The sequence below is a fragment of the Streptomyces spiroverticillatus genome (assembly GCA_014650415.1).
GTDB lineage: Bacteria > Actinomycetota > Actinomycetes > Streptomycetales > Streptomycetaceae > Streptomyces > Streptomyces spiroverticillatus.
On the sequence record BMUX01000003.1, the window covers coordinates 570,823 to 684,800 of the forward strand.

A 113,978-nucleotide genomic window follows, 5' to 3' on the forward strand; every position below is an offset into this window, starting at 1 on the left:
GCTTCGTCCCCGGCCGCACCAGCAGCGCGAACCGGATCGACAGCAGCACCTCGCGGTAGATCATCAGCGGCTCGCCCGAGGTCAGCGCGTCCAGCGTCGCCGTGATGCCACCCTCCACCGAGTTCTCGATCGGCACCAGGGCCGCCGCCGCCTCGCCGCTGCGCACCGCGTCCAGCGCGGCCGGCACGGACACCATGGGTGCGAGTTCACGGGTGGCGGCTTCGGGGAGCGTACGGAGGGCGACCTCGGTGAAGGTGCCCTCGGGGCCGAGATAGGCGTAGCGCGTCGCTGACATACGGTCACCCTAATGGGCGGTACGGGACACGGCTCAGCCGTCTCATCCTTCGCACGGCCCCTCTCGGGACCCGTCCCGCGCCTCACGCCTCCAGCAGCCGCTGCCCCACGTACTCGCCCTCGCCCGGCCCGCCAGGCACCGCGAACAGGCCGCTCGACTCGTGCCGGATGAACTTCGACAACGCGTCACCCCGGTCGAGCTTCCGCTGCACCGGCACGAACCCACGCATCGGATCCGCCTGCCAGCAGATGAACAGCAGCCCCGCGTCCGGCACCCCGTCCGCCGAGATGCCGTCGTGGTACGAGAAGGGCCTGCGCAGCATCGCCGCGCCGCCGTTCTGCTCCGGGGCCGAGATCCGGGAGTGCGCGTCGGAGGCGATGACCAGCTTGCCGTTCGTCCCCATCTTCTGGAGGTCCGGCTCGGTGAACTCGTCCCCGCCGGTCAGCGGCGCACCGTCCTTCTTGTGCCGCCCGATGACCTGCTCCTGGTCGTCCCGCGGCAGCTTCTCCCAGTCGTCCAGCAGCATGCGGATGCGCCGTACGACCGCGTACGAACCACCCGCCATCCACTCCTGACCGGCCGGACCGCCCTTCTCCGGCACGAAGATCCGCTTCTCGAAGTCCGGCTCCGAGGGCTTGGGGTTGCCCGTCCCGTCCACCTGACCCATCAGATTGCGGGTCGTCATGGGCGCGGCGGTCGCACCGGGCGAGCGGTTGAAGCCGTTCATCTGCCAGCGCACCCGGGCCGCGTCCCCCGCCTCCCGCTGCACCGCCCGCAGCGCATGGAAGGCGACCAGCGCGTCGTCCGCCCCGATCTGCACCCACAGATCGCCGTTGCTGCGCCGGGCGTCGAGGTGGTCGGAGGAGAAGTCCGGCAGCGGGTCCAGCTCCACCGGGCGCTTCGCGGCCAGCCCCGTACGGTCGAAGAAGGTCCGCCCGAAACCGAAGGTGACGGTGAGGGAGGACGGACCGGCGTCGAACGCCACCCCGGTGTCGCCCCCGGCCAGCGGCCGCCCCGCCATCAGCTGCTTCGCCACCTCCGACCAGCGGCGCAGCAGCGCCGTGGCCTCCTTGCGCCCCGCCCCGGGAGCCAGGTCGAAGGCGATCAGATGGCCGCGCGCCTGGAGCGGAGTGGTGATTCCGGCCTGATGTTTCCCGTGAAACATCGCCTTGGTCGTGCCCAGCGAGGCCAGCGCAGCCGGCGCCTCGTCCCCCGAGGAGACCGCGGCGGCGACTCCCGCGCCGCCCGCCGCGCCCACGACCAGCCCGGCCGCCGCGGCCGTACCCGCGGTGCCGAGCAGCCGGCGCCGCGAGATGGCCGGGGAGGACGAGGCCTCAGAGGTCTCAGAGCCCTCGGAAGAGGAGGAAGAAGGGGTGTCGGTCACGCCGGTCAGCCGATCTTGACGTTCTGGGAAACGGTCACTTGGTCGATGTCGGAGGTGCGGATCGTCACGTCGATCTTCCAGGTCCCGGCCATCGGGATCTGCACACCGCTCGCACTCCAGTGTCCGGGTGCGAGCTTGTCGGGGACGGCCGGCAGCGGGCCGATCTGCTTGTCCTCGTTGGTGAACGCGACCTTGAGTTCGGGTGCGTCCACGGGCTTGTTGTCGGGCGAGTTGGCCCAGACGTGCAGCGCGTTGCTGCCGGTGCGGCCCGGGGTGACCTGCAGGCGGAGGGTGCCCTTGCCGTTCGCGCCGCCGGTGTCGAAGGGCATGTTCAGGTCGACGGGCCGGTCGGCGACCGCGGGGGCGGACGTGTTGTTGCGCCCGGCCTCCTTGAGTTCCGTACGACCCGGTTCGGTGCTGGTGAGGACGGTGGTGACGGCGAGCAGCACCACCGCGACCCCGGCCTCCAGCAGGATCGAGCGGCGCAGCCCGGTGCGCTCGGGGTCGGCGTCGCGGACCCGCTTGGCGCGGGCGGTGCTCATGGCGGCCCGCTGCCGGGCGAGCTGCGCGGCCCGCTCCGGATCGGCGGGCACGGTGACCGACTCGGCCTCCTCCTTCGCCCGGGCCTCCTCCCGCTCACTGACCACGGCTTCGGCCTCGGCCTCCGGAGCGGTCCGCTCCGCCATCCGCCCGATCCACCGGCGGGAGAACCACGCGCCCGCGACCATCACCGCGACCAGAGCGATCTTCGCCAGCAGCAGTTGCCCGTAGGCCGTTCCGAAGAGCGCCTCCCAGGAGCCGACCTGACGCCAGGACTGGTACAGCCCGGTCGCGGCGAGCACGACGACACTGCCGAAGGCGAGCCGGGAGAAATTCCGTACCGCCGTACGTTCCAGAGAGGGAGACCGGTAGAGCGCGGTCAGCAGCGCGGCGAGCCCGCCCAGCCACGCGGCGACCGCCAGCATGTGCAGGACGTCGACGGGCATCGCCAGGCCCGGCTGGAGTCCCGTGGAGGCGTGCTCGGACATCGCCCAGGTCGCGGCGATGCCCGCCGCCACGACGCCGCCGCCGAGGGCCAGGCCGAAGGTGAGGTCCTTGCGGGAGGAGTCCTCGTCGTCCTCGGGAAGTTCGCCCTCGTCACCACCGGCGACCTTCTTCGCGTACGCCCCGAAGAGGACCGCGACGAACAGCGCCGCCGCACCGAGCAGCAGCAGCCGCGACACCAGCGCGGCACCGGTCTTGGTGGTCAGTACGGTCTTGAGCGCCCCGAGGTCGAAGATCCCCGAGAGGTCCCCGGACCCGGTGTACGGGCCCCGGAGCAGCAGCATCAGCAGCGTCGCGGCGGTCAGCAGCAGCCAGCCGCGCACCACCAGTCGCTGCATCGGGCGCTCGGCCGCCCCGCGCCGCCAGCAGGCCAGTACGAAGGCCGCACCGCCGACGAGGACGATGAATCCGGCGTAGGCGGCGTATCGCGCGATGCCGTAGAGCACGCCGACGACACCGCCGCCGGCCTCCTGCGAGGGCAGCGTGACACTGCTCTCGGAGGGGGCGCCGATCGAGAAGGTGAGGGCGCCGGAGATGGGGTGGCTGTCCGCCGAGACGGCCTGCCAGGCGACGGTGTACGTGCCGTCGGGGAGCCCCTTGTGCAGCGCGACCCCGTACTGCACGAGGTTGCCGTTGCACAGGTCGAGCACTTCGCCGGTGTCGGCGCGCTTGCCCGTGGGGTCGAGGACGCGGATGGCGTCCTCACCGAGCTGGATCTGCTCGGAGAAGTTCAGGGTGATGTTTTTGGGGGCGGTGGCGACCACCGCCCCGTCCTTCGGGTTGCTGTCGGTGAGCGCGGCGTGCGCGGCGGCGGGGCCGGCGCTCACGAACAGCGCGCCGAACAGGGCGACCACCACGAGCAGTGCACGCACTGCCGTGGAGGTGGAGGTCGCCGAGGGCCCGAAGCGCGGGGCGGTGTCCGTCATGGTGAGTCCTCAGCCCCTCAGTGGTGTTGCTTCGGGTTGTGGGTGGCTGCTTCCACCGGCATGTCGACCTTCACGGTCCCCGCCTTCTCGAAGTGCAGCTCGACGGCGATCTTGTCGCCCTTCTTCGGCTTCTTCTTCACATCGAGGAACATGATGTGGTTGCCGCCGCGCTTGAGCTCCAGCGTGCCGTTGGCCGACACCGGGAAGCCCTCCTTCGCCTCCTTCATCTTTCCGTCCGCCGTCGTCTCGTGGATCTCGGCCTTGCCCGAGAACGCGGAGGCGGTGACGGACTTCAGACGGTCGCCGACGGCGCCGGAGTTCTTGACGGTGAGGAAGCCGCCCGCCATGTCGGGCATGGCGGGCTCCGGGACGAACGCGCCGCTGACCTCGATCTTCGGCTTGCTGTCGGCCGCCGGGGCGGTCGTCTTGGCAGCGGCCGGAGCGTCGGTCTTGGCGTCGCCGTTGCACGCGGTCAGCGCCAGGGACCCCGCCACGGCTATGGCGGCGAAGGCGGTGAGACGCGTGGTGTAGCGGGTGGAACGAGTGGTGCGGGTAGTGCGGGTGTTCACGGGGTTTCTCCCTTGACGATCTTCGGGAGATCGGCGGTGTAGTCGTCCGCGGTGGCCTCGTCGGTGTAGAGGAGGTACCCCGCGTCGGTCTTCGGCGAGAACGCGATGACCTGCTTGGTGTGCATGGACGTGACCTTGCCGTCCTTGTCCTTGGTGGACGGCTCGATGCTGACGCCCAGCTGTCGGGCTCCGGCCTGGATGGTCGGGAAGTCGCCGGTCAGCCCGATGAAGTCGGGGCTGCCCGCGCCCTTGAGCCACTTGCCGAGTTCCTTCGGCGTGTCACGCTCCGGGTCGGTCGTCACGAAGACGACGCGCAGCTTCTCCTGGTCGGCCTTCGGCAGCTTCTTGTACGCGACCGCGATGTTGCTCATCGTCAGCGGGCACACGTCGGGGCAGTTGGTGTAGCCGAAGTAGATCAGCGTCGGCTTGCCCTTGGTGGCCTCGCGGAAGTCGTACTCCTTGCCGTTGGTGTCCTTCAGGACGAGGTTCGGCTTGGTGTACGGCCGGTCGAGGACCGTCGCCGCCTTCTCCTCGGTGGGGGTGACGTTCGTGGCCGCCTGGCCACTCTCCTTCTTCGGGGAGGAGTCGCCGCCGCACGCGGACAGGGTGAGTGTGGCCGCGGCGACGAGAGCTGCCGCGACCAGCACGTTCTTCTTGCGCATGGAAATCCTGGAACTCTTGAGGGGGTGGGTCAGGAGGCCCGGCGACGGCCCGCGAGAACCCCGAAGGCCACACCGGCGACACCCACGATGATGCCTACGATGCCGAGCACACGGGCGGTGGTGTCGCTGGCGGAGGCCGCGCTCGCGGTCTCCTTCTTGCCGTCGTCGTGCTTGTCCGAGGCCGTGGAGTCCTTGGCCTTCTTGTCGTCGGTGGCCGCCGCGCCGTGCCCGTCGCCCACGGGCGCGGTCAGCTTCAGGACGGGCGCGGGGCTCTGCGGCTCCGGCTGGCCCTCCTTGGGCTCCTCGATCCAGCGGACGACTTCCTTGTTGTCGTACGTCTGGATGGCCTTCAGCACGAGCTGGTCGGCGTCCTCGGGGAGCTGGCCGAGCGAGAGCGGGAACTGCTGGAACTCACCGGGGCCGATCTTCCCGCCGGTCCAGGTGATCTTCGAGACGGCTTCCTTGATCTCCTTGCCGTGCACCTTCAGCGGCTTGTCGAGCGTGGTCTTCTCGACCTTCACGGTCCAGCCGGGGACCGCCTGCGGCATCACGGAGGTGAGCGGGTGCTCCTTGACCGGGAAGCTGACTTCGAGCTGCACCGTCGAGGCGTTGTCGCGCTCGTTGGGGACCTTCACGTTGACGGTGGCGTAACCGCCCTTGGCGGCCGCGCCGACTGGCTGCACGCTGACGTGCGCGAAGGCGGGCCCGGCGAGCACCACCACGGATGCGGCCGCGGCGACGCCGACGGCGGAGAGGCGGGAGATACGGGTGCGACGGTTTGCGTTCATGACTGTGAACCCCACATGGCAGAAGTGGATCGGGTGAGGGGCACACCTCGACAGGCGCGTCGATGTTTCACGTGAAACGTGGGCCATCGGGGCACGCGCCGAAACGAGGCGCACCGGAGTCACGACCCACTCCGCATACGTACGCGAGGGGTCGTGTCAGGCAGCGAGGGAGAACGCCGTCGCGGGCGGCCCGCGCCTGATCACCGAGTGCTGGAGGTCCTCCTCGCCCGTGCGCACGGGGACGAGGAAGGGCGCGGGCACCGTCAGAGGCCCGCACGTGGGCGCGCCGGAAAGCCCCGCCCACAGGGCGCGTACCAGCGCGAAAGCAGCACGCAGGGCTCGTACGAGCCCTCGCACGGCCACTTCGTGCGCCCCGTACGCGGACAGCCGGGCCAGCCGGCGCAGCGCGAGATCGCCGTGCCGCAGCAGCCAGCCGGTGGCGAGCGCGGCCAGCAGGTGACCGAGCAGCATGGGAAGGCTGGGGACCAGGGAGTGCAGACAGCCGACCGCCGTGGCGCCGATGTCCTGTCCACCGCCCGTACCGAGCGCGTCGTAACCGTCGTACGACGCTCCGGACGCGCCCGCTCCGTGTGCGGCGTGCGCACCGGAGGCCGGGTCGAGGCCCGCCGTGGCGAGCACCTTCCGCGCCTCGGCTTCGCTCATGCCGGCGTCGCCGCCGCACATCAACTGCGCGGCGAGCCCGGACAGCGGGCCTTCGCCGCCGCCCTGCACCGAGCCCGCGTGGCTCTGGCCGACGCCGAAGAGGGCGTGCAGCGCGAGCTGTCCGGCCGTCATCGCGAAGGTGATGCCGGGCAGGGAACGCGTGCGTCCGGCCAGCGGCGCGGCCAGCGCGAACACCCCGGTGAAGCCCACCGCGAGGGTCCACCACGGCACGGTCGCCGTGGAGCCCAGCACGTGCCCGAGCGCGGACAGCACGACGCAGACCGCGGCGAACACCGCGGCCCTGGCGAGTCGCGGAGCGACCCGGTCGTGTGCGCCCGCAGGGGCGAGAGGCTGTGACATGGCGGAGCCATCATCGCACTGCGCCCCCGTAGCGGACCGGGCAGGTCCGGAAGCTCACAATGGTCCGGTACGTCACGGCCCCGCCCGGTGCGGAGGTCCCCGCAACGGCCCCTGCTACACCGGCGCACGGGGTGCGCGCATCCGCCGAACGAGCGCTCTCGCACCGATTCCTGGCTTACCGACCACCGTCGGCGGCAATAGGTAGTCGTATGTCGAGCCGCAGCCAGGAGGCTGGAGCATGAGCATCTGGTGGTCACTCCACTTGCGGCGCGAAGCCGCGAGCGTTCCGCTCGCCCGCCGTCTTCTGCTCGACAGCATGAACACCGCGGGCGTCGATCCGGACATCTCCTACGACCTTTCGGTCGCACTCAGCGAAGCCTGTGCCAACGCCGTCGAGCACGGCGGCGACGACGAACCCGGCCCGCACTGCGCGGCCTACCGGGTCACCGCCTACCTCGACGGCGACACGTGCCGCATCGAGGTCACCGACTCGGGCCCGGGCTTCCCCGCCGTGCGCAGACGCGGTGCGGGCCGGGCCATGGCGCAGCTGCGCGAGAGCGGCCGCGGGCTGTGCCTCATCGAGCAGCTCGCCGACCACGTGCACTTCCGCAACCGGCCGGGCCGGGGCGCGGTGGTCAGCTTCGACAAGATCCTGAAATGGCGCGAGGGCGCGCTGCTCCAGGCCTCCTGAAGCAAGCGCGCCCTCATACGGCGGGTGTACGGATCTACTGGGCGGCCTTCGTCGCCGCCATCCAGGCCTCGACCTCGTCGGAGCGGCGCGGCAGCGCGGCCGACAGGTTCCGGTTGCCGTCCTCGGTGACCAGGATGTCGTCCTCGATGCGGACGCCGATGCCCCGGTACTCCTCCGGCACCGTCAGGTCGTCGGCCTGGAAGTACAGGCCCGGCTCGACGGTCAGGCACACGCCCGGCTCCAGCGTGCCGTCGGCGTACGCCTCGCGGCGCGCGGCGGCACAGTCGTGGACGTCCAGGCCCAGCATGTGACCGGTGCCGTGCAGCGTCCAGCGGCGCTGGAGGCCCAGCTCCAGGACACGCTCGGCCGGGCCCTCGACGAGGCCCCACTCGACGAGCTTCTCGGCGAGCACGCGCTGTGCGGCCTCGTGGAAGTCGCGGTACGAGGCCCCGGGCTTGACCGCCGCGATGCCGGCCTCCTGGGCCTCGTACACCGCGTCGTAGATCTTCTTCTGGAGCGGCGAGAACGTGCCGTTGATCGGCAGCGTGCGCGTCACGTCGGCGGTGTAGAGGGTGTGGGTCTCCACACCGGCGTCGAGCAGCAGCAGGTCGCCGGAGCGCACCGCGCCGTCGTTGCGCACCCAGTGCAGGGTGGTGGCGTGCGGGCCTGCGGCGCAGATCGAGCCGTAGCCGATGTCGTTGCCCTCGACACGGGCGCGCAGGAAGAACGTGCCCTCCAGGTAGCGCTCGGAGGTGGCCTCGGCCTTGTCGAGGACCTTCACGACGTCCTCGAAGCCGCGGACGGTGGAGTCGACGGCCTTCTGGAGCTCGCCGATCTCGAACTCGTCCTTCACCACGCGGGCCTCGGAGAGGTAGACGCGCAGCTCCTCGTCCGTCTCGGCGGTGGCCTTATCGGCGAGCGCCGCCTCGATGCCCGCGTCGTGCCCGCGCACGTTGCGCACCCGGCCGGTGGCCTCGCGCAGCGCCTTCGGCAGCTCGCGGACGTCCTTGGCGGGCAGACCCAGCACCTGCTCGGCCTCGGCGAGGGAGTGGCGGCGGCCGACCCACAGCTCGCCCTGGCCGTCCAGCCAGAACTCGCCGTTCTCCCGGTTGGAGCGCGGCAGCAGGTAGATCGTCGCGTCGTGCCCGGACGCGGTCGGCTCCAGCACCAGGACGCCGTCCTGGGTCTGGTCGCCGGTCAGGTACGCGTACTCGGTGGAGGCGCGGAAGGCGTACTCGGTGTCGTTGGAACGCGTCTTGAGGTTGCCCGCGGGGACCACCAGGCGCTCGCCCGGGAAGCGCGCGGAGAGCGCGGCGCGACGGGCGGCGGTGTGCTGCGCCTGCGCGATCGGCTCCAGGTCGTGCAGCTCGGTGTCGGCCCAGCCCGACTTCATGTTCTCGGCGAGCTCGTCGGACAGACCCGGGTACAGCCCGTTCTTGCGCTGCTTGATGGGCTCTTCCTCGGCGGCCTCGGCTGCTTCGCCGTCCACGATTTCCGGGGTCTCCGGCTTGAGCTCCTCAGACACGACAATCTCCTCATACGACACAGGGCCAGGGGTTTCCCGCCTCCTGGCCCTCCATCGTATGTCCGTGCGGTCGAACCCTCCCCAGCCTGTGGATAACTGTGAGAAATCAGTCCCCGACCCGTGCGGACCTCAGTCGAAACGCGCCGCGAGCAGCACGATGTCCTCCGCCGAGTCCACCTCGTCCAGCCCGTCGGGCAGCACGGTGCGCAGCACGTGGTCGCAGATCGCCCCCGGGTCGTCGCGGATCGTCTTCGGCACGCCGGCCGCCGCCGCGTGCAGCCGCGCGAAGGCGCGGTCCATCGGGTCGCCGGTGCGGTGCAGCAGACCGTCGGTGTACAGCAGCACGGTCTCGCCCGGGTTCGGGCTGATCTCCACGCTGGGCGCCTCCCAGCACGAGAGCATCCCCAGCGGCGCCGACAGCGACGTCTCCGCGTACTCCGTGCGCCGCTCGCCGATGATCAGCGGCGGCGTGTGCCCGGCCCCGGCGAGCACGATCTTGCGCTTGGCCGGCTCGCAGTACGCCAGCAGCGCGGTGGCCGAGCGCGCGGGCTCGGTCAGCCGCATCAGCAGCTCCAGATCGGACAGTACGGCGACGGGGTCCTCGCCCTCTATGACGGCGTACGCCCGCAGGCTCGCCCGCAGCCGTCCCATGGCGGCCGTCGCGCTGGGCCCGGCGCCGGTGACGGAACCGACCACCAGGCCGAGCGCCCCTTCCGGCAGCGGCAGAGCGTCGTACCAGTCGCCGCCGCCGCGCGGTCCCGTCCGGTGCCGTACCGCCATCTGTACGCCCGACACCCGGGGCAGGCGGCTGGGCAGCAGCTCCTCGGTGAGGGTGGCCACGCGCGTGCGTGCCCGTTCCAGTTCCAGCAGCCGGGTCAGGTGCTCGGACGCGTACCGGCTGTAGAGCCCCACCAGGTGCCGCTGGCGCTCCATCGGCTCGGCGGGCTCGTCGTACAGCCACACGACCGCACCGAGCCGCCCGGAGGACCCGGTGAGCGGGAGCGCGTAACTGGCGGCGTAGCCGAGGCGGTCGGCGACCTCGCGGTGCAGCGGGTCCAGACCCTCCTCGTGCAGCAGGTCGGGGCTGGCGCTCGGGTCGCTGTCGCCGGGCTCGGCGGTGCCGTCCAGAAAACGCCCGTACGCGGTCGCGTCGCGCGGCACCGTCTCGATGTGGCCGAGGTCGGCGTGCGCGAGGCCGAAACCGACGGTGCTGGCGGGCCCGAGGCCGTCGGCGGGCTCCAGCACGGCGAGGCCCCGGCGGGCCCCGACGAGGGCGGCTCCGGCGCGCAGCACCTCGTGCAGTGCCTCGTCGAGCGCACCCGTCGCCATCAGGCGCTCGGTGAGTTCGTGCAGGGTGGTCAGGTCGGAGACCCAGCCGGCCAGCCGGTCCTGGATCACTGCTCCCGCAGGAGCGGAGGTCGCTCCCGCAGGCGCGGGAGTCTGCGTGGGGGGCGGAACCAGTGGATCGATTCCGGCCACTTTCGGCACGTTCGGGGCGCTCATGTCAGCCGGCTTTCCGCCTGGTGCGTTTCGCTCAATAGCATCGCAAACCCCCATGTCATTCTGCGCCGCTATCAATAGATCCACATCTACACGCACATGTAAGGCGATGTCCAGCATTGTCCTGGAGGGATTCATGGTGTCCCTGGGGAAACAGTGGAATGCGTACTTGGCGTGAAAATGCAGCACCGTACACATATTTGCGGTCGACTGAGGGCGTTCGACAGCGCGTCATATCGGGCCGCGCTGGGTATCTGCATCAGGTGATGACCGGGGGACTGCGGCAGTGCCGCCGTCGACCCGGAACCCGGCGGCGGGCGCAGGCGTCCTATCCGCTGTGGGCCCGGCACCGTCCCCGATGACCGTCAAGCACCAGGGATCAGCACCACCGGAAACGTAGGCGTCGTCCCTCGGGGACGGGGAAGCGCCCTGTGCGCGCCACCCCCCGCCACGTTCCGCGCTCGGCCCCTGTGGGGCTGCCGTACCGCAGGCTGTTCAGTGGCTCTGTACGTCCCGAAGTACGCGCAGTGAGTACGTGAGTCAAGTACGTCCCCAGCACGCGCAGTCAAGTGATGCACACATGGTGTCATGTGGACCTCGGCGTTCAACGGAAAGGAACGAGCGCTCATGCGCGAGATCCTCGGAAGGCGACGCAGGCTCCGGTTCCGGCGAAGCGAGCGGCCAGTTCTGCCCGGTACGGCGCTCACCTGCGCCACCGACTGGCAGTGGCCGGTGCTCCCGGGCGTGGGGCTGACGGCGGCCGGCGGCCGCGCGGGCACAGCGGTGCGCTGTGCCTGCCCCGATCCCGAGTGCGTGGTGCCCGGCGCGCACCCTTTCGACCCCGGGCTGCTGGCCGCCACCACCGATGCGCGCATGGTGCGCTGGTGGTGGGAGAAGCGCCCCGACGCACCGGTGGTGCTCGCCACCGGCGGGCGCGCCCCCTGTGCGCTCAGTCTCCCGGCGCTGGCAGGCGCACGGGCGCTGGTGGCGCTGGACCGGATGGGAGTGAACCTGGGGCCGGTCGTGGCGACACCCACGCGGTGGTCGCTCCTGGTGTCCCCCTACTCCCTGGAGCGGCTCGGTGAACTCCTGTACGCGAAGGACCGGGTGCCCTCCTCCCTGAGGTTCCACGGCGACGGCGGCTATCTGGTGCTGCCGCCCGCCGAAACGGGTGCGGGGCAGGTGCGTTGGGAGCGGCAACCCGCGCCCGGCAAGGACGGGCGCCCCTGGCTGCCGGACGTGGAGACCGTGCTGGACGCCCTGGTGGTGGCGAGCAGCGGTGCCCCCGGCGGCGGCAGCAGGCTCGCGTACTGACGTCGGCCACTGTCGTCCGCTGACGTCGCCCGCTGACGTGGCTCACTGACGTCACCCGCTGACGTCGCGCCCGGTGAGCGGCAACGGCGTTAACCGCCGTGCGCCGCTCACTCGTAAGGGTGTGAGACGGCGCGAGTTCAGCGGAATTGGGCGCGCGACCGGCAAGCCGCGCGCCATCCGTCGATATCTTCGGCCCACCGTCACGAATTTCCCGGCAGTTGACAGGTGGGACTCCCCTTGAATATCCGCATGATCGGGCTTTCGGCCGTCGTGGTGTTCACCGTTCTGCTGCCGTTCGCGGGAGCCTCCGCAGGACCCGCCCCCGGTACCCCGGCCGAACCCGAGAGGGCGCCGGCCGGGGCGCCGCCCGTGGCGGACGACCAGAAGCCCCGCGAGACCGACCTCCTGGGGCGCACCCGCACCCGGTGCGGCCCCGAGGTGACCTCCCCCGACGGCGTCGAGGCGCAGACCTGTGTGCTCACCGAGAAGGGCGAGACCTGGGCGCGCGCGTACTACCGCAACGCCACCGGGGAGGAACTCGACGCCGTACTGACGCTGATGGGTCCGGCCGGGCGCACGGTACGGATGCGCTGCGCGGTGGGTGCGGACGACGAGCCGGGGTCGTGCGAGACGCCGCGCGAGAAGGTGCCGAAGAAGTCGGCGGCGGAAGAGGGCACGGAAGCGGACACCGAGCCGTACACGGCGGTGGCGGAATTCGCGGGTCGGGGAGACGGGCCGCTGCTGCTGCGCTCGGGGAGCAACTCACCGGAGCCGGCAGGGCCGTAAGAACTGAAAGGCCCGATCGCTGGCGACGGGGGATGCACCAGCGACCGGGCTCCTAGAACGGTAACAAGAGATCTGCTGTTCGCAAATTCGATCTCGTGTATTCAGACAGGGATTTACTCGTCAGTACGGTCCACTGTGACCGGAGTCACTGCGCCCGCTCCGTCCCGTTGTGCGACGTGCAACGGAGAGGCCCCGCGGAGCCCCTCCGGCGGATCAACTCAGCGTCACCTGACGGTTGGTGAGGCCGCCGCGCGAGCGCCGCTCCTCGGCCGTCAGCGGGGCGTCCGAGGCGAGTGCGACGGCGAGCCGCTCGGCGAACTCCGCGGCGGGCTTCTCGCACTCCTCCGCCGTCATCGCGCTCGGCAGGTCCCACACCGGAACGATGATTCCGTGCGCCCGGAACGAGCCGACCAGACGGGTGTTCTCGCCCAGCGACGAGGTGCCCGCGGCGTGCAGCCGGGCCAGCGCGTCGAGGAGCTTCTCCTCCGGGTGCGGCATGGCCCACCGCAGGTGGTTCTTCTCGGGTGTCTCGCACCAGTACGCGCTGTCCACACCGGTCAGTCGTACGGTCGGGATGGCGGCGGCGTTGGCACGCTCCAGGGAGGCGGTGACCTCGGCGTTGGCGTTCTCCGCGTCCGGCACCCAGAACTCGAAGCCCGTGTGCACGTCCGGCGCGAACGCGGCGTCCGGGTCCAGCAGGTCCTGGAGGCGCGGACCGTCGGCGGGCGCCTTGTCGGCGGTGACCGGGTTGCCGGGCTCGGCGACGAGCGCCCGCTGGAGGGTGTGCGCGAGGTCGCGGCTCAGGTCGCCGGAGGGGGTGTCGTTCTGGAGGCCGAGCAGGACGGAGCCGTCCTCGCGGCGCAGCGCGGGCCACGCCATCGGCAGCACCGTCGCGAGGGTCACCGACGGAACGCCCTCGGGGAGGCCGCCCTTGAGGGTGAGCTCCACCGTCGCGGCCGGGACCAGCTCGCGCAGCGCGACCCAGTCGCACTCCCCGGCCAGGCCCTCGAAGGGGCGCTGGACCAGCTCGGTCACGGCGTGCGAGGCGGCGCGGCCGTGGCAAGCCTTGTAACGGCGGCCCGAGCCGCACGGGCAGGGCTCGCGCGCCCCGACCACCGGCACGGGCTCGTTGCTGGTGTTCTGCGGCTTGGCGGCCTTGGTCTGCGGGCGCTTCTTGGCCATGCGTGCTTCTCCCATTGCGGCAGTGCGGTGTCGGCGCGAGCCTAGCCGCAATGGGGAGCACGTCCTTCGTGCCGCGAGCACCGGTGCCGGTGCTCGCGGTATGAGCGCAGTGAGCACCAGCACCGGTGACAGGGACATCGCGTCGCCGGCACCGGTGCTGTGCTTTCAGCCCAGATCGTCGAACGGGACCGCGAAGTCCAGCGCCGGTGGTGCGACGCGTGTGGCGAAGTCGCTGTGCCGGTCGCTCTCTTCGAGCACCACCCACACCGTCACCTCGCCGGACGTACGGTCGTCCCGTACGCCCCAGTCGCGGGCGAGCGCGCTGATGATGTTCAGCCCGCGGCCGCCCCGTGCGGTCACCGAGGGAGTGGCCGGAACAGGGCGGGTCGGACCGCCGCCGTCCGTCACTTCCACGGTCAGCCGCCCCGTCGGGCCGACGCCCCACGCGGCCCGCACGTCCCCGTCGCCGACCTCCGCCGCCCCCAGGGGCCTGCCGTGCCGACAGGCATTGCTCAGTAGTTCGGAAAGGACCAGAACCGCATCATCGACGACCGATTCGGACACCCCTTGCGTGCGCAGTTCCGTACGCATCTGGTGTCTTGCCGCGCCCACGCCGGCAGGGCCATGCGGAATGGCCATGCACGACGACGTGGGCACCTCCTGTGCCTCCATCAACGCCACCCCCGAGACCTCCTTCGCCCCACGCCACGGTGTGAATTCCCCAATGGCCTGGACCGGAAACCGGCCAAGCATTGGCCAATGATGCACTCGTAACGATCGAATCCGGTACGGATGCGCCGGTGCACTCCCAGCAGTGGGTCCAGGTCGGCGTCCCTGCACTAGGCGCGACCGAGTTGCGCGAGCACCTGCTTGGGGCGATTGGTGATGATCGCGTCCACACCGAGACGCACGCACAGGTCCACGTCCTCCGGCTCGTTCACCGTCCAGACGTGCACCCGGTGCCCCGCGCGGTGCAGGCGGGCGATGTAGCCGGGGTGGTTGCGCACGATCCGCATGCCGGGGCCAGCGATCCGGGCGCCCGCGGGGAGCCGCCCGTCGCGCAGCCGGGGCGTCACGAACTGCATCAGGTACACCGTCGGAATGGCGGGTGCGGCCAGGCTCACCCGGTGCAGGGAGCGCGCGGAGAAGCTCATGATGCGCACCGGCGCGGGATCGCCCGCCTCCTTCGGCGGCCCGTCCAGGCCGAAGCGCCCCAGCATCTCCAGCAGCTTCTCCTCGACCTGGCCGGCCCATCGGGTGGGGTGCTTGGTCTCGATGGCCAACTGGATCGGCCGGCCCGCGTCCGCGACGAGTTCGAGCAGCCGCTCCAGAGTCAGTACGGAGATGAGCTCGCCGCGGTCCGGGTCGCGGTCCGGGCGCTCGCCGCTCTCCTCGATGCCCTTCCAGGAACCGAAGTCGAGCGCGGCGAGGTCGGCCAGTTCCAGGGCGGATACGGCACCCCGGCCGTTCGACGTGCGGTTGACCCGGCGGTCGTGCACGCAGACGAGATGGCCGTCGGCGGTCAGGCGCACATCGCACTCCAGGGCGTCGGCCCCGTCCTCGATGGCCTTCCGGTACGCGGCCAGCGTGTGCTCGGGGGCCTCCTCGGAGGCTCCGCGGTGGGCGACTACCTGGATGGTCTGCTGTCGTGCGTGGGTCACCGCGTCATGGTGTCACCGACAGCGGGCAGGTGTACGCGAAGCGGTGCGGGGAACGGGAGCCGCGAGGGGCTCGTGAGGCAGTCGCGGGGCCGTTCGGCCGCTTCGGGGGAGGCCTCCGGGTGCGTCCCATTAGTCCGGAATAAAGGATGAAGAGCGGACGCACAGGTCCCGTTTACAGTGCTCTGACGTGCTGTGGGAAAAGCTGACAGCACACACGTGCACAGCGGGAAAAACGGCCTACAGCGGGACGAAGGATCCCGGAACGTGCCGGATCATCAGAAGCAGGACGACGTGGAACCGAGGAGAGAGCTGTGAGCACCGAGAACGAGGGCACTGCGGTACCGGCCGCCCCGTCCGTACCGCCGTCTCCCGTCCCGGCCACGGAACAGGACGCGTCGACGGTCACCGGTGCACCCGGCTCCGGTGCACCTGGCTCCGGTGCTGCCGACGCCGGTGCTCCTGTCACCGGTGCTGGTGCTCCGGCCGACGCTGTCACCGGCGCTGGTGCTCAGGAGGCCCCTGTCGCACCGGCCCCGGAGCGCACGGCGGAACTCCCTGCGACCCCGCCGCCCGCAGCCCACCAGCCCCCGGCCCACCAGCCCCCGGCTCCGCACGCCCCCCAGCACCCAGCGCCGGGGGCCCCCGGTGCCCCGGGAGCGGCCTGGCCCCCGCCGCCGCCCGCGTTCCCGACGTACGGCACCGCATACAGCAGCGGCACCGGCGGTGACGCGCACCACGGCAGCGGCGGTCACGGCACCGGCGGTCACGGCGGCAGCGGTCACGGCGGCGGCGACCCCTGGGGCGCCCCCCTGGGCCAGGAGCCCCCCGCGCCCAAGCGCAAGGGGCGCGGCGGAATGATCGCCGCCGTCCTGGTCGCCGCACTGGTGGCAGGCGGTGTCGGCAGCGGCATCGGTTTCTGGGCCGCGAACCGCGAGGCGAACTCCCCCGGCGGCTCCACCACCATCTCCGCGGCGGGCAACCCGCAGGACTTCAAGCGCGACCCCGGCAGTGTCGCGGGCGTGGCGGGCAAGGCGCTGCCCTCCGTCGTCACCATCGACGCGCAGAGCGGCAGCGGCGAAGGCGGCACCGGCACCGGCTTCGTCTACGACAAGCAGGGCCACATCCTCACCAACAACCACGTGGTCGCCTCGGCCGCCGACGGCGGCGAACTGTCCGTCACCTTCTCCAACGGCAAGAAGTACGCCGCCGAAGTCGTGGGCCGCGCCCAGGGTTACGACGTCGCCGTCATCAAGCTGAAGAACGCGGGGGACCTCAACCCGCTCCCCCTCGGCGACTCCGACAAGGTCGTCGTGGGCGACGCGACGATCGCCATCGGCGCCCCCTTCGGCCTGTCCAACACGGTCACCACGGGCATCATCAGCGCCAAGGACCGCCCGGTCGCCTCCGGCGACGGCCAGGGCAACAAGGCGTCGTACATGAGCGCCCTCCAGACGGACGCCTCGATCAACCCCGGCAACTCCGGTGGTCCGCTCCTGGATTCGCGCGGCGCGGTCATCGGCATCAACTCCGCGATCCAGTCCGTCCCCAGCGGCGGCTTCGGCACCGGCGGCGGCCAGGCGGGCTCCATCGGCCTCGGTTTCGCCATCCCGATCAACCAGGCCAAGACGGTCGCCGAGCAGCTCATCAAGACGGGCAAGCCGGTCTACCCGATGATCGGCGCGACGGTGGCCATGGACCAGAAGGGCGAGGGCGCCAAGATCTCCGAATCGGGTGCGGGCAACACCCCGGCGATCACCCCGAACGGCCCGGCAGCGGCGGCGGGTCTCAAGCCCGGTGACGTCATCACCAAGTTCGAGGACCGCGTCATCGACAGCGGCCCGACCCTGATCAGCGAGATCTGGACCCACAAGCCCGGCGACAAGGTCAAGCTGACCTACACCCGCGGCGGCAAGGAGTCCACCACCGAAGTAACCCTCCAGGCACGCGAGGGCGACAGCTGACCGGCTAGGCTGTCCTCGCGTCCCCGCAGGTCGGTGACGCGAGGGTGGGTTGCCCGAGCGGCCTAAGGGAACGGTCTTGAAAACCGTCGTGGCAGCGATGTCACCGTGGGTTCAAATCCCACACCCACCGCAGTGAGTGAACGGCCCCCGACCAGGCATCCGGTCGGGGGCCGTTCGCGTGCACAGGTGCGCTCGGAAAAGTGCACCTGTGCACGCGCCCGCGGTGTGTCTACGCGCGCGTGCCCGCGGAGAGCCGGGCGGCCGAGGCGAGGGTGGAGTGGATTTCCTGCGGGGTGAGGCCCGTCTGGAGGGCGGCCTCGGTGAGGGCGGGGGTGAGGGTTTCGCCGATTCCGTTCTCGTAGGCACGGCAGGCGGCCCAGAAGAGGCGGGTGTTGCGTTGGCCCTCGCGGGCGGTGCGGACGAATTCCACGAGGCCGTGGCCGCTGGCGTTGCGTAACGGGGCTGACGGCGGCGGCTTGCGGCGTTCCCGGGTGAGGAGCGCGAGGAGGGGCGGCGGGCACGGGGCGGCCGGGAGGTGCGCCGTGCCGGGGGCCAGGCGGTAGACACCGGCCGAGGTCAGGGAGCCGGGGCCGACCAGGTAGCCGCCCGCGCCGCGGACGTCGATGGCCGGTGCGAGGCGGCTCGCGGAGTTGGGCACCGTGACGTCGGGCGGCCCGGTCAGCCAGAGGTGGCGGCCGCCGGAGGGGGTGAGCACGGTCAGGGTGGCAGGGAGCGTGAAATCGTGTTCCCGGGCCAGGTCTTGGAGGGCGGCGAGCGGGTCGGCGCCGTGTTTGGTGTCCAGGTCGAGGCCGATGAGGTGGTGCCGGGGCCGGCCGCAGGCGATGCCGTAACCGGTGGCCCAGGGGGCGGCGGCGAACAGGGCGCGGACGACCACCGGGTCGGTGGAGGCGTCGTGCACACCGTGCCCGGGGAAGCCGCAGGCGCCGCGACAGGGCGGCCCCGGCGCGGGGGGCTCGTCGCGGTGCGGCGAGGGCAGGGCCGGGAGTTTGGTCCTGGACAGCGGGATGACGGGCAGGCCGCGCTCGGCGGCCGAGAGCGCGTGCGCGAGGGCCAGGGTGGCGGTGAGCCGGTCTGGAGTGGCCATGACCCCATAGTCGTACGAATGTTCGAGTTAGGGAAGCCGGAAAAGTTGGCTAAAAATGTGCCGAAACCTTTCCTCTTATGGGGTTACTGATCCCTGTGGGCCATTTGGCCGATAGATGGGGGATTTGGGGTGAGGTTGAGGGTTTATCGACAAAACCTCACGCTTGCGAGCGAATAAGTGCGTGGTGGGTGGTTCGCCGGGGATTCGGTGGGTCAATCTGATCTCGCGACGTCGTCACCAGCACCGAGGCAGTCGGCCAACTTCCTCGGAACAAGCCGTACTTAACAGTTCCTGGAGGAATTGACATGGCACGTATCCGTAACGCCCGCGTCATCGCCGCTGTCGCCGCTCTCCCCCTCGCGGCCGCCCTGTTCACCGGTGTTGCCACCGCCGACAACGGCTCCTTCGCGGACGACGGATCGAACGCGACCGTTGCCACGCAGAACGGCACCGGCGTGGGCGGCACCAACAACGGCAACTCCGTCACCACGCAGCAGGTGGCCACCGGTGCCGGCGCCTCGAACCAGAACAACACCGCCGCGGTGAACGGCTCGGACGACACGTCCATCCAGCAGGGCAACGAGAACGTCGCGGTGAACTTCACCGAGCTCTGGTAGTACTGCGCGGCCTGATGGGGGTCTGTGCTGCGGGGTGAACGACTGCCTGTGCGGCGGTGCTTCGGCGCCGCCGCACAGGCATTTCCGCGTGCGGCCGGGGGTCAATCCGGCACCGGCTCCGGTGTCAGTTCCGGTGCCGGCTCCGGCGCCGGTTCCGATGTGCGTGACCTTGACAGGGCGCTGGGATCTGACGGACAGTCAGAAACCTTCTCGTGTACGTCCGGAACACCGCCGGAGGCCATCGCCGTGCACCTCGCCCCCACCGAGCGCCAGCAGCGACTGCGCGCCGAGCTCCGTTCGTACTTCCGCGCCCTGATGCCGGACGGACCGCCGACGGACGCGACCGCACAGCGCGATCTGCTGCGGCGGATCGGCGCGGACGGGATGCTCGGACTCGGCTGGCCGAAGGAGTACGGCGGCCAGGGCCGCGGCGCGGACGAGCAGTTCGTCTTCTTCGACGAGGCGTACCGGGCGGGCGCACCGGTCTCGATGGTCACGCTCAACACGGTCGGCCCGACCCTGATGAAGTACGGGACCGACGCCCAACGGGACTTCTTCCTCCCGCGGATCCTGCGCGGCGAACTCGTCTTCGCCATCGGCTACAGCGAACCGGAGGCCGGAACGGACCTCGCGTCGCTGCGCACCCGCGCCGTGCGGTCGGCGGACGGAGACGCGTGGCTGATCGACGGGCAGAAGGTCTTCACCAGCAACGCCCAGAACGCGGACTGGATCTGGCTCGCCTGCCGCACCGACCCCGAAGCGCCCAAACACCGGGGGATATCGATCGTCTTGGTCCCGACGGACGCGCCCGGCTTCTCGTGGACGCCGATCGAGACGGTCGGCGGCCTGACCACCACCGCCACGTACTACGACGGGATCCGGGTCCCGGCCGGGAATCTGGTCGGGACCGAGAACGAGGGCTGGGGGCTGATCACCAACCAGCTCAACCACGAGCGCGTCGCCCTCGCCGCCATCGGGATGCAGGCCGAGGACGCGTACGAAGAAGCCTTGGCCCACGCTCGGCGCGTCGACCCGGACACCGGCGAAAGGCCAGGTGAGAGGCCCTGGGTGCGGGCCCGGCTGGCCGAGGCGCATGCCCGGCTGGCGATGGTGCGGCTGCTGAACTGGCGGCTGGTCGGCGACGTCGGCGCGGGCGCGCTGGCGCCGGGCGACGCGAGCGGCGTGAAGTTCGTCGGCACCGAGAGCGCGGTCGCCGTCTACCGGCTCTGCCAGGAAGTGGTCGGCGACGCGGGCCTGGTGCGGGCCGGCTCGCCGGGGGCCTTCGGCGACGGGGAGTTGGAGCGGATGAACCGGGCCGCGCAGATCAACACCTTCGGCGGCGGGGTGAGCGAGGTGCAGCGGGAGATCGTGGCGACCATGCGGCTCGGGATGCGGAGGACCAAGCGGTGACGGACGGGGCGATTACGGACGGGGCGATTACGGGCGGTACGGGATCTCGGAAATTCGTCACAGAAAGTTACGACGATCGGGAACATGCCGGATTCCAGGCTCGTTTGAAGAAGTACGAGGGGCAGACGGCGGCCTCCTCGGCAGTGGGCAAGGACCTGGTCAACGAGCCGATGATCAGGCACTGGTGCGAAGCGATGGGAGACACCAGTCCGGCATACGAAGGGCCGGACGCGATAGCTCCGCCGACGATGCTCCAAGCCTGGACGATGGGCGGATTGTCCGGGCACACGGATCGCTCGTCGGCGTACGAGGACCTGTTCGCGCTGCTCGACGGCGCCGGGTGTACGGCGGTGGTGGCCACCGACTGCGAGCAGGAGTACGTGCGGGACTTGCGGCCCGGACAGCGGATCACCTTCGACGCGGTGATCGAGTCGGTGTCCGACCGCAAGACGACCAAGCTGGGCACCGGGTACTTCGTCACGACCCGGATGGACGTCTTCGGCGACGGGGAGCTGGCGGGCACGCACCGCTTCCGCATCCTCAAGTACGCCCCGAAGGAACGCCGCAGCGGCCCGGCTGCGAGCACAACTCAACAGGGAGCGGCGAAGCAGGAGCACGCGGAACCCCGGGTGGTGCCCGGGGCGGAGTCCCGGAAGGACGCGTCTCCCGCGCTGCGGCCGCGGCCGGTGATCAACCGCGACAACGCCGGTTTCTGGAAGGGGGTTTCCGACCACCGGCTGCTGATCCAGCGCTGCGAGACGTGCGAGTTGCTCCGATTCCCGTGGCTGCCCGGATGCAACGGGTGCGGTTCGGCGCGCTGGGACACGGTCGAGGCGAGCGGCGAGGGCACGGTCTTCTCCTACGTGGTCATGCACCACCCGGCGTTCCCGGCCTTCGACCCGCCGTACGCGGTCGGGCTGATCGAGCTGGCCGAGGGCGTGCGGATGATCAGCAACGTGGTCGGGGTGCCGGCCGAGCAGGTGCGGATCGGGATGCGGGTCGAGGCGGAGTTCCGGCGGTTCGACGCGGAGTTGGAGCTTCCGGTGTTCCGGGTCGTGGACGGTTCAGCCGGTGCGGGCGACGCGGAAGGCGAGGGGTGAGCGGGATGGACTTCACTCCGAGCGAGGAGCAGCAGGCCGCGCAGGACCTGGCGGCGCGGATCTTCGGCGACCTGTCCACGCACGAGCGGCTGACCGCGGCCGGTACGGGCAGCGACGCGGAGCTGTGGAAGCGGCTGGGCGAGGCCGGACTGCTCGAAGCGGTGGAGTCCGTCGGGCTGTTGGGGCTGGTTCTGCTGCTGGAGGAGCAGGGGCGGACGACGGCTCAGGTTCCGTTCGCGGCCACCGGAGTCGCGGGTTTGCTCGCGATGGGTGCATTCGGGACGCGAAAACAGCGGGAAACGATGGGGCCGGGGCTGCGAAACGGCTCCCTGGTGGCCGTGAGTGCGTTTTCGGCCAGCGGGCCCGGACACGTTCGGGTGAGCGGCGGTGCGGAATCCGGCGATGGCTCGTACGGGTGTGCGTTGTCCGGGGTCGTGCCGGTGGTGCCGTGGCTGCGGGACGCCACCCATGTGCTGGTGCCGGACGCGGAGCGGGGGCTGTGGTTCGTACGGGCCGAGGAGGCCGGGGTCCGGGTGGAGCCGGTGGAGACCACCGCGCCCTGGGCGGCGGGCCGGCTCACCCTGGACGGGGCGCGGGCCGAGCGGCTGGGCGGGCCGGGCCCGGAGGCGTACGAGAGGGTGCGCAGGGCGGCGACGATCGCGTACGCGGGGCTCCAGGCCGGGGTCTGCGCGGGGGCGGTGGCGCGGGCCGCCGAGTACACCTCGCAGCGGGAGCAGTTCGGGCGGCCGCTGTCCACCAAGCAGGGCGTCCAACTGCGGGCGGCCGACGCGCACATGGACACCGAGGCGATCCGGGTCACGGCGTACGAGGCGGCCTGGCGGTACGACCAAGGCCTCCCGCACGCGACGCACGCGCTGACCGCGGCCTGGTGGGCGTCCGAGGCGGGGCGGCGCGTGGTGCACGCCGGCCAGCACCTGCACGGCGGGATGGGCGCCGACCTGGAGCACCCCGTGCACCGGCACTTCCTCTGGGGGCGGCAGATCGACGCCTACCTGGGCGGCGGGGGCCAGGCGCTGGAGGGGCTCGGAGAACTGCTCGTGGAGGAAGGGGTGGAGGGATGAGTTCCGGTGGGGTCGGGCAGCTGGAGGCCGGTGCGGAGCTGGCGCCGTTGGAGATCGCGGTGACGCGGACGCTGATCGTCGCGGGGGCGGTGGCCTCCCGGGACTACCAGGACGTGCATCACGACGCCGAGGCCGCGCGGGAGAAGGGGTCGCCGGACATCTTCATGAACATCCTGACGACCAACGGGCTGGTCGGGCGGTACGTGACCGACCGGCTCGGCCCCGGGGTCCGGCTGCGGGCGGTGAAGATCCGGCTCGGTGCGCCCAATTACCCCGGCGACACCATGGTGTTGCGCGGGACCGTCACCGAGGTCGACGACTCCACGGGCACGGCCGAGATCCGTGTCGTCGGCGCCAACGGCATCGGCCATCACGTCACCGGCACGGTGAGGGTGGCGTTCGGAGCGGTCCGTGAGGGGGAGGGGCGCGCATGAGCATCCGCAGGGCGGACGAGCTGGGCGGGAAGGCCGCGATCGTGGGGATCGGGGCGACCGAGTTCTCCAAGGACTCCGGGCGCAGCGAGCTGAAGCTGGCCGTCGAGGCGGTGCACGCGGCGCTCGACGACGCCGGGCTGGTGCCCGGGGACGTCGACGGTCTGGTCACCTTCACCATGGACACCAGCCCGGAGATCACCGTCGCGCAGGCGGCCGGGATCGGCGAGCTGTCGTTCTTCTCCCGCATCCACTACGGCGGCGGCGCGGCCTGCGCGACCGTGCAGCAGGCGGCACTGGCCGTGGCGGCGGGGGTGGCCGAAGTGGTGGTCTGCTACCGGGCGTTCAACGAGCGGTCGGGTCGGCGCTTCGGGTCCGGGGTGCAGCGCAGGGAGCCCTCGGCGGAGGGGGCGGCGATGGGGTGGGCGCTGCCGTTCGGGCTGCTGACCCCGGCCTCCTGGGTGGCGATGGCGGCGCAGCGGTACCTGCATGCGTACGGGCTGACCCCCGAGGCGTTCGGGCATGTGGCGGTCACCGACCGGCGGTACGCGGCGACCAATCCGGCCGCGTACTTCCACGGGAAGCCGATCACGCTCGCCGATCACGCCGCCTCGCGGTGGATCGTGGAGCCGCTGCGGCTGCTGGACTGCTGCCAGGAGACCGACGGCGGGCAGGCGATCGTGGTGACCAGCGCCGAGCGGGCCCGTGACCTCGCGCAGCCGCCCGCCGTGATCGTGGCCGCCGCCCAAGGGGCGGGGCGCGGGCAGGAGGCGATGACCAGCTTCTACCGGGACGACCTCACCGGGCTGCCCGAAATGGACGTGGTGGCGCGGCAGTTGTGGCGCACGTCCGGGCTCGCGCCGTCCGACATCGACGTGGGGATCCTCTACGACCACTTCACGCCGTTCGTGCTGATGCAGCTGGAGGAGTTCGGGTTCTGCAAGCCGGGCGAGGCGGCCGACTTCGTGGCGGCGGACGCCCTGCCGCTGAACACGCACGGCGGCCAGCTGGGTGAGGCGTACCTGCACGGCATGAACGGGATAGCCGAGGCCGTGCGGCAACTGCGCGGCACCTCGGTGAACCAGGTGGAGGGTGCGGAGCGGACGCTGGTGACGGCGGGCACCGGGGTTCCCACATCCGGGTTGATCCTGGGCGCCGATTGCTGACCGCCCCGGCGTGAGTCGTGGACTCCGGTACTGAATGACCGTTAGCTCACCTTATGTACCGATTCGCTGGCTCAGCGTACGTACCGTACGTACGAAAATGGTCCTCCGGCAGAGGGGCGGCGCTCGCGGTCGTGCTCGTCGCCCTGCTCACCGCCCTGACGCTGCCCGCACCCGGGGCGGCGGCCGATTCCCGGGAGGGCGAGGCGGCGGCGAGACCGTACTCCGGGCGGCCGGTGCACTTCAACGGCTGGGCCTTCGACACCTGCGAGGCGCCCTCCCTCGCCACCATGAAGGCCTGGCGCGCCTCGTCCCCGTACCGAGCCGTCGGCATCTACTTCGGCGGCCGGGGCCGAGGCTGCCCGCGCCAGACCAACCTCAACAAGCAGTGGGTCAAGTCGGTGGACCGGATGGGCTGGTTCCTGCTGCCGGTGTACGTCGGCTCGCAGTCCCCGTGCGTCACCGTCACGCACAAGCGCCGGTACGCCATCGGGCGCGACCCCTGGCGGCAGGGTGCCGCCGAGGCCCGCGACGCGGTCGTGCGGGCCCGCTGGCACGGCATGATCCCCGGCAGCACCCTCTACCTCGACATCGAGTCGTACGACGTCGGCAACCGCGCCTGCGCCGCCCGCACCCTGGACTTCGTGCGCGCCTGGAACCGCGAGCTGCGCCGCCACCGCTACATCCCCGGCTACTACAGCAGCGCCGACTCCGGCATCGCCCACCTGGAGCGGGCCCGCCGGGCGAAGATCGGGGACCTGCCCACCGTGGTGTGGTTCGCCCGCTGGGGCAAGAAGCCCTCGGTGTCCGGGGAGCCGTCGCTGCACCCGAGGGCCTGGATGCCGCACCGCCGCATCCACCAGTACGCCGGCAACGTCAAGGAGAGCCACGGCGGGCACCGGCTGAACATCGACCGCAACCGCATCGACGCCCTGGTCGCCCGCACCTGGGAGTGACCCCCGCACCCACCGTCCCCCGCCCCGACCCCGACCCCGGGCCCGTTCCGACCCTGACGTGTCCCCGGCCCCCCTCCACCTACAGGAGGTGGGGCCTGCCCCACCCCTACAACCTGAGGCGGACATGCCTTCGGGACCTGGGGCCGATCCCCGGGGCCCCCGCCACTTCTAGCGTGGAACACATGACCACGCCTGTCTGCACCAGCGCATCCAAGGCCGCCACCGGGCACGCCGGGCACACCGCGAACCCCGGCCGCACCGCCTTCACGGGGTACCCGTCGTTCTCCTCCTACGTCCGGGCCCGGGGCCCCGTCCTGCTGCGCACCGCGCGCTCGCTGACGGCCAACCCCAGCGACGCCGAGGACCTGCTGCAGACCGCGCTGACCAAGACGTACGTCGCCTGGGAGCGCATCGAGGACCACCGCGCCCTGGACGGCTACGTGCGCCGCGCGCTGGTCAACACCCGCACCTCCCAGTGGCGCAAGCGCAAGGTCGACGAGTTCGCCTGCGAGGAGCTGCCCGAGCCGTCCACCTCCACGGTCGCGCCCGCCCCGGACCCCGCCGAGCGGCAGGTCCTGCACGACGCCATGTGGCGGGCGATCATGAAGCTCCCCGACCGTCAGCGCGCCATGGTCGTCCTCAGGTATTACGAGGACCTCAGCGAGGTGCAGACCGCCGAGGTGCTCGGCGTCTCCGTCGGCACCGTCAAGAGCGCCGTCTCCCGCGCGCTCGGCAAGCTCCGCGAGGACCCCGAGCTGACCCCGGTGCGCTGACCGGCCAAGATCTCTCCAACGGGCTCCCGGATTTTGCCTGCTTTTTGGTTACCCCCAGGTAGTGACATACCGCCGGGTACGCGCGCAGAATCGGCCGCACACCCTCGGGCGACATTTCGCTGCCCGTGCTCTTTGTGCCTTTTCGCGCGCCCACCGGGAGGACGCCGTGCTCAGCACCATGCAGGACGTATCGCTGACCGTGACCCGCATCCTGAAGCACGGGATGACCATTCACGGGAAGTCGCAGGTCACGACATGGACGGGTGAGGCGGAGCCGCAGCGCCGCAGCTTCGCGGAAATCGGCGAGCGCGCCACCCGCCTCGCGAACGCGCTGAAGGACGAACTCGGCGTGGTCGGCGACCAGCGGGTCGCAACCCTGATGTGGAACAACGGCGAGCACGTCGAGGCGTACTTCGCGATCCCCTCCATGGGTGCCGTCCTGCACACCCTCAACCTGCGCCTTCCGGCCGAGCAGCTGATCTGGATCGTCAACCACGCCGCCGACCGCGTGGTCATCGCCAACGGCACCCTGCTCCCCCTCCTCGCCCCGCTCCTCCCGCACCTGCCGACCATCGAGCACGTGGTCGTCGCGGGTCCCGGCGACCGCTCCCTCCTCGACGGCTGCGCGCCGCAGGTCCACGAGTACGAGGAGCTGATCGCGGACCGCCCGACCACCTTCGACTGGCCGGAGATCGACGAGCGCTCCGCCGCCGCCCTCTGCTACACCTCCGGCACCACCGGCGACCCCAAGGGCGTCGCGTACTCCCACCGCTCCATTTACCTGCACTCCATGCAGGTCAACATGGCCGAGTCGATGGGGCTCACCGACCAGGACACCACCCTGGTCGTGGTCCCGCAGTTCCACGTGAACGCCTGGGGCCTGCCGCACGCCACTTTCATGACCGGCATCAACATGCTGATGCCCGACCGCTTCCTCCAGCCCGCCCCGCTCGCCGAGATGATCGAGCGCGAGCGCCCCACGCACGCCGCCGCCGTCCCCACCATCTGGCAGGGCCTCCTCGCCGAGGTCACCGCCAACCCCCGCGACCTCTCCTCGATGTCCCAGGTCACCATCGGCGGCTCGGCCTGTCCGCCGGCCCTCATGGAGGCGTACGACAGGCTGGGAGTGCGGCTCTGCCACGCCTGGGGCATGACCGAGACCTCCCCGCTGGGCACCATGGCGCACCCCCCGGCCGGTCTCACCCCCGAGGAGGAGTGGCCGTACCGCATCACCCAGGGCCGCCTCCCGGCGAGCGTCGAGGCGCGGCTGGTCGGCCCGGCCGGGGAGATCCTCGCCTGGGACGGCGAGTCCGCCGGTGAGCTGGAGGTGCGCGGCGCCTGGATCGCGGGCTCGTACTACGGCGGCGCGGGCGGCGAGAACTTCCGCCCCGAGGACAAGATCAGCGAGGACGGCTGGCTGAAGACCGGCGACGTCGGCGTCATCAGCGCGGACGGCTTCCTCACCCTCACCGACCGGGCCAAGGACGTCATCAAGTCCGGCGGCGAGTGGATCTCCAGCGTCGACCTGGAGAACGCCCTGATGGCCCACCCCGAGGTCGCCGAGGCGGCGGTCGTGGCCGTACCGGACGAGCGGTGGGGCGAGCGCCCGCTGGCCACCGTCGTCCTCACCGAGGGTTCCACGGTCTCGTACACCGACCTGCGTGACTTCCTCGCGCAGACCGTCGCCAAGTGGCAGCTCCCGGAGCGCTGGGCGCTGGTTCCGGCGGTACCGAAGACGAGCGTCGGCAAGTTCGACAAGAAGGTGATCCGCAAGAGCTACGCGGACGGGGAGCTGGAGGTCACCGAGCTCTGAGCAACGGACGAGGGCCGGGGTCGTGTTTCACGTGAAACACGGCCCCGGCCCTTCGTGATGTTTCACGTGAAACAGCGCCGCTCGGGAGCTTGAGAGCGTTTCACGTGAAACATCCATGCCCGTACGTCAGTTGGTGCCGATCTTCGCCAGCAGATCCACAATCCGCCCCTGCACCTCGGCACTTGTGGAGCGCTCCGCGAGGAAGAGGACCGTCTCGCCCGAGGACAGCCGCGGAAGCTGCGCCTGGTCGAGACCGGCGGAGGTGTAGACGACCAGCGGCGTGCGGTTCAACTGCCCGTTGGCGCGCAGCCAGTCGACGATGCCCGCCCTGCGCCGGCGCACCAGCATCAGATCCATCACGACCAGGTTCGGCCGCATTTGGGTGGCCAGGTTGACCGCCTCGGTGTCCGTCGCGGCGCGGGCGATCTGCATGCCGCGGCGCTCCAGGGTGGCCGTCAGCGCGAGCGCGATCTCCTCGTGCTCCTCGATCAGCAGGACACGCGGCGGATGCTGCTCGCTGTCGCGCGGCGCGAGCGCCTTGAGGAGCACGGCCGGGTCGGCTCCGTACGCGGCCTCCCGCGTCGCCTGTCCGAGACCGGCCGTGACCAGCACCGGGACCTCCGCCGCCACGGCCGCCTGACGCAGCGACTGGAGCGCGGTACGGGTGATCGGCCCGGTCAGCGGGTCCACGAACAGGGCGGCGGGGAACGCCGCGATCTGCGCGTCGACCTCCTCGCGGGAGTGCACGATCACCGGCCGGTAGCCCCGGTCGCTGAGCGCCTGTTCCGTGGAGACGTCCGGCGCGGGCCACACCAGCAGCCTGCGCGGGTTGTCCAGCGGCTCCGGGGGCAGCTCGTCGTCCACGGGCTGCGGCACGGGCCGGTTGGAGACCTCCACCGCGCCGCCCGGGCCGTCCAGCGGCTCCGGACCCTCGCTGCCCTCGTCCGGGGCCTCTATGGCGTACGCACGGCCCTCGGAGGCCTCCGGGATGAGCTGCTGGTGCTGCTGCGGGGCGGCCGGGCCGGTGGGCGTGCCGCCGGTCGGGGTGTGCTGGGTGCTCTGCGGGTGCGGGCGGGCCTCGGGCTCCGCCTCGGCGGCTCCGGCGAGCGCGGCCGCTGCCGGGCGCTCCGCCTCGGTGGGCGCCGCCAGCTTGCGGCGGCGGCCCGAGCCCAGCGTCTGGTTCTGCTGCTGGGCGATCTGCTGCGAGAACGGCGCGCCCTGCCCGAGGGTGCGCACGCTGAAGGCACGCCCCTGGGTGGAGTGCGTCGACTCGGCGGGCATCGGCTGCGGTGCGCCGGGCAGCCGGGGCTGCGCCTGCGGGAGGGGCTGGGCCTGCGGGTGCTGGGGGCTCTGCGGGTTGGCCACGTCGGCGGACGGCGTCGGCCAGCCACCGGGCGCGGGCCGCTCCTGCGGTACGTCACCGGATCGGCCGGGAACCCGGTCCGCCTCGGCGGGCGGCAGCGCGAACGGGCTCCGCGCCTCCTCCGGCTCGGCCGGTGCCGTCGCCAGCGCACGCCGGGCGCGGCGGCCGCCCCCGGCCTGGGCCCCCTGGTGCGGGGCGGCGCCGGCGGAGGCGAGCACCTGCTCGTGCCCGGAGGTGTCCTCCGCCGTGGGGTTCTCCGCGCGGGCGGCGGAGGGCATGGCCGAGGCGTCCGCACCCGGCGGCCGCTGACCGTGGGAGACGGGGGCGGGCGGCAGCGCCGGCATCCCGCCGTCCTCGGGGGAGGCGCGGCGAGCCGCTTCGGCGTGCGGAGGCACAGCCTGCGGGGGCAGGCCCTGCGGGGACACGGCCTGCGGGTGCAGGCCCTGCGGGGACACGGCCTGCGGGGGCAGGCCCTGCGGAGGGACACCCTGCGGCGGCACGGTCTCGCCGAGCGCGGCACGTCCGGCGGCGCCCTCGCCCGCCGTCACGACCGAGCCCTCGGCGGGCCCGGCGGGTGCGCCGGACGGGTCGGCGGGGCGGGACGGGCCGGGAAGCGCCAGCGCCTGACCGGCAACGGGTGCCGGGGCGTCCGTACCGGAGGCGCTGCCGGCAGGGGCTGCCGCTGAGGGCTCCTCGGAGGGGCTCGGGCGGCCGCGCCTGCGGCCCGTGCCGCCTGCGCCCTCGCCGGTGCCCTGCTGGGCCGGGATCATCTCGTGCTGCTCGTCGGCGGGGCCGCGCCGGGCCCTGCGCCGCCCGCTGGGGGCCGCGGCGGACTCCGGGGCCTGCGGGGTCTCCGGAGCGCTCTCCTCGCCGTCGAGGAAGGCGTCGGTGGAGGACCGCCGGGCGCGCCGACCGCCGCTCTGCTGGGCGGGGACGGGGGCCGGGGCCTCCGCCGCCGGTGCCTCGGGGTCCGGGGTCCGGACGGCGCCGGAGCCCTCGCCGATCGGCACCTCCAGGACGTACGCGCTGCCGGTCATGCCCGGCACCTCGTGCGTCTGGAGCACACCGCCGTGCGCCTGGACGATGCCCCGCACGATCGGCTCGTGCACCGGGTCGCCGCCCGCGTACGGGCCGCGCACCTCGAAGCGCACGACCTCGCCGCGCTGGGCGGCCGCCACCACGATCGTCGAGTCCACGTAACCGCCGGCCGCCGCCGCTGCCGGGGCCACCTTGCCGGTCGAGTCCACCCCGGCGACGTCCGCCACCAGGTGGGCCAGGGCGGTGGCCAGCCGTACGCCGTCCACCTCGGCCTCGATCGCGGGCGCGTGCACCGCGAACTGGGCGCGGCCCGGACCGATCAGCTCGACCGCACCCTCCACGGCCGCCGCGACGACGCCGTCCACCAGCACGTTCGCCTTGACCAGCGGCTCGACGCCGGAGGCCAGGCGCTGGAAGCCCAGCACGTTGTCGACCAGCGTGGTCATGCGGGCGTACCCGGCGGCCAGGTGGTGCAGGATCTGGTTGGCCTCGGGCCACAGCTGTCCCGCCGGGTCGGAGGCCAGGGTGCCCAGCTCGCCGCGCAGCTCCTCCAGGGGGCCGCGCAGGGAGCCGCCGAGCACCGCGCTCAACTGGGCGTGCCGGTGGGCCAGTTCCTCGTGCCGCTCCTGACCGAGGGCGACCTCGGCGTCGTACCGCTCGCGCGTCGCGGACAGCTCCTCGGCGTGCTCGGAGGTCAGCCGTTCCAGCTCCTGGGCGTGCTCGGAGGTGAGGCGCTCCAGCTCCTCGGCGTGCCGGGTCGCCTGCTCCTCGTACGCACGGCGGTCGGCGAAGGTCATCACCGCGCCGACCAGCTGCTCGCCGTCGCGCACGGGAGCGGTCGTCAGGTCCACCGGAACCTGCTTGCCGTTCTTCGCCCACAGCACCTGGCCGCGCACCCGGTGCTTGCGCCCGGACTTCAGGGTGTCGGCGAGCGGGGACTCCTCGTACGGGAACGGTGTCCCGTCGGCCCGCGAGTGCACGGCGAGCGCGTGCAGCTCCTTGCCGCCCAGGTCGCTGGCGCGGAAGCCGAGGATCTGCGCGGCGGCCGGGTTCGCGAGGACGATGCGGCCCTCGGTGTCGGTGCCGACGACGCCCTCGGAGGCGGCGCGCAGGATCATCTCGGTCTGCCGCTGGGAGCGGGCCAGTTCGGCCTCGGTGTCGACGGTGCCCGAAAGGTCCCGTACGACCAGCATGAGCAGTTCGTCACCGGTGAGGGAGGTGGCGCCGGCCGGCCGGTCGGCGGAGTAGGCGTCCCGTCCGTCCTCCAGGTTGGCGCTGGTGACCTCGACGGGGAACTGGCTGCCGTCGGTGCGCCGGGCGGTCATCCGGGTCGGCCTGGTGCGGCCCTGCGCGTCGGCCCCGCTGGGGCGGCGCATGGATCCGGGGATCAGCTTGGAGTCGAACTCCGGCAACAGGTCGAGGAGTCCGCGCCCCACCAGTGCGGTGCCCGGGGTCTCGAAGGTCTCCAGGGCGATGGCGTTGGCGTTGACGACGGTCCCGTTGCAATTGACGAGCAGGAGCCCGTCCGGGAGCGCGTCGAGTATCGCTGCGAGGCGAGCAGCGCCTCGGGATGGCCTGCTGCTCACGACGACGGTTCCTCCCTGAATTACTGCATTTTGCCCAGTCGGTGACCCTCCGGCAGCCCCAATTTTTCCCCTCGGGCCGCACGTTGTCACTGGAAGGAGTCTAAAGGCTGGGGATACGGGCGTGACGGCGGATGACGGGGAGCTGCTGTGGAGCTGCCGCCGCGGTGGAAGTGGATCTTGGTGGAACGCGTTGCGGGCCCGGCCGGGGTACGAAGTGGATCTTCGTCGCGAATCGCCTCGCCGGGCCGCCACAAGTGCTTTGCCCTGCCGCCCTGTCGCCTAGTACCGTGGGGTGCGATTGGTGACACCGCGCAATGCTGTGCCATCATCTGCAACGCACCTACTCGCGAACGCGCAAGCGCTGGCGTGTGTGGGTCGTGCTGGAGGCGTCGCCTAGTCCGGTCTATGGCGCCGCACTGCTAATGCGGTTTGGGTCTTAAAGCCCATCGAGGGTTCAAATCCCTCCGCCTCCGCCAGCACCATCGAAGCCCCGGTCCACCAGGACCGGGGCTTCGGTCGTTCTCGGGGGCGGCTCCGGCGCGCGGGGGTCCGATTTCCGGACGTGGTCACTCGGAGCCGCTGCCTCCGGCGCGCCACGCCCGTCACCCGTCCGGGTGTTTGTGCAGGTCAGGCGGGGTGTGCGCAATGGATTTCGCATGACGGCGCAGGTCATGTAATGTTCTTCTTGCAACGCCGACGGGGCGGAAAACGGCCCGGAAGCACAGCGACAAGCACTCGTAGCTTAACGGATAGAGCATCTGACTACGGATCAGAAGGTTGCAGGTTCGAATCCTGCCGAGTGCACAGTGAGGGAAGCCCCCCGGACAGAGTCCGGGGGGCTTCTTCGTGTCCGGGGGTGTTCGGGCTCGGGGCGTTGTCAGTGGTGGGGGACACACTGGCGGTATGGAGAGGGAGCGGGCGGGGCGGCGGGAGTGGCGCAGTGCCGGGCTGAGCTGGGCCGGCGGGGTGCCGGGGTTGCGGTGGGAGGGCGGGGGTGCCGGGGGTGGGCCGGTCAGTCCGTTGTCGTACGGGGTGGGGGCCGGGGGGCTCGTGGCGTACGGGCGGGAAATCGGGTTCCGGGTGGTCGGGGAGCGGCGGTGTGTGGGGGTGCGGGGGAATCCGTGTCCCCTGCGTGCTGTGGTGGCGGGGCGGGCCACGCAGGCGCAGTGCGGGGAGTGTGCGCGGCTGGACCGGTCGCGGTCGGTGGCGGCGGACACGATGGCTGACGATCCGCGGCCGTACGCCGTGTATCTGGCGTGGTTCGGGCCGGGGATTGTGAAGGTGGGGATCACCCGGGAGGACCGGGGGCCGGCGCGGCTGCTGGAGCAGGGGGCAGTGGCGTTCAGCTGGCTCGGGCGGGGGCCGTTGATGGCGGCGCGCCGGTGCGAGGAGCTGTTGCGGGCGGGGCTCGGGGTGCCGGACCGGATCTCGTACGCGAAGAAGCGCGCGGTGCGGGCGGCGCTGCCGGGGGCGGCGGAGCGGGCCGAGGAGGTGCGGGAGCTGCATGCGCGGGCGGTGGGGCTGGAGGGGTGGCCGGAGGCGTTGGGGGTGGTGGGGTGCGAGGTGGTGGATCACGCGGGGGTGTTCGGGCTGGAGGGGTTGGCGGGGGCTGTGGGTGTGGTGAGGGAGCTGGTGGGGGGTGGGTGTGTGGCGGGGAGGGGCGTGGCGGTGGCGGGGCCGGATGTGCATGTGGAGGTGGCGGGAGTGGGGGTTGTGGTGGTCGACAGTCGGTTGTTGGCGGGGTGGGGGTTGGAGAGGGCGGATGTGGGGGGTGGGGTGACGGTGCCGGTGAAGGGTGTGGAGGGGGAGGTGGGGGTGCAGGAGGGGTTGTTTTGAGGGGGGTTGGGGGGGGAGGGGTTCGTGTCGCGCTTTGGGGTGAACTTCGGTTGATATCCGGCTAGTTGGCTTGACGGGTGTGTCAGCTTGCGGGTGGAGGTGATGATCGATGTACGAGCAGAGCAGGTCGCCGGAAGAGGCGGCGGAGCAGCGGCAGGACGCGATCGAGGTCGGGGACTTCGTGTATGCGGCGACGGGGTCGCGGGTGAGGCGGGTGACGTTGCCGGATGGGACGCATTGGTTTCCGGCGAAGGATGTGGCTAGTGGCTTGGGGTATTCGAACCCCCGACAGGCGATCCGCTGGCACGTCGAAGACAGTAATCAGAAGCTGCTCGGAGATATTGCACCTGGGGGCTATGGACTAGCCCCCGCGCGTAAAGGTGCAGCTCAGGGGCTGCGCACAACGATGAAGATGGTGAATCTCCAGGGACTCATCAACCTCGTCAACGGGTGCACGAAGCCTGAGTGCCAGCCCTTCCGGAACTGGGTGGCCGAGGTCATCGCGACCATTCAGCGAGATGGTTCGTACGCTCTGGAGCCTGCTCCGGTGCAGCCTGTGGAGAGTCGTGGGACGGCGTACGTCATGCCGCCCGAGGTGATCGATGTGATCGTTCGGCTCGAAGAGCGGAATGTGCGGGCGGATGAGCTTCTCGCGGCCGCGCAAACCGAGCGGGCGCAGCAGGTTCACCGGACGAACGACCTGCTGGACAGGATCGCGGGGTCCCTGGAGACGCTGGTCGAGCGTATGGAGCCTCGGGTTCCGGTGCAGGAGGCTCCCGAAGTCACGCCGCAGCAGCTGTTGGATACGTGGCGGCAGCGGAATCTCGTGGTGACGGACGACGTGCATGCGGTGGCGGCCTATCTCGCGCCGGCGTTGGTGCGGGGTGCGGCGGGGTACACCGTCGAGACCATCGCGATGAAGACCGGGCTTCCGCAGGCGCGGGTGCATGACTGTCTGCGGCTGCTGCTCAAGCGCGGGTGCATGAAGCAGCGGGGGGTGGGGGCGGACGGGGCGCCGGTGTACGTGCTGCCGTAGCGCGGGATGACAAAGGGCCTGAAGTCGCAAATCGAAGTTGCGGCTTCGGGCCTTGTCGTACCGTACCGAACCTTCGAGGTGAACTTTCCTGAACCGTCGATTGGGCCGACGGTTGGTGCGACATCGCAGGTCAACCCCTGTGGATAACTTGCAGCTTCTTGAAGCAAGTTGATGCACGTAGCGTGCCGCGCATGATGAACAGTGCAGATGAGGCGTCCCAGGTAAGGGAGTTCGCGCGGCGGATCGGGGTTCCGGGGTTGGTGGATGTGCATACGCACTTCATGCCGGAGCGGGTGTTGAAGAAGGTGTGGGCGTACTTCGACGCCGTGGGGCCGTTGACGGGGGTGGAGTGGCCGATCACGTATCGGTTCGAGGAGGAGGAGAGGGTGCGGGTGTTGCGGGAGTTCGGGGTGGTGGGGTTCACCTCGATGATCTATCCGCACAAGGCCGGGATGGCGGAGTGGCTGAACGGGTGGGGGGAGGAGTTCGCGGGGCGGACGGAGGGGTGTCTGAGGACGGGGACCTTCTTTCCGGAGGCGGGGGTCGAGGGGTATGTGCGGCGGGCTGTGGAGGGTGGGGTGAGGGTGTTCAAGGCGCACTTGCAGGTGGGGGCGTACGACCCGAACAGCCCGGAGCTGGAGGGGGTGTGGGGGGTGCTGGCCGAGGCCGGTGTGCCTGTGGTGATGCACTGCGGGTCCGGGCCCGTGCCGGGGAAGTTCACCGGGCCGGGGCCGGTCGGGGAGGTGCTGGCGCGGCATCCGCGGCTGCGGGTGATCGTGGCGCACATGGGGATGCCCGAGTACGGGGAGTTTCTGGGGCTGGCGGAGAGGTACGGGGAGGTCCGGCTCGACACGACCATGGCGTTCACGGACTTCAGTGAGCGGATGGCGCCTTTCCCGAAGGGGGAGTTGGGGCGGCTGCGGGATCTGGGGGCTCGGGTGTTGCTGGGGAGCGACTTTCCCAATATTCCGTACGGGTACCTGCACCAGCTGGAGGCGCTGGAGCGGCTCCAGCTGGGCGAGGAGTGGTTGCGGGCGGTGTGCTGGGGGAACGGGGCGCGGCTGTTCGGGCTGGAGCCGGTGCGTTAGAGAGGGGCTAGAGGAGGGCCTTGGCCAGGGCTCGCCATTCGGTGCGCGGGAGAGCGGTGCGGGGCAGGGCGGCCGGGGGCAGCACCTGGAGGGCGAGGTGGTCGGCGCCGGCCGCGTAGAACTCCTCCGCCTTGGAGCGGATGCGGTCCTCGTCGCCGAGGGCGAACAGGGCGTCCAGGAGGCGGTCGCTGCCGTCGTTCTCGAAGTCGGACTCCGTGAAGCCGAGGCGGAGGAGGTTGTTGGTGTAGTTGGGGAGGGGGAGGTAGCGGGTGAGCATGGTGCGGGCCACCGCGCGGGCCTCGTCGAGGTCGGGGTCGAGTACCACCGTCAGCTCGGGGGCGAGGAAGGCGTCCGGGCCGAGGGCTTCGCGGGCCTGGGCCGTGTGGGCCGGGGTGACCAGGTACGGGTGGGCGCCGGCGGCCCGGGCGGAGGCCAGCTTCAGCATTTTCGGGCCCAGGGCGGCGAGGACGCGGCGCTCGGCGGGGAGCGGGGTCTCCGCCTTGTCGAGTACGTCCAGGTAGTCGGTCATCGCCGAGTACGGGCGGGCGTACTGCGGGGCGAGCGCGTCGTGGCTCACGCCCAGGCCGAGGACGAAACGGCCGGGGTAGCGGGATTCGTACGCGGCTGCCGCGGCGGCCACGTCCTCGGCCGGGTGGTGCCAGATGCTGAGGATGCCGGTGGCGACCTTGATGTGGTCGGTCGCTTCGAGGAGCGGGGCCACGTCGGCGGGGGACGGACTGCCGCCGGACCAGATCGTTCCGTATCCGAGGTCCTCCAACTCCGTGACCGCGTCGGTGAGTTCCAGCAGGTCCTGGGGCTCGGGGGCGCGGAGGGCTCCGTGCCAGATGCCGAGGCGGCCGTACGTACGGGTGTGCTGGGAGCGGTGGGAGTCGGAAGTCATGTGGGGGCTAACGGGCAGGTCGGCGGGGCTATTCCGGAGAGGCGGGGTTCGTTCGTACAGGCTGCACGGGGGCTGTGTTTGTACGGGCTGTGCGGGGGGCTGTGTCCTTGTGGGGTTTCTCAGGGGATTCACAGGAAGGGGCAAGGGGGCTCTCACCGATCGTGCCGAGGGTGGGCCCATGCGGACGACAGTGAGTGGGCCCCGGGCGGGCGAGCAGGCGGCTGAGCGGGTGGGCGGCCGCGTGGCCGAGCGTGGTGGTGCGGGAGGCGGTGGGCGTGACGGTGGTGCCGTACGCGTACTGGTGGTGGACGACGAGGCGTCGCTCGCCGAGCTGCTGTGCATGGCGCTGCGGTACGAGGGGTGGGAGACCCGGAGCGCCGGTGACGGCGCGGAGGCCGTGCGGGCGGCGCGGGTGTTCCGGCCGGACGCGGTCGTACTGGACGTGATGCTGCCGGACACGGACGGGCTGGCCGTGCTGCGCCGGGTCCGGGCGGATCTGCCGGACGTACCGGTGCTGTTCCTGACGGCGCGGGACGCCGTGGAGGACCGGATCGCCGGGCTCACGGCCGGGGGCGACGACTACGTCACCAAGCCGTTCAGCCTGGAGGAGGTCGTGGCGCGGCTGCGCGGGCTGATCCGGCGGAGCGGGCGCGGGCGGGTGGTGGCGCGGCCCGACTCGGAGCTGGTGGTCGGGGATCTGCGGCTGGACGAGGACAGCCATGAGGTGTGGCGGGGGGAGGACGAAGTGCGGCTCACCGCGACGGAGTTCGAGCTGCTGAGGTTTCTGATGCGCAACCCGAAGCGGGTGCTCAGCAAGGCGCAGATTCTGGACCGGGTCTGGAACTACGACTTCGGGGGGCAGGCGAATGTGGTCGAGCTCTACATCTCGTACTTGAGGAAGAAGATCGATGCCGGGCGTACGCCGATGATCCACACGCGGCGTGGGGCCGGGTACTTGATCAAGCCGGGTGGGTGAGGGGGCTCGTGAGCTCCTTCAGGTTCAGGTTCCGGGGGCGGCGGGCGCAGTCGTTCCGGCGGCGGACGCTGTCGTTGCGGGCGCGGCTCGTGGTGTCGTGTGTGGCGTTGGTGGCGGTTGTTGCGGCGGTGGTGGGGGTCGTGACGTCCGTCGCACTGCATTCGTATCTGGAGGGGCAGGTCGACGAGCAGTTGGTTTCGGCGTTGGGGCGTGAGCACGGAAGTGGGCTGCTGTTCGTGGCCGCGCCCGGGCAGCCGCTGGGGACCGTCGGGCTGCGCGACGACGTGGGGGCACGGAGCGTGTCGGGGACGGGGGAGCGGGCCGAGTCGCATCTGAAGGGGCTGCGGGCCGGGCAGGTCGCCGCGTTGCAGGGGGTGCCGAGGGACGGGAAGCCGCACACGGTGAGCGTGCCGGGGCTCGGGGAGTACCGGGCCGTGGTGGGCAGTGGCAAGGGGGCGGGGCTGGTGCTGTTCCGGGGTGACGTCCGGAGTGATGCCCGGGGTGACAAGGGGGTGGGGCCTCTCCCCGGGCCCGGGGGGCTGCCGGGCGGGGAGGGGGAAGGCGGGGAGGTCGTGCTCGGGTTTCCGTTGGCGGAGGTGCAGGACACCGTTCGTACGCTCGTGGTGGTCGTGGTCTGTGTGACGCTCGCGGCGCTGGTGGCGGCTGTGATCGCGGGGAATGCGTTGGTCGGGGCCGCGCTCAGGCCGTTGCGGCGGATCGCGGCGACGGCCACGCGGGTGTCCGAACTTCCCTTGGACCGGGGTGAGGTGGCACTCCATGAGCGGGTTCCGGAGGCTCAGGCGGACGCCCGGACCGAGGTCGGGCAGGTCGGGGCGGCGCTCAACCGGATGCTCGGGCACGTGGGGGCGGCGCTGGCGGTGCGGCAGGAGAGCGAGATGCGGGTGCGGCGGTTCGTCGCCGATGCCAGTCATGAGCTGCGGACGCCGCTCGCTTCGATACGGGGGTACGCGGAGCTGACGCGCCGGGGGCGGGAGGCGGCGGCCGCCGGGCCCGACACACGGCATGCGCTCGGGCGGATCGAGTCGGAGGCGGCGCGGATGACCGGGCTGGTGGAGGACTTGCTGCTGCTGGCGCGGCTGGATGCGGGGGTCGGGGCGGGGGCCGAAGTGGATGTGAGAGCGGTGCTCTCGGTAGAGAGCGTTGATCTCCTGCCGCTGGTCGTGGACGCGGTCAGCGATGCGCGGGCTGCGCGGCAGGGGCATGTGTGGCGGCTGGAGTTGCCCGACGAGCCGGTGGTGGTGCGGGGGGATGCGGGGCGGTTGCAGCAGGTGCTGGTGAATCTGCTGGGGAACGCGGGGGTGCATACGCCGGAGGGGACGAAGGTCGTCGCCCGGGTGGGTGAGGAAGTGGGGGAGGGAGGGGGTCGGTGGGCCGTTGTCGAGGTGCGGGACGACGGGCCCGGGGTGCCTCCGGAATTGGTGGGGCGGGTTTTCGAGCGGTTCGCTCGGGGGGATGTGGGGAGGGCGCGGGTGCCCGTGCGGGTGCCCGTGCGGGCGGGCGGGTTCGGTGTGCCCGTGCGGGCGGCGGGGGGATCGGTGGGGGGACTCGGTTCGCCCGTGCGGGGCGAGGGCTCGGGGGTCGGGTCGACCGGGCTCGGGTTGGCGATTGTGAGGGCGGTGGTGGAGGCGCATGGGGGGCGGGTCGGGGTGGAGAGTGTGCCGGGGTGCACGGTGTTTTCGGTGCGGGTGCCCTTGTAGGGGGGCGGGTGTGTCGGTGCGGGTGGGTTGTGGCCGGAGTCCAGGCGGGTCCCCAGCCCCGCCCCTTCACCTAAACTCGCGAGGCTGTTGGGGTGGGTTGCTGTTCAGGACCGGGGCTACGCCCCTTGCCCCCTGCACGGCTTCGCCGTGCGTCCTCAAACGCCGGACGGGCTGAGTTCCAAGCCCCGGACCGGCTGAATGCCAAGTCCACAGCCCACCCACAGCCCCACCACACCCCCCACCCAGCCTCCCCCCGCAGCCTCTCCCCATGAGGCCAACCAGTGAGAGTTCGCTCCTCCCCCTCCGCATCCCCCTGCGGCCCCGCGACGACGGCGTCCCCCTCCTCGACCTCGTCGTCCCCGTCCACAACGAGGAGCACGACCTCGAACCCTGCGTCCGGCGCCTCCTCGCCCACCTCACCCGCACCTTCCCCTACTCCTTCCGCATCACCGTCGCCGACAACGCCAGCACCGACCGCACCCCCGCCGTCGCCCACCGCCTCGCCCGCGAGCACCCCGAGGTCTCCTGGGTCCGGCTTCCCGAGAAGGGGCGCGGGCGGGCCCTGCGCCGGGTCTGGGAGGCCTCCGACTCCCCCGTCCTCGCCTACCTCGACGTCGACCTCTCCACCGACCTGAACGCCCTCCTCCCCCTCGTCGCCCCCCTCGTCTCCGGCCACTCCGACCTCGCCATCGGCACCCGCCTCGCCCCCGCCTCCCGCGTGGTGCGCGGCCCCCGGCGCGAGTTCGTGTCCCGTACGTACAACCTCATCCTGCGGTCCTCGCTCGCCGCCCGCTTCAGCGACGCCCAGTGCGGGTTCAAGGCGATCCGGGCCGATGTGGCGCACCGGCTGCTGCCGATGGTCGAGGACACCGGGTGGTTCTTCGACACCGAGATCCTGGTCCTCGCCGAACGCGCCGGGCTGCGCATCCACGAGGTCCCCGTCGACTGGGTCGACGACCCGCGCTCCAGCGTGCGGATCGTCCGTACGGCGATCGACGACCTCAAGGGCGTCTGGCGGGTCGGCCGCGCCCTCGCGACCGGAGCCCTGCCCCTGGACCGCCTCGCCCGCCCCTTCGGCGACGATCCGCGTGATTCTCAATTCCCCGCAGCATCACAAGGACTGGTGCGCCAGCTCATCGGATTCTGCTGCGTCGGCGTGCTCAGTACGCTCCTCTACCTCGGCCTGTACGCCGCCGCGCGCACCGTCGCTGACCCCCAACTGGCCAACGCCGCAGCCCTGTTGGTGTCTGCCCTGGCCAACACCGCCGCCAACCGCCGCCTCACCTTCCGCGTCCGGGGCCGCCGCCGCGCCGTCCGCCAGCAGGCCCAGGGGCTCGTCGTCTTCGCCATCGGACTGGCCCTGACCAGCGGTTCTCTCGCCGCCCTCGCCGCCGCCGGCACCCCGTCCGTGCACAGCGAGCTGGCCGTCCTCGTCGCCGCCAACCTCGCCGCCACCGTCCTCCGCTTCCTGCTGCTCCGCGCCTGGGTCTTCCCCGAGGCGACAGCGGCAGGGCGAGAGAAGAGCTGAAGCACCCATGAAAAAACCCCAGTTGAAAATCCGTCCCGGACTCCTCTTCCTCCTCCTCGCCACCGCCGCCCTCTACCTCTGGAACCTCTCCTCCTCCGGCTACGCCAACTCCTTCTACTCCGCCGCCGTCCAGGCCGGCAGCGAGAGCTGGAAGGCCTTCTTCTTCGGGTCGTCGGACGCCGCGAACTCCATCACCGTCGACAAGCCCCCGGCCGCCCTGTGGCCCATGGCCCTCTCCGTCCGCCTCTTCGGGCTCGGCTCCTGGCAGATCCTCGTGCCCGAGGCGCTGATGGGCGTCGGCACGGTCGCCGTCCTGTACGCGGCCGTCCGCCGCCGCTTCTCGTACGGAGCCGGACTGCTCGCCGGTGCGGTCCTCGCCCTCACGCCCGTCGCCGCGCTCATGTTCCGCTTCAACAACCCGGACGCCCTCCTCACCCTCCTCATGACCGTCACCGTCTACTGCGTACTGCGCGCCCTGGAGGACGCCCGTACGAAGTGGCTGGTGTGGGCCGGTGTCGCGGTCGGCCTCGCGTTCCTGACCAAGACCCTCCAGGCCTTCCTGATCCTGCCGCCGCTGGCCCTGGTCTACGGAGTCTGCGCGCCGACGACCGTGCGCAGGCGCATCGGTCAACTCGCGCTCTCAGCCGGTGCGTTGATCGTCTCCGCCGGTTGGTGGGTGGCCCTCGTCGAGCTGTGGCCCGCCGCCTCCCGTCCGTACATCGGCGGCTCCCAGACCAACTCCTTCCTGGAGCTGACCTTCGGCTACAACGGCCTCGGCCGGATCAACGGCGAGGAGACCGGGAGCGTGGGGGGCGCGCCACGCGGCGGCGGTGGCGGCGGCATGTGGGGCGAGTCCGGTGTCCTGCGGATGTTCAACGAGGCCGTCGGGGGCCAGATTTCGTGGCTGCTGCCCGCCGCCCTGATCCTGCTGGTCGCCGGTCTGGCCGTCACCTGGCGGGCCGCCCGCACCGACACCGCCCGCGCCGCGTTCCTCGTCTGGGGCGGCGCACTGCTCGCCACCGCCGCCGTCTTCAGCTTCATGGCGGGGATCTTCCACGAGTACTACACCGTCGCCCTCGCCCCGTACGTCGCCGCCCTCGTCGGCATGGGCGCCACCGTCCTCTGGGAGGAGCGCCACCACCCGGCCGCCGCCCTGACCCTCGCCGCGAGCATCGGCGTCACCGGTTACTGGGCGTACGTCCTCCTGGGTCGCACCCCCGACCAACTGCCCTGGCTGCGCTGGGCAGTGCTCGGTGCGGGTGCCGTAGCCGCCGTGGGCGTGCCGGCGGTCGGGCTGCTGTCGGGGCGGGGTGTACGTCCCGTCCTTCTGCGGTACGTCGCCGTGGGCGCGGCCGCGCTGGGCCTCGCCACCGGGCTCGCCGGTCCGGCGGCGTACGCGGCGCAGACCGTGGGCACCGCCCACACCGGCTCCATCGTCACCGCCGGCCCCTCCACCCGGGGCCCCGGCGGCCTGCACTTCCGGGGCGGCGAGGGCGAGGGCCTGTGGCTCGTCGGCCCGGGCGGCGCGGCCCGCGTCGGAGGGCCACAAGGGGCCCAGCCCCCGCCCCAAGGAGCCCAGCCCCCGCAAGGAAGCGCTACCCCCAACTCCCCCCGCGGCGGCCCCCCTTCCCGTGCCGGAGAATCCGGCGGCGGCCCCATGAACGGCCTCCTCGACGGCCGGCGCGTCAGCGACGCGGCCAAGGCCCTCCTCGCCGCCGACGCCGACGACTACACCTGGGCCGCCGCCTCCGTCGGCTCCCAGAACGCCGCGAGCTACCAACTCGCCACCGGGAAGCCCGTGATGGCCATCGGCGGCTTCAACGGCAGCGACCCGTCCCCGACCCTGGCCGCGTTCCAGAAGTACGTGCGCGAAGGACGGATCCACTACTTCATCGGGGGCGAGGGGGACCAAGGAGGCGAAGGGCGCGGCATGAGGGGGCCGGGCGGCGAGGGCAACGGCTCCGCCATCTCCTCCTGGGTGCAGGCCAACTTCACCAAGGTCTCCGCAGGCGGAAGCAGTTTCTACGACCTGACGAAGCCTCTCGCCGGCTAATTGATTTTACGGCGCACAAGAGATTCCTCTACGGTGTACAACGCCTGCCTGTACACCGTAGAGGAGTCCCGCCGTGGCAACGACGACCACAGACAACACACCACCCGCCCCCACACCAGGAGCACCAGGGGCATCAGGAACATCCGGAGGCGGCCACCCCCAGCGCTGGCTGATCCTCGGCGTCATCTGTCTCGCCCAGCTCACCGTGCTGCTCGACAACACCGTCCTGAACGTCGCCATCCCCTCCCTCACCACCGAACTCCACGCCTCCAGCACCGACATCCAGTGGATGATCAACGCCTACGCGCTCGTCCAGTCGGGGCTCCTGCTCACCGCGGGCAGCTCCGCCGACCGCTACGGCCGCAAGAAGCTGCTGGCCGCCGGGCTCGCGCTGTTCGGGCTCGGGTCGCTGGCGGCCGGACTCGCCCAGAGCGCAGGCCAGTTGATCGCCGCGCGGGCCGGAATGGGCATCGGCGGGGCGCTGCTGATGACCACCACCCTCGCCGTCGTCGTGCAGATCTTCGACGAGAAGGAGCGGGTCAAGGCGATCGGACTGTGGTCCACCGTGGCCATGCTCGGTTTCGCCTCGGGCCCGCTGCTCGGCGGCGTCATGCTGGAGCACTTCTGGTGGGGTGCGATCTTCCTGGTCAACATCCCCGTCGCGGTCCTCGCGCTGGTCGCGGTCCTCGCACTCGTACCGGAATCCAAGAATCCGGCCGGTGACCGGCCCGACCTGCTCGGCGCGCTGCTGTCCACGATCGGCATGACCGCGATCGTGTACACGATCATCACCGGGCCCGAGCACGGCTGGTCCTCCGGCCAGGTGCTGGGCGCGGCGGCGGTCGGGGTCGTGGCGATGGCCGTGTTCGTCTGGTGGGAGCTGCGGATCCCGCATCCGATGCTCGACATGCACTTCTTCCGCGACCAGCGGTTCGTGGGCGCGGTCGCGGGGTCGATCCTGGTCGCGTTCGGCATGGCGGGGTCGCTGTATCTGCTCACCCAGCACCTCCAGTTCGTGCTCGGGTACGAGCCGCTGGAGGCGGGGCTGCGGACCGTGCCGCTGGCCGCGACCGTCGTCGTACTGAACCTGGCGGGCGTCGGCGCCCGGCTGCTGCCCAGGCTGGGCACCCCGGGCACCATCCTGCTCGGCATGGGCTGCGTCGCGGCCGGGCTCGCGGCCATCGCCGTCCTCGGCGGCGACTCCTACGGCGGCATGGTCGTCGGGCTCGTCGTGATGGGCGTCGGCGCCGCGCTGGCCGGGCCCGCGATGGCCAATGCCCTGATGAGCTCGATCCCGCCGGAGAAGGCGGGCGTCGGTGCAGGAGTCAACGGCACCCTCGCCGAGTTCGGCAACGGCCTCGGGGTCGCGGTGCTCGGTGCGGTCCTCAACTCCCGCTTCACCGCCCTCCTCGCGGGTGCGGTGGGCGCGGTGTCCCTCCCGGCGGCCCTGGCGGCGGCCCGCACCGAGGGGGAGCGGGAGCGCGTCCGGGACGCCTTCGCCTCCGGTCTGGAGACCAGCCAGCTCGTCGGCGCGGCCGCCGTGCTCGCGGGCGGAATCCTGGCGGCGGTGCTGCTCAGGCGGGCCGAGGCCGCCACCCGTACGTCGGGGGCGTGAGCCCCGTGCACCGGGGGCGTGAGCCCCGTAACCCTGCGGCACAGGCCGCCCCGTACCCGTCCAGCCCGATACTGAATAGCATCGGGCCGGACGGAACCGGAACGCCACGGTCCGGCTGAGCAGAGCCAAGGAGTGTGCCCCATGGTGCCCGCGGACGACCGCGTCAAGAAGCCCGGAATGCGCAGTGTGTGGCTGGACGCGAAAGCGCCGCGCAGCAGCGGGGGGAGTGCCGGGCGCAAGACGGACCCAGCCACCGGAGGCAAGGCCGACCCCGCCGCCGGAAGCAAGGCCGACCCCGCCGCCGGGCTCGACCGGGAGAAGATCACCGCCGCGACCGTCGCCCTGCTCGACGCGGAGGGCCTCGCGAAGTTCTCCATGCGCCGTCTGGCCGCCGAGCTGGGCGTCACCGCGATGTCCGTCTACTGGTACGTCGCCAACAAGGACGACCTCCTGGAACTCGCCCTCGACCAGGTGGCCGGCGAGCTGTCCCCGCCCGACCCCGACGACGACACCGACTGGCGCGACCAGCTGCGCCAACTCGCCCAGAGCTACCGGGAGATGCTCGTCGGGCACCCCTGGGCGACGGGGCTGCTGAGCCAGTTCCTCAACATCGGCCCGCACATGATGGCCTTCTCGCGGGCCTCGATCGAGGTCATGCGCAAGGGCGGCGTCCCGGTGGAGCGGCAGGGCGGGGCGATCTCCGCCGTCTTCCAGTTCGTGTACGGATTCGCCAACAGCGAGGCCCAGTTCTACCGGCGGGCCGCCGACGCCGGGCTCACCGTGGACGAGCTCTTCCGGGAGTCGATGGGGCTGATCGCCGGGGAGATCGAGGAGTCGGAGCTGTTCCGCGCCTCCAGCGAGATCATGGCGGCGCGCGGCGGGGACACGGTCACGGAGATGTACGGGAGGGACTTCACGTACTCGCTGGACGTGCTGATCGCGGGGATCGAGGCGACGAGCGGGGGCACGGGCCGGCCGTGAGAGGGGCCGGTCAGGCCTCCCAGCCCCACCGCTCCTCCTCCCCCGCCACCGCGTCCGCCACCGACGCGAACACCGGTACGTCCCGCCGTACGCCCGTCAGCGTCACCACCCGGCGCACCACCCCGCCCTCCTCGACCGCGAGCCGCACCGTGATGCCCGCTCGCTCCGCGTACTCCCGCGTGGCGGAGATCAGGCGGGCACCTCGGCTGTCGGTGAAGGACGTGCCGGTGAAGTCCAAGACCAGGACGTCCGTGAGGTCGCGCCGCAGGTCCACGGCCTCGCACACGGCCCCGTACAGCGCGTCGGCGTTGGCGATGTCGATCTCGCGCGGCATCACGAGGAGCGTGCACCGGGGGCGGTGCGGCAGACCGGGAAGATCGCTGAGAGTGAGACGGAAGGGCACAGTGGTCACCTGTCCGATGCCGGCGCCTTGATGCGCCGTGGTCGGGGGCCGCTTCCTGACCGGGACTTTCATTGGACCATGCGGGCGGCGGCCGGTCGAGAGTGCCGGGGCAAACCCCGCCGAGGCTTTGCACTGGCGTCCGCGCCTGGCTGATCGCCGCCTGCTTGCTTCGCCGCAGGACAGAAGCGGATAGAGTCTGTTCGTCCTTTGCTCGCAGTCGGGAATGTGCTGCGGAGCTCTCCCGCGCACGGCTGTATCCAACGCCGTGCACGCCGAAGAGGTTCGTGGTGACTGCGTCCGACATTCCCGAAATTCCGCATGGCCAGGTTGATTTCGGCCTGCCTCATGCCCCCTCGGCTGCCCCTGCCGACGGCCCCGCCGACTCCGGTCTCGCCGAGGCCCTCGCCGCCGCCGCGGTCGAACTGCACGAGGCCGAGGGCCGCGAGCAGACCGCCCGCACTGCCGTACGGCTCGCCCGCGACCTGGTCCCGGGCACCGACCGTGCCGGGCTCTTCGTCGTCGAGCGCTCCGGCCGGGTCCGTACCCTCGCCACCACCGACGACGTGTCCGCCTCGGAACTTCTGCCGCCGGGCGAGGAGTTGTGGGAGTCGCCGCTGTCCGTCGCCGACGACGGGGACGACGGCTGTGCGCTCTTCCTGCGGCTGCGCGGCCACCAGAGCCGGTTCAGCGTGCTGAGCCTGTACGCCAAGCGTCCCGGCGTGTTCGCCGACGCCGCGGTCGTACGGGTCGGGCGGCTGCTGGCCGCGTACGTGGGGATCGCCCTGGAGACCGTCGACGTCACCGAGCAGCTCACCGAGGCCATGCACACCCGCGACGTCATCGGCCAGGCCACCGGGCTGCTCATGGGGCGGCTCGACATCGACGCCGCGCAGGCCTTCGACCGGCTCGTCAGCGCCTCGCAGAAGAACAACGTCAAACTCCGGGACATCGCGTCACGCATTGTCGATGCATCTGCCACGGAGTGACGACAGTGAGTGACGGCACAGCGTTTCCGGCCCGAAAGGGGGCAAGCGCGGAAGTATGACGGACTCGACCGAGACGACTGACGCAGCCGCGGACGCGGGAGGACCCGGTCGGCGGATCAACGGCTTCGACCTCACGTCGATGCACGACGCACTCACCGACTGGAGGGGCCTCGACTCCTTCCTCCAGGAGCTGACCGAGCAGGCCGTACGGGCCGTCGGGAGCGCCGATTCGTGCAGTGTCACGATGCGCAGGAACGGCCGCCTGCTGACCACCGCCAGCAGCGACGCCACGGCGCTCACCCTCGACGCGATGCAGTACGAGGTGGAGTCGGGACCCTGCGTGTGCAGCCTGCGCGAGGGGGTCGAGCAGTACGCCGCCGACACGCTCGACGAGGACCGCTGGGGGCCCTACCCGGGGCTGGCCGCGGGCCAGGGCGTCCGGTCGGTGTTCGCCGCGCCGCTGTCGGTGCAGGGCCGCCCGCCGTCGACCGTGCCGGACGCGGAGGCGCGGCCCCACACGGTGGGGGCGCTGAACCTGTACGCGCGGGCGCCCGGGGCCTTCGAGGGCTCGCAGGAGGTCGTACGGCGCTTCGCGGAGCAGGCGGCGGGGGCGGTGGCCGTCGCCGAGCGCATCGAGAAGGAGACGGAGGCGGCGCGGGACCTGCGGGCGGCGATGGAGTCCCGCTTCGTCATCGACCAGGCCATCGGCATCGTCATGGCCCGCCGGCGCTGCCCCGCCGAGACCGCCCTCGGCGTGCTCCGCCGCGCCTCCCAGGGCCGCAACATCAAACTCCGCGAACTCTGCTACGAACTCGTCCTCCAGACCGGCGGCCGTCCGCCGGAGCCGGGCCACTTCACCCGCCGGGACTGACACCGGCAGGGGGGGGCCCGGCTTCCCGGTCCGCCCCCCCGCACACCGTTACGCCCCCGGCAGGGTCTCGCCCTGGACGGCCTGGATGTCCAGTTCCACGCGGAGGGTCGCGCCGATCGCGGAGATGCCCGCCTGGACCACCTGGTTGTAGTTCATGGCGAAGTCGTCGCGGCGCAGGTCCGCCGTCGCGTGGAAGGCTGCCCGGACGCCGCCCCACGGGTCCGGGCCCGTACCCAGGTAGCTGAGGTCCAGGTCGACCGGGCGGACCACCCCGTGCAGGGACAGCTCGCCGCGCACCGTCCAGCGGTCCGGGCCCGCCGGGACCAGGCCCGTGCTGCGGTAGGTGATCGAGGGGTACGTCTCGACGTCCAGGAAGTCGGGCGACTTCAGGTGGCCGTCGCGCATCCCGTTGCCCGTGTCGATGGACGAGGCCGAGATGACCGCCTCCACCCGCGACTTCTCGACGTCCGGGGCGATCTCGATCTGCCCGGAGAAGTCGGTGAAGCGGCCGCGCACGCTGGAGATGCCGAGGTGCTGGGCGACCGCGCCCACGGAGGAGTGGACCGGGTCGATGGTCCAGACGCCCGGCGGGGGCAGCTCCACGCCGCCCTGACGGGTCAGCACGACGTTGCCCGCGTCGATCCGGCCCGCCGCCGTCACCAGTGCCGTGGAGGCGATCGGTGCGTAGCCGACGGCCGTCACGATGACCGTGTACGGGCCGGGGACCAGGGCGGTGGTGTCCGTGACGACGCCGTCCGCGTCTGCCGCCGCCCGCAGCACCTGCGTGCCGGTCATGTCGGTGACGGTCACCACCGCGTGCTGCACGGCCCAGCCGTCCCGGGTCCGTACCTGTGCGCGAAGTCCCATACCGCTTACCTGCCTTGCCGTGTTCGAAGCCCGAGAAAAGAAAAGAGGGGGCGGCAGGCCGTCCCCTGCCCGCCGCCCCCGATTCCGCCCGACCCGGAACGCGTCTCCGCTCGACACGCGTCCCGGGTCAGGAGGTCTGAACTACTCGCCCGGGTGGGCGAGTTCGATGTCGTGCGCGTCCACGCCGCGCCCCGCCACCGTCAGGTTGCCCGCGACCGGCGGGTAGCCCGTCGCGATGACCGTGTACTCGCCCGCGTCCAGGTCGGTGAAGGCGTACGCGCCGTCCTCACCGGTGGTGGAGGTCGCGACCACGTTGCCCGCCGCGTCCATGATCGTGACGCGGGCGTCGGGGAGCGGGCGGCGGGCGGCGCCCGCCCGGACCGTGCCCTGGACCAGCGCGCCGGCCTGGAGGACGGCCTCGATGCGGGTGATGCCCGTGCCGCCGATCTCGACGGGGAGCGCCATCGGGCGGAAGCCCGCCGCGTTGACCGCGACCGTCACCGTGCCCGGGACCAGCTCGGCGAAGGCGAACTCGCCGGACTCGTTGGACTTTCCGGTGGCCAGCACGTCGCCGCGGACGTCGGTCACGATGACCATCGCCTCCGGGACGCCCGTGCCGTCGGCCGCGCTGCGGACGGCGCCGCTGAGGCCGCTGGTGCCGGACAGGAGGATGTCGTACGCCATCGGCTCGTCCCCGACGGTGACCGTCGAGGCCTGCGGCTGGAAGCCGTCGGCGGAGGCGATCAGGACGTACGAGCCGGCGGACGGGGCGTCCACCGCGTAGCGGCCGTCGGGCTGGGCCACCGAGCGGCCCAGCTGGCGTCCCGCGAGGGAGATCAGCGTGACCGCCGCGCCGCGGACCGAAGCGCCCTCGGCGGTACGGACCGTGCCGTGCAGGGTGCGTCCCGTGGGCTGCGACTGCACCGGGGCCTCCTCCTCGTGGACCGGGGCGATGCCCGCCAGGCCCTCGGCCGCGGCCTCCACCGGGGTCTCGCCGACGGCGGCGGAGGCGGTCGGGGCGTCAGCGTCATTCGAGGTCTTCAGGGCGACCTCCTTGACGAACAGGACCAGGAGCAGGGCGACCAGGGCGAAGGGGGCCGCGTAGAGGAAGACGTCCGCGACGCCGTCGCCGTACGCGCTCTCCATCACCTTGCGGATCGGGGGCGGCAGGGTGTCCATGTCGGGAATGCCGTCACTGGCGCCGCCGCCCGGGAGCTTGATGTGCAGCGCGGTCAGGCCGTCGGTGACGTAGTGCGTGATGCGGGTGGAGAGCACCGCGCCGAGTGCGGAGACGCCGACCGCACCGCCGAGGGTCCGGGTGAAGGCGACCAGCGAGCTGGCGGCGCCCAGTTCCTGCGGCTTGACCTGGTTCTGCGTGGCGAGGACCAGGTTCTGCATCATCATGCCGAGGCCCAGGCCCAGGATCGCCATCCAGATGGCGACCTGCCAGTACTCGGTGTCGTACGCGATGGTCGAGAGCAGACCCAGACCGGCGGTCAGACCGACGCCGCCGCCGACCAGGAAGCCCTTCCAGCGGCCGGTCTTGGTGATGATCGCGCCGGAGACCGTCGAGGAGAGGAAGAGACCGGCGATCATCGGGATGGTCATGACGCCGGACATCGTCGGCGACTTGTCCCGGGCGAGCTGGAAGTACTGCGAGAGGAAGACCGTCGAGCCGAACATCGCGACACCGACGAACAGGCTCGCCGCCGAGGTCAGCGCGATGGTGCGGTTGCGGAAGAAGCGCAGCGGGATGAGGGGCTCGGCGACCTTGGACTCGATGATCACGAAGATGATGCCGAGGACGATCGAACCGCCGACCATCGTGTACGTCTGCCACGAGTTCCAGTCGTAGTTCTTGCCCGCGAGGGTCACCCAGATCATCAGCAGCGAGGCCGAGGCGGCGAGGAAGAACGCGCCGAACCAGTCGATCTTGACCTTGCGCTTGTTCACCGGCAGGTGCAGCGTCTTCTGTAGGATGATCAGCGCGATGGCCGCGAACGGCACGCCCACGTAGAAGCACCAGCGCCAGCCGAGCCACGAGGTGTCGGTGATGACACCGCCGAGCAGCGGGCCGCCGACGGTGGCGACCGCGAAGGTGGCGCCGATGTAGCCGGAGTAACGGCCGCGCTCGCGCGGCGGGATCATCGCGGCGATGACGATCTGGGACAGCGCCACCAGACCGCCGGTGCCGATGCCCTGGAGCACCCGGAAGCCGATCAGCATTCCGGTGTTCTGGGAGAGACCGGCCAGCGCGGACGCCAGCACGAAGATGATCAGGGATATCTGGACCAGCAGCTTCTTGCTGAACAGGTCCGCCATCTTGCCCCAGATGGGGGTGGTGACGGCCATGGACAGCATGGCTGCGGTGACGACCCAGGTGTAGGCGCTCTGGGTGCCGTCGAGGTCGCGGATGATCTCGGGAAGGGCGTTCGACACGATCGTCGACGACAGCATCGCGACGAACATGCCGAGCAGGAGGCCCGCGAGGGCTTCCATGATCTGGCGGTGCGTCATGGGCGCGGCACTGTCGGAGGCAGGAGCCTGGGAGGCCCCGTGCTTGGCGTGGCCGCCCCGCACACCGGTGGGTGTGGTCGTAGCCAATGGAATCCTTGTCCTTTACAGGGGTGTTGCGGGTATCGCGGAAGTCGAGAGCGCCTCGGCGGCCGGTGCCGGGGCGGTGAGCGCGGTGCAGTCGAGCGGCGCGGGCGGCCAGGAACGGCAGTCGCCGAAGCTGTCGCGCAGGCGGGCGAGCATCGCGTTGAGCCGTCCGACCTCGTCGTCGGACCAGTCGCCCAGCGTGTGGGCGAGTGTTTCGGTGGTGCGTCGGGACAGCTCGCGCAGGACGGCGTCGCCGTCCTGCGTCAGGCGGAGGATGCGGGAGCGCTTGTCGCCCGGGTCGGGCGAGCGCTCGATCCAGCCGCGTTCGGCGACGTGGGTGACGTGCCGGCTGGTGACCGACATGTCGATCGCCATCAGCTCGGCGAGACGGCTGAGCCGCATCTCGCCGTGCCGGTCGAGGAGGGTCAGTACGGCAGCGGAACCGGGCGGGCACTCGGGGGGCAGGATGCGTCCGAGTCCCCGCTTCACCGCACCGATGGCACTGAGTTGGCGGGCCAGTTCCTCGTACTGACTTTGGGCGGCCACGGCACCTCCTGTGAGCCTTCGGGTCGAGCGTGCTGCTCCAGCATGCTGCTCATGTTGTTGCTTAGGGCAACGATAGGTTTAGTTGGTTGCTTCAGGCAAATTAATTTCGGGCCTCTGGGGCAAAGGAATCCAAAAGGCTCCGTGATCGGCCGGTCAAGGGCTCCGGGGGGCGGGGTAAAGCCGCAGGTCCACGCGGAGAGGGGCCCTGGGGTGTCGCTCGGGCACCTCCTTTCGCTAGGGTCTCGCGCATGGCACACAACCCCCACGCCCCGCAGGGCCAAGGCCCCGAGGGCAATTACGACCCGGCGGGCAGCACCCAGATGTTCCGCGCGTTCGTGGACGAGGAGCCCGCGCAGCAGCAGCGCCGCTCGCAGCCCGCGGCGCAGTCGTCGGGCCCCAAGACGGGCCTGATCATCGGCATCGTCGCCGTCGTGGTGATCCTGGCCGCGGTGGCCTGGCTCGCGCTCGGCTGATCCCTGTCCTTACGTACGTCCCCTCCTTCGCGTACGCCCCTACTTCCAGGTGGCGGAGACCTTCCGCGTCTCCACGTGCATGCCCAGCGGCACCCGCCAGGCGTCCACGCACACGGTGTACGTCGCGTTCCTGGCCTCTCCCGGGTCGATCCGGCCCGGGAGAGGCTGGGTGGACGTCCGCGTCCCCCAGTCGACGCCGAGCGCCCCGATGATGTGCGTCGCGAACGTCACGGTGCCCGAACGCACCGCCGTCCCGCCCGTGTTGCGCAGCCGCACCGTCACCTTCTCGCACCACCGCCGGTCCGCCTTCGCCCGCACGGGCGTGCCGACCGTCAGCGCGGCGGGGCTCGCGGGGGGCTTCTGCTCCGGCGGCTCGGCGGGGCTTGGCGGCTTCGCGGAGCCCGGAGGCTTCGAGGCGGGCGGCTTCGACGCGGGCGGCTTCGAGGCCGGCCCGGAGGGGGTCTCTCCAGCGGGTGTACGTCCGCCGCTCCCGCTCCCGGGGGCTTCCGCCGTCGCGCCACCGGCCCCGCCCGGCCCCGTGACACCGGAGGAGCCCGGCGACGTACCGGAGGAACCGGCCGCGCCCGGCGGCGTACCGGGAGAAGAGCCGCGCGACCCGCCACGGGCGTCTGGCGCGTCCAGCGGGAACAGCTCGACCGACCCCTCGGGCGGCACCGCGCGCGTCGGGGCGCCCTCGGGGCCCCCGCCGGCCGCGCCCACGGCGACGAACCCCTTGCCGCCCCCGCCGTCGCCGCCGACGGCCAGCAGGCCGCCGAGGCACAGCGCGACCGCTCCGGCCCCCACTGCCACACCCTGACGTCGCATCGCGCCAGTGTCACTGACGGGTCGTCAAATAACCAGCCCCGTCGGCGACTTGGCGCGGACGGGGCGGTGGTTGAGTTCTCTCGTTGAGCCCTCCCGGTGAGTTCTCCCGGAAGGGCGGCGATCAGTCGGCGATCAGGCCTTCCCGCAGCTGCGAGAGCGTACGCGTGAGCAGCCGGGAGACGTGCATCTGGGAGATGCCGACCTCCTCGCCGATCTGCGACTGGGTCATGTTCGCGAAGAAGCGGAGCATGATGATCTGCCGTTCGCGCGGCGGAAGTTTGGCGAGCAGCGGCTTCAGCGACTCGCGGTACTCGACGCCTTCGAGGGCCGTGTCCTCGTAGCCGAGGCGGTCCGCGAGGGAGCCCTCGCCGCCGTCGTCCTCGGGGGAGGGCGAGTCCAGCGAGGAGGCGGTGTACGCGTTGCCGACCGCGAGGCCGTCGACCACGTCCTCCTCGGACACGCCCAGTACGGCGGCGAGTTCGGGCACGGTCGGCGAGCGGTCGAGCTTCTGGGCCAGCTCGTCGGAGGCCTTGGTGAGGGCGAGGCGCAGCTCCTGGAGGCGGCGCGGGACGCGCACCGACCACGAGGTGTCGCGGAAGAAGCGCTTGATCTCGCCGACCACGGTCGGCATCGCGAACGTCGGGAATTCCACCCCGCGTTGGCAGTCGAAGCGGTCGATCGCCTTGATCAGGCCGATGGTGCCGACCTGGACGATGTCCTCCATCGGCTCGTTGCGCGAGCGGAAGCGGGCCGCCGCGTACCGCACGAGCGGGAGGTTCAGCTCAATGAGGGTGTCGCGGACGTACGTGCGTTCCGGGCTGTCCTTGTCGAGGACGGCGAGCCGCAGGAACAGGGAGCGGGACAGCGTGCGGGTGTCGAGTGCCTCCGGCTGGGAGACGATCGGCGGCGCGGGCGCGGGCACCGGCTGGGCCGGGATCGCGGTCATCGCCGGAGCGCGGTCGAGCATGTCGGGCGCATCCTTGATGAGCACCTTCGAACTGCCCTGTTCTACGGACATGCCACCCCCTCTTAGGGTCGCGGACGGTAGCGGCAGACGCTTCCCGTCGAAGGAAGCAGCCTCCACCTGAATACCGGAGGCGGAGCTGCGGCAAACGCGGTTCCAGCAGAATGTCACATGTCGGCAACACGCTGTAGCGCCAAGTCGACAAATACATGCAGGAAAGAGGGGGTGTGCGGCATTTCTTCCCCCCACAGCTTCCTTCGGGTTCTACCCGGGAGGGTTACGCCTCGATCCTATTTGCGGACCTCAGGCGTGCGAAGCTGCGGGCGAGCAAACGCGACACATGCATCTGGGAAACGCCCAGTTCGGCGCTGATCTGAGACTGTGTCAGGTTGCTGTAGTAGCGGAGCATCAGGATGCGCTGCTCCCGCTCCGGGAGCTGTACGAGCAGGTGGCGGACCAGATCGCGGTGCTCGACCCCGGCGAGCGCGGGGTCCTCGTACCCCAGCCTGTCCAGCAGTCCGGGCAGCCCGTCGCCCTCCTGGGCGGCCTCCAGAGAGGTGGCGTGATAGCTGCGGCCGGCCTCGATGCAGGCGAGCACCTCCTCCTCGGTGATCCGCAGCCGCTCGGCGATCTCGACGGTGGTGGGGGAGCGGCCGTGGAGCGTGGTGAGGTCCTCGGTGGCGCCGTTGACCTGCACCCACAGCTCGTGGAGGCGCCGGGGGACGTGCACGGTGCGGACGTTGTCGCGGAAGTAGCGCTTGATCTCGCCCACGACGGTGGGCATCGCGAAGGTGGGGAACTGGACGCCCCGGTCCGGGTCGAAGCGGTCGATCGCGTTGATCAGGCCGATGGTGCCGACCTGGACGACGTCCTCCATCGGCTCGTTGCGGCTGCGGAAGCGCGCGGCGGCGTACCGGACCAGTGGCAGGTTCGCCTCGATCAGCGCGGCCCGCACCCGCGAGTGCTCCCCGCAGCCGGGGGCCAGGCCCTTGAGCTGGCCGAACAGCACCTGGGTGAGGGCGCGGGTGTCGGCGCCGCGGGTGCGCGGGGCGGGGGTCGAGGGGTCCTGGTCGGGGGTTTCGACGAGGGGGGTCTCGACGGCGGGGGCCCCGGCGGTGGGGGCCCCCGCGGTGGGGGCCCCGGCGGTGGGGGGCCCTGCGGTGGGGACGGCGGCGTGCGCCTCGATGCCGTGGGGCCCGTGCGGTCCCTGGGACTGCTGGGGCGGGGCTTGCGGAGCAGTACTGGCCGGCACAGTCAACGCCACCCCTTTTTCGGTCGTTGAGCGGACACTTCGTCGCACTCATCCGTCAAAAGCGGTCATAGCATCACAAGACATGTGCACTGTGTGCAAGCACCGTATAGCCCCGTGTTGGGGGCAAGTTGGGGCATAACTATGCAAAAACCCCGCACCGGGAGGGTGCGGGGCTGGGCTGCGCAGGGTCTAGAACGGGTAGTCCGCGATGACCCAGGTGGCGAACTCGCGCCACTGCGCGACGGCCGCCTGGTGGGCCGGGTGCTCGGCGTACGCCTTCAGTGCATCGGCGTCAGCGACCGCCGAGTTGATGGCGAAGTCGTAGGCGATCGGGCGGTCCGAGACGTTCCAGGCGGACTCCCAGAACTCCAGCTCGGGGATCAGGCCGGGCAGCTCGGCGAAGGCCTTCGCACCGGCCTGCACGCGCTCCTCGTCGCGGGAGACGCCCTCGTTGAGCTTGAAGAGGACCAGATGGCGGATCACGGGGCACTCCTTGGGGAAGAGGAGCGGCCTTGCACAGGGGACGTACGGGTGTGGTGTGCGTACGGGCTACTTCACGAGGTTGGTCATGAACGAGCCGATCCCCTTGGCCGCGTCGGACAGGCCCTGGAAGCCTAGTCCGACCATGTTGGCCGCCTTCTCCGGGGAGGTGATGATCGTGTACAGCACGAAAACGACCAAGATGTAGAGAATGGCCTTCTTGATGTCCATGCCCAGACCCTCCCCTGTGGTCCGCTGAGCAGTCGCGAGAGTCTAACCGTACGACCGGACAACTCAAGTGGGCGTACGCGATCACCCTGCGAGTCCTTCCGGAATCCGTCACTCCGTCCCGGTGATCCCTACGCATCCTTTAAGGACCAAGGGCCCGCCCATGGGGGTCCTTCGGCGGGGATGTCGGGCTTGCGGGGGGCGCAGGATTGTCCATGAGCCCGGAGGGATCTGGCAGGAATCCACCGGGCGAGGAACGAGACCTCACTGCGGGGTCCGCGCCGCGCACTCCCCTGACTGCGGCCCGGACTTGGAGGTCCGTTCTCATCGGGGGAAGCGGCTTGTCCCCCCGATGCCGCTTCCCCCGTCCTCACCTTTCTCCCGCGAGCAGTGCCCCCACGAACAACCAGAAGCCCCGGCCTCCCCCAAGGCCGGGGCTTCTGGTTTTGCCGGGCGTTGCGGCTCTTTCTCAGGCGTGACGGCTTTTCTCAGGCGTTACGTTGCCCGCCTACCGGCGCCTGTGCCTGCCCCCTCTCCTGCTCCCCGCCCCTGCCCGCAGCGCGGTCGCCCCGAGCCCGAAGCAGAGCAGCGCACCGACCACCCACAGGGCCGGGTCGCCGCCGAGGCCCCCGGCGGCGAGGGTGCCGGTGGCCGGCGCCTTCCCGGAGACCGGCTGGAGGTACTGCACCTGGGCCTGCGGCCCCGGCAGCCCGTGACCGGGCTTGTGACCCGTGGGCCTGACCGGCTTGACGGGCTTGACCGGTGTGGTCGTCGCCTTCCTCACCTGGAAGGTCAGGCTCGCCCGGTCGTCGTTCACCGGCCCCGGGTTGTGCACGTTGCGCCCGGTGACGGCCACGGCGAGCGGCATCGGCCCGACCCGGCCCGCCGTGGCGACGTACACCCGCGAAGCACTGCGCCCCGCCGGGAGATCGCCGACGACCCACTTCTGCACGGCCGCCGCCCGGCCCGCGACCAGGGTGAGTCCGGCCCCCGGCGCGACCGTCACGGACACGTCGTCGGCCGTCGCCGGACCCTTGTTGGCGGCGGTGACCGTCACCCGTACCCGCTCGCCGACCGCGACGGCGGTCCGCTCGGCCCGCAGAGTGACCCGTACGTCCGCCTTCTTGACCACCGGCGGGACCACCACCGGGTTCTTCACCTCGAAGGTGACCCTCCCGGTGTCGTTGCCCGGCGTCGGGTCGACCGTGCCGAGCGAGCCGAGCGACGCGGTGACCTGGGCCTCGCCCGCGACGCCGCCCGTCACCTCGACCTCCTTCGTGACGGACTGCCCGACGGCCAGCGCCGGGACCTTCCACGCGATCTCTCCCGCAGGCGCGAGCCCCGCCCCCGGGTTGATCTTCACGACGGCGTCGGTGGCCTCGTCGGGCCCGTGGTTGGTGAAGGTCACGAGCACCGTGTGCGGCTTGCCGGCGGTGGCTTCCCCGCCGGCCGTCACCTTCAGCTCCACGTCGCTCTTCTTCACCGGCGGCGGCACGTCCTTCACCTGGAAGGTGATCGAGCCCTTGTCGTTGCCGGGTACGGGGTCCACCGTGCCCAGCGAGGCGACGGAGACGTCCACCTTCTTCTCGCCCGCACTGCCGGGCGTCACCTCGACGTCCCGGGTGACCGACTGCCCGGCCGCCAGCGCCGGAACCTTCCAGTCCACACCCACGGCGGGCGCGAGCCCCGGCCCGGGAGCGATCCGTACGACCGCGTCCTCGGCCGCATCCGGCCCGTGGTTGGTGAAGGTGACCCGTACGGTGTGCGGCTTGCCGGTCTCCGTCGTCCCGCTCACGGAGGCCACCGTCACCTCGACGTCGCTCTTCTTCACCGGCGGCGGCACGTCCTTCACCTGGAAGGTGACGGAGCCCTTGTCGTTGCCCGGTACGTCGTCCACCGTGCCCAGCGAGGCGAGCTGCGCCCCGACCGTGGCGGGCCCGGACGTCGACGGCGTCACCTCGATCTCCCGGGTGACGGACTGTCCGGCGGCCAGCGCCGGGATCTTCCACTCGACGTCGCCCGCCGGGGCGAGCCCCGCCCCCGGGTTGATCTTCACGACGGCGTCGGTGGCCTCGTCGGGCCCGTGGTTGGTGAAGGTCACCGTGACCTTGACCGGCTTGCCGGGCTCGGCCTCGCCCGGGGGCGCGGTCACCTTCAGCTCGACGTCGGTCTTCTTCACCGGCGGGGCGGTGGCCTTCGCCTGGAAGGTGACGCTCCCCCTGTTGTTGGCCGGTACGGGGTCGGTGAGCGCCGAGGCGACGGTGGCGCCGAGACTCTTCTCGCCCGCGCTCGTGGCCGTCACCTCGACCTCCCTGGTGACGGACTGCCCGACCGCGAGCGCCGGAACCTTCCACTCCGTACCGCCGGCGACGGTGAGCCCGGCCCCCGGCTCGATCGTCACGACGGCGTCCTTCGCCTCGTCGGGGCCGTTGTTGGTGAGGGTGAGGGTGACCTTGTGCGGCGTGCCGGTGGTGGCGGTGCCGTCGGCGGCGGTCGCCTTCACCTCCAGGTCGCTCTTCTTGGGCGAGGGCGGGGTGTCCTTCACCTGGAAGGTGACGCTCCCCTTGTCATTGCCGGGTACGTCGTCGGTGGTGCCCAGCGAGGTGACCGAGGCGTCGATCCTGCCCTCGCCCGCCTTCGACGGGGTCACCTCGACCTCCTGGGTGACCGACTCCCCGACGGCCAGCGCCGGAACCTTCCACTCCACGTCACCGCCGGGCGTGAGCCCCGCACCCGGCCTGATCGTGACCACGGCGTCCTTCGCCGGGTCGGGCCCGTGGTTGGTGAAGGTCACCGTCACCTTGTGCGGCGTGCCCGTGGTGGCGTCCCCGGGCGAGGCCACGGACACCTCCACATCGCTCTTCTTCGGCTCGACCGCCTTGTCGACGACCTTGAACGGGCCCGAGGCCTTGTCGTTCGCCGCGGCCTTGTCGATGGTCTCCACCGACTTCACCGCCGCGTCGACCGTCACGTCACCGGGCGCGGAGCCGGTGACCTCGATCTCGCGGGTGAGGGTCTGGCCGACGGCGAGTGCCGGAATCTTCCATTCCTTGTCGCCCGCGTACGTCAGCCCAGGACCCGGGCTGATCGCGATCACCGAGTCGACAGCGGCGTCCGGGCCCTTGTTGGTGACCGTGACGGTCACCTTGTGCGGCTTGCCGGTCTCGGCCTCCGGGCCGGACGGGGCGACCTTCACCTCCAGGTCGGAGTCCTTGCAGACCACGTCGTTGGGCCAGGGCGCGCAGATGGCCTTCCGCAGGTCGGGGCTGCGCATGGTGTCGCGCTGGGTCTTGCCGCCCCGGTAGTTGTCGATGGCGAACATCATGCCGCCCTGGCTCATCCCGGACAGCTTGCGCGAGTACCAGGGCAGGCCCGGGTAGTTGGCCGCGTTCGCCCGCTCGAAGGCCTCGTCCTCCGCGGCGTCCTTCGCGCTCGTCCCCGGCTTCATGTTCTTGCGGTACGCCTCGCCCAGCTCGTCCGCGCTCAATGCCCGCGACGTGTACGAGTAGTTGAGCCCGAGCCGCGGGTGCCAGACCTTCGGCACCTGCATGAAGTGCCGTACGGCGCGGATGGATTCGGCCGGGAAGAAGGGCACCACCGAACCGGCCGCGTGCGGCTGGAGCGTGTTGTCGCTGTGGTAGTGCCCGCCGCGCAGCGGCGGCGACCCGTACACCCGGTAACTGCCGTTCTTCGGGGTGTCCTCGGGGTCGGCGGGCGGCCCGTCCGCGTCGCTGCGGCCCCAGGCGTCCGGACCGTACTCCCGCATGATGTCCGGCAGCAACTGGTTCTGGTCGATGGCGAATTGGCGCGCCGCCTTCGCCGCGAGCCCGGTGTTCTCGTGCCAGTCCACCGCCTGGTCCTGCTGCCCCGGCAGGGTCTCCTTGCCGAGCCGCCCGAAGTCGATCCACCCGTGCGTGAACATGTACGCGAACATCGATCCCTCGAAGGTCGGGACCAGCTCGATGCCCTTGTACGCACGCCGCTCCCGCGACCACTTGAACCAGGCATCCGTCGGCGCGGGATGCGTGGTCGAGCCCCCCGCCTGCAACTGGACCACGAAGCCCTCGTCGGTCGGCCGGTCCCAGTGCTCGTCCTGGTGGCAGCCCTTGCCGCCCTTCGCCGGAATCCGGTCCTCGGGCTTCAGCCGGGAGTTGCAGTGCGAGTCCGGGTACCAGCTGAAGAACTGGAACGGCACCTTCCCGGGCCGCTTGTCCGTCATCCAGTCCCAGTCGACCCGCTCGATGATCTTCGTGGCGAGGTCGAGGACCTCCGGGTCGTCCCGGTAGTACTCGCGGATGTGCTGGACGCCCATCAGCAGGAAGCCCGAGTCGACGGTCGACAGCTCGCCGAAGGCCCGCTTGCGTTCGCTGTTGGTCCAGTGCCAGTACAGGCCGCGATAGCCGTTCTGGTTGAGGCTGTCCTCCTGGTCGGCGCCGGCCGTCTGGCCGTCGTACAGCTTGCGCAGTGTGTTCTTGACCCGGGCCAGCGCCTCCTGCCGGGTGATCCAGCCGCGCTGCTCGCCGATCGCCATCGCGCTCAGCCCGTACCCGGTGGCGGAGATGTTGATCTGCCAGAGCTTGGTCGTCTCGGACTGCCAGAGGCCGGACGGCTCGTGGTAGTAGTCGATGAAGTACTGGAAGGCGCGCTTCTCGGCGAGCTCCAGGATCCGGTCGTCGGAGGCGGTCGCGAAGTCCTCGGGCACGCCGTCGCTGTCGACGAACTCGATGTCGTCGACCAGGATCGTGCCCTTGCTGATGCCGTCCGCGCCGACCGGGTCCTCGTTGATGAGGAAGTCCACCAGCTCGTGCGGATTGACGCTGCCGGGCGAACCGGCGTTCCAGGCCGTCCGGTCGGTGAAGTCCAGCGGCAGGTCGACGGTCTGCCAGGTGTCCCCGGCCGGGAACTCCTCGACGTGCCAGGCCTTCTTGCCCGCCTTGTCCTGGAGCCCGATGAACAGCTCGACCTTCTTGCCCGCCGGGCCCAACGGCTTGATCTTCAGCCGCAGCCGGTCGAGAGCGACCTTCTCGTCGCCCTGCCCCTTCACGCCCCGGAAGAAGTCGTCGCGGTCCAGGTAGACGTTGTCGCCGTCGCCGCCCCACAGCTTCTCGCCGTAGTACCAGCCGCCCCCGCCCGCGAAGTCGTAGTCCAGCTTGCGCACGCCCGGGCGGCCGTCGGGACCCGGCTGGATGTCCCAGTTGCTCTTGATGACGTCGCCGTTGATGATCCGGTGGTCGCCGAGCAGGTCGTTCTTGTTGATCTGCGGGTCGTTGGAGAGCAGCGGATACACCACCCCCGGCCCCACGGCGGACCGCTTCTTCTCCGGCGCTGGTGGCGGCTGGTCCGCCAGATGGCCCGGTGCGGCTGCGCCCAGGAGGGCGGTGCTGGTCAGCACCGCCGTCACGGCAGCCCAAATCCGTCGCATGCTCTGCCTCTTCCGTACCTCTGAAGGGACAGGCGGGCGCCCGGCCCCGCGATCAGGCAGAACGCTAAGCGGAAAGACATACCTTTTGTCCTGATACGGCCGAACGGGGGCGCGTCATGCGAAGACGGCCCCGGACATGAAGACGGCCCCGGACATGACGAAAGCCCCTCCGGTCTCCCGGAGGGGCTTTCGTCTGATGGCGGTAGCGGTGGGATTTGAACCCACGGATAGCTTGCACCATCACACGCTTTCGAGGCGTGCTCCTTAGGCCACTCGGACACGCTACCGAGACAGAGTCTAGTACACGCGGGGCAGTGCTCCGAAACCGATAACCACTGGCCGGGGCTACCTGTCCCGGAAGAACGCCGTCAGCTGCTCAGCGCACTCCTCCTCGCGCACGCCCGCGATCACCTCGGGCCGGTGGTTGAGCCGCCGGTCGCGCAGCAGGTCCCACAGGGAGCCCGCCGCACCGGCCTTCTCGTCCCGGGCCCCGTACACGACCCGCTCCAGACGCGACTGCTGGATCGCGCCCGCGCACATCGTGCACGGCTCCAGGGTGACCACCAGCGTGCACCCGGTCAGCCGCCACTCCTCGAGCTTCTCCGCGCCCCGCCGCACCGCCAGCACCTCGGCGTGCGCGGTCGGGTCGCCGTGCAGCTCGCGCTCGTTGTGCCCGGTGGCGAGCACCTCCCCGTCCGGGGCCAGCAGGACGGCGCCGACCGGCACATCACCGGCCGCCGCCGCCGCTGCCGCCTCGGCCAGGGCGAGCGTCATCGCCGTACGCCATGGATCTCGTACGGGATCGGAAATATCGGTGGGTTCTCCCTGGGGCACTAGCGCACGGCCTCCAGGATCTCCGCGGCCCCCAGTGCCTCGGCGATCGTGGACAGCGCGTCGCTGTCGAGGGCGAGCAGCTCCTTCTCGGACAGGCCCAGGTCGGCCAGGATCAGCCGGTCCCCGGCCGGGCCCGCGACCGCGGGACCCCCCTGGGCCGGCACGAGCGCGACGGCGGTCTCGGACTCCTGGTCGTCGTCCTCCTGCGCCTCGCTCTCACCGTCCTCGGTGCCGTCGAGGTCCAGCGCTTCCAGGTCGGCGTCGACGTCGTCGTCGGAGCCGAGCAGTTCGTCGGTGAGGATCTCTCCGTAGGAGGAACGGGCGGCTGCGGCTGCGTCCGAGACGTAGATCCGCGGGTCCTCCAGTTCCTCCACGCGGACGACGCCGAACCAGGCGTCCTCCTGCTCGATGAAGACGAGCACCATGTCGTCGTCCACCGAGCCCTCGCGGGCAAGTTCGACGAGGTCCGCAAGGGACTCCACGTCGTCGAGCTCCGTGTCGCTCGCTTCCCATCCGTCTTCGGTGCGCGCGAGCAGTGCGGCGAAGTACACCGTGACTCTCCCACTGGTCAGAGGTGACGATTCAGCGGTGCTCAGACGGCCCCGCCCAATCGGAATCGTGACAGAAACCAGTCCCGAGCGGGATGTCTTCCGCTCTTGCGTCGTGCATCAGTCCGGTGGGTGACCTGTTCGCCGCGCATTTCGGGCCGGTTCCGCGACTACCAGCGGAAGGTCCGCATCCGCATCTGCTGGCGCATTCTGGCCGCCCTCGCCCGCCTCGGCTGGACCCGGTCGCGCAGCTCCTTGGCCTCGTTGAGTTCCCGCAGGAACTGGGCGCGTCGCCGCCTCCTGGCCGCGTCGGTCTCCTCGGCGCGCTGCTCGTCGATGTCCTGTTCTGGCTGCTGCGTCATGACCCGCACCGTCCTGATGAGACGTATTTGGTACGTCTTCACCTTCCCTCCGGTGCCCCGGATGATGCGAGCCGGGCCCGCGGAGGGGCAGGGGCCCGGCACGCCCGGTTACTGTGGAAACATGCGGATACACGTCGTCGACCACCCGCTGGTGGCGCACAAACTCACCACGCTGCGCGACAAGCGCACCGATTCCCCCACCTTCCGGCGCCTCGCCGACGAGCTGGTCACCCTGCTCGCGTACGAGGCCACCCGGGACGTGCGCACCGAGCAGGTCGACATCGAGACCCCGGTCACCCCGACCACGGGCGTCAAGCTGTCCTACCCGCGCCCCCTGGTCGTCCCGATCCTGCGGGCCGGCCTCGGCATGCTCGACGGCATGGTCCGGCTGCTGCCGACCGCCGAAGTGGGCTTCCTCGGCATGATCCGCAACGAGGAGACCCTCCAGGCGGAGACGTACGCGACCCGGATGCCGGAGGACCTCTCCGGCCGCCAGGTCTACGTCCTCGACCCGATGCTGGCGACCGGCGGCACGCTGGTGGCGGCCATCCAGGAGCTCATCAAGCGCGGTGCTGACGACGTCACCGCGGTCGTGCTCCTTGCCGCGCCGGAGGGCGTGGAGGTCATGGAGCGCGAGCTGGCGGGCACGCCGGTGACGGTCGTGACGGCCTCGGTCGACGAGCGCCTCAACGAGAACGGCTACATCGTGCCGGGCCTGGGCGACGCGGGCGACCGCATGTACGGCACCGCGGAGTAGTTCTCAGCGGGTTTTCAGCACTTGTCGCCGGAGGGCGCGGGGGCGGGCTTGGCCAGTGCGGCCAGGGCCGCGTCCGCGTCCTTCTTGGCGTCCAGGGACTTGAAGGCGTCGCCGATGATCAGATCGACCTCCTGGGTGCCCCGGGCGTCGGCCTTCTTCTCGGCGCCCTTGAGCTGCGTGCCGAGCACCGGAAGCTGGGATTCCAGGGACTTCGGGGCGCCGACCAGCAGGGCGGCGGCCTTGACCTTCTTGTCGTACTCCTTGGGCGCGTTCTCCGTCTTGACCACGGTGAAGCCGCGCTTCTTCAGTTCCTCGCCGACCTGCTTGGCGAGGCCGCCGCGGGCGGTCGCGTTGTAGACGTTGACCTTGATCGAGGCGGGCTTGGGGATCTTCGCGGCGTCCTTCGCCGGGACGGCCGCGCCGGTCGCGGCGGGCTTGCAGTCGGGCTTCTTGCCGCCCGCGACCGCCTTCTTCTCACCACCGGTGAAGACGTCGATGAGCTGCATCGTTCCCCACCCGGCCAGGCTGAGCGCGACGACGGCCGCGACGGCCAGGAGGGCGATCCGGCGGCGGCGGTGGGGACGGCGCATCCGGGGATAGGCGTTACCCGTGATGCGGTACTTTCCGCCCATGCCGGGGGGAGTCAGCATGCTCATGGGCGCAGCGTAGTGCCGTCCGGAGCCGATGCGTACTAAATGATCAACGAATGGGTCAATGACCGACCCAAAAGGGCCAATGGGACACCCGAGTGCCGTGGCAGATGCCGGACGGGCCCGGAAGCACGTCGGGAAGTCCCTTGTGCGTCAGCCCAGTTCGAGGACGCGGGCGTGCAGCACCTGGCGCTGCTGGAGCGCGGCGCGGACCGCGCGGTGCAGTCCGTCCTCCAGATACAGGTCGCCCTGCCACTTCACGACGTGCGCGAAGAGGTCGCCGTAGAAGGTGGAGTCCTCGGCGAGGAGGGTCTCCAGGTCCAGCTGGCCCTTGGTGGTGACGAGCTGATCGAGGCGGACCGGGCGCGGCGCGACATCCGCCCACTGCCGGGTGCTTTCCCGGCCGTGGTCGGGATACGGCCGGCCGTTTCCGATGCGCTTGAAGATCACACGGAAAGCCTACCGGGGAAGGTGCTCCGGGCGCAGCCATGAGGGAGGGATGCAAAGGTCGTATTCAGCGCCAGAACGGGAGCAAACGATGAGCGGAAGTACCCCCTCCGGTGACATGGGCAGTGCTGCGGGCGCCTCTTTGGCCCCCGAGGCGGCGGCGATCGCGGGCGGGTACGCCTTCACGGGTCCCGCTCTGGATCTCGGTGCGCTGCTCTGGGACGGGGTCTGCCTGCCCGAGGCGCAGATCCGCATCCCCCTCGCGATGCTGAACCGGCACGGGCTGGTGGCGGGCGCGACCGGCACCGGCAAGACCAAGACCCTCCAGCTGATCGCCGAACAGCTCTCCGCCCAGGGTGTGCCGGTCTTCCTGGCCGACATCAAGGGCGACGTGTCGGGCATCAGCGCGCCGGGCGAGGAGAGCGAGAAGGTACGGGAGCGGGCGGCGGCCGTCGGCCAGGAGTGGGCGGGCACGGGTCACCCCTGCGAGTTCTACGCGCTGGGCGGCATCGGCCCCGGCATCCCGCTGCGGGCGACGGTGACGAGCTTTGGCCCCGTACTCCTCTCCAAGGTCCTCCAGCTCAACCAGACCCAGGAGCAGTCGCTCGGCCTGATCTTCCACTACGCGGACGCGAAAGGGCTGGAACTCGTCGATCTGAAGGACCTGCGGGCGGTCGTCGCCTTCCTCACCTCCGACGTGGGGAAGCCCGAGCTGAAGGGGATCGGCGGTCTGTCGACGGTGACGGCCGGGGTGATCCTGCGCGCGCTGACGGCCTTCGAGCAGCAGGGGGCGGGCGAGTTCTTCGGCGAACCCGAATTCGACACGAGCGAGCTGCTGCGGCAGGCGCCGGACGGGCGGGGCCTGGTCTCCGTCCTGGAGCTGGCCGCCGTACAGCGCAATCCCCAGCTCTTCTCCACCTTCCTGATGTGGCTGCTCGCGGACCTCTTCCACGACCTCCCGGAGGTCGGCGACCTGGACCGCCCCAAGCTCGTCTTCTTCTTCGACGAGGCGCACCTGCTGTTCAACGGGGCATCGAAGGCCTTCCTGGAGTCGATCACGCAGACCGTGCGCCTGATCCGCTCCAAGGGAGTCGGCGTCTTCTTCGTGACGCAGACACCGAAGGACGTCCCGTCGGACGTCCTTGCCCAGCTCGGCAACCGCGTCCAGCACGCGCTGAGGGCCTTCACGCCGGACGACGCGAAGGCTCTCAAGGCCACGGTGAAGACCTTCCCGAACTCCCCCTACGACCTGGAGGAGGTCCTGACCGGCCTCGGCACGGGCGAAGCGGTGATCACGGTCCTGAGCGAGAAGGGCGCCCCGACGCCGGTCGCCGCGACCCGCCTGCGGGCGCCGCAGTCGCTGATGGGGCCGGTGGGGGAGGACGTCCTCGACCGGGCGGTCAAGTCCTCGCTGCTGTACGGGCGGTACGCGGAGGCGATCGACCGGGAGTCGGCGTACGAGAAGCTCCAGACCCCGGAGGCGGTGGTCCCGCCGCCCGCAGCGCCGGCTCCCGCTCCGGAGCGGGACGACCCTTCGCTGATCGAGCAGGTGGTGGGGAGCGGGATGTTCAAGTCCCTCGCCCGCTCCATCGGGACGCAGCTGGGCCGGGAGATCAGCCGCTCCATCTTCGGCACCTCGCGCCGGAGGCGATGAGTTCCGGGGGCCGGGAGACCGGAGGGCGGGGGTCAGGCGGTCGGGGTGTTGGGGACGTGGCGGTGGCCGCCGTTGCGGGACTGCCAGTCGCGGTAGACGTCGACCGCCTCCGCCCGCGAGTCGTGGCGCATCGGCAGGCGCCGTTCCTGCCAGGGCTTGGCGATCTCCTCGTAGAAGGTGCCGAGTTCGAAGTACTTGCGGTCGTCCACGTAGTGCGGCTCGTACTCCTCGCGTGTCGTGAGGAACACGACCTCTGCCGGCGAGCAGTAGTACAGCGAGCCGAGGCACATCGGGCAGGGGTGGGCCAGTACGTAGATCGTGCAGTCCGTGAGGTGCTCCGTGCCGAGCTTCGTGCACGCCTCACGGATCGCCAGGATCTCGGCGTGGGCCGTCGGGTCCCCGGTCTGGGCGACCTTGTTGCCGCTCTCGGCGACGATCTCGCCGTCGCGGACGATGACGGTGGCGAAGGGCCGCCCGCCCTCCTCCACGTTGGCTCGGGCGATGTCGATGGTGCGCTGGGCGAAGTCCATGGTCATTTCCTTTCCGGGGGGTGGGGAGGGGGTGGGCGGGGGTGACGTTTCACGTGAAACGTCGCCCCCGCCCCGAGAGGCGATTAGAACGGCTTTGTGGGGAGGTACTTGCCGTCCAGCGTGATGACGGCCCGCTCGCCGCCCTCGGGGTCGGCGACCTTCTTCACGTCCAGCTTGAAGTTGATCGCCGAGATGATCCCGTCGCCGAACTCCTCGTGGACCAGGGCCTTCAGCGTGGTGCCGTAGACCTGGAGCATCTCGTAGAAGCGGTAGATGGTCGGGTCGGTCGGGATGCCGCCGTTGCCGACGATGCTGCCGCGCATCGGGACGGTCTGGAGGAGAAGGGCCGCGTCGTCGTCGAGGCCGAGCAGGTCGGCGACCGTGCGGGCGGCGTCGGCGGGCAGCGGGTGCTGGCCGAGGAGGGCGGCGGTCACGAAGGCGACGGAGAGGCCGGTGGGCTCGGCGATCTCCTTCCAGGACAGGTCGCGGCGGGTCTTGGCCTCGATGGCGGCGACGGTGACCTGCTGGCGGGAGTTCTGGTCGGCCTGGGCGTGGAGGTTGTTCATGGGGGGTTCCTCTTTCTTGTACGTGTGGGGCACGTGTGCGTGGGGGATCAGGCGGTGAGGGGGGTGACGGTGCCGGTCGTCGTGTCGACCGTTTCGATGTCGCCGGACCCGATGTCGTAGACCCACCCGTGCAGGGCGAGCTCCTCGCGGGCCAGGGCGCGGGCCACCGAGGGGTGGGTGCGCAGGTTGGTGAGCTGGGCGGCGACGTTGAAGCGGATCAGCGCGGCGATCCGCTCCTCGCCCTGCTGGGACGCGTCCAGCAGGGCCTGCGAGGCGTCCGCGTGCCGCAGCCAGTCGGCGGTGGCGGGGAGGGACGACATGTCGGTGCCGGAGGCGAGCGCGGTCATCGCGCCGCAGGCCGAGTGGCCGCAGACGATGATGTCGGCGACGCCGAGGGCGTTCACCGCGTACTCGATGCTGGCGGCGACGCCGTCCGCACCCTGCCCGTGCGGCGGAACGAGGTTGCCCGCCGTACGGATGACGAACAGCTCGCCCGGTTCGCGCTGGGTGATCAGCTCGGGGACGACCCGGGCATCCGAACAGCCGATGAACAGGGCGTTCGGGGTGTGGGTCGTGGCCAGCCGCCGGAAGAGCTCAGCTCTGGGCGGGAAGGCCTCGCGCCGGAAGCGCTCGAATCCTGCTGCGATCTCCTGCATGGGACCACTCCTTGCGACGTGCGACGGGGCTTTTGCGCCGGTTTGCCGGGCTGTCCGTCCGACGTGCTCCACCCTGCACGACCTGCACCTATAGCGTCCAAGAGTTGCTGTCGCTTTCTGCAATAGATGGCATCTATAGTCGAGTGCATGCCCGCCCTCGAACTGCGCCACCTCCGCTATCTCCTCGCCGTCGCCGAGCACGCGAACTTCACCCGCGCCGCCGAGGAGCTGCACATCTCGCAGCCCACGCTCTCCCAGCAGATCAAGCAGCTGGAGCGGGCGCTGAAGGTGCAGTTGCTGGACCGTTCGGGCCGCTCAGTGCGGCTCACCGACGCGGGCGAGGCGTACGTGACGTACGCGCGCAGGGCCCTCACCGACCTCGCGGCGGGCGAACGGGCGGTGCTGGACGTCGGCGACCTGTCGCGCGGCACGCTGCGCGTCGCGATGACGCCGACCTTCACGACGTACCTGATGGGACCCCTCGTCGCGGACTTCCACGCCCGGCACCCGGGGATCTCCCTGGACGTGCGGGAGATGACGCAGGCCCGCATGGAGACCGAACTCCTCGACGACCGGATCGACGTCGGCATCGCCTTCCTCGGCGAGCACGCGACGGGCGTGACGGCGCGGCCCCTGTTCGAGGAGGGGCTGGCGCTGGTGGTGGGGTCGAGCGCTCATCCGTACGCGAAGAACACGCGGGCGCTCCCGCTGGAGGAGCTGGCCGCCGCCCACCTCGCACTCCTCAGCGAGGACTTCGCGACGCGCCGCCACCTGGACGCGTACTTCGAGCGGTACGGGGTGCGGCCCGCCGTCGCCGTCGAGGCGAACTCGCTGAATGTCCTGGTCGAGGTCGTCGGCCGGGGCGCGCTGGCGACCGTACTGCCGGACCCGCTGGCCGCCGCCGACGCGCGGCTGCACCGGGTGCCCGTCGAGCCCCCGCTGCCGTCGCGCACGGCGGCGCTGCTGCTGCGCGAGGCGGCGTACCGGAGCGCGGCGGTGCGGGCGTTCGAGGAGCGGGTGGCGGGCTGGGTGCGGGAGAAGGGGTACGGGGAGGCGTAAGTCCCGTACCCCTTCTGTCGGTTGGGGTGATTACGCCACGGACGCCGAGACCGGCGTGCGGGACTGCTCCTGCGCGGCGAGGGCCGGGCGCGACTCCTGCCACGGGTAGCCGTGCGTCCGCAGGGCCTGGCTCAGCGCGTGCCGCGAGGCCTGGCGCGGGCTGCGCGACAGCTCGCGGCCGTGCGCGTCGAGCACGACCAGGTCCCGGCCGTCGAGGTACACGGCCGCCACGTCCGCCCTGGCCAGCGACGTGGCCTTCTTGCCGTCGCGCGGCTCGATGGTCAGCGCCGCCCCGGTCACGGTCGTCCGGGCCGAGTCGGCGACGGCGACGTACGCCGCGAGCAGGCCGAGCAGGGTGGCGACGAGCGCGCACAGTGCGATCTGCCAGGGCTGCTCCAGGCCGCCGAGCGCTTCGAAGAGGCGGCGCAGCGGTCCGGTCGCCGAGCCGTCGAACCAGCGGGCGAGCGGCGGCAGCAGGAAGCCGATGCCGAGCCCGACGGCCGGGAAGCCGACGAGGATGCGCAGCAGACGGGTGCGGGAGTATCCCAACACGGTTGATTCAGATGGGTGGTTGTGGCTCATTTCGCAGCTCCCCCGATGGTGGGCATGGGTCGTGCCCGTTCGTGTTTCGAGCCTAGCCAACGGGGGAAGCGGGGGGCGTCAGCCGATGGGTGGGTGTGTGTCGACTTCGGTATCCGACGCGCGAGGGATCTGTGTCCTCCTTTGTGCGTACATCGGTTACGTCCCCGGGGCCGGCCTGTCGGCACCGGGCAGCGGCCCGAGGCCCCGGAGGGCACCTACAGCGCGTCGAAGTCCAGGTGACCGAGCTTCTCCGGGTTCAGGACGACGTCGATCCCGGTGATCAGCCCGCCCTCGTCCACCGTGAAAGCCAACGCACCCCGGTACCCCATCGCCCTCGCATCCAGCACCAGCCCCGGCGCACCGTTCACGTCGTACCGCAGAATCCGCATCCGCGCGGGCTCGAAGAACCCGTAGATCCCCTGCGCCAGCGCCGCCACCTTCGCCGCGCCCGTGACCGGCCGCCGTGCCGCGCTGACGATGCCGCCGCCGTCCGAGCGCCAGACCACCTGCGGCGCGAGGATGCGCAGGAACGCGTCGAGGTCGCCGCCCCCGGTGACCGCGTCGAGGAAGGCCTCCACGGCCCGCTGGTGCTCGGCCCGCGCGACCGTGCGCCGCGGCTTCGCGTCCCGTACGTGCTTGCGCGCGGTCGACGCGGACTGCCGTACGGCGGCGGGCGACTTGTCCAGCGCCTGCGCGATCTCCGGGAACGGCACCCCGAAAACGTCGTGCAGCACGAACGCCACCCGCTCCGCCGGACTCAGGCTCTCCAGCACCAGCAGCATCGCCGTGCTGACCGACTCGTCGAGCGTCACCCGCTCCTCGGGCCCCTCCGCCGCGGGGGCGGTGACCAGCGGCTCCGGCAGCCACGGCCCGACGTACCGCTCGCGGCGGGCGCGGGCGGAGGTCAACTGGTCGTAGCAGAGCCGGCTGATCGTGGTGGTGAGGTACGCACGCGGGTGCTCCGCCGTCCCGTCGGGCAGCGCGTGCCAGCGCAGCCACGCCTCCTGCACGGCGTCGTCCGCGTCGGCGACGGACCCGGTGATGCGGTAGGCGACCGCGTGCAGATGCGCGCGGTGCTCCTCGAACTCGGCCTGGTCCGCCATGCGTCCGCTCCGGAGTGGGTACGAGGTGTCAGGTCTCCCCGAGCCTAATCACCCCTCTGCGAGGATGACCGGCATGGCCACCCTCATCGCCTTCTTCGCCCACCCCGACGACGAGGTCCTGCACGCGGGCGGCACCCTGGCCCGCGCCGCCGCCGAGGGGCACCGGGTGGTGCTGGTGTCGGCGACGGACGGCGAGATGGGTCCGGTACGGGAGGGACGCCTGCGCCTGCGCGAACTCGACGCCAGCGGCGCGGCGTTGGGTGCATCCCGCGTCACCACCCTCGGTTACGCCGACAGCGGCCACGGCCGCGACCTCTACCCGGACCCGCCGGACCGGCCCCGCTTCGTACGCGTACCGCGCCAGGAGGCGGCCGAGGCGCTGGCGGCGATCCTCCGCGAGGAGAAGGCCGACCTCCTCCTCACCCACGACGCGGGCGGCGGCTACGGCCACCGCGACCACGTCCACGCCCACGAGGTGGCCCTTCACGCGTCCCACCTGGCAGGTGGCATCCGCACCTTGACCACCGCCATCCCCCGCACGGCCGCCATCCGCCTCCTCCGCCTCACCTCGCTCCTGCGCAGCCCCCGAAACCTCCGTACCTTCCGTACGGCGATGCTCCGCATCGAGCACACCCCTCGCGAGCAGATCACCCACGCCATCGACGCGCGCCCCCACGCCGCCCGCAAACAGGCCGCCCTCGCGGCGCACGCCTCCCAGGTCTGGGGTGCGGGCCGCAGCGCGGGGGCCTTCCGGGCGCTGGTGCGCATGCGGACCGGCCTGTTCGCGGCGCTGCTCGGCCGGGAGTGGTGGTCGGAGGTCCGGCTGGGCTGAACGGCGCCTCCCCGTAACGAAGTTGGCTGCAAGGAAACCTTGACGAGATCACGTACTGCAAGGAACCCTTGACGCATGTCCACCTCGCTCACCGACGCCCACCTGGACGGACACGACTTCACCGCCCGCCCGCTGGGCGTGGCCCCCGACGGGAGCAAATTCCCGACCGGCTCGGCCGCCTCCTGCTCCTGCGGCTGGGAGGGAGACATCGAACACGCCCTGGGAAGGGGCGCGTTCCCCCTCCAGGAGGCCGACGAGGCCGCCGCCCGCGAATGGCAGCGCGACCACGTCGCCGCCCTCCGGGCCGCCACCGCCACCAGGGCCGAGGCCGACGCCATGCGCGCGGTCGTCGCCGCCCTGCGCACGATGATCGACGAGGACCGCCCGCTGGCCGCCCTGGACCTGATCCGCATCGGCGGCGGCGAGTTCTCCCCCCTCGCGAGGGAGGCCGCCCTGCGCGCGACGTACCTCGACAACTCCTGGACCGACATCGGCAGGGCCCTGGGCATCAGCAGGCAGGCGGCCTGGGAGAAGTACGGGAAGAGGTAGGGGCGGGGTCTGGTGCCCGTGAGGTGGGAGCACGGGGAGGAAGGGTGCGTCACGGCGGCGTGGGCGGCCTTCGTCGTCGAACGCGGCTGCTGATCTTCCCGCCGGGCCAGGCGGTTTGTGAGGATGCGTGGATGATTCCTTCTGTGCCCGACGTCGTCCCCGCCGGGCGGATGGCTGCGACGACTCAGCCCGTGTTGGTGCTCGGCTCCGGGACGCTGCTGCGGCCCTGGCGGGAGGGCGATGCGGAGGTGATCGTCGAGGCCGCCGTCGATCCGGAGATCCAGCGGTGGAATCGGCCCGGGAAGGACGTGTCCTTGGCGGATGCCCGGGAGAGGGTCACGCGGTGGACGCGTTCCTGGGCGGCGGAGACGGCGGCAGTGTGGGCGGTGGTGCCGCCCGGGGACGAACGTCCGGTGGGGTTGGTCGGGTGCGGCGACCTGGTCCTTCGTGCGGGCAGTGGCGAAATCGCCTACTGGCTGCTGCCTGCGGCACGGGGAAGAGGGTTCGTCGGAGAGGCCGTTGTGCGGGTGGGCCGGTGGGCGTTGGAGGAGCTCGGGCTGCATCGGCTTCGGCTCACGCACTCCGTGCACAACCCGGCGTCCTGCCGGGTCGCGGAGAAGGCCGGGTTCGTACTGGAGGGGACCATGCGCAGTGCCCTGCTGCATGCGGACGGCTGGCACGACGAGCATCTGCACGGGCTGGTCGGGGCGGGAGGGTGAGGCTTGGGTGGTGGGTGGTGGGTGGTGGGTGGTGAGTGGTGGGTGGGGTGCCGGGGTGACCGGCTGTGTGGTGTTGGCCTATCGGGGCAGTCTGGGCTCTGAACTGCGGTGATTCCGTCGCCAGGACTGATTGTCAGACCCCTGTGGAAGCATTCTTTACGTCAGCTGCAATCGACGTGGTTTGCGGGTGGGGGTCATGATCAGTTCGTACGGATGTGAGGCGTGCGGCGGGCCGCAGGGCAGGTGGCGCCCGGTGCTGGGACGCGCGGTGTGCGCGGCCTGCGAGAAGGGCGGCGGCGGCCGGGAGCCGGTGCTGCTCGCCGAGGTGCTGGCGAGCACGGCGATCGAACTGGGTTCCGCCGCCCGGCAGTTGAGGGCGGTGCCCGACCCGCGCGCTTCCGGGGGCACGTCCTGCAAGCGGTGCGGTGCGGCCGCCGAGTGGCACCGCACGGTGCGCGGGAAGTGGATCCTGATCGAGCCGGGGGAGCGGGTGGTGGCCTCCGTGCCGGCGGGGAAGCGGTGGCGGATCGCGGGGGACGGGACGGCCGTCAACCTGGGCTCGTCGATACCGACGGACACGTGCCGGATCAGTCACTTCGACCTGTGCCCGGCGAGGTCGGCGGCGGTGGCGTAGAGGGGGGCGGGGGTGCCTTGGAGGTGCCTTGAGGGGGCCTCGGGGAGGCCCTGTGCGAGGCCCGCGAAAAGTTTCTTCGGGAATTTTCCGCCGGGCGGTCACACTCGCGCCGCGCCGCGAGTCATAGGGGTGTACGGGCCGAGCGGCCCGCCGGAGCGGCACCAACGCCGCCTCGGACCACTGGATTCGACCACACCCCCTCGGGAGCCCCGCCATGTCGACCACCTACGTAGTCGTGACCGTCGTCGCCGCCGTCATGGTCGGCTTCTCGGCCGGATCGGCCGCCTTCGGCGCCAAGTGGGCCGTGGAGCCGATGAAGGACTACGGCGTCCCCCAGGCCTGGCTGCCGTGGCTGGCGGCGGCCAAGGCGGCCGGAGCGGCCGGGCTGCTGGTGGGCCTGGCGGTCCCGGCGATCGGTGTCGCTGCCGGGATCGGCCTGGTCCTGTACTTCGCGGGTGCGGTCGTCACCGTGGTCCGGGCCCGTTGGTACGCGCACATCCCGTTCCCGCTGGTGTACGTCGCGCCGGTGGTCGGCGCCCTGGCCCTGGGGCTGGCGGCCTGACCCGGCCGGTCCTGCCCGGTCCATGACCCCGTACCGCTGGTGGTTCACAGCGAGGCGGGGTCGAGGGCGTTCGCCATCGCGCGGTATCCGGCGTCGTTGGGGTGCAGGTGGTCGCCGCTGTCGAAGGCCGGGTGGAGGCGCTCGGGGTCGGCCGGGTCGGCGAGGGCCTTGTCGAAGTCGACGTACGCGTCGTAAGCCCCCGAGGTGCGGACCCAGTGGTTGAACTCGTCGCTCGCGGCGGCTGCGCGCTTGCCGTAGTGGTCGGAGCCGCCGAGCGGGAGCAGGGTCGCGCCGACGATCCGGACGCCCTTCGCGCGGGCCTGGCGGATCAGCTCCTTGTGGCCGTTGATGAGGTCGCGGCCGGTGATGTTCGGTGCGGGCTTGTACAGGGGGTGGTCGGTCTCCTGGAAGCCGATGTCGTTGAGCCCTTCGAGGACGACGACCGTGCCGACGCCGGGAAGGTCGAGGGCGTCGCGGGAGAAGCGGTTGGTGGCCCGCTCCCCGAACCAGGCGGAGTCGTTGAGGACGAGGTTGCCGCCGATGCCGGAGTTCAGGACCGGGCGGGGCTTGCCCAGGGACTTCAGCCGGGCGGCCAGGGCGTCGGAGTACCGGCGGTCGGCGTTCGGGGTGGAGGCGAACCCGTCGGTGATCGAGTCGCCGAAAAGAGCGACCCCGCTGCGCTGCTGCTGCGTACCGCTGACGTCGACGCCCGACAGGTAGTACCAGGACTCGGTGGACTCCGTGAAGGCGGCGGCCGAGCCGTCCGAGGCGTGGTCGCCACTCGCCCGGTAGGAGTCGGTGAAGGACTGGGCGTGGAAGGTCGCGGGGCCGGTCGTGCGCTTGAGGTAGAGGGTGACGGAGACCTGGTCACCGGCCGCCAGCCGCAGCCCGGCCGGGTCGCTGGAGAGCTGCCCGCCCGCCGGCACGGACGCCGACCGCCGTCCCCCGAAGGCGAGTTCACGCACCGTGCCCGCTCTGACGGCCGCGCCCTTGTCCGTACGGGCGACCGTGGCACGCTCCACCTGGAGCGGCGAGGTGCCGTACGCGTTGGAGAGCCGGATACGGGCCTGCGTCCCGCCGGCGGTGACGCGGACGACCTGGCGGACGGTGTGGTTGTCGAAACCGGCCTCCGACCAGTTGGGCTTGAAGCTCACGGACGCCCGCTGCGGCGAGGCGGCCCAGGCGGCGGCCCACTTCGCTGAAGCGGACTCGGACTCGGACTTGGGCTTGGCCTCCGTACGGTCCAGCGCGACGGCGGTCGTCCCGGCACCCAGTGCGAGGGCGACGGAGGCGGCGAGGACGGTCTTACGGGCACGTGAAAGCACGGCTCCTCCAAGGGAGTTGCTCGGGAAGTGTCGTCCGGACCGGACCCCTCAAAGATCCTCCGCAACGCCACCCCGAACAACGCCGATCCGTGCAACGATCGATAACCCAGCACAATCGATCCAGCGCGACGACAACTCTCGGGAGCATCCACCCGTGACGGGCAGGAGCCCCCACCCGTGATGGAACGGCACGAGACCGAGATCTTCCTGATCCTCGCCGACGAACTCCACTTCGGCCGCACCGCCGAGAAGCTGCTCGTCTCCCAGGCCCGGGTCAGCCAAGTCCTCAAGCGCCTGGAGCGCAAGATCGGCGCCCCGCTCTTCGACCGCACCAGCCGCAGCGTCTCCCTGACCCCGCTCGGCCGCCAGCTCCACACCGAACTGGCGCCCCTGCACGACCAAATGACGGCCGTCCTCCAGCGCGCACAAGCCACCGCCCGCGGCATCGACGGCATCCTCAACGTCGGCTTCCTCGGCTCCGGCGCCGGCCAGCTCACCCGCGACATCCGGCGCACCTTCCGCGAGCGCGCCCCCGGCTGCGAGGTCCGCATGCGCGAGGTGCAGTTCGCCGACCCGCTCGGCCCGCTCCGTACGGGCGAGGTCGAGGTGCTCTTCACCAGGCTCCCGGTCGAGGAGCCCGACCTCACCGTCGGTCCGACGGTCGTCTCCGAGCCCCGGGTGCTGGCCGTCCCCTGCCACCACCCGCTCGCCCACCGCGACTCGGTCTCCCTGGAGGACGCCGCAGGGGAGCGCTTCTTCGGCGTGACGGGAGGCGCCCCCGCCTACTGGTGGGACGCCCAGGTCCCGCGCCGCACCGCCGCCGGATCCGTCCTGGAACGCGGCCAGGACGTCTCCACCTTCCAGGAAATGCTCTCGATGATCGCCGCCTGCCAGGGCGTCTCCCCGGTCGTCGCCTCCGTCGCGACCTACTACGCCCGCCCCGACCTGGCCTACGTCCCCCTCGCCGACGTCCCCAACAGCGACGTCGCCCTCGTCTGGCGCACCGGCGCCACCACCGCCCGCTCCGAGGCCTACATCGAAGCCGTCCGCGACGCGGTCACGGCCCACGGCGGCCCGATGGCCCTCTGACCCCGTTCGGGATGTTTCACGTGAAACAACAACGGTGGGGGTACGGGCAGTTGAGCACCCGTACCCCCACCGCACACCGCAGGCAGGAGCCGCTACTAGCTGGTCACGCCCTCGTGGCCGTGGCCGCCGTGGCCGCCGCTGCCGCTGTCACCGCCGGTGGTCGGCTTGGAGACGACCGGCTTGGTGAGCGAGCTGAGGTCGTGGGCGTAGGTGCCGACCGCGTTCGCGATCACGTCGACGTTGATGTCGAGCGCCTTGTTGTTGATGTTGGTGAGGTCGTCGCACTTCGAGTGGTAGCACTTGTCGTACGCGACGCCCGCCGTGCCGCCGAACTTGGCCGCCTGGGCGGCCGTCTTGAGGCCCTCGGCGCCCGTGAAGGTGCCGCCCGACGGGATGCCGACCTCGATGAACGGGCCGTAGTCGGAGCGGCCGTCGAAGTCGGTGCCCTCGTGCGGGAAGTTCTTGCTGTCGAGGAAGTCGTTGATCCCCTTCTCCAGCTGGGCGGAGCCCTCCGGGCCGGGGCCCGAGCCGACGCCGTCGGAGTTGTCGCCGTCGTAGACGAACTGACCGAAGTTCGGCGAGGCGATCATGTCGAAGTTCAGGTAGAGCTTGATCTTCGCCTTCTGCTCCGGGGTGAGCTTGGCGACGTAGTCCTCGGCGCCGAGCAGGCCCAGCTCCTCCGCGGACCACCAGGCGAAGCGCACCTTGTTGGCGGGCTGCTTGCCGTTCTTGGTGGCCTTGGCGAGCTTGAGGGCGACCTCGATGAGACCGGCCGAGCCCGAGCCGTTGTCGTTGATGCCGGGGCCCTCGGCGACCGAGTCCAGGTGCGCGCCGAGCATCACGGTGTTGGCGGCGTTGCCGCCCTTGGTCTCCGCGATGACGTTGCGGGTGGTCTTGGTGGTCTGGCTCTGGCGGATGTCCAGGTTGACCGTGACCGGGCCCTTGGCGACGTCGGCGGCCAGCGCCTCGCCCTCGGCCTGGGTGATGCCGCCGGTGGGCAGCTTGCCGTCCTCGGCGGAGCCCAGGGTGCCGTTGAGGTCGCCCGCGGTGTTGTTGTAGATGATCGCGCCGACCGCACCGGCCTGCGCCGCGGTCGCCTGCTTCTGCGCGAAGGAGCAGCCGCCGCGCTTGATGAGGGCGATCTTGCCGGTGAACCCGGCCGCGTAGTCGCCGATCTCGCAGCCGGTCGTGTCGTCGAGCGGGACGGCCGCGAGGGGCGCGTTCAAGCCACCGACCGGAGTCGACTTCGTGTACGACATCGCGATGATCTTCACATCGCGCGGCGTCGGCGAGACGACCTTGAGGGTCTGCGCCTGCGTCGCGATCGAGACGAAGCTGAACTTCTCGTAGTGGACGTCGTACCCGGCGTTCTTCAGCAGGCTGAAGACGTACGCGCCGGAGGCGTCGTGGCCCAGCGAGCCGGCGGCGCGGTTGCCGCCCGCCGAGTCCGCTATCGCCTGGAACTGCTTGAGGTGCTGGAACGCGCCCGGCCCGGACGAGTCCGCCACCAGTTGCTTGGCGAGCTTCGCGGCGTCCTTCGCGGGGTCGGAGCCGGCGCGCTGCGCGGACGCCGGGGTGGCGGCGGCGAGCAGGAGCGGCGTGGCGATCGCCAGGGACGCCAGGGCGGCCATGGATCTGCGACTGCGGGATGAAGCGTTCACAGAAGTCCTCTCGGTGCGAACAAATGTGAGGGGAAGTTAGCGATTCCGGGGGCGTCTGGGAATGCTTTTCCGAATACTCACGTGCCCGAGTGTGCGGACGGGGGTGCCGGGACGCGCGTGACAACGGCTGAATGGCGCTCTTGCGTCACCCGGGGCGCTTATGCAACCAGTTGGGTCGCAGGCCCGGCTGAAGGTCAGTCCGTCAGGTGCAGCGCGAGGAGCTCGTCGAGGCCCTCCTTGATCTGGTCCGAGGTCGCACCGCGCGACTCGTGCAGGTGCTGGACCACGCTCGGCGAGAGCGTCGCCAGCAGCAGATGCGCCACCAGGGCCGCGTTGGCCTGCGGCCGGATCTGGCCGACCAGCATCGCGGCGTGCGTGTGCAGCGTGAGGTACGCGGCGGTGTGGTACCTGCCCTGCGGTGACGCCTTGTCGGCCGCGACCAGCATCTCCTCGTGCTCGGCCGTGCGGTCCGCGAGCGCGTGCAGGAAGGCCCGCAGCCGCACCTCCGGCGGGGTCGGCGGGGCGGGCAGCGCGTCCGGGCCCAGCGGCGGCGGACCGGTCATGAAGGCTTCCTGGAACTGCTGCTCCCGGTCGTCGAGGAGTGCGTACAGCAGCTTCTGCACGTCCCCGAACCGCCGGTAGACGGTGCCGACGCCGATGCCGCTGGCGTGCGCGACCGCGTTCATGGTGAGGGCCGCCGGGCCCTTCTCGGCCACGATCCGCGCGGCGGCGTCCAGAATCCGGCGCCGGTTGCGCGCGGCGTCGGCCCGCTCGGGCGGCGGCCCCTCCGCCAGCGGCAGTACGGAACGGCCCGGCAGCGGCGGTACGACGGGGCCGCCCGGGGCGCCGGGCGCGGAGGGGGGCGCGGCGGAGGGCTGGGCGGCAGGGGCGCTCTCGGGCTCGCTCATGGCCGGGAGCGTACCCGAACCGGACACTTATCCACTTCCTCTGCACAGGGTCTTGCCAACCGGATAGCGATCCGTTTAACGTCATCGACGTCAACTCAAGCGGATAGCAATCCGGTTGAGGTCCACGGGAACGCACGCAGCACGCACGCAGCACGCACGGCTCACGCAGACCGCACGCACACCCTCCGGAGAGGCCCCGCCATGACCACCACCGCCGCCCCCGCCAAGATCGCCGTCGTCTACTACTCCGCCACCGGCAGCGTCCACGCCCTGGCCGCCGCCCTCGCCGAGGGCGCCGCCAAGACCGGCGCCGAGGTCCGCCTCCTGCGCGTCGCCGAACTCGCCCCCGACGCCGCCCTCGACGCCAACCCCGCCTGGCGCGCCCACGCCGACGCCACCCGCGACGTACCCGTGGCGACCCTGGACGACCTGCGCTGGGCCGACGCGTACGCCTTCGGCACCCCCACCCGCTACGGAAACGTCTCCTCGCAGCTCAAGCAGTTCCTGGACAGCACCGGCGGCCTGTGGGCGAGCGGCGTCTTCACCGACAAGCCGGTCACCGGCTTCGTCTCGACGTCCAACCCGCACGGCGGCAACGAGTCCACCCTGCTCGCCCTCTACAACACGATGTACCACTGGGGCACCCTGATCGTCCCGCCCGGCTTCACCAGCCCCGTCGTCTCCGCCGCCGGCGGCAACCCGTACGGCACGACCTTCGTGTCCGGCGGCGACATGGGCGCCGAGACCCTCGACGCCGCCCGCTACCAGGGCGAGCGCCTCGCCACCCTCACCTCCCGTCTGCTGGTCGGCGCACAGGCGAAGGAGAGTGCGGGGTGAGACGCCAACTCCGGGAAACAGTGGCCGAGTTGGTCCTGACCGCCGCGCTGCTCTTCCTCGTCGTGACCGCCGTACGGTGGCTGCTCGCCCCGGACTCCCCGGCCCTCGCCGCCGTCCCGGACGCCACCCTCCGGCTCGCCGGGGTGGCCCTCGCGGTCGGCGCCGCCATCGCCCTGGTGATGTCGCCCGGCGCGCGCCGCTTCACCGCAGGGCACCTCAACCCGGCGGTCACCGTCGGCCTGTGGGCCCTGCGCGAGTTCCCCGGCCGGGCGGTGCTGCCCTTCGTCGCCGCCCAGCTCGCGGGCTCGGCGCTGGGCATGGGCCTGGGCCGCGCGGTGTGGGGGCCGATGGCCGACACGGCGGCGGTGGCGCCGGGGGAGTCCTGGAACGGGACGACCGTGCTGGCGCTGGAGGCCGTCGCGATGGCCGCCATGATGCTGCTCGCCGCGTACGCGCTGATCGCCCCGCGCCTGGCCAGGGCGCTGCCGCTGCTGATGGGCGGGAGCGTGGCGGCTGCGATCGTCGGGCTCGGCCCGGTCACCGGGGGTTCGGTCAACCCGGCCCGCCAGTTCGGCCCCGCGCTGTGGTCGGGGCAGACCGGGCACCTGGTCGCGTACCTGGTGGCGCCGGTGCTGGGGGCGCTGCTGGCGGCGGCCGCGTTCAGGATCGTACGACCGCACGAAGGCACGCACCTGCCGTCGCGTGTACGGTCATTGGGTCCGCCGCACGCGCTGTGAAGCATCCGCCCGCGCGACGGAGTGGCTGCGCGCGCGGCCCTATGAAAGACCTCACACAGAAAACACACGCCCCGTGGGCAACTGTCGCGAATGACCGTGTTCGTTCAAGCAGTTGTCGGCAGAAAGCCCCCCGGGGCGTGAAATCCCCCTTCTCCGGTTCGTTCTCCGGTCGTACGATCACGAGGCTGCCGTCCGCGTGAGACAGCACTCCGCAGCGGCACGCCACCTCTTCTTCCCCTTCCTCTCCTTTCGAGGTCTCTCCCGACCGGAGAACCCATTTCCAGAAAAGGGCCCGCGTGAAGATACGTCGCATGCTCGCGACGGCCGTCGCCGCCGCCGTGACCACTCCCGCCCTGCTCCTGTCGGTCACGCCCGCGTTCGCCGCCGACACGGTGCCGGCCGGCCAGGTGCAGGACCAGAAGAAGCCGACCCAGGCCGACCTGGACCAGCTCAAGAAGGCCGTCGCCGATGCGAAGAAGCTGTACGACGCGGCCGTGACGACACGCATCGAGGCCGACAAGGCCGTCGAGGCACTGAAGGCCGACACCAACGCGTACGTCAAGGCCTCGGCCGACGCCAAGAAGAAGTTCGACGAGGCGGAGAAGGCGAAGGCCACGGCCGACGAGGCGCAGAAGAAGGCGAAGGACGCCCTCGACGCACTGTCGAAGGACGGCGCCACGCCCTCCGCGGACGACCTCAAGAAGGCCAAGGACGACCTCGCCGCGGCCGAGACGACGGCGAAGACCCGGGCCACCGAGCTGACCACGGCGATCACGGCCTACGAGAAGGCCGCCAACGAACTGGCCGACAAGCGGGTCGCCGCGGACCGCGCGCTCTTCGCGGCCAAGAACACCGAGACGACCACGAAGTCCGCGTACGACAAGGCCGTCACCGCCTACGAGACCGCGAAGACCGCGGCCGGCGGCGACCCGGTCCCGGACCCGGGCACCGATCCCGGCACGGACCCGGGGACGGACCCCGGCACCGACCCGGGCACCGACCCCGGCACGGACCCGACCGACCCGGACCCGACGAAGCCGAAGCCCCCCTTCGACCCGGACAAGTGCGTGAAGGACGCGGCCCTCGCGACCACGCTCAACGGCCTGCCGTCGAAGATCGTCGCCGGTACGACGGTGGAGTTCACGCTGCACGTCGCCAACGGCACCAAGAAGGACTTCGCCGAGATCAAGCCGTTCGCGGCGGTCTACGGCCACGACAAGTCCACCTTCAAGGACATCGGCGGTCTCCTGAAGCTCCAGTCCGCCGCCGCGGGCTCCAGCGACTGGAAGGACGTCGGCGAGGCCGAGTTCGCGGGCACCATCACCAACCTGAAGGCCGGCAAGTCCGCCGACCTCAAGCTGCGCCTCGCGGTCGACAAGAAGGCCCCGGCCTCCGAGGGCCTGGCGTTCGTCTCGGGCGACTACATCCAGGACCCCGAGTCCTGCATCCGCAACGACCTCAAGGAGTACGCGTTCTCGGTGCTTCCGGAGGGCAGCAAGCTCGACAACGTGGACGACTCGAAGCCGTCCGACGTGAAGAACACCGACAACGTCAAGACCCCGCAGGGCGACTCCTCCGTCGTCCCGGTCACCACCGACGCGGGCAACCTCGCCGCCACCGGCTCCGAGGGCACCCCGCAGCTCGCCCTCGCGGCGGGCGCGGCGATCGTGCTCGGTGCGGGCGCGATGATCGCCGTACGTCGCCGCAAGACGGGCCGGCAGGGCTGAGCGTGAAGCCCTGACGGGCTTGATCGCCACCACGACGGGCCCGTTCGCAGGCGCCACCTGCGACGACTTCTGACCGGTGACTTCTTGACCGGCGTACACGCAGGAACCCCTGGCCGAGGTGGCCAGGGGTTCCTGCGCTTTTGTACGCGTCCGTACGGAACTCACTTCCCGAGCAGCCCCCGCACCGCCGCCCGGTCCACGTTGGTCAGCGCCCGGACCAGCTTCGGGGTGAGGAAGACGACGGCGAACCCGACCAGCGACACCGCCGCGAGCTGGAGCGGCGAGGTGATGTCGTACGTGTGCCGGATGCCGCCCGAGGTGAAGTCGTAGATCCGGTAGCCGCCCCAGCCCTCGACGTACTTCGGGAAGACCCAGTTGTAGGCGGGCAGCAGCGCCACGACCCACCCGACCAGCAGGAACGTCACCGACATCACGAAGCTGAAGATCCGGTACGGGAACATCACCACGTGGAAGAGCAGCGCCTTCCACCCCGCCGCGTCCGTCAGCCGGGCCCGCATCGCGCCCCAGAACCCGGACCGCTCGGCCACGACCGGACCGGGCCCCTCCACATCGAGCCCCAGCCCGAGCCGGGCCCGCCCGCGCTCGGCGGCCCCGAGCCCCCGCGCCCCGGCGAGCATCGCGGCCAGCACCGGCAGCCCGAGGACGGTGACGGCGAGCCCGACCCCCGCCGAGAACAGCACGACGGTGAACACGAACCCGACGATCGCCACCGGCAGCGAGGTGATCGTGTACCCGATCTCGCGGAAGGTGGCCCCGGCGAACGGCCCGCGCAGGAAACCGACTTCACGGGCGGCGGTGTAGGAGGAGGGGACGGGGGCGGTGGCGTACGCGGTCATTTCGGGCCTCGAATCATCGCGGAGGGGACGGTCGCAACGCGTCCGTGGACGTTCGTTGACAAGGAATACGATCCCGAATCCGCCCGCCGAACGGCATGGGGCGACCCGCCCGACCTGGGGTGGTGCTAGCCCCCCTGCCGCGCATGGGTCCGCCCCCGGACCGCGTCCGCCGGCCCCCCTTCCCCCTCCCGCATGTCCCGGACGCCGGGATCGCGCCGTGTCAGTCGAGCCGGCCCGCGCCCGCCGCCTCCACCCGTCCGAGATCCCGCGCACCCGGGCCGGGGGAGTCGGGCCTGGCCGCCTGCCCCGCCAGCAGTCGGAGCGCATCGCCCGACGCCGCGTCGTTCGGGGTGTAGACCTCCAGCCGGTGGTCGGGGCTCTCCGGCTGGAGCCACACCTGGTAGTCGACGGAGAGCGCCCCGACCGTCGGATGCCGGAAGTCCATCGTCCCCACCGTGCAGTCCGCGACCTCCCCCTTCGCCCACAGCTTGGCGAACTCCACGCTCCGCATGGTGAGTTCACCGATCAGCTCCGCCAGCCGGGCGTCGTCCGGATACCGCCCCGCCGTGAACCGCAGATACGCCACGTGCGCCCGCGCCAGCGCCTCCCAGTTCCCGAACAGATCCCGCGTGAGCGGATCCAGGAAGAACAACCGCGGAATCGACGGCCGCCGCGCCGGATCCCGCGGCGCCTCGAAGTCCACGTGCTCGGCGACCAGCGCGTGCCCGGTCCTGTTCCAGTCCAGTACGTCGCCGCGCCTGCCCAGCACCACCGCGGGCGTGGCGTCCCCGATCGACCCCAGCAGCGCCAGCACCCGCGGGTGCGGCTTCTCCGGCCGGGGCCGCACGAGGCGGGGTGCGGCCGGGTGCCGGGCGAGATTGTGCAGGTGGGCCCGCTCGTCCCGGTCCAGCCGGAGCACCTGGGCGAGCGCGTCCAGCACCTGCTGGGAAGCCGTCCCGGCCTGGTTCTGCTCCAGCCGTGTGTAGTACCCGGCGCTCACCCCGGCGAGCTGGGCCAGCTCCTCCCGCCGGAGTCCCGGTACGCGCCGGGCGGTTCCGTACGTACGCAGTCCGACGTCGACGGGCGTGACCCGGTCCCGACGGCTCTTGAGGTACGCCCCGAGGCTCTCCAGTTCCATGCCCCGACCCTAGGCACGGGGCACGCCCCGCTGCCTGCCCCTGCGAGGTGTACCCACACCACGGGGATGGCTGCCCGGCGCACCCCGCCGCAGGCTCCTCCCCATGACCACAACGACCGCCCCCCTCAAGCCCCTTGGCCCGTCCGGACCGTCGACGCCCCGCGCCTGGCTCGGCCTCCTCGTCGTCCTCGGCCCCGTCCTGCTCGTCGCGATGGACAGCTCGGTCCTCTTCCTCGCCATGCCGAAGGTCGCCGCCGCGCTCAACCCGACCGCCGACCAGGCCCTGTGGATCCTGGACGTGTACGGATTCGCCGTCGGCTCCCTCCTGGTGGCCTTCGGCGGCATCGGCGACCGGTACGGCCGCCTGAAGCTCCTGATGGCCGGCGCGACGGTCTTCGGCCTGGCCTCGGCGGCGGCGGCCTTCTCCCCGACCCCCGAACTCCTCATCGCCGCACGGGCGTTGATGGGCGTGGCCGGAGCCACCCTCCTCCCGTCCGCCCTCGCCGTCCTGAGCGAACTCTTCCCCGACCCCCGCGCCCGTACGAGGGCGATCGGCATCTTCGCCGCGACCTTCGCCGCCGGTTTCGCGATCGGCCCGGTCGTCGGTGGACAGCTCCTCTCCACCTTCTGGTGGGGCTCCGTCTTCCTGATCAACCTCCCGGTCGTCGTCCTCTTCCTCGCCCTCGCCCCGACCCTCCTCCACGAGGTCCGCACCACGACCACGGCCCGCATCGACGCCCTGAGCGTCCTGCTCTCGGCCGCAGGCCTCCTGCTCTCCGTATACGGAATCAAGCACACCGCCGCCGAAGGCCCGAGCGCCCTCTCCCTCACCACAGGCGCCCTCGGCATCGTCACCCTCACCTGGTTCGTCCGCCGCCAACTCCGCCTCCCGAACCCCCTCATCGACTTCCGCCTCTTCCGCGACCGGGTCTTCGCCATCGCCGCGATCACCGGCCTGCTCCCCCTCGCGGCCTGGTCGGCGACGGCGTACCTCGGTGGCATCTACCTCCAGTCCGTCCTCGGCCTGACCGTCCTGGACGCCGCCCTGATCGCCCTGCCCGGCGCAGCGGTCCTCACCATCACCTGCATCACCACCCCCTACCTGGTCGCCCGCACCGGCACCCGCACCGCCCTCCTCGCCACCCACTTCCTGATCGCCGCGGGCCTGCTCCTCCTCCTCGCCACCACCGCCACCCACGGCATCGCCTGGTACGTCGCCGCCACCACCCTCTCCGGCATCGGCTACGGAATCTCCTTCAGCGTGGTCGCCGACACGGCCGTCTCCGCCGTCCCCCCGGAGCGCGCGGGCTCCGCCGCCGCCATCGCCGAGACCAGCAACGAACTCGGCAACGCCCTGGGCATCGCCCTCCTCGGCTCCCTGGCCACCCTCCTCTTCCGCCTCCGGGGCCCGGTCCTCGCGGGCACCCTCGACGAAACCCTCCACCTCCCCGGCCTCGCCCCGGCCCTCGCCGCCTCCGCGAAGTCCTCCTTCGTCTCGGGCCTGCACGTGGCCGCAGCAGTGGCGGCGGCCCTCCACATCACGCTGGGCCTCTTCTCCGTACGCCACCTGCCCAAGCGCCCGACCGAAGCCGCCCGGTGATCCGGCGGGAGTCGCAACGCCCGCCGGCCCCGGCCCTCACACCCCGGGCACCACCGGCGCCACCCACCGGCCGCGCCGCCCGGCGACGTACCCCCCGATCCCCAGCCCGACCCCGACCAGCGCGCACACGATCCCCGCCACAGCGACCACCCCCAGCACGGCCACCGCACCAAACCCCTCCTGCACCCGCCCGACCAACCCGGACGCGGCGACGCTGCCCGATTGATCCGAGAGGAAGAAACGTGCATCGAGGGAGTCGCCCCGGTTGTCCCCCAGCAGAAACAGCCGCCCCTCCGGCACCCGCACGTCGTACGGCTCGGCACCGGCATTGACCTGCCCGCCCTTCACGTACGGCTCCTCGACCGGCTCACCGTTCACCGTGATCCGCGCCCCGTCGCACACCACACGGTCCCCACCCACCCCGACGACCCGCTGCACGACCGCCCCACCCCGATAGCGCTCCGGCACCCGGACCAGGACGACGTCCCCCCGCCGCACTTCGTCCGCCCCGATGCGCTCGACGACGATCCGGTCGCCCTGCCTGTACGTCGGCGTCATCGACGAACTCGCCATGACATTCCCCTGGTACTGCGTGAACAGCCACCCGAAGCCCCCCACCGCCAGCACCACCCCCACCGGCACCAGCACCCAGGCCGCAACCCTCAGCCCCCGCCCCTGCTTCTTCACGTGCACCCTCCCCTTGGGCCGCCCGAACTTCTGTACGGGCCAGCAGAGATTAAGCGGGAGCGGCCGGAAGCCCGCACGGGACCACCCGGAGAACGACGAAGGCCCGGACCGTCGAAACGGTCCGGGCCTTCTGCCGGCGGAGGATACGAGATTCGAACTCGTGAGGGGTTGCCCCCAACACGCTTTCCAAATGTTCGCCTGGGGGTACGGGGGTGTACGGGGGGGTCCTGACCTGCGGTGGAGCCGGTGACGGTGGGGGTTCCGAATGGGGCTGTACGCAGGTGAACGCAACCAGAAATGCAACCACGGACGGCGTTCTCTCATCCTGCGGATGACGCCACCGTTCAGCTCATGTCCCCTACCCCCAGAACTTCTTCGGGTGCTTCGACAGCCCTGGGGGCGTCCCACTTCTCCCATGCCGCCTGGGCAAGTTCTCCTTGTGGCCCGTGCCACCTCATGCGCTCGATCTGTCTGTTTCCCAGGACTGACCCCCGAATCTGCCCGTTGGCTTGGCAGACCTCCAGGAGATGCGCCATCTGTTCGTCTGTCATCGTGCGGACAAGATCGTTGAGCACTTGGAGGACCGCTGCCCCGCCCTCGTAAGAGCTCGCCTTCGCAGCCAGCAGGGTCAAAGCAGGGACGAGCCTCGGATCGGGTTCCTCGCCGAGGCAGAGGGCTACCGTCCGCGACATCCCCCTCAAGGCGCCGGCTGCCGTGATGTCCTCAAGGCGGTCGAGCAGCATCCCGTCGACTGGAGCAGGGGGAAGCGGGCCGTAGAAGAGCATGTGCGTCTCCACAAGGTCCAATGGCTTCACCGTGCGCAGCAGCTCCTCCACGCGCGCACGCGTTCCGTCATGCAGCACGTTCCATGTACCGGGTACGTAGCAAAGGCCGCTGATCAGAGCCATGAGGCCCTCGTCGGTGAGAAGGTTCTGCGAGGGCCCCAGAACAACATTCAGCTGCTCATCGAACAGGCTTGGGGCGATCTTCTGTAGCTGCTGGGCGGTGCGCGTATACGTCCAGCGCTGCTTCAACTCAGTTTCGGGCTTGAGCGTCTCCTTGCAGACGACCTTGATCAGATTCGCCTTCAACGCCTTTGTCCCGTAGTCCATGTAGCTGGCGCGCAGATACTCGTTGAGCCGCGTGTCGTCTTGGGGGAAGGACGCTGAGGAGGCTTCTCTCCCGAACCTCTCGATCGCCTTGCGGCCAGTGATCGCTGGATGTGCCAGCAGCGAGTCCACTGCCGAGGCCAAGTGGGCACGCACGAGCTCAGGGGTTGGGGTGAACAAGTCCTCGCCGTCCGAGGCGAAGGCAGGATGGGCGCAGAGATGCCGGTCCTTGTAGAGGCGATCCAGATCTTCTGCTTCGCGGGAGCCGATCAGCTCCAACTCTGTGTGCGCTCGGCCAACGAGTTTGCGTTCGAACTCCTGGAGTGCCGGGACGTTGTTCGCCTTGATGGCTCGATCCAGTTCGTCTCGTAGCCTTGCTGCCGCGCCGCCTTGTTCGGCCATGAGCCGGATCTTGCCTATGACGTCTGCTGCCACCGCGATCCACGTAGAGATTAGTGCCGCCCGATAGGCGCCGACGCTGTATGCAGCCACGGCCTCCTCTATATATCTGCGTGAGGTCAGCGATCGCACCTGGTTCCTGACATCTTCCAACGCGCGCATGCTCCACCCCTCTGAGACGACCAACGAACAAGCAGGTTAGGGGAGAACGGTCGTAGGGGGACCGGGTTTCTTGCAAGCGACTGTCGGGACAGTAGCGGTTGGGGTTCAAGCGCCGCACTGTCCCATTTGCCCGCTTGGCTGGTGAGGCTGCGATGATCTGCGGTTGAACCGAGGGCGGCGGCATCGCCTCTGGAGGTGGCAGCAGAGGATGCGCCTGTCCCGCTGGGAGCCATCGTCAACGCGAGGGCGCAATAGGAATGCTTGTACTTGGTGAAACAGGGAGCTACCGATCCCTCTTTCTTGGAGAATGTACGGCATGGTAGCGATCATTCGTACGGACAAGGCAGAAGAGCGACACTTGGGTCATCACTGGCGGGAGCAGGAAGAAGGGAGCAAGCCGCGATGGATTACTACACAGCCGTACGAATACTGGCAAGGTAGGCACACGACGCTCATCGTGACGGGAATCGATTCCGGTAGTCCGCAAGTCACGTGGCTTGCTCGTGCCGGTAAGACGCACGGTGCGGGTGACGACCTGAAGCGCAGAGTTGAGGTCACCTCGCCACGTCGGCTGTCGTGTCCCATCCCCTGGGCTTCTCTCGTCGAGGCAGTTCCTAGGCAATGTCAGCCGTACCTTTCCCGTAATGGGGCACTTCCGGAGGGGACCGGGAAGCATGTAATCAAGGCACTGACTCGACTCGCTGCGGATGCTGCTTCCCACCTCAGTAGGCTAGGAATTGAGAAGGGGGGAATTCCCATCGAGACGCGATCCGATGAGATTCTGCAGCAGACGCGTGATGCAACGCTGTCGTCTGTCAGGATGGCAGGCTTTGACCCAGATCAAATTTCAGGGTGGACGTCGTCAGAGGATTCAAATCAATCGTTCATCGAGCGTCTTCAGCACCGAGATGGGCCGTCGCACGAAGATGACATGATTTCGCATGATGCTCAACGATTCCGCGACTGGCTGGGACCGGAAGATTGGCTGCACCGAGCAGCTTTCACTGCATTTAGTCAAGATGGGCAAAGACTCGTCATCTATAATGCGAACCGTAAGGCGGCAGAGAAGACGCTGGGTGTCGATCTCATTTACTTTCATGAAGCGCGTGACAGTTTCATTCTCGTTCAGTACAAGCGAATGACACGCGAAGGCAACTCCGAGTGGAAATATTACCCAAACGGAGATGAAAATCTTAAGGGTCAGCTTGAGCGTATGCGGGCGATCGACGATGAGTGCGGCAGGCTGCTTAAGGATTCTGACGATTACCGGCTGAATAGTAAGCCTTCGTGGCTAAAGCTTTGCCATGCTGATTCAATTCTAATGGACGCGAAGACTCTCACCTCTGGAATGTATCTTGCGCGAGAATATTTTGACCAGCTCTTCACTAGAGCCAATTCTGCAGGTCAAGTGAGGGCCTTTAGTCGGAAGACGGTTGAGCGGTATCTGGATAATACCGAATTTACTGAACTTGTTGCTGGGGGGTGGATTGGAAGTAGCGGCTATGGAAGTGCGGGGGTTAAGAAGCAGCTTGAAGTCAGCCTGGATGGCGGTCGCGAAATTGTATTCGCGGAAGTTACTGGTAATCCGCCATCCAAAAGTCAGCGTCTTAGTTCGCGACGTGAAGGTAAATCGAAGAAGAAGGCCAATGGACGGCACTCGTGATGGGGGTGGAGGTCGGAACCGGGAATTGCTATTTCCGGTGCTCCTCGGTGATGAGGGATTCACGTACGTAGCCGAATCGGTCGATGCCCTTAGATCAGCCGATGCGCTCCACATAGCGAAGGCCCTTCGGGTCTTTCCTCACGGTTCCTCTCCTTGGACTACTACCTATCCGCACCGTCTTGCGACGAGAACAGATCAGGCAGCCAGTCCCTGATGTCCCCGTCGAACTTGCCACTACGTACGTCTTGCAGGGCCGTCGCGTAGCCGATCTCGATGGCCTCGTCGATCAGCTGATGCAGCTCCGGCGACAGGTACAAGAGTTGGTGTCCGGCCCCTGGGCAGAGGTTGGCCGCAGCGTGGCCGGCGGCCTGGGCGTGCTCACCGGGAACTGTTGCAGCATGCATGTCCGAGATGGCTTGGGCTGCGTTCTTGATCTCTTCCTGCGGAGACGAAGTCATGGCGGCAGTATCCGCGTGGCGAAGGCAATGGGGAATGCCGCATTCGGGTTCCGCCTCTACTGGTGGCGCTTCGGAGGCGAGATTGGGGTGATCCGTGATCCGTCATCGTCGGCCGCGCCTTGGAGGACGTCCTCCCAGTCGGTGTGCTGGAGCCAGGTCTTTCCCATGAGGTGGGCGGTCCACCACACAAGGTCCGCCCAGCTGCGGCAGCGGTGCACCTCGACGGCGTACGCGTTCGCATTGGGCGTGGGGTCGCATGCTGCGTGGTGGACGCGCCAGCGGGCTGCATCGGGGTACGACGTCAGGCTCGCCGCGTCGTAGGCATGGAGCCCCGGCCCCACCTGCTTCATTTCAAGGAGCTCCCAGGCGCGGACGTTGGTGGAGCATCGGTCGACTTCTGACATGTCGACCCAGAAGCTGCCCTCGCCGTCGGCTACGGCTTGCGTGCAGACATCGCAGATGGCGGCCAATTCATGTTCCACGGCTGGTCCTTGAAGGGAGTCGCGTTACTACGGGCTACTTCTGAGCATGGTCCTTCGTGTTGCTGGTGACCAGAGGGCTCGTTGGCACGCGGTGCAGCTCATGCGACCTCAGAGGTTGACGGGAAGGGCTGCGGCGCGGAACGAGTTGCGTACGGCCGTGAGCGGCTCGCGGTCGCGCGTGTAGAAGAGCTTGTTGGTCAGGAGGACTGCCCACCGGCCCTGGGCGGGGGAGATCCACATGCCGGTGCCGGTGAAGCCGTAGTGGACCCAGATGTCGTCGGCGGGAGCGGTGCCGGGGGCGGGGTGCCAGAAGAGGCCGCGGGCGGGTTCGAGGGTGCCTGTCTGGATCGTTAGCGATTCCGCCGTCCAGGCCGAACCGAATCCAGCGAATCCGGGGCGCGACGAGGAGCCCAGCATGTGGCGCAGGAACGCGGCGAGGTCGTCGAGGACGGTGAAGACGCCAGCGATGCCGCACACGCCGTTTAGTAGGCGGGCGGAGAAGTCGTGGGCGGTGCCCTTGAGGTGGGTGCCGGTGTTCTGGTCGAGCTCGGTCGGTGCGCAACGGGCCGCGAGGCCGGTGGGGAGGGAGCCGAAGCAGGTGGAGTCCATGCCCAGGGACTGCCAGGTTCGCTCGGTGGCGAGCTGGTCGAGGCGTTGGCCGGAGAGGTGTTCGGCGAGGTAGCCGAGGACGAGGGCGGCTCGGTCCGTGTACTCGACGGCTTCGCCGGGCGGGCGGTGGAGGGGCTCGTGCAGGACGCCGTCGCGAATATCCTGGGGGTCCGTGCCGTAGAGGTTCTTGAGCTGGGCTCGGAGGGGGAGGCCGGCGGTGTGGGTCAGCAGGTGGTGGGCGGTGGCGATGCCCAGAGGGTGGTCTGCGACTTCTGGCCAGTAGGTGGCCAGTGGGGCGGTGAGGTCGAGTTTGCCGTCTTCCCACAGGGCGCCGATGGAGGACCACACGGCGAGGATCTTGGTGAGGCTGGCCGCGTCGAAGACGGTGTCCGGCTGCATGGGGACGTGGGGCTCGTCGGGGTCGAGGACGCCGGTGGCGCCTCGTGCCTGGATGCCCGTGGCGTCGCCCACGGCCCACACCGCGCCGGGGTAGACCTTGTCGCGAACGCCTTCGGCAAGCAGCTGTTCGATGTGGTCGGTGCTGCGGTACGTCATGGTCTCCCTGTTCGCCGTGGGCATCCCGCCGGTCAGCGTAGTGACGCGGGAGGGGTGGATCGGGCAGTGGCGCGTGGGTGTCGGCGGGCGGTGGGGCTCGGTTCAGGTGAGCTGGTGGCCGAGTTCGGTGAGAGAGCGGGCGGTCGCTGAGAGCGGGTAGCGGGCGGCGTTCGCGTAGCCCGCTTGTCGTAGGGCGGGGAGGAGGCCGGGGCTGGTGCGCAGCCGGTTCACGTCGCGGGCGAGCGCGGTGGGGTGGGTGAAGTCGGTGGTTATGGCGGAGGCGGCGAGGGTTTCGTTGAGGCCGGGTACGGGTTGGTGGAGGACGGGGAGGCCGCAGGCTTGGGCCTCCAGGGCGACCAGGCCCATGGCTTCCAGGGTGGTGGAGGGCATGACGAGCGCGTCGTGCTCGGCGAACGCTTTCCACAGCTGGGGGCGGCGGAGCCAACCGAGGTAGCGGGCTCGTACGCCGGTTCGTTGGAGCAGTGGGGCCAGGGCCTGGAACTGAGCACGGGGCGCGGCGATGCTCAGCTCGACGCCTTGTATCGGGGCCAGGCCCTGGAGCAGGGACTCGACTCCCTTCTCCGCGGTCAGCCGTCCGGCGTACAGGAGCCGCAGGTGGCTGGTGACGGTCCGAGCGGGCCGGGGTGGCGGTGCGGTGAGCAGGTGGTCGGGGATGCCCCAGGGAATGCGGGTGATCTTGCGGCGGTCGGTCTGTGGGGCGAGATTCAGGAGGCGGTCGGCCATTGCGTTGGTGGGGACGACGATGGCATCGGCGGCCCGCGCCGTTTCGCGCAGGACCTGGAGCTGGTCGCGGTGGGACTCGGCGAAGAGCAGGTCGGTGCCGTGGACCAAGGCGATTCTGGGGTGGGCGGGGAGGGCTCGGAGCAGGGCGGCCGTGGCGCCGAAGGTGAGGTGCTGGAGGTGCAGGACGTCGATCTGGGACGGGTCGATCGTGGTAGTGAGGGCTCTGCGGAGGGCGGTGACGTAGCGGCCGAAGGCGGGGCCGTCGAGGCACTTTCCCTGTACGGACAGCAGGTTCAGACCGGGCGGGAGGTGGGGCCGGGGGCCTGGTGGCGCGAGCATGAAGGCTCGTGCGGGGATGAGCGGGGTGTCGCCGGTGTAGAGGTCGAGGAAGAGTTCGACGCTGCCGCCGGGGCTCCCGGCGGGCAGGTCCAGGGTGGTGGCGACGACCTGGCTCACGGCCGGCCTCCCGGCAGTTCCTCGTACAGGCGGGAAGTCTCAATTCCCTGGCTGGACCGGTACTTGAGGCCGTGCTGTTGGTAGCTGGCAGGGGTGCCGAAGGCGTGGAGGAAGGTCAGCTTCCCGAAGGTCATCAGGGGATAGATGCGTACGGGGCGTGCGGCCCGGATCTCCAGGGTCCAGCGGATGGCGTGGCCCTGGTGGCCGAGCGGCGCGGAGACGTGGACCCAGATGCCGAGGGCGCCGGTCGTGCGGTTGCCGTTGAGGAACTGCGCGTACGTCTCCGAACCGGTTCTCTCGTGGGTGACGCCGAGGTACAGGATGCCGGGGCGGAGCACGAACCCTGTTGCAGGGATGGGGACTTCGGTGGTGGTCGTACTGGCTGCGGCGTCGAGGTAGCCCCCGCAGACGCGCAGGGTCTGGCCGAGTCGCCAGTCGTAGGCGTTGGGGGAGATGCGGGTGGGGTCGTACGGATCGATGGTGATCTCGCCCGAGGCGTGGGCGGCGGCGATGGCGGGGCCGGTGAGGATCACGAGGTCACCGCCGGGAGAGGTGCGAGGTCGCGCCAGTAGGCGGACGGGCGTGGGCCGGCGGCGGCCTGGTACTTGCCTGCATAGAGCGCGACGGGGCCGTGCGCGACGAAGAACATGATCTGGCCGATCTTCATGCCCGTGTAGATGCGCAGCGGGCGGACCGGCGAGAGCATCAGCGTCCACTGTCCGTGGAAGCCGAGGTCGCCGATCGGCGCCGTGATCTCGACGAAGAGGCCGAGCCGCCCGACGGAGGAACGGCCGAACAGTAAGGGGACGAAGGTGTCGGAGCCGACCTCTTCGAGGGTGTGCCCGAGGTAGAGCTCGCCGGGCTGGAGGACGTGGCCGTGAGGGCCGATCGCGATCTCGTGGGTGGGGTTCGGGGTGTGCGCGTCGATCACGGGAGCGGTGTACGTGAGGAGGGTTGGGCCGAGGCAGACGTTGTAGCTGTTGGGGTTCACCTGGGTCGGGTCGAAGGGCGTGATGCGCAGTCGGCCGTCCGCGACGGCTGAGGTGATCTCGGGGCCGGTCAGGATCATTGCCGTTCTCCTCCGGTGAGGACGTGCTGGACCGCTTGGACGAGGGGGAAGGCGGCCTGGCGGGTGTGTCCGCCGAGGAAGGTGTCGGCCAGGTAGTCGGTGGTCAGGACGGTGCGGGTGTGGGTGGGGAAGGTGTCCGGTGCGGTCACCAACGGGCCTGTCGTGTGCGCCAGTTCAGCGAGACGGGGGCCGTCGGTCAGGTGGGCGTGCACGAGGTGGTTGCCGAAGGGCTCGATGGTCAGCAGGTCGCCTCGGGTGAGGGATTCACCGAGCGGCGTGGTGCGAAGGGCCGTCTCGTTCAGGAGGACGGCTTCCGCGCCGAGGCCGGTGTGCAGGCGGGAAGCGATCTCCTGAAGCAGGGCCCGGCGGTCGAGCGGGCGGTTGCGGTAAGGCACGGAGATGGTGCCCAGCGGCTCGGCGAGACTCCGTCGGTAGGTCTCGATCTCCTTGTGTAGGGCGCTCAGTTCGGTGGGCGGCCGGGGGGAAGTGGCGGGGAAGGATGCCGTACGGGCAGCCCACCCCGCGCCCACCGGCTCGGCGAAGGCGTGGCCGGCGGCCAGTTCGGGGCCCTTGAGGACGAGAGTGTCGCCGACGTGCTCGGGGCCGTAGCGCTCGCTGTGACAGTGGCCGGAGAAGATCACGTCGAGGAAGGGGCATGCGGCGGCGATCTTCAGGTCCTCGGCGAAGCCGGAGTGGCTGAGCAGGATCCAGGAGTCGGCTTCGTGGCGGTGGGCGAGCATGAGTTCGCGCAGCGCTTGGACGGGGTCGGTCTCGTGGTGGCCGGCTCGTTGCGCGCAGGGGATGGCGTTGAAGGCTTGGACTCCGATGATCCCCGTGACGGCGACGCGCCGACCGCAGATCTCGGCGAGGTGGAGGCGACGGAACAGGGCATCGCCGGTTGTGTCGGCGACGGCGTTCGCGCAGACCGTGAGGCGGTGCAGGTCGGGTTCGAAGTGGTGTGCCCAGCCGTGGTTTCCGGGGGCGATCACGTCGTACAGCGTGGTCAGGAGCTGGCGCTCGATCCTGCCGTTGCCGAGCCGGTAGTAGCCGCTGCCTTCGAAGAAGTCGCCGCAGTCGACGACGAGCGAGTCCTGGCGGGCGGCGTGCAGGTGGGTGAGCAGAGGCAGTGCGTCGGTGAAGGCGGAGTGGACGTCGGTGGTGGCGACGATGCGCTGGAGTTCGCGGGTCATGGCGTGACCTCGCAGATGTCGGCGCCGAGCGCGCGCAGCTTGGTGGGGAGGTCGGCGTGGCCGCGGCGGAGCTGGTCGAGGCCGCCGAGGGTGGTGACACCGCGTGCGGTGAGGCCGGCGACGAGGAGGGCGGAGCCGGTGCGGATGTCGGTGGCTTCTACGCCTGCGCCGGTCAGGCGTTGCGGGCCGGTGAGGCAGCACTGGGTGGGGGAGAGCTCGTGGATGTCCGCGCCGAGGCGGGCGAGCTGGGGGAGCAGGTTGTTGTGGCGGCCGGGGTTGATGGAGTCGGCGAAGAGGTGGGTGCCGGGCAGGCCGAGTGCGAGGGCCATCAGCGGGGGTTCGAAGTCGGCGTCCAGGCCGCCGGGGGAGAGGGAGGCGACGGCGCGGAGCGGGCGGTGGGTGGGGTGGTAGTCCTCGGCGTGGACGGTGAGGGTGGTGCCGTGGGCGGTGACGGGGATGCCGAGCCAGCGCAGGGCGGCGGTCATCGGCGCGATGTCCGTGCTTCGTACGCCTGCGATGCGGGCGTTTCCGCCGGTGGAGGCGACGGCGCAGGCCAGGGTGGCTGCTTCCACCTTGTCGCCGGGCACTGTCCAGGAGTGGGTGTCCTGGGAGGGGTACGAGGGCGGGGTCAGCGTGAGGAGGCGTTCGGCGGCGCGGGTTTCCCAGCAGGCTTCCCGGAGGGCGTCTAGGACGCTGAGGACTTCCGGGGAAAGGTTCGGCCGGCCCAGGCGCAGGGGGCGGTTCGCGACGACCGCCCGGAGGAGGGCGGCGATGGTGGTGCCCCGGGAGCGGAAGGGGAGTGTCAGCGACACCGTGCCCGCAGGGGTGCGTCCGGCCGTGACGGTGTAGCCGTGGTCGTCGACCGTGGTCCGGTCGCCGAATGCCTCGTACACCGTGAAGTGCTGTTCCATGCCGCGCCCACCGATCTGGCAGCCGCCGGGCCAGGGAAGAGCCGCCCCGCCGTGGGCTGCGAGCAGGGCGGGGACGAGGTAATACGAGGCGCGGATGCGGGCAGCGGTCGGGTGCATGCCGGGAGCGGGGTGCGTGCTCTCGCCCGGCGTAGCCACGACCGTGCTCGGCTCGGCCACCGGATGCGCGACCCGGTGGCCTGCGTGCTGGAGGAGCGTGAGCATCGTCCGGACGTCCGCGTTGGCGGGGACGTTGGACAGCTGGACGGGCCGGCGCAAGGCGGCTGCCGCTGCCAGCAGGGGGAGGGCTGCGTTTTTGGAGCCGTCGACGGTCACGGTGCCGGTGAGCGGCGGGCCGGGGCGGACGGCGATCACGTCGGAGGCTTCGGAGGTCAAGGCGGGGAGTTGGGCGGTGGTCACGATCGGCTCCTTGGGAGGGGCACGCGTAAGGGCGTGGAGGTGGTCGGCCGTACGGGCAGGTCGATCTCGGCCCAGCAGCACTTGCCGGATGCGGTCGGCTCGACGTCATGCCGCGCCGCGAGGGCGGCCACGAGGAACAGGCCCCGGCCGTGCTCGCTGTCTGAGTCGGGCAGCTCCATGTGGGGCAGGGCAGAGCTGGTGTCGGAGACCTCGATCCGTACGGTGTCGTCGCCGGTCACGCGAGCGGACACTGAGATCGGTCCGGGGCCGGCGTGCTGGACGGAGTTCGCGAGCAGTTCGGTCACCACCAGGCCGACGGCATCGAGGAGTTCGCCCTCGCCTTCGTCGGACGTGCTGGCCTGAAGCTCCCAGCCGCGTATCCCGGCGAGAAGCCGGTGCCGTGCGTCGGTGATGGCGCGAGCCGTGCTGGGTACGGAGAAGCTGAGGTGTCGCTGTTCCACAGGGTTGCCTCCCGGACGGGTACGGCCTCCACGTAACCCGTGGCGGGAGCGGCCGGACCAGGGCCGGTGCTCGTGCGGCATCACTTATGCAGGACCTGAATGCGCACCAAGTGCGGCTGAATTAGCCTCGGTTGAGCAGGCAGGATCGGCGACGGCGGAAGGGGCCGTGGCGCAGATGGCCGATGTGTACGACGCGCAGGGCGAGGCGAGACGGATCGGCGAAGAGATCCGCCGAGCCCGCGTGCTCGCGAAACGCACCCAAGCGGGCGTCGCCGCCGCGCTGGGCTACCACCAGTCGAAGCTGAGCCGCCTGGAACAGGGCCGCGGAACCGCCGACTCCCAGGTGGTGCGGGCGGTCGCGCAGGAACTGGGCATCCCGCTCGCCGTACTCGGCCTCGCCGCCTTACCGGACGACACCGCCACCACCAGCGACCCTGAAACTGAGGACATGCACCGCCGTACCTTCCTGGCCGCGAGCGTCGCCGCTCTCGCGACTCCTGCTCCGCCGATGCTCGGCCACCACACGCTCGTACAGGCGCTGCTGCCCGGCCCAACACCGCCCACGGGCATGGACGTTGATGCTGTCGACGTCCTCGCCGCCCGCATCTCCGAAGTCCGCAGCCTCTTCTCCACCTGCGACTACGCCGAGCTGCAACAGGTCCTGCCCACCCTTATCGTCGACCTCCGGCAGGCCGCGCCCGCCTCGACCGAGGCCACCGGCCTGCTCGCCACCGCGTACCAGACCGCCGTCAGCCTGCTCCTCAAGCTCGGCGACCACGGCCACGCCTGGCTCGCCGTGGGCCGCGCCATGGCCGAGGCCGAACGCTGTGGCGACCCGGTCATCCTGGCCTCCAGCGTCCGCGTACACGCCCACCTACTGGCCCGCGAACGGCACACCAGCCAGGCCGTCACCCTGGTCCGGCACACCGCCGACCAGCTCACCGGCGCGTACGACCAACGCTCCCCGCGCTACCTGGCGGCCCTCGGCCTGCTCCTCCTGCGCGGCGTCACCGCAGCCAGCAGCGGCGGTGACCGCTCCGCCACCAAGGACTTCCTGACCGAGGCCCACGACGTCGCCCGCTACGTCTCCCTCGACCGCCCCGACGCCTGGGCCAACTTCAGCCCCACCAACGTCTCCCTCCACGCGGTCAGCGCCGCCAACGCATTCGGCGACGCGGGCATCGCTCTGGAAACCGCCGGCCCCCTCATGCGCCGCCACATTCCGGCCCCCGAGCGCCGCACCGCCCTCTGGATCGAAACGGCCCGCGCCTACAGTCAGCAGGGCCGCCTCGCCGACGGCTACCAGGCCCTGCGCATCGCCGAAAGCTGCGCTTCCCAGGACATCCGCCGCCCCGCCGTACGCGAACTCGTCGCCGACATGGCCGCCCGCGACCGCCACCGCACCCTGCCCGAACTCCACCACTTCAGCCGTCAATTGGGAGCCCCCGCGTGACCGACCACCACCACACCGATGAGCCGAAGAAGCCCTTCCTGTACGTCGTGGTCTGCGCGGCCGGGGTCGCCCCCGAAGCCCACCGGCTGATCACCGCCGCGCAGCAGAAGGGCTGGGAGGTCGGTGTGGTCGCCACGCCCCAGGGCCTCGGCTTCCTCGACACCGAAGCGATCGAGGCCCAGACCGGCTACCCGATCCGCTCCGCCTGGCGCACACCCGGCGACCCGCGGCCCCTGCCGCCCGCCGACGCCATCGCGGTCGCGCCGGCCACCTTCAACACCATCAACAAATGGGCCGCAGGAATCTCCGACACCCTCGCCGTCGGCATCCTCTGCGAGTCGTACGGCTTCGGCATCCCCACCGCCGTCCTCCCGTACCTGAACTCCGCCCAGGCCGCCCACCCCGCGTATCGGCAGAGCTTGGACCGGCTGCGAGAGATGGGCGTGTTGATCGGTTCGTACGAACCGCACAAGCCGAAGGCGGGCGGGGGTGCGGAGATCTACCGGTGGGAGGAAGCGCTGGAGCTGCTCACGCCCGGGATAGCCACGGAGGCCTAACTTCGGACTGCACGCATGTGGGCGTGCCTGCTTTAGAGCTGAGGAGCGACACTCTGAGAGGCCAGTCCGCCTGCGCGCAGCTTGTAGAAGCGCTCAGGCAGACTGGGTTCCTTGCGGTAGCGGCGTCTAATCGCGAAAAGATTCCTCTTCGGGCGGCCGGGTGCCTTCCGCCGCCTGTTTCAAGCTCTCAATGATGTTCCCTGCCTGGACGTTGAGGCGCTCGGATTCGTTTGCCTCCCATGCCGGGCTCATGTCAGCAGCGGCAGCATGGCTGCGTGCGTCATCGACGCGCATTACCAAATCCCTGGCGAGCGACTCGATCTGTTCCAACAGGCTGCGGACGCCCGCCTTCTTTCTGTCGGCGAGTTCGCGGTCGCTCGGTGGGGGCAGCGCACGGAACAGCGGCTGCTGGCCCCTCCTGCCTGACGTTGGTGCTGGCGTGGGCGCGACGTATGGGGGTTTGGGGAGTCGCGAGCCCGTGTTTTTGGGGAACGCGCTGTCGAACCATGCCTGGTCTGCAAGCTTGCCCGTGGGGTCGGGGATCCCGAAGGTATTTACGCGCCGCGGAGCACGGCTTTCCTCCATCGCTATGGCCATCTCACGCAGCAACCCCACTGCCTGCGCTCGCTGAGCGTTCATAGCCTTAAGCACGTCCGGGATGCCTCGCCGGGCTCGGATGCTGGGCTCGGGATCGCTATCAGCACTGCGGTTGGACTGGGCGCCCATAGAGCCGCGATCGGGGTCGGCGAGTTTGTATGCAGCCAGCCACTGTGGTGCCCGGTAGCGGATCAGCTCGGCGAATGCGTCATCGTCCCTATCCGCGACAGCCAGCAGATTCACGACGCTCGTATCGCTGGGGGTGACGCCAGCGCGAGCGTTGATGACCTGGACCGTGTTGTCGTCCACGCGAGGGTTCCACGCTACTGGCCAGCTCGCCGAGCACAGCGCGGAGTATGCGCGTAGTCGCTCGGCCGTGTGCCGCGCGTCCAGTACCTCGGGCTCAGCCATGGCTCTGCGGATTACGCGGCGGCGACGGTCGCCCGTGACCGGAAAGAACTGAGAGAGCAACAGCATGCAGCGCAGGTCCCGCTGCTCGCAGACCCCTGCGCCAGGTCGGCACTCACGTAGATCCGTGACTGGCAGGTCTCCGGCGAGTACCCCGAACATGGTGTCGTCGATGAGCCTGGCAGTCCGGTACTTCTCCAGGACGCGGCGGCCGATCGCGCGGTCTTGATCGTTCGCCGAGAACTCCAGGTTTGCATGGATGTGGTCGCGCCGGTTCCCGGCCTGGACCGTCTGGTAAAGCAACTCAGGCTTGACGCATCCAACGACGAGTCTGGCCTCGACAACGGCCACCTGAAGCGCAAGGCGCGCCGAGTGATCGTCTGAATCGGCATGCCCCAGCTCAGCGTTGCGCTCATTCGTCCAATGTTGAAGGGTTGCCGTCGTGTCTGGCGACACGAGCAGTGCCGCTTGGTTGGTGTTCAGGATCTGGTGACGGCACTTCGTCCGGTTGTTGCCCTTTACGGTGGGCCAGGCCCAATATTCGCCCTCAGGGGTGCAGTACACCTGTGCCACCATCAGGCAGGACTTCTCCTGCCCGTTCAGGATGAGGTCAGAAGCGAGATCGTAGCCGCGGTGCCCGCTGCCCTCGGCGAGTAGCTCCGAAGCGCGGCCAATCACCTGGGTGACGTGGTCGACGTTCTTCATCGTGACGCTCAGCGCGGCAGTACGTTCGCCGTCGGGACCGCGCCATACCTCAACCTTGGGAAGACTCCACTCGGCAGTGGCGGAGACAGGGTCGGCAGGGGAAGCCCACCGGGTCCCATTGCGTTCGTTGCGCTCCCAGGTACTGCCGAAGCAGCCGAAGAGCTGTATCGATAATTCTTTGACCTCTTCGCCCCCTACGCGCACGGTCCGCAGGCGGGCGGGGTTGATCCGATCGCGGCCGTGCTCGGTGACGAGAAGGTTTTCGACCGGCTCGGCGGTGTAGGCGAATGCGGCAGCCAGCGCTTCGCGGGGAGCGTTGATGCCGTCGGTAGCCAGTGCGGCCTTGATCAAGCGTTCGACAGTGTCGGACGTGTACGGGTCCGGGTACTTGGATATCGGCTCGACGGTCACGATAGGTGAGGCTCCTGGTGCGAAGAGTGGTAGATGGCGGGATGCTAATGCCTCAGCGGAGCTAAGTGTGACTGTTGTTTGAATCTGGCCCATGGTCCGCTCTCGGCGGGGTGCCGTGGCGTTCAAGATTGGTAAGCGATGCCCACCAGGCCGTCCCGCCGTGCGCTCAGTTGAGGGTCTGGAGAATCTCCGGTTTGGCGAACTGGGGATCGTCGGGTATATCCAGCCGCTTTCTGCGGTCAGCGCCGACGGTGTGAGTCGTTCGCTGCCCTGGGCGTCGACCGTGAGGCAGGGGCCATATGCGGGGTGCGCCGGGCCTTGGGGGCGGGCGGGGTGGTGGGCAGGTGTGCGCTGGTTCGCAGTCGCCAGAAGAGGACTTCGCTGATCGAGGTGGCGGTGTCGAGTTCCCGCCGCCGTGTGGCTTCGGCGAGGAGGGTGGTCGGCTCGTGGCCCGCCCTCTGGGCTTCGGCGAGGGTGGCGGCCAGGGCGGGCCAGCCGGGCTCGGTGAGGATCTGCTCGGCGAGGTCCGGTAGGGCTCGGCGCACGAGGGTGGCCTGCCGCTGCTGTACCGCGACGGTCAGTCGGAGACCGCGCTGGTGGATCACCGCCAGGGGCTGGACGGCAGCGGCTCGGTAGGCGGTGCGCAGGTGCTCGGCTGCCTGGCGGGCGGCTTCGGCTTGCTGGCTGTGGTGGCGGGTGCGGTGCCAGTGCTGGGCGGCGATGACGGCCAGGAGGAGGACGTCGAGGAGGATCGCGAAGAGGGCTCCCTCCTTGGGGGCGGGTTCGCGCAGGATTGCTTTGATCGCCCGGCGGGTGGCCTTGGCCTGTTGGTGCTGGGCGCGGATGCATGAGCGGCTTGCCCGCTCGAAGGCCGTTGCCGCCTGGGCCAGTTGGTGCCTGTAGGCGGCGGGGGCGATGAGGGGCAGCGCGTCGAGGGCTTCGGCGAGCACGGTGATGTGGGCTTGCCCGACAGCGTCGTCGGTCTCGTCGAGAACGTCAGGGAGCTGACCGGCCGCGTCGGTGACCTGCTGCCAGGCTGAACGTCGACGGTCGGAAGGGCGGCTCGTAGGGGCGGCCCCAGTGGCCATAAGGCGTTCGCTGATCTTGGGGTAGGACAGGTCGGGGGCGAGGGTGGAGCCGGAGAACCAGACCGGTTCCCCGGCGGCATTGGTGTCGTCGGCGAAGGCGACCTTGTATCCGCGGATGTCGCCGGAAGGGAAGCGCTGGATGTCCACCAGCACACCCGCTCCTTCGAGGACGGCGAAGAACTCCTCGGCGCTGGTGGCGGCCGTCACCGCCGTGCGGACGGTGGTCCGCAGGCGTTCGCGTGCGGTCTTCGTGTGTCCGGTGCGGTGGGCCTTCTCCTTCTCGGCACGGGTGGGTCGCTTGGCGGCGGTCCGGTCGCCGCGTGGCACCTGGCGCAGGCCGTATTCCTTCTCGATGGCGGCAAGTTCGTCAGCGGCGTGCAGGTAGTCGTCCCAGTTCCGGGGTGGCCGGAGGTCGCCTCGGACTTTGGTGGCGACGATGTGGATGTGGTCGTCGGCGTGGCGTACGGCGACCCAGCGGCAGGCGTCAGGGTCGCCCGCTGGCGCGATGCCGGTGGAGTTCAGGACCCGGCGGGCGATGGTGGCCCACTGGTCGTCCGTGAGGTGCGGGTCTTCGGGGGCGGCCCGGATCGAGCAGTGCCACACGTGGCCCTTCGGGGCCTTGTTGCCAGCCTGCTTCACGCGCAGGTCGAGGGCGGCGGTGAGCTGGGCCAGGGTGGCGTCGGGGTCGCGCCCGGGGTCGGGGGCGAAGCCGTCCCAGGACGCGGCGAGGTGGGGGTCGGTGTGCTCGTTGGCGCGGCCGGGCCCGTACAGGTAGTTCAGGACGCCCCTCGTTTTGTGGCCGGGCTTGCCGATCTTGGCTATCAATCAGGCCGCCCGGTGCTGTGTGGCGGCCACATCGGCGGCGGTGTCGATCGCGGTGGCTGCCTGTTTCACCAGGGCCACGACCCGCCCTGCTTCGGCGAGTACGGCGGCCTCCACAGGGTGTGGGTCGCCACCGTTGTTGAGGCGGTGGGCGATCTGGTTCACGTTCGTACCGATGCGCGCCACCTGCATCCGCAGGGAGGCGAGTTCATCGATCAGGTCGTCGGTGGCTGTGCGCTGGCCGGGCAGGGTGAGGTCACCGTCCAGGTGAGCCAGGACGATCGCACCGACGAGGTGGGCGCCGGCCAGGCCGAGCCGACGGGCCTCGGCGCGGATGGCGGTCTTCTCGTCGGAGCTGTAGCGGACGTCGACACGCTCTTTGCGTTGTACGTCTTGGCGGGCGCGGCGGCGGGCGACGCGGTACAGGGCGGCTTCGTCGGCAGCACGTACGACCCCGCCTTCTGTCCCTGGTGCGCCCTCGCTCCAGGGAACCTCCGCCACCCCCGGGGCGGAGGCTGCGTTGGACCGGCCCTTGGACGGTCCAACGTCATACCTTGCTCCGTCTGGGGCCAGGACGGCGGTCATCTCCGGCTGGGCGGTGGTGAGTTCGAGGTGGGGTTCGTGCACGGTTTCTCCAGGATCGGTGGGGGCGAGACGGAGCGCCCGCCCCAGGGCCCGCCCTCGTGTCGAGTGGTGAGGGCGGGTCGCAGCAGAGGGGAAGGGTCAGGCGGCGTTGCCGAGGGGCGCGGTTTCGTCGTGTCCTTCGACTGGCCCGCCCTTAAAGCCATCCTTCGTGGTGGGCTTGGCCCGACCGTTCCGCTCGGCTCGCAGCTCGCCGCGCACGGTGCGGGCTCGGACCAGGCCGATGCGTAGTTCTTTGCGCAGACGCTCGGCGGTCAGTTGGTCCTCGCTCCAGTCGGCGGTCAGGAGCCTTGCCTCGTCGAGAACTTCGGCATCTGTGCGGGTCCGGTCGGCAGTCGACTTGGCGGCAGCGGGGACTTGACCGGTTGCCCGACGCGGGGCGGCTCCAGTCGACTTCGCCACGGCGGCCGACTTGAGCGATCGGACAGTGGGGGCCGGTTCGGTCCCCACGGTCGGCCCCGCCATGGGCGCCTCGGCGCCCTCCACAGAGGTCGACTCGGTCGGGTCCGCCGGAGTGGGTTCGGGCTGGTCAGGCATCGACTCTGGGGCCTGCTCGTTGGCCGACCGGTCAGCTTGCTGGCCAACCGACTGGGCGGAGGCACCTTCGGGGGAGTCGGCCGACTTGGGGGCGTGGTGCAGCACCTTCGCCACGAGGTCCGACCCGAAGTAGATCGACCCGACCGGGAGCGAGGTTGCCAGCAGGACAAGGGCCCAGTTCGCCGGGTCCCAGTCGGCCAGTCGGCCCCACCGGATTGACTCCGTGTGGAGGGCCGGTACGAGGCCGTGCACGTAGTTCAGCAGGAGGCTGGCGATCGTGTAGGTCGCCAGGACCCGCAGCGCGAACTTCCGGTCGGTGCCGGTCAGTACGAGCGTGGCGATCAGTGCGAGGGTCATCAGCCCGTCGACCACGATCGGGTAGAGCAGGGCGGCGGTGGAGTCAGCGCCGATGGCTCGGGCCACGTCGGACAGCGCGTTCCAGGAGACCCGGAAGGCCATGAGGACGACGGCCACCAAGCCCAGGACGAGGGTGATGCGTCCCTTGCGATTCAGCTGGCCGTTCCCAGCAGGTGCAGGGACTCGGCGAGCATCGCTACTTCGTTCGAGGGCCTCGTCTTCAGCGGTCGAGGCGAGCGGTGCGATGCCAGTACGGATGCCGCGTATGGCTGACGGGGCACTTGGGGCAGGGGAGTGCAAGGGTGCGGCCTCCAAGGCAGGGGGGAGAGGGTCTTGTGCGGTGAGAGTGCACGGCGTTCACGGAGGGGGGCGTACACGCAGGCCCCCTTCTAAAGGGGGGCCTGCTCGTGATCGCCTGGGCGCGTGTGCGGCGTGGACGCAGGCGTGATCGCTCTACCTGCGGTTTCGCGATGAGCGTGTGCGGTGGGAGCGCTTCGTGGCGGTGTGCGGGCACAGAGCCCGCGTGTACGGTCGCGTGATCGTCCCGTGAGGTCCGGCGGAGCTCAGCCGATGGCGCTGAGATGACGGGCGGTCGCGTAGTAGCGCGCCTGCTGCCCGCCTCCCGCACCACCCGCGATTCCGTCTGCCTTGGTTGCCAGGCCGCCCTCGACGAGGCGGGCCAGGTGCCGGCGGGCCTTCTCCACGTCGGCGCGTTCGGGGTCGCCTCCGCCGATGAGGACGATGGCCAGGTCGCGGGCGGTCAGCCCGTTCGGGGCGTTACGGATGAGGACGGCGGGGTCCCTGGCCGGGTCGACCGTGGTGGTGCCGTGCTTGTGGTCGTGCGTGACGTCCAGCGGACCGACCTCGCCGGTGGGCGTCTTCAGGTGGTGCAGGGTGACGGCCGGGTCGCCGGCCCGGCCGCTGATGAACAGAACGCTGCCCGCGCCTGCGGTGATCCAGGTGGAGCCGTAGACCTGGTCCAGGCTGGGGCGCTGGCCGCGCGGCGCGTCGGCAGCGGTCTTGCGCTGGTGGTGCAGCTCAAGGACCTCCACACCGCTCCGCAGAGCGCGATTACGGGCGTTGTTGAAGGAGACGGCGAGGCTGTCGTCGACCATCGTGCTGACCGCGTCCTTGAGGCTGTCGATCACGATCGTGTCGGCCTGGTGAGCGGCGGCCAGGTCGGCGAGGAGATCGGGTTCCTTGTCGAGGGTGGCGGGCAGCGGGCCCTGCCAGACGATGAGCTGGTCGCGCAGGATCGCCTCGTCGGTGGCGAAGACGCGGCGGGCCATCGCTTTGGCGATCTGCTTGGGGCGGTCCATGGCCAGGTACAGCACCCTCCTGCTCGGTGCGACCGGCATCTCAAGGACGGTCTCTTGGAGGCCGAGGCGGGCGAAGATCACCTGGTGGGCCAGGGTGGTCTTGCCGACGCCCGGTGCGCCGACGATCATCAGGCTCTCGCCGGGGGCCCAGAGGGTCTTCTCGCGGGTTCCCCACAGGGGTTCGGCGTCCGCGCCCGACTCTTTGACGAAGCGCCACCCGTCCACGGCGAAGCGGGACAGACGGCCCTGGCCCGAGGCGAGTGCACGTTCGCGCTCGGCACGTACCTCGGTCTCGACCTCGCTGCGAATGGCCTCGGGATCGGCACCCGGCTCCTGGGCCCGCTGGAGGGTGTGGACGGCAGATGCGATCAAGCGCCGCAGGTCGGCCTTCTTGCGGATGATCTCCGCGTGGTGTTCCGCGCTGCCGGTGCCGTAGAGCACGTCGGCGAGTTGGAAAACGTAGGTGCGGCCACCTACACGCTCAAGGTCGCCCTGCGCTTGGAGCACCTCGGTGAGGGCGATCGGGTCCGTCGGCTTGTCCTCGCGGTGCTGGTCGAGCAGCGCTCGCCAGACGGTTTCGTGCGCGGGCCGGTAGAAGGCTTCGTCCCCGAGGATCGGGCGGACCGCGTCGATGACGTCGGCCTTGTGCATGCAGGCGCCGAGCACGGCGCGTTCGGCCTCCACGTTGAAAGGAGGCTCTGCTGCCCCGGTGGGGTCTTCGTCGTGGAATGGCATACGGGCAGGCGGGGTCGTACGCTGGGACATAGAACTCCTCACCCGGCAGGCCATATGGGGCGGCAACCCCGGCCGGGCCGGTCGAATCGTTAGGTATGGCGGTTGTGGGGTTTCTGCTTTGCCCCCGGCGTTCGCAGCGCCGGGGGCTTCTTCATGTCCACCCCCGTCCGGGAGCAGTACAAGCCTACCAGCAATAATTCAAATGGGAATGCCTTGCGATGCAGATAGGATTAGTGTTAGCTGTTTCTCATCGGCCACGGCTGTGCAGCCGTGGCCCAGAGTGAGAGGAGGTGGGAACGATGAGCGGCGAAGACGGTGCGACCCGCGCCGGAACCGACCGGCCAGAACCGGAGAACCACGTGGCTGAACGCATCCGCATGGAGCGTGAGGCACGCGATTGGAGCACGGCGAGACTCGCCGAGGAGATGACCAGGGCCGGCCACCCGATCAACCAGTCTGCGATCTGGCGGATTGAGAGCGGCAAGCCCCGCCGCAGGGTCAACCTCGACGAGGCGCTCGGCTTCTGCAAGGTCTTCGACCTGCCCCTCGATGACCTGACCAGCCCTCCCGGCCAGCTGATGAACCCACTGGTGAGACGGCTTGTCGGCGAGTACGTCGAGAAGTGGAAGGAATGGCGGGCCCTGGCCAAGGCCAAAGACCGGATCATGGCCGAACTCGACGACTACGCCAAGGCTCATCCCGAGCACAAGGACATGGTCAAGGTCATGCTCATGCACGAGCTTGAGGTCGCCTCCGGAGACGACTTCCGACGCCACCGCGGCTCGACTCACAGGCTTCAGAGCTGGCTCGGTCCCGACCGGATGGCCATCTCGGACGAGACCGACGAGCCCCCTGCCTCGTAGCCGCTCCGCACGGTCATCTCGGCGCTGCGAACGCCGACGACCCGTGTACAGCCCCCTGTAGTCCCACAACCGCCATGCCAAATCGATCGACCGGCACCGCTGCCCGGGTTGCCGCCCGCGCCCGCCGGTCAAGGAGCTTCCTTGCCCCAGAGCACTTCCCTGCCCCTTGCCCAGATCGCCCAGCTCCTCGACGTTTCTGAGGACTCCCTCCGCGCGCTCATAGCCGCGCGGGGTGGCCACCAGGGTGACGGCACCCTCGTCGGCCTCACTGTGGCCGAGGCCGCCCGCCGCATGGGCGTCGGCCGCACGACGCTGTACAAGTTCATCTCCTCCGGCGAGATCCCCTCCGCGAAAGTCGGACGGTTGCGCCGTGTCCCGGTCGAGGCGGTGAACGAGTTCCTCCAATGCCGCCTCGGCCGAGAAGACTTCGGCACTGCGGCTTGAGGGAGGCGTACATGAACAAGCCCACCAAGTCCCGCCAGCCCAACGGCGCCTCGTCGATCTTCCAGGGCAAGGATGGCCGTTGGCACGGCTACGTCACCGTCGGCGTCAAGGACGACGGCACTCCCGACCGACGCCACGTCGGCCGCGAGACGCGCCCCGAGATCACCAAGGCCGTACGCGAGTTGGAGAAGCAGCGCGACTCCACCGGCGTCACCAAGGCCGGTCAGACCTGGACGGTCAAGACCTGGCTGACCCACTGGGTGGAGAACATCGCCGCGCCGAGTGTCTCGGAGAACACCATCGACGGCTACCGCGTCGCGGTGTACCACCACCTCATACCCGGCCTCGGCGCCCACCGCCTGGAGAAGCTGGAGCCCGAGCACCTGGAGCGCTTCTACAAGAAGATGCGGGAGAACGGCAGCTCCGCCGGCACCGCCCACCAGGCCCACCGCACCATCCGCACCGCCCTCAACGAGGCCACGCGTCGTCGGCACCTCGCCACCAGCCCGGCCGCGATCGCCAAGGCACCGAAGGTGGAGGAGGAAGAGGTCGAGCCGTACACCCTGGAGGAGATCCAGCGCCTCCTCCTCGAAGCGGGCAAGCACCGCAACACCGCTCGCTGGGTCATCGCGCTTGCCCTCGGCCTACGCCAGGGCGAGGTCCTCGGTCTCCAGTGGACGGACGTCAACTTCGAGGACGGAGTTCTCGACGTACGACGCGGTCGCCTACGCCCCCGCTACCAGCACGGCTGCGGTGACAAGTGCGGCCGGAAGCCCGGCTATTGCCCCCAGAAGGCCAACATCCGGCGCGAAACGAAGGACACCAAGACCCGCGCTGGCAAGCGCTCCATCGGCCTCCCCGAAGAGCTGGCACGCCTGCTGCGCCAACACCAGGACCAGCAGGCACGCGAGCGCCTCCTGGCCCGCGACCTCTGGACGGAGAAGGGGTACGTCTTCACCTCGCCGACCGGCGAGCCCCTCAACCCCAACACCGACTTCCACCGGTGGAAGGACCTCCTGAAGTCGGCCAAGGTCCGCGACGGCCGCCTCCACGACGCACGCCACACCGCCGCGACGGTCCTGCTCATCCTCGGCGTCTCCGATTCGATCGTCGACCGCATCATGGGCTGGGAACCCGGCAAGTCCGCCCGAATGCGCCGCCGCTACCAGCACGTCACGAGCCCGGTGCTCCAGCAGACGGCGGCGAAGGTTGGGGGCTTGCTGTGGGGCCCGAGGCTGGACGTCATCGAACCGGCCCCTGGAGGCTCCGTGCCTGGCCCGAGCCAGAGCCCCGTCCCGACGGAGCCGACGGTGTACGTGGCGCTCCTGGGCGAACGACGCATCCCGTTCCTGCGCCGCGAGCACGCGGATGCAGTGGCCTCACGATGGGGCGCCGACCACCCCGGCCAACCGGCGGAGGTTGAGGAGTGGGATCGGGAGAAGTGGGTGGCCAAGGGTTCTGGCGGCACGCGGCCTGTCCGCGACCGCATGCCCGATTGCAGGATCGTCCATCACGCCCACGCCGTGTACCTGCCTGGTGGCGATCGGCTCAATATCGGCCGCGATGAACAATGGTCCATCACAGCCTGGGAGTTCGAGACCGAGCTCTACACCGATCTGCCGGTGCGCTGGCACACCACCCGCCGCCTCGGACAGGAGGTCGAGGCGCAGGTCCGAGGCGCGGACAAGGGCGCCGTTGCAGCCGCGTTCGCCGAGGCGTGTGCACAGGCTGTAGATCGTGCAAAGCGTCCTGATCAGTATGGAGATACAGAGGTGTGGTGATCAACATTTGCTGGGATCTGCTGGGGCCCTAACTCGGTTGTTGGGCTCCGGCAGATCCGCACACAAGCACAACTGATCCCCTTGCCTGGTACTGGCAGTGCGTTCACCCTTGCTTCGGGGGATGATCCTCCGGGCTATGACCGTGCATGCGGTAGACCAGCTCGCCGGGGTGGCGGGTGACACGCGCTAGTCGCCAGGCGGCGTCGTAGGACATCGGCTTGTTCTCCTGGCCTCGGAGATGCAGGGCAAGGAGGCTCGTCGCCGGGTCCAGTAGCCACCTCAATGCTGAGGTTCTCACTCCTGCTCTCCTAGCGCGTTGGTGAGTAGCTGGGCTCGTTTTTCGTCGCCGTGTACATGGACGGCGTTCGCGAGGATGGTCAGGAATTCCTTACGTCCTTCCAACGAGAGGCCGAGTACGAAGTCGTGGAGCAATTGCGCGACCGTTACCCAGCTCTCTTGTGGATGCCACTGTTGGACCTCGCGCACCAGACTGGACAGGTCGGTGCCGGCAGGTGGCCCGCCAAGCCTGGGCCAGTAGTCTGCGGAGCGCTCTAAAAGTGTGTAGAGACGGGCGGACGCCGGACTGGCGAGGATCTCGCGGCGCAGGAAGTCTTCGCGTGCACGAGCCTGCCGACGGGCCAAGGAATCCAGCTCATATTCCCGGCGCAGCCGGGCCTCTTCGGCCGCGTGCTCATCGCGTCTTCGCGCTTCGTCGCGAATGTTCTCCTGATGGCGCCGGGTTTCTTCACGAGCATGTTCTTGGCGGAGGCGTTCCGCCTGCAAAGCTGCTGTGTGCGTGGCCTCGTCCACGGTGAGCTGGACGCGACCACCCACCACTTCAACCCCGTCTCCATGTAGTGGGAGCTGGGTCCGCAGCGCTGCTGCGAGGTCTTGCTCGGCCGCGTCGGGGCGTAACACGTCACAACTGGAGGCGCATTGGTTGATGAGCGTCCGAATGAGACGCGCCGCAGTGCGGGGATCGGCGGTGGAATCGGACGTACGCTGCCACGTCACTTGGACCCGGGCTGTGAAGTGCAGCGTCGGGTCGCAGCTGGCAGGACGGTCAGTAAAGTTGTACGTCCAGGTGGTGGGGGGAGCAGCAACTCTTGATGAGGGGGAGCGGTGCGCCCAGGAGAGGAGCTTCCTCACGTGGCGCCGATCCCATCGTTGCCCAGGTCTTCTACACCTGAAGCTCTCTGGGGAGATTGCGTGGCCGGCCCACGAACAGGATCGGGTTCGTTGCCCGCATGTCGATGCTGCACCGCCGTGTAGAGATCGCTGTCGAGAAGCGCTCCCAATTCCTGCCGCAGGGCTTCCCGGTCATCGGCGAATGGGCGCCCTGGACCCTGAACCCAGCCATGTGCGCAAGTGCGCAGCGTTTCGCGTAGAGCCCGTCCCTCCTCCGTTCCTCGTACGTCTACCGACCGCCTCAGGGAGTCCAGTATGAGGCTTTTGAGTGCGGGGTGATGCAGTGCGGCATCGAGCCACAGGTAGACGGCCTTGTCCACCTCTCGGTCTTCGGTCGGCCCCGGTCCCTGTCTCAACAGAGTCCGCCAGCCGCTGACGAGCCCGGCCACTGGTGGGCGGAAACTGTCCTCTTCCTCAGCATCTGAGTTGTCGAGAAGCAGCGGGATTCCCTCGCCATCGGGCCGTGCAGATGCGGCCAGCGCAGCGAAGGTTCTGAGCCCCACGGTGCCCCTGATCTTTTCCATGCCGCACCACTCGACGACATATCCGAAGAGCATGCGCCGGACGGAGACGTCTGCCCACAACGTGCGTACCGCGTCCTGAAGGGCACTCGCCACGTCGGGGTGGTCGAACATCGCGGTGTGTCGCAGCCGGCGTAGCGCTTTGCCGGTATGCGTGCGGCCGAACTCTCCTGTGCAAACCGAGACGACTGCCAGTTGAAGGGAGAGGTCCTTGCGCATGGCCCAGGACAGCAGCATGGCCTGGATGTAGGGCGCACTGGCAGGCTGAACGGCAGCGCTGTCGAGGAGCCCTACAGCGAGTGGCCACAGTCCCTTGTCCTTGGCCTTGTCGCCCTTGTCCTTGGTTTGCGCGTGCCATGCCTTGACGATCTCTTCCAGCGGCTCCTGCCGACGGTGGCGGACTGCCCAGCGGACCGCGAACTCGCCGATGCGCTCTGCTAGAGCACGCCGATCATCCCGGCCGACGCTTTCCAACGCCTCCTTGGGCTCATCCAGCGGCGCCTGCGCAAGCCACTCCAGGAACGGGCCGCGGGAGAGAGGGCGGTCGTTCCAGAAGTACTCCAGTGCTGCATCGTCCCAGTGCGGGCGCGTGAATCTGATTGTGCCGTCGCTAGTACGTTCCGCGCTGATAGCCCGGGTCATAGCGATTACACCGGGTGCCTGCTGCCCTGTGACCTTGATTTTCTCGTCTTCAAGCTTCTCTGTCAGGTCGGCGGCCTTGGCGTAGACGTGGCCCACAGAGGCTCCACGTAGCACGGAAGCGGCCAGCAGGAAGTTGCGCTGGAAGCTGGTACGGCCCGGCTTCTCATGCCATGTGTAGAGATCGTCTTCCCAGTTCTTGCGGGCGGCAGCAACGCTGGAAGCCTGTTCCGCGATAGACGCTGGCAGATCAACTTCGTCTTCCGCGCGCCGGCGCTGTAGCGCGTTGATGCCGGGCGACCCGGACGTGACGCTTCGCAGCGCATCCCGTCGAGCTTCCTGTATGAGTTCGACAATGCGCAGAACTTCGGTGGGTCCTTGCCCCTCCAGGAGCGTCTGGATCTGTTGATTCCTCAGCCACTCGTCCACCGGGAATCCGGGTTGCTCGGCGCGCAGCCAGCGAGTGGCGATGTCTGCGGGTCGGGCCTTGCCCAGCGGGGGTGCGATCCCTTCCGGCGCGCCACGACGGATGCGCCGCCACTGCTCAGGGGTGGTAAGCACGATGAGTCGGCAGTGGCGTTTGGCGAGTGTGTGCTGGATGGCCTCGACATTGGCACCGAAGGACTCGTGGATTTCGAAGTCGTCTTCATCCGTAGGGAGTTCCAACACATATCCGCGGTGGTGTTCATGGGGCAGGCGCTTTGCGGGGAAGTACTGCGAGCCGCCGAATGAGACCGGCCAAACCTCTTTGACGAGCCCGTCCTCCACAAGCCTGGCAAGCAGCGCGTAGGCGGTGATGGTTCGGCTGGTGCCCGGTGGCCGGTCGAGAACCAGGACAGAGCCTTCAGGCCGCAGGAGTGCGTACGCGCCGTCGAAGCTGCGGTGCTGGCCATGGGTGCCGTCTTGTACGTCGATCGGCGTTGCGTACGGCTCGGCGTACACCTCGCGGACCACGTCCAGATAGCCGCTGGGGATTGGGGCGTGAGAGTCGAGCGTCTGCTCGAATACATTCTTCACGCCGATCATCTCGCCGTGATTGACCAGCGCACGTTGCAGCAGTGCCGCATGCCGGAAGGCTTCCACTGCAGATGGCTCGGGAGCCTCCCGCCTGGGAGGTATCGGGTCAACACGGACGAGGGAAACCGGGCTGGAAGTCGGTTCGTGGGGGGTGGTGTTGCCGGGGGCCGCGCCCTCTGGTGGAGGTATGGAACCCGCTTG

Annotated in this window: 101 protein-coding genes, 4 tRNA genes and 1 pseudogene (1 of these 106 running past the window's edge); 47 read left to right on the forward strand and 59 right to left on the reverse strand. The window is 70.3% G+C overall.

Annotated features, from left to right (window positions below):
• The 7 genes from pheA to IE269_RS10725 all read right to left on the reverse strand — a co-directional run.
• A protein-coding gene (pheA, locus tag IE269_RS10695) for a prephenate dehydratase (RefSeq protein ID WP_189822595.1) crosses the window boundary here: on the reverse strand, positions 1 to 295 show its 5' portion. 641 nt of this gene lie to the left of the window's left edge; only the first 295 of its 936 coding nucleotides appear in the window; it begins with the start codon at positions 293 to 295; the stop codon falls past the left edge of the window.
• An 82-nt stretch (positions 296 to 377) separates the two neighbouring features.
• Complete coding sequence (gene efeB / locus IE269_RS10700) at positions 378 to 1,610, reverse strand: iron uptake transporter deferrochelatase/peroxidase subunit (protein ID WP_229897565.1); 1,233 nt, start codon at positions 1,608 to 1,610, stop codon at positions 378 to 380.
• Positions 1,611 to 1,684: 74 nt separating this feature from the next.
• A complete protein-coding gene (locus IE269_RS10705; RefSeq protein ID WP_189822596.1) occupies positions 1,685 to 3,649 on the reverse strand; it encodes a copper resistance CopC/CopD family protein in 1,965 nt (654 codons plus the stop codon).
• 17 nt (positions 3,650 to 3,666) lie between these two features.
• A complete protein-coding gene (locus tag IE269_RS10710; protein WP_189822597.1) occupies positions 3,667 to 4,218 on the reverse strand; it encodes a copper chaperone PCu(A)C in 552 nt (183 codons plus the stop codon).
• The gene (locus IE269_RS10715; RefSeq protein WP_189822598.1) at positions 4,215 to 4,880 is read right to left on the reverse strand and encodes an SCO family protein; all 666 of its coding nucleotides are present in this window, start codon (positions 4,878 to 4,880) and stop codon (positions 4,215 to 4,217) included. Before IE269_RS10715 ends, IE269_RS10710 begins: the two co-directional genes overlap by 4 nt.
• A gap of 29 nt (positions 4,881 to 4,909) precedes the next feature.
• A complete protein-coding gene (locus IE269_RS10720; RefSeq protein WP_189822599.1) occupies positions 4,910 to 5,668 on the reverse strand; it encodes a YcnI family copper-binding membrane protein in 759 nt (252 codons plus the stop codon).
• A 156-nt stretch (positions 5,669 to 5,824) separates the two neighbouring features.
• Positions 5,825 to 6,691, reverse strand: coding sequence for a hypothetical protein (locus IE269_RS10725; protein ID WP_189822600.1), 867 nt, complete (start codon positions 6,689 to 6,691; stop codon positions 5,825 to 5,827).
• A 238-nt stretch (positions 6,692 to 6,929) separates the two neighbouring features.
• Between IE269_RS10725 and IE269_RS10730 the strand changes: the two genes are divergently transcribed.
• A complete protein-coding gene (locus IE269_RS10730; RefSeq protein WP_189822601.1) occupies positions 6,930 to 7,382 on the forward strand; it encodes an ATP-binding protein in 453 nt (150 codons plus the stop codon).
• Between the two features lie 34 nt (positions 7,383 to 7,416).
• Here the strand turns inward: IE269_RS10730 and IE269_RS10735 are convergent, their stop codons facing one another.
• Both IE269_RS10735 and IE269_RS10740 read right to left on the reverse strand, forming a co-directional pair.
• Positions 7,417 to 8,907 carry an aminopeptidase P family protein gene (locus IE269_RS10735; protein ID WP_189822602.1) on the reverse strand — a complete coding sequence of 497 codons (1,491 nt, stop codon included), beginning with the start codon at positions 8,905 to 8,907 and terminating at the stop codon, positions 7,417 to 7,419.
• Between the two features lie 129 nt (positions 8,908 to 9,036).
• Positions 9,037 to 10,527: a PP2C family protein-serine/threonine phosphatase gene (locus IE269_RS10740; RefSeq protein ID WP_189822603.1), complete on the reverse strand. Its 1,491-nt coding sequence runs from the start codon at positions 10,525 to 10,527 to the stop codon at positions 9,037 to 9,039.
• A 507-nt stretch (positions 10,528 to 11,034) separates the two neighbouring features.
• On the opposite strand from IE269_RS10740, the gene IE269_RS10745 reads away from it, so the two are divergent.
• Positions 11,035 to 11,721: a bifunctional DNA primase/polymerase gene (locus IE269_RS10745; RefSeq protein WP_189822604.1), complete on the forward strand. Its 687-nt coding sequence runs from the start codon at positions 11,035 to 11,037 to the stop codon at positions 11,719 to 11,721.
• A 237-nt stretch (positions 11,722 to 11,958) separates the two neighbouring features.
• On the forward strand, positions 11,959 to 12,507 hold the full coding sequence (locus tag IE269_RS10750) for a hypothetical protein (protein WP_189822605.1): 549 nt from the start codon (positions 11,959 to 11,961) through the stop codon (positions 12,505 to 12,507).
• A 213-nt stretch (positions 12,508 to 12,720) separates the two neighbouring features.
• On the opposite strand, the gene IE269_RS10755 is transcribed toward IE269_RS10750, so the two are convergent.
• From IE269_RS10755 to IE269_RS10765, 3 genes are all read right to left on the reverse strand, one after another.
• Positions 12,721 to 13,689 carry a DUF5926 family protein gene (locus tag IE269_RS10755; RefSeq protein WP_189822606.1) on the reverse strand — a complete coding sequence of 323 codons (969 nt, stop codon included), beginning with the start codon at positions 13,687 to 13,689 and terminating at the stop codon, positions 12,721 to 12,723.
• 165 nt (positions 13,690 to 13,854) lie between these two features.
• Positions 13,855 to 14,442 (reverse strand): ATP-binding protein, encoded by a 588-nt coding sequence (locus IE269_RS10760; RefSeq protein WP_189822607.1) that lies wholly within the window; start codon positions 14,440 to 14,442, stop codon positions 13,855 to 13,857.
• A gap of 86 nt (positions 14,443 to 14,528) precedes the next feature.
• Positions 14,529 to 15,350: a glycerophosphodiester phosphodiesterase gene (locus IE269_RS10765; protein ID WP_189822608.1), complete on the reverse strand. Its 822-nt coding sequence runs from the start codon at positions 15,348 to 15,350 to the stop codon at positions 14,529 to 14,531.
• Between the two features lie 311 nt (positions 15,351 to 15,661).
• Here IE269_RS10765 and IE269_RS10770 point away from each other — a divergent pair, with 311 nt between their 5' ends.
• Both IE269_RS10770 and IE269_RS10775 read left to right on the forward strand, forming a co-directional pair.
• Positions 15,662 to 17,311, forward strand: a complete 1,650-nt coding sequence (locus IE269_RS10770; RefSeq protein ID WP_189822609.1) for a S1C family serine protease — start codon at positions 15,662 to 15,664, stop codon at positions 17,309 to 17,311.
• A gap of 43 nt (positions 17,312 to 17,354) precedes the next feature.
• Positions 17,355 to 17,441 (forward strand) — tRNA-Ser (locus tag IE269_RS10775).
• Between the two features lie 99 nt (positions 17,442 to 17,540).
• Here IE269_RS10775 and IE269_RS10780 read toward each other — a convergent pair.
• Positions 17,541 to 18,416 carry a bifunctional DNA primase/polymerase gene (locus IE269_RS10780; RefSeq protein ID WP_189822610.1) on the reverse strand — a complete coding sequence of 292 codons (876 nt, stop codon included), beginning with the start codon at positions 18,414 to 18,416 and terminating at the stop codon, positions 17,541 to 17,543.
• 305 nt (positions 18,417 to 18,721) lie between these two features.
• On the opposite strand from IE269_RS10780, the gene IE269_RS10785 reads away from it, so the two are divergent.
• The 9 genes from IE269_RS10785 to IE269_RS10825 all read left to right on the forward strand — a co-directional run bounded on the left by IE269_RS10785 (position 18,722) and on the right by IE269_RS10825 (position 27,761).
• Entirely contained in the window at positions 18,722 to 19,033 is a 312-nt protein-coding gene (locus IE269_RS10785) for a hypothetical protein (RefSeq protein ID WP_189822611.1), read from the forward strand.
• 246 nt (positions 19,034 to 19,279) lie between these two features.
• Positions 19,280 to 20,443: an acyl-CoA dehydrogenase family protein gene (locus IE269_RS10790; RefSeq protein ID WP_189822612.1), complete on the forward strand. Its 1,164-nt coding sequence runs from the start codon at positions 19,280 to 19,282 to the stop codon at positions 20,441 to 20,443.
• A gap of 170 nt (positions 20,444 to 20,613) precedes the next feature.
• Positions 20,614 to 21,543 carry a bifunctional MaoC family dehydratase N-terminal/OB-fold nucleic acid binding domain-containing protein gene (locus IE269_RS10795; RefSeq protein ID WP_438817539.1) on the forward strand — a complete coding sequence of 310 codons (930 nt, stop codon included), beginning with the start codon at positions 20,614 to 20,616 and terminating at the stop codon, positions 21,541 to 21,543.
• Between the two features lie 5 nt (positions 21,544 to 21,548).
• A complete protein-coding gene (locus IE269_RS10800) occupies positions 21,549 to 22,625 on the forward strand; it encodes an acyl-CoA dehydrogenase family protein (protein ID WP_189822613.1) in 1,077 nt (358 codons plus the stop codon).
• Positions 22,622 to 23,059, forward strand: coding sequence for a MaoC/PaaZ C-terminal domain-containing protein (locus IE269_RS10805; RefSeq protein ID WP_189822614.1), 438 nt, complete (start codon positions 22,622 to 22,624; stop codon positions 23,057 to 23,059). The genes IE269_RS10800 and IE269_RS10805 overlap by 4 nt, the downstream gene beginning before the upstream one ends.
• Positions 23,056 to 24,222 carry a lipid-transfer protein gene (locus IE269_RS10810; RefSeq protein WP_189822615.1) on the forward strand — a complete coding sequence of 389 codons (1,167 nt, stop codon included), beginning with the start codon at positions 23,056 to 23,058 and terminating at the stop codon, positions 24,220 to 24,222. The genes IE269_RS10805 and IE269_RS10810 overlap by 4 nt, the downstream gene beginning before the upstream one ends.
• A 53-nt stretch (positions 24,223 to 24,275) precedes the next feature.
• Positions 24,276 to 25,175 (forward strand): DUF1906 domain-containing protein, encoded by a 900-nt coding sequence (locus IE269_RS10815; RefSeq protein ID WP_189822616.1) that lies wholly within the window; start codon positions 24,276 to 24,278, stop codon positions 25,173 to 25,175.
• A gap of 182 nt (positions 25,176 to 25,357) precedes the next feature.
• Positions 25,358 to 25,948: a SigE family RNA polymerase sigma factor gene (locus IE269_RS10820; protein WP_189822617.1), complete on the forward strand. Its 591-nt coding sequence runs from the start codon at positions 25,358 to 25,360 to the stop codon at positions 25,946 to 25,948.
• 166 nt (positions 25,949 to 26,114) lie between these two features.
• On the forward strand, positions 26,115 to 27,761 hold the full coding sequence (locus tag IE269_RS10825) for a long-chain fatty acid--CoA ligase (protein ID WP_189822618.1): 1,647 nt from the start codon (positions 26,115 to 26,117) through the stop codon (positions 27,759 to 27,761).
• A gap of 126 nt (positions 27,762 to 27,887) precedes the next feature.
• On the opposite strand, the gene IE269_RS10830 is transcribed toward IE269_RS10825, so the two are convergent.
• Positions 27,888 to 31,748 carry a PAS domain-containing protein gene (locus IE269_RS10830; protein WP_189822619.1) on the reverse strand — a complete coding sequence of 1,287 codons (3,861 nt, stop codon included), beginning with the start codon at positions 31,746 to 31,748 and terminating at the stop codon, positions 27,888 to 27,890.
• Positions 31,749 to 32,130: 382 nt separating this feature from the next.
• Here IE269_RS10830 and IE269_RS10835 point away from each other — a divergent pair.
• The 5 genes from IE269_RS10835 (at position 32,131) to IE269_RS10855 (ending at position 35,708) form a co-directional block, all read left to right on the forward strand.
• Positions 32,131 to 32,224: transfer RNA gene (locus IE269_RS10835), tRNA-Ser, on the forward strand.
• Positions 32,225 to 32,479: 255 nt separating this feature from the next.
• Positions 32,480 to 32,552: transfer RNA gene (locus IE269_RS10840), tRNA-Arg, on the forward strand.
• Positions 32,553 to 32,651: 99 nt separating this feature from the next.
• Positions 32,652 to 33,584 carry a DUF2797 domain-containing protein gene (locus tag IE269_RS10845; RefSeq protein WP_189822620.1) on the forward strand — a complete coding sequence of 311 codons (933 nt, stop codon included), beginning with the start codon at positions 32,652 to 32,654 and terminating at the stop codon, positions 33,582 to 33,584.
• A gap of 109 nt (positions 33,585 to 33,693) precedes the next feature.
• Positions 33,694 to 34,620, forward strand: a complete 927-nt coding sequence (locus IE269_RS10850; protein ID WP_189822621.1) for a BRO-N domain-containing protein — start codon at positions 33,694 to 33,696, stop codon at positions 34,618 to 34,620.
• Between the two features lie 191 nt (positions 34,621 to 34,811).
• On the forward strand, positions 34,812 to 35,708 hold the full coding sequence (locus IE269_RS10855; RefSeq protein ID WP_438817533.1) for an amidohydrolase family protein: 897 nt from the start codon (positions 34,812 to 34,814) through the stop codon (positions 35,706 to 35,708).
• Between the two features lie 7 nt (positions 35,709 to 35,715).
• Here the strand turns inward: IE269_RS10855 and IE269_RS10860 are convergent, their stop codons facing one another.
• Entirely contained in the window at positions 35,716 to 36,609 is an 894-nt protein-coding gene (locus IE269_RS10860; protein WP_189822622.1) for an LLM class F420-dependent oxidoreductase, read from the reverse strand.
• 178 nt (positions 36,610 to 36,787) lie between these two features.
• Here IE269_RS10860 and IE269_RS10865 point away from each other — a divergent pair, with 178 nt between their 5' ends.
• The 6 genes from IE269_RS10865 to IE269_RS10890 all read left to right on the forward strand — a co-directional run bounded on the left by IE269_RS10865 (position 36,788) and on the right by IE269_RS10890 (position 45,480).
• Positions 36,788 to 37,585, forward strand: coding sequence for a response regulator transcription factor (locus IE269_RS10865; RefSeq protein WP_189822623.1), 798 nt, complete (start codon positions 36,788 to 36,790; stop codon positions 37,583 to 37,585).
• Positions 37,586 to 37,593: 8 nt separating this feature from the next.
• Positions 37,594 to 39,303 (forward strand): HAMP domain-containing sensor histidine kinase, encoded by a 1,710-nt coding sequence (locus IE269_RS10870; RefSeq protein ID WP_189822624.1) that lies wholly within the window; start codon positions 37,594 to 37,596, stop codon positions 39,301 to 39,303.
• A 268-nt stretch (positions 39,304 to 39,571) separates the two neighbouring features.
• Positions 39,572 to 40,831, forward strand: coding sequence for a glycosyltransferase (locus IE269_RS10875; protein WP_189822625.1), 1,260 nt, complete (start codon positions 39,572 to 39,574; stop codon positions 40,829 to 40,831).
• Between the two features lie 7 nt (positions 40,832 to 40,838).
• Positions 40,839 to 42,884 carry an ArnT family glycosyltransferase gene (locus IE269_RS10880; RefSeq protein ID WP_189822626.1) on the forward strand — a complete coding sequence of 682 codons (2,046 nt, stop codon included), beginning with the start codon at positions 40,839 to 40,841 and terminating at the stop codon, positions 42,882 to 42,884.
• A gap of 73 nt (positions 42,885 to 42,957) precedes the next feature.
• Entirely contained in the window at positions 42,958 to 44,499 is a 1,542-nt protein-coding gene (locus tag IE269_RS10885) for an MFS transporter (RefSeq protein ID WP_189822627.1), read from the forward strand.
• Positions 44,500 to 44,640: 141 nt separating this feature from the next.
• Positions 44,641 to 45,480 (forward strand): TetR/AcrR family transcriptional regulator, encoded by an 840-nt coding sequence (locus IE269_RS10890; protein WP_189822628.1) that lies wholly within the window; start codon positions 44,641 to 44,643, stop codon positions 45,478 to 45,480.
• Between the two features lie 10 nt (positions 45,481 to 45,490).
• Here the strand turns inward: IE269_RS10890 and IE269_RS10895 are convergent, their stop codons facing one another.
• Complete coding sequence (locus tag IE269_RS10895) at positions 45,491 to 45,892, reverse strand: STAS domain-containing protein (RefSeq protein WP_189822629.1); 402 nt, start codon at positions 45,890 to 45,892, stop codon at positions 45,491 to 45,493.
• 278 nt (positions 45,893 to 46,170) lie between these two features.
• Between IE269_RS10895 and IE269_RS10900 the strand changes: the two genes are divergently transcribed.
• Both IE269_RS10900 and IE269_RS10905 read left to right on the forward strand, forming a co-directional pair.
• Positions 46,171 to 46,869, forward strand: coding sequence for an ANTAR domain-containing protein (locus IE269_RS10900; RefSeq protein ID WP_229897529.1), 699 nt, complete (start codon positions 46,171 to 46,173; stop codon positions 46,867 to 46,869).
• Between the two features lie 55 nt (positions 46,870 to 46,924).
• Positions 46,925 to 47,740 (forward strand): GAF and ANTAR domain-containing protein, encoded by an 816-nt coding sequence (locus tag IE269_RS10905; protein WP_229897530.1) that lies wholly within the window; start codon positions 46,925 to 46,927, stop codon positions 47,738 to 47,740.
• Between the two features lie 48 nt (positions 47,741 to 47,788).
• Here IE269_RS10905 and IE269_RS10910 read toward each other — a convergent pair whose 3' ends face one another.
• The 3 genes from IE269_RS10910 to IE269_RS10920 form a co-directional block, all read right to left on the reverse strand.
• Entirely contained in the window at positions 47,789 to 48,607 is an 819-nt protein-coding gene (locus IE269_RS10910) for a YceI family protein (protein WP_189822630.1), read from the reverse strand.
• A gap of 141 nt (positions 48,608 to 48,748) precedes the next feature.
• Positions 48,749 to 51,124: an MFS transporter gene (locus IE269_RS10915; protein ID WP_472941470.1), complete on the reverse strand. Its 2,376-nt coding sequence runs from the start codon at positions 51,122 to 51,124 to the stop codon at positions 48,749 to 48,751.
• A gap of 102 nt (positions 51,125 to 51,226) precedes the next feature.
• Entirely contained in the window at positions 51,227 to 51,754 is a 528-nt protein-coding gene (locus tag IE269_RS10920; protein WP_189822632.1) for a MarR family winged helix-turn-helix transcriptional regulator, read from the reverse strand.
• A 248-nt stretch (positions 51,755 to 52,002) separates the two neighbouring features.
• Here IE269_RS10920 and IE269_RS10925 point away from each other — a divergent pair, with 248 nt between their 5' ends.
• Entirely contained in the window at positions 52,003 to 52,227 is a 225-nt protein-coding gene (locus IE269_RS10925; protein ID WP_189822633.1) for a hypothetical protein, read from the forward strand.
• 39 nt (positions 52,228 to 52,266) lie between these two features.
• Here IE269_RS10925 and IE269_RS10930 read toward each other — a convergent pair whose 3' ends face one another.
• The 10 genes from IE269_RS10930 to IE269_RS10975 form a co-directional block, all read right to left on the reverse strand.
• The gene (locus IE269_RS10930; protein ID WP_189822634.1) at positions 52,267 to 53,052 is read right to left on the reverse strand and encodes a hypothetical protein; all 786 of its coding nucleotides are present in this window, start codon (positions 53,050 to 53,052) and stop codon (positions 52,267 to 52,269) included.
• A gap of 121 nt (positions 53,053 to 53,173) precedes the next feature.
• Entirely contained in the window at positions 53,174 to 54,070 is an 897-nt protein-coding gene (locus tag IE269_RS10935) for an RNA polymerase sigma factor SigF (RefSeq protein WP_189822635.1), read from the reverse strand.
• 223 nt (positions 54,071 to 54,293) lie between these two features.
• Positions 54,294 to 55,268, reverse strand: coding sequence for an RNA polymerase sigma factor SigF (locus tag IE269_RS10940; RefSeq protein ID WP_438817534.1), 975 nt, complete (start codon positions 55,266 to 55,268; stop codon positions 54,294 to 54,296).
• A gap of 189 nt (positions 55,269 to 55,457) precedes the next feature.
• A complete protein-coding gene (locus IE269_RS10945; protein WP_189822637.1) occupies positions 55,458 to 55,751 on the reverse strand; it encodes a Dabb family protein in 294 nt (97 codons plus the stop codon).
• 66 nt (positions 55,752 to 55,817) lie between these two features.
• Entirely contained in the window at positions 55,818 to 55,979 is a 162-nt protein-coding gene (locus IE269_RS10950; RefSeq protein WP_189822638.1) for a hypothetical protein, read from the reverse strand.
• A 505-nt stretch (positions 55,980 to 56,484) separates the two neighbouring features.
• Entirely contained in the window at positions 56,485 to 61,398 is a 4,914-nt protein-coding gene (locus IE269_RS10955; protein WP_189822639.1) for a CARDB domain-containing protein, read from the reverse strand.
• 197 nt (positions 61,399 to 61,595) lie between these two features.
• A tRNA-Ser gene (locus IE269_RS10960) sits at positions 61,596 to 61,685 on the reverse strand.
• A 58-nt stretch (positions 61,686 to 61,743) separates the two neighbouring features.
• Positions 61,744 to 62,172 (reverse strand): tRNA adenosine(34) deaminase TadA, encoded by a 429-nt coding sequence (gene tadA, locus IE269_RS10965; RefSeq protein ID WP_189822640.1) that lies wholly within the window; start codon positions 62,170 to 62,172, stop codon positions 61,744 to 61,746.
• Between the two features lie 59 nt (positions 62,173 to 62,231).
• Positions 62,232 to 62,783, reverse strand: a complete 552-nt coding sequence (locus IE269_RS10970) for a tRNA adenosine deaminase-associated protein (protein WP_189822641.1) — start codon at positions 62,781 to 62,783, stop codon at positions 62,232 to 62,234.
• 167 nt (positions 62,784 to 62,950) lie between these two features.
• A complete protein-coding gene (locus tag IE269_RS10975; protein ID WP_189822780.1) occupies positions 62,951 to 63,142 on the reverse strand; it encodes a hypothetical protein in 192 nt (63 codons plus the stop codon).
• 121 nt (positions 63,143 to 63,263) lie between these two features.
• Between IE269_RS10975 and upp the strand changes: the two genes are divergently transcribed.
• On the forward strand, positions 63,264 to 63,899 hold the full coding sequence (gene upp, locus IE269_RS10980) for a uracil phosphoribosyltransferase (RefSeq protein ID WP_189822642.1): 636 nt from the start codon (positions 63,264 to 63,266) through the stop codon (positions 63,897 to 63,899).
• Between the two features lie 14 nt (positions 63,900 to 63,913).
• Here upp and IE269_RS10985 read toward each other — a convergent pair whose 3' ends face one another.
• Positions 63,914 to 64,555: a LytR C-terminal domain-containing protein gene (locus IE269_RS10985; RefSeq protein WP_189822643.1), complete on the reverse strand. Its 642-nt coding sequence runs from the start codon at positions 64,553 to 64,555 to the stop codon at positions 63,914 to 63,916.
• Positions 64,556 to 64,702: 147 nt separating this feature from the next.
• Positions 64,703 to 64,999 carry a type II toxin-antitoxin system VapB family antitoxin gene (locus IE269_RS10990; protein ID WP_003955420.1) on the reverse strand — a complete coding sequence of 99 codons (297 nt, stop codon included), beginning with the start codon at positions 64,997 to 64,999 and terminating at the stop codon, positions 64,703 to 64,705.
• 115 nt (positions 65,000 to 65,114) lie between these two features.
• Here IE269_RS10990 and IE269_RS10995 point away from each other — a divergent pair, with 115 nt between their 5' ends.
• A complete protein-coding gene (locus IE269_RS10995; RefSeq protein WP_189822767.1) occupies positions 65,115 to 66,650 on the forward strand; it encodes a helicase HerA-like domain-containing protein in 1,536 nt (511 codons plus the stop codon).
• A 32-nt stretch (positions 66,651 to 66,682) separates the two neighbouring features.
• On the opposite strand, the gene IE269_RS11000 is transcribed toward IE269_RS10995, so the two are convergent.
• The 3 genes from IE269_RS11000 to IE269_RS11010 form a co-directional block, all read right to left on the reverse strand.
• Complete coding sequence (locus IE269_RS11000) at positions 66,683 to 67,180, reverse strand: nucleoside deaminase (protein ID WP_189822644.1); 498 nt, start codon at positions 67,178 to 67,180, stop codon at positions 66,683 to 66,685.
• Positions 67,181 to 67,263: 83 nt separating this feature from the next.
• Entirely contained in the window at positions 67,264 to 67,746 is a 483-nt protein-coding gene (gene cynS, locus IE269_RS11005) for a cyanase (protein WP_189822645.1), read from the reverse strand.
• A 47-nt stretch (positions 67,747 to 67,793) separates the two neighbouring features.
• Complete coding sequence (locus IE269_RS11010; RefSeq protein ID WP_189822646.1) at positions 67,794 to 68,402, reverse strand: carbonic anhydrase; 609 nt, start codon at positions 68,400 to 68,402, stop codon at positions 67,794 to 67,796.
• 147 nt (positions 68,403 to 68,549) lie between these two features.
• Here IE269_RS11010 and cynR point away from each other — a divergent pair, with 147 nt between their 5' ends.
• Positions 68,550 to 69,461 (forward strand): transcriptional regulator CynR, encoded by a 912-nt coding sequence (gene cynR, locus IE269_RS11015; RefSeq protein ID WP_189822647.1) that lies wholly within the window; start codon positions 68,550 to 68,552, stop codon positions 69,459 to 69,461.
• A 30-nt stretch (positions 69,462 to 69,491) separates the two neighbouring features.
• Here cynR and IE269_RS11020 read toward each other — a convergent pair whose 3' ends face one another.
• Together IE269_RS11020 and sigJ are read right to left on the reverse strand one after the other, a co-directional pair.
• Entirely contained in the window at positions 69,492 to 70,013 is a 522-nt protein-coding gene (locus IE269_RS11020; protein WP_189822648.1) for a YqeB family protein, read from the reverse strand.
• Between the two features lie 245 nt (positions 70,014 to 70,258).
• Positions 70,259 to 71,146, reverse strand: a complete 888-nt coding sequence (gene sigJ / locus IE269_RS11025) for an RNA polymerase sigma factor SigJ (protein WP_189822649.1) — start codon at positions 71,144 to 71,146, stop codon at positions 70,259 to 70,261.
• 73 nt (positions 71,147 to 71,219) lie between these two features.
• On the opposite strand from sigJ, the gene IE269_RS11030 reads away from it, so the two are divergent.
• From IE269_RS11030 to IE269_RS11050, 5 genes are all read left to right on the forward strand, one after another.
• On the forward strand, positions 71,220 to 71,978 hold the full coding sequence (locus tag IE269_RS11030) for a PIG-L deacetylase family protein (RefSeq protein ID WP_189822650.1): 759 nt from the start codon (positions 71,220 to 71,222) through the stop codon (positions 71,976 to 71,978).
• A 75-nt stretch (positions 71,979 to 72,053) separates the two neighbouring features.
• On the forward strand, positions 72,054 to 72,527 hold the full coding sequence (locus tag IE269_RS11035; RefSeq protein WP_189822651.1) for a hypothetical protein: 474 nt from the start codon (positions 72,054 to 72,056) through the stop codon (positions 72,525 to 72,527).
• 131 nt (positions 72,528 to 72,658) lie between these two features.
• A complete protein-coding gene (locus tag IE269_RS11040; protein ID WP_189822652.1) occupies positions 72,659 to 73,246 on the forward strand; it encodes a GNAT family N-acetyltransferase in 588 nt (195 codons plus the stop codon).
• A gap of 196 nt (positions 73,247 to 73,442) precedes the next feature.
• Positions 73,443 to 73,880 carry a DUF6083 domain-containing protein gene (locus IE269_RS11045; RefSeq protein WP_318299651.1) on the forward strand — a complete coding sequence of 146 codons (438 nt, stop codon included), beginning with the start codon at positions 73,443 to 73,445 and terminating at the stop codon, positions 73,878 to 73,880.
• A 214-nt stretch (positions 73,881 to 74,094) separates the two neighbouring features.
• On the forward strand, positions 74,095 to 74,442 hold the full coding sequence (locus IE269_RS11050; RefSeq protein ID WP_189822653.1) for a DoxX family protein: 348 nt from the start codon (positions 74,095 to 74,097) through the stop codon (positions 74,440 to 74,442).
• Positions 74,443 to 74,486: 44 nt separating this feature from the next.
• Here IE269_RS11050 and IE269_RS11055 read toward each other — a convergent pair whose 3' ends face one another.
• The gene (locus tag IE269_RS11055) at positions 74,487 to 75,767 is read right to left on the reverse strand and encodes an SGNH/GDSL hydrolase family protein (RefSeq protein WP_189822654.1); all 1,281 of its coding nucleotides are present in this window, start codon (positions 75,765 to 75,767) and stop codon (positions 74,487 to 74,489) included.
• A gap of 180 nt (positions 75,768 to 75,947) precedes the next feature.
• On the opposite strand from IE269_RS11055, the gene IE269_RS11060 reads away from it, so the two are divergent.
• Positions 75,948 to 76,856, forward strand: a complete 909-nt coding sequence (locus tag IE269_RS11060; protein WP_189822655.1) for a LysR family transcriptional regulator — start codon at positions 75,948 to 75,950, stop codon at positions 76,854 to 76,856.
• 95 nt (positions 76,857 to 76,951) lie between these two features.
• Here IE269_RS11060 and IE269_RS11065 read toward each other — a convergent pair whose 3' ends face one another.
• Both IE269_RS11065 and IE269_RS11070 read right to left on the reverse strand, forming a co-directional pair.
• Positions 76,952 to 78,487: a M28 family metallopeptidase gene (locus tag IE269_RS11065; RefSeq protein WP_189822769.1), complete on the reverse strand. Its 1,536-nt coding sequence runs from the start codon at positions 78,485 to 78,487 to the stop codon at positions 76,952 to 76,954.
• 224 nt (positions 78,488 to 78,711) lie between these two features.
• On the reverse strand, positions 78,712 to 79,425 hold the full coding sequence (locus tag IE269_RS11070) for a TetR/AcrR family transcriptional regulator (protein ID WP_189822656.1): 714 nt from the start codon (positions 79,423 to 79,425) through the stop codon (positions 78,712 to 78,714).
• Between the two features lie 201 nt (positions 79,426 to 79,626).
• Here IE269_RS11070 and wrbA point away from each other — a divergent pair, with 201 nt between their 5' ends.
• From wrbA to IE269_RS11085, 3 genes are all read left to right on the forward strand, one after another.
• Positions 79,627 to 80,262: an NAD(P)H:quinone oxidoreductase gene (gene wrbA, locus IE269_RS11075; RefSeq protein WP_189822657.1), complete on the forward strand. Its 636-nt coding sequence runs from the start codon at positions 79,627 to 79,629 to the stop codon at positions 80,260 to 80,262.
• On the forward strand, positions 80,259 to 80,999 hold the full coding sequence (locus IE269_RS11080; protein WP_189822658.1) for an aquaporin: 741 nt from the start codon (positions 80,259 to 80,261) through the stop codon (positions 80,997 to 80,999). The genes wrbA and IE269_RS11080 overlap by 4 nt, the downstream gene beginning before the upstream one ends.
• 296 nt (positions 81,000 to 81,295) lie before the next feature.
• Positions 81,296 to 82,726 carry an LPXTG cell wall anchor domain-containing protein gene (locus tag IE269_RS11085; protein WP_189822659.1) on the forward strand — a complete coding sequence of 477 codons (1,431 nt, stop codon included), beginning with the start codon at positions 81,296 to 81,298 and terminating at the stop codon, positions 82,724 to 82,726.
• 161 nt (positions 82,727 to 82,887) lie between these two features.
• Here the strand turns inward: IE269_RS11085 and IE269_RS11090 are convergent, their stop codons facing one another.
• Together IE269_RS11090 and IE269_RS11095 are read right to left on the reverse strand one after the other, a co-directional pair.
• Positions 82,888 to 83,583, reverse strand: a complete 696-nt coding sequence (locus tag IE269_RS11090; RefSeq protein ID WP_189822660.1) for a sensor domain-containing protein — start codon at positions 83,581 to 83,583, stop codon at positions 82,888 to 82,890.
• Positions 83,584 to 83,803: 220 nt separating this feature from the next.
• The gene (locus IE269_RS11095) at positions 83,804 to 84,721 is read right to left on the reverse strand and encodes a helix-turn-helix transcriptional regulator (protein WP_189822661.1); all 918 of its coding nucleotides are present in this window, start codon (positions 84,719 to 84,721) and stop codon (positions 83,804 to 83,806) included.
• 103 nt (positions 84,722 to 84,824) lie between these two features.
• On the opposite strand from IE269_RS11095, the gene IE269_RS11100 reads away from it, so the two are divergent.
• A complete protein-coding gene (locus IE269_RS11100) occupies positions 84,825 to 86,321 on the forward strand; it encodes an MFS transporter (RefSeq protein ID WP_189822662.1) in 1,497 nt (498 codons plus the stop codon).
• A gap of 36 nt (positions 86,322 to 86,357) precedes the next feature.
• Here the strand turns inward: IE269_RS11100 and lepB are convergent, their stop codons facing one another.
• Positions 86,358 to 87,008 (reverse strand): signal peptidase I, encoded by a 651-nt coding sequence (gene lepB, locus IE269_RS11105; RefSeq protein ID WP_229897534.1) that lies wholly within the window; start codon positions 87,006 to 87,008, stop codon positions 86,358 to 86,360.
• A gap of 344 nt (positions 87,009 to 87,352) precedes the next feature.
• Positions 87,353 to 88,678, reverse strand: coding sequence for a hypothetical protein (locus IE269_RS11110; RefSeq protein WP_189822664.1), 1,326 nt, complete (start codon positions 88,676 to 88,678; stop codon positions 87,353 to 87,355).
• Positions 88,679 to 89,498: 820 nt separating this feature from the next.
• Between IE269_RS11110 and IE269_RS11115 the strand changes: the two genes are divergently transcribed.
• Positions 89,499 to 90,341, forward strand: coding sequence for a hypothetical protein (locus tag IE269_RS11115; RefSeq protein WP_189822665.1), 843 nt, complete (start codon positions 89,499 to 89,501; stop codon positions 90,339 to 90,341).
• Positions 90,342 to 90,502: 161 nt separating this feature from the next.
• Here IE269_RS11115 and IE269_RS11120 read toward each other — a convergent pair whose 3' ends face one another.
• The 9 genes from IE269_RS11120 to IE269_RS11160 form a co-directional block, all read right to left on the reverse strand.
• Positions 90,503 to 90,799 (reverse strand): hypothetical protein, encoded by a 297-nt coding sequence (locus tag IE269_RS11120; RefSeq protein ID WP_189822666.1) that lies wholly within the window; start codon positions 90,797 to 90,799, stop codon positions 90,503 to 90,505.
• 56 nt (positions 90,800 to 90,855) lie between these two features.
• A complete protein-coding gene (locus tag IE269_RS11125) occupies positions 90,856 to 91,281 on the reverse strand; it encodes a hypothetical protein (protein ID WP_189822667.1) in 426 nt (141 codons plus the stop codon).
• Positions 91,282 to 91,389: 108 nt separating this feature from the next.
• Complete coding sequence (locus IE269_RS11130) at positions 91,390 to 92,445, reverse strand: serine hydrolase domain-containing protein (RefSeq protein WP_189822668.1); 1,056 nt, start codon at positions 92,443 to 92,445, stop codon at positions 91,390 to 91,392.
• Positions 92,446 to 92,547: 102 nt separating this feature from the next.
• Positions 92,548 to 93,645: a glycosyltransferase family 4 protein gene (locus tag IE269_RS11135; RefSeq protein ID WP_189822669.1), complete on the reverse strand. Its 1,098-nt coding sequence runs from the start codon at positions 93,643 to 93,645 to the stop codon at positions 92,548 to 92,550.
• Complete coding sequence (locus tag IE269_RS11140) at positions 93,642 to 94,178, reverse strand: dCTP deaminase (RefSeq protein WP_189822670.1); 537 nt, start codon at positions 94,176 to 94,178, stop codon at positions 93,642 to 93,644. The genes IE269_RS11135 and IE269_RS11140 overlap by 4 nt, the downstream gene beginning before the upstream one ends.
• Positions 94,175 to 94,714, reverse strand: a complete 540-nt coding sequence (dcd, locus tag IE269_RS11145; protein ID WP_189822671.1) for a dCTP deaminase — start codon at positions 94,712 to 94,714, stop codon at positions 94,175 to 94,177. Before dcd ends, IE269_RS11140 begins: the two co-directional genes overlap by 4 nt.
• Positions 94,711 to 95,904: a metallophosphoesterase gene (locus IE269_RS11150; protein WP_189822672.1), complete on the reverse strand. Its 1,194-nt coding sequence runs from the start codon at positions 95,902 to 95,904 to the stop codon at positions 94,711 to 94,713. Before IE269_RS11150 ends, dcd begins: the two co-directional genes overlap by 4 nt.
• The gene (locus IE269_RS11155; protein ID WP_189822770.1) at positions 95,901 to 97,187 is read right to left on the reverse strand and encodes a UDP-N-acetylglucosamine 1-carboxyvinyltransferase; all 1,287 of its coding nucleotides are present in this window, start codon (positions 97,185 to 97,187) and stop codon (positions 95,901 to 95,903) included. Before IE269_RS11155 ends, IE269_RS11150 begins: the two co-directional genes overlap by 4 nt.
• A 41-nt stretch (positions 97,188 to 97,228) precedes the next feature.
• On the reverse strand, positions 97,229 to 97,693 hold the full coding sequence (locus tag IE269_RS11160) for an ATP-binding protein (protein WP_229897535.1): 465 nt from the start codon (positions 97,691 to 97,693) through the stop codon (positions 97,229 to 97,231).
• A gap of 175 nt (positions 97,694 to 97,868) precedes the next feature.
• Between IE269_RS11160 and IE269_RS11165 the strand changes: the two genes are divergently transcribed.
• On the forward strand, positions 97,869 to 99,146 hold the full coding sequence (locus IE269_RS11165) for a helix-turn-helix domain-containing protein (protein WP_189822674.1): 1,278 nt from the start codon (positions 97,869 to 97,871) through the stop codon (positions 99,144 to 99,146).
• Positions 99,143 to 99,703: a flavoprotein gene (locus IE269_RS11170; protein WP_189822675.1), complete on the forward strand. Its 561-nt coding sequence runs from the start codon at positions 99,143 to 99,145 to the stop codon at positions 99,701 to 99,703. The genes IE269_RS11165 and IE269_RS11170 overlap by 4 nt, the downstream gene beginning before the upstream one ends.
• A 126-nt stretch (positions 99,704 to 99,829) precedes the next feature.
• Here IE269_RS11170 and IE269_RS11175 read toward each other — a convergent pair whose 3' ends face one another.
• From IE269_RS11175 to IE269_RS11195, 5 genes are all read right to left on the reverse strand, one after another.
• Positions 99,830 to 101,824 (reverse strand): hypothetical protein, encoded by a 1,995-nt coding sequence (locus IE269_RS11175; protein WP_189822676.1) that lies wholly within the window; start codon positions 101,822 to 101,824, stop codon positions 99,830 to 99,832.
• Between the two features lie 239 nt (positions 101,825 to 102,063).
• Entirely contained in the window at positions 102,064 to 103,737 is a 1,674-nt protein-coding gene (locus IE269_RS11180; protein ID WP_189822677.1) for a relaxase/mobilization nuclease domain-containing protein, read from the reverse strand.
• Positions 103,738 to 104,361: a MobC family plasmid mobilization relaxosome protein gene (locus IE269_RS11185; protein ID WP_189822678.1), complete on the reverse strand. Its 624-nt coding sequence runs from the start codon at positions 104,359 to 104,361 to the stop codon at positions 103,738 to 103,740.
• A 96-nt stretch (positions 104,362 to 104,457) separates the two neighbouring features.
• Positions 104,458 to 105,426 (reverse strand): DUF2637 domain-containing protein, encoded by a 969-nt coding sequence (locus tag IE269_RS11190; protein ID WP_189822771.1) that lies wholly within the window; start codon positions 105,424 to 105,426, stop codon positions 104,458 to 104,460.
• 407 nt (positions 105,427 to 105,833) lie between these two features.
• Complete coding sequence (locus IE269_RS11195) at positions 105,834 to 107,354, reverse strand: DnaB-like helicase N-terminal domain-containing protein (protein ID WP_189822679.1); 1,521 nt, start codon at positions 107,352 to 107,354, stop codon at positions 105,834 to 105,836.
• 269 nt (positions 107,355 to 107,623) lie between these two features.
• On the opposite strand from IE269_RS11195, the gene IE269_RS11200 reads away from it, so the two are divergent.
• The 3 genes and pseudogenes from IE269_RS11200 to IE269_RS11210 all read left to right on the forward strand — a co-directional run.
• Positions 107,624 to 108,187 carry a helix-turn-helix transcriptional regulator gene (locus IE269_RS11200; RefSeq protein WP_189822680.1) on the forward strand — a complete coding sequence of 188 codons (564 nt, stop codon included), beginning with the start codon at positions 107,624 to 107,626 and terminating at the stop codon, positions 108,185 to 108,187.
• A gap of 141 nt (positions 108,188 to 108,328) precedes the next feature.
• Positions 108,329 to 108,631, forward strand: coding sequence for an excisionase family DNA-binding protein (locus IE269_RS11205; RefSeq protein WP_189822681.1), 303 nt, complete (start codon positions 108,329 to 108,331; stop codon positions 108,629 to 108,631).
• A gap of 11 nt (positions 108,632 to 108,642) precedes the next feature.
• Positions 108,643 to 109,857, forward strand: a pseudogene (locus tag IE269_RS11210) (tyrosine-type recombinase/integrase); the annotation flags it as partial.
• 849 nt (positions 109,858 to 110,706) lie between these two features.
• On the opposite strand, the gene IE269_RS11215 reads toward IE269_RS11210, so the two are convergent.
• Positions 110,707 to 111,330, reverse strand: coding sequence for a hypothetical protein (locus IE269_RS11215; protein WP_189822683.1), 624 nt, complete (start codon positions 111,328 to 111,330; stop codon positions 110,707 to 110,709).
• 227 nt (positions 111,331 to 111,557) lie between these two features.
• Positions 111,558 to 113,843: a hypothetical protein gene (locus IE269_RS11220; protein WP_189822684.1), complete on the reverse strand. Its 2,286-nt coding sequence runs from the start codon at positions 113,841 to 113,843 to the stop codon at positions 111,558 to 111,560.
• Positions 113,844 to 113,978 lie beyond the last annotated feature (135 nt).

Excerpts from the sequence above, each read along its gene's own strand:
- IE269_RS10800 (WP_189822613.1), top strand. The coding sequence starts at position 21,549 with ATGGACTTCACTCCGAGCGAGGAGCAGCAGGCCGCGCAGGACCTGGCG.
- IE269_RS10855 (WP_438817533.1), top strand. The coding sequence starts at position 34,812 with ATGATGAACAGTGCAGATGAGGCGTCCCAGGTAAGGGAGTTCGCGCGG.
- IE269_RS10935 (WP_189822635.1), bottom strand. The coding sequence starts at position 54,070 with ATGTCCGTAGAACAGGGCAGTTCGAAGGTGCTCATCAAGGATGCGCCC.
- IE269_RS10865 (WP_189822623.1), top strand. The coding sequence starts at position 36,788 with ATGCGGACGACAGTGAGTGGGCCCCGGGCGGGCGAGCAGGCGGCTGAG.
- IE269_RS10950 (WP_189822638.1), bottom strand. The coding sequence starts at position 55,979 with ATGGACATCAAGAAGGCCATTCTCTACATCTTGGTCGTTTTCGTGCTG.
- IE269_RS10985 (WP_189822643.1), bottom strand. The coding sequence starts at position 64,555 with ATGAGCATGCTGACTCCCCCCGGCATGGGCGGAAAGTACCGCATCACG.
- IE269_RS10725 (WP_189822600.1), bottom strand. The coding sequence starts at position 6,691 with ATGTCACAGCCTCTCGCCCCTGCGGGCGCACACGACCGGGTCGCTCCG.
- IE269_RS10760 (WP_189822607.1), bottom strand. The coding sequence starts at position 14,442 with ATGCTTGGCCGGTTTCCGGTCCAGGCCATTGGGGAATTCACACCGTGG.
- IE269_RS10910 (WP_189822630.1), bottom strand. The coding sequence starts at position 48,607 with ATGGGACTTCGCGCACAGGTACGGACCCGGGACGGCTGGGCCGTGCAG.
- IE269_RS11090 (WP_189822660.1), bottom strand. The coding sequence starts at position 83,583 with ATGACCGCGTACGCCACCGCCCCCGTCCCCTCCTCCTACACCGCCGCC.
- IE269_RS10880 (WP_189822626.1), top strand. The coding sequence starts at position 40,839 with ATGAAAAAACCCCAGTTGAAAATCCGTCCCGGACTCCTCTTCCTCCTC.
- IE269_RS10740 (WP_189822603.1), bottom strand. The coding sequence starts at position 10,527 with ATGCTGGACATCGCCTTACATGTGCGTGTAGATGTGGATCTATTGATA.
- IE269_RS11200 (WP_189822680.1), top strand. The coding sequence starts at position 107,624 with ATGAGCGGCGAAGACGGTGCGACCCGCGCCGGAACCGACCGGCCAGAA.
- IE269_RS11040 (WP_189822652.1), top strand. The coding sequence starts at position 72,659 with ATGATTCCTTCTGTGCCCGACGTCGTCCCCGCCGGGCGGATGGCTGCG.
- IE269_RS11060 (WP_189822655.1), top strand. The coding sequence starts at position 75,948 with ATGGAACGGCACGAGACCGAGATCTTCCTGATCCTCGCCGACGAACTC.
- IE269_RS11030 (WP_189822650.1), top strand. The coding sequence starts at position 71,220 with ATGGCCACCCTCATCGCCTTCTTCGCCCACCCCGACGACGAGGTCCTG.
- IE269_RS11045 (WP_318299651.1), top strand. The coding sequence starts at position 73,443 with ATGATCAGTTCGTACGGATGTGAGGCGTGCGGCGGGCCGCAGGGCAGG.
- IE269_RS10850 (WP_189822621.1), top strand. The coding sequence starts at position 33,694 with ATGTACGAGCAGAGCAGGTCGCCGGAAGAGGCGGCGGAGCAGCGGCAG.
- IE269_RS10905 (WP_229897530.1), top strand. The coding sequence starts at position 46,925 with ATGACGGACTCGACCGAGACGACTGACGCAGCCGCGGACGCGGGAGGA.
- cynS (WP_189822645.1), bottom strand. The coding sequence starts at position 67,746 with ATGAACAACCTCCACGCCCAGGCCGACCAGAACTCCCGCCAGCAGGTC.
- upp (WP_189822642.1), top strand. The coding sequence starts at position 63,264 with ATGCGGATACACGTCGTCGACCACCCGCTGGTGGCGCACAAACTCACC.
- IE269_RS11120 (WP_189822666.1), bottom strand. The coding sequence starts at position 90,799 with ATGACTTCGTCTCCGCAGGAAGAGATCAAGAACGCAGCCCAAGCCATC.
- IE269_RS11130 (WP_189822668.1), bottom strand. The coding sequence starts at position 92,445 with ATGACGTACCGCAGCACCGACCACATCGAACAGCTGCTTGCCGAAGGC.
- IE269_RS10785 (WP_189822611.1), top strand. The coding sequence starts at position 18,722 with ATGGCACGTATCCGTAACGCCCGCGTCATCGCCGCTGTCGCCGCTCTC.
- wrbA (WP_189822657.1), top strand. The coding sequence starts at position 79,627 with ATGACCACCACCGCCGCCCCCGCCAAGATCGCCGTCGTCTACTACTCC.
- IE269_RS10925 (WP_189822633.1), top strand. The coding sequence starts at position 52,003 with ATGGCACACAACCCCCACGCCCCGCAGGGCCAAGGCCCCGAGGGCAAT.
- cynR (WP_189822647.1), top strand. The coding sequence starts at position 68,550 with ATGCCCGCCCTCGAACTGCGCCACCTCCGCTATCTCCTCGCCGTCGCC.
- IE269_RS10975 (WP_189822780.1), bottom strand. The coding sequence starts at position 63,142 with ATGACGCAGCAGCCAGAACAGGACATCGACGAGCAGCGCGCCGAGGAG.
- IE269_RS10745 (WP_189822604.1), top strand. The coding sequence starts at position 11,035 with ATGCGCGAGATCCTCGGAAGGCGACGCAGGCTCCGGTTCCGGCGAAGC.
- tadA (WP_189822640.1), bottom strand. The coding sequence starts at position 62,172 with ATGACGCTCGCCCTGGCCGAGGCGGCAGCGGCGGCGGCGGCCGGTGAT.
- IE269_RS11100 (WP_189822662.1), top strand. The coding sequence starts at position 84,825 with ATGACCACAACGACCGCCCCCCTCAAGCCCCTTGGCCCGTCCGGACCG.
- IE269_RS11000 (WP_189822644.1), bottom strand. The coding sequence starts at position 67,180 with ATGGACTTCGCCCAGCGCACCATCGACATCGCCCGAGCCAACGTGGAG.
- IE269_RS10755 (WP_189822606.1), bottom strand. The coding sequence starts at position 13,689 with ATGGCCAAGAAGCGCCCGCAGACCAAGGCCGCCAAGCCGCAGAACACC.
- IE269_RS10730 (WP_189822601.1), top strand. The coding sequence starts at position 6,930 with ATGAGCATCTGGTGGTCACTCCACTTGCGGCGCGAAGCCGCGAGCGTT.
- IE269_RS10805 (WP_189822614.1), top strand. The coding sequence starts at position 22,622 with ATGAGTTCCGGTGGGGTCGGGCAGCTGGAGGCCGGTGCGGAGCTGGCG.
- IE269_RS10715 (WP_189822598.1), bottom strand. The coding sequence starts at position 4,880 with ATGCGCAAGAAGAACGTGCTGGTCGCGGCAGCTCTCGTCGCCGCGGCC.
- IE269_RS10930 (WP_189822634.1), bottom strand. The coding sequence starts at position 53,052 with ATGCGACGTCAGGGTGTGGCAGTGGGGGCCGGAGCGGTCGCGCTGTGC.
- IE269_RS11115 (WP_189822665.1), top strand. The coding sequence starts at position 89,499 with ATGGCAGGCTTTGACCCAGATCAAATTTCAGGGTGGACGTCGTCAGAG.
- IE269_RS10890 (WP_189822628.1), top strand. The coding sequence starts at position 44,641 with ATGGTGCCCGCGGACGACCGCGTCAAGAAGCCCGGAATGCGCAGTGTG.
- IE269_RS11065 (WP_189822769.1), bottom strand. The coding sequence starts at position 78,487 with ATGGCCGCCCTGGCGTCCCTGGCGATCGCCACGCCGCTCCTGCTCGCC.
- IE269_RS11035 (WP_189822651.1), top strand. The coding sequence starts at position 72,054 with ATGTCCACCTCGCTCACCGACGCCCACCTGGACGGACACGACTTCACC.
- IE269_RS10815 (WP_189822616.1), top strand. The coding sequence starts at position 24,276 with ATGTACCGATTCGCTGGCTCAGCGTACGTACCGTACGTACGAAAATGG.
- IE269_RS11050 (WP_189822653.1), top strand. The coding sequence starts at position 74,095 with ATGTCGACCACCTACGTAGTCGTGACCGTCGTCGCCGCCGTCATGGTC.
- IE269_RS10705 (WP_189822596.1), bottom strand. The coding sequence starts at position 3,649 with ATGACGGACACCGCCCCGCGCTTCGGGCCCTCGGCGACCTCCACCTCC.
- IE269_RS10780 (WP_189822610.1), bottom strand. The coding sequence starts at position 18,416 with ATGGCCACTCCAGACCGGCTCACCGCCACCCTGGCCCTCGCGCACGCG.
- IE269_RS11095 (WP_189822661.1), bottom strand. The coding sequence starts at position 84,721 with ATGGAACTGGAGAGCCTCGGGGCGTACCTCAAGAGCCGTCGGGACCGG.
- IE269_RS10875 (WP_189822625.1), top strand. The coding sequence starts at position 39,572 with ATGAGGCCAACCAGTGAGAGTTCGCTCCTCCCCCTCCGCATCCCCCTG.
- IE269_RS10915 (WP_472941470.1), bottom strand. The coding sequence starts at position 51,124 with ATGACGCACCGCCAGATCATGGAAGCCCTCGCGGGCCTCCTGCTCGGC.
- IE269_RS10845 (WP_189822620.1), top strand. The coding sequence starts at position 32,652 with ATGGAGAGGGAGCGGGCGGGGCGGCGGGAGTGGCGCAGTGCCGGGCTG.
- IE269_RS11195 (WP_189822679.1), bottom strand. The coding sequence starts at position 107,354 with ATGTCCCAGCGTACGACCCCGCCTGCCCGTATGCCATTCCACGACGAA.
- IE269_RS11150 (WP_189822672.1), bottom strand. The coding sequence starts at position 95,904 with ATGACCCGCGAACTCCAGCGCATCGTCGCCACCACCGACGTCCACTCC.
- IE269_RS10820 (WP_189822617.1), top strand. The coding sequence starts at position 25,358 with ATGACCACGCCTGTCTGCACCAGCGCATCCAAGGCCGCCACCGGGCAC.
- dcd (WP_189822671.1), bottom strand. The coding sequence starts at position 94,714 with ATGATCCTGACCGGCCCCGAGATCACCTCAGCCGTCGCGGACGGCCGA.
- IE269_RS10995 (WP_189822767.1), top strand. The coding sequence starts at position 65,115 with ATGGGCAGTGCTGCGGGCGCCTCTTTGGCCCCCGAGGCGGCGGCGATC.
- IE269_RS11165 (WP_189822674.1), top strand. The coding sequence starts at position 97,869 with ATGGCCGATGTGTACGACGCGCAGGGCGAGGCGAGACGGATCGGCGAA.
- IE269_RS10795 (WP_438817539.1), top strand. The coding sequence starts at position 20,614 with ATGATCAGGCACTGGTGCGAAGCGATGGGAGACACCAGTCCGGCATAC.
- IE269_RS11070 (WP_189822656.1), bottom strand. The coding sequence starts at position 79,425 with ATGAGCGAGCCCGAGAGCGCCCCTGCCGCCCAGCCCTCCGCCGCGCCC.
- IE269_RS10860 (WP_189822622.1), bottom strand. The coding sequence starts at position 36,609 with ATGACTTCCGACTCCCACCGCTCCCAGCACACCCGTACGTACGGCCGC.
- IE269_RS10955 (WP_189822639.1), bottom strand. The coding sequence starts at position 61,398 with ATGCGACGGATTTGGGCTGCCGTGACGGCGGTGCTGACCAGCACCGCC.
- sigJ (WP_189822649.1), bottom strand. The coding sequence starts at position 71,146 with ATGGCGGACCAGGCCGAGTTCGAGGAGCACCGCGCGCATCTGCACGCG.
- IE269_RS10720 (WP_189822599.1), bottom strand. The coding sequence starts at position 5,668 with ATGAACGCAAACCGTCGCACCCGTATCTCCCGCCTCTCCGCCGTCGGC.
- IE269_RS11110 (WP_189822664.1), bottom strand. The coding sequence starts at position 88,678 with ATGCGCGCGTTGGAAGATGTCAGGAACCAGGTGCGATCGCTGACCTCA.
- IE269_RS10810 (WP_189822615.1), top strand. The coding sequence starts at position 23,056 with ATGAGCATCCGCAGGGCGGACGAGCTGGGCGGGAAGGCCGCGATCGTG.
- IE269_RS11010 (WP_189822646.1), bottom strand. The coding sequence starts at position 68,402 with ATGCAGGAGATCGCAGCAGGATTCGAGCGCTTCCGGCGCGAGGCCTTC.